The organism is Lapidilactobacillus gannanensis, assembly GCF_003946675.1.
Lineage (GTDB): Bacteria > Bacillota > Bacilli > Lactobacillales > Lactobacillaceae > Lapidilactobacillus > Lapidilactobacillus gannanensis.
The window spans coordinates 1-99625 of record NZ_RHOT01000004.1; the positions used below are offsets into that span (position 1 = coordinate 1).

Sequence of the window (99625 nt, forward strand, 5' to 3'; positions counted from 1 at the left end):
ACTGAAAGGATGTTTTTTTCGCTAAAGCTTCTCTGACCCCCACAAGTAAAACTTGTGGTTGCATTTCTACATAAGAATACCCACAAAAGGCCTGCTCAACTAACAATTGAGTAGGCCTTTTGTAGTACAAATTAATCCTTATCACAACTAACCTCAATAGCACAACAGGTATAAATAATGCTTAAAATCCTAAATAAATTTCTCTCACAACTGTTTAATAAAGCGGCAATCCCCGTCGTACGTGATTAATTAAACATTCAATTCTTAAAACACCTATTTTTAAATCGACTTAAACCTTCGCTGTTGCGTGCGTTTACTAATCCCCGTCTTTCGTTCAATCATCTTATAAGTCATGCCTTGTTTTCGCAACTCATAAGCAAATCTGATCTGTTCATCAGAATACGTTTTCGGTCGCCCTTCCCGAAACAACGGATCATGTTGCTTGGCATACAATTTACCTTCTTGTGTGCGCGTGACAATCATATCGCGTTCAAACTGCGCAAAGGCGCTAAATATTGTAAAGACTAATTGGCCAGTCGGCGTATTGTCAATTAAGCCCATATTCAAAATGTTGACTTTGACATTTTCTTTAAACAACTCTTGGATAATGGCTAATGCCTCGCGCGTGTTCCGTGCAAACCGATCCAACTTAGTAACAATCAAAGTATCGCCTGTTTTTAGAACGCGCAACAGTTTTTGAAACTCCGGTCGTTCGGTAGTTGTGCCGGTAAACTTTTCTTGAAAGATTTTTTCTGCTCCTGCCAATTTTAGTAACTCAATTTGATTTGCTAATTTTTGATCAGTGGTACTGACCCGCGCATAGCCATATTTCATCTTTTTATCTCCTCACTTATGTCATTAAGTAATGACACGATTCTAACCCTTTAATTATAGAGCATCAAAAAAGAGGCCACAACTGTTGAGTTTTGTCGCTTAAAGCATAGCACTAGGGAGGCTTAGATGCCTTTTTTTGTTATTAAAAAGGGCCTAGTACTTTTGGAATGGAAATACTTTCCAACACCAAAAATTCTAGACCCGATGAAGTTGGTGACTGTCTGTACGACATCTGCTGGGCCAAACGTATAGACTGCTGCCTGATTGGTTCCTAAATCGTTGTAATAGTTCACCTAAAGCCCTTCTTTATGCTGTTTCAACTCTGTCCCGGTACCGCTGATGGCTTTAGCAGAGAAAAGTACTCGGCAATCACGGTTGCCATGAGTTGCCGCCGCTGATTGAGAAAATCTGGATAGGTTGAGAAGTTGCCGTTCACGATGTCAACCGGAATTGCATTCTCGGCCAACCCTTTTGCAGTCGAAAATTCAGTTACTGCTGGATCCTTCATATACCGTTCTGGTGCCAAATCACTGATCTGTAAATTTCGGGGTTGTGTCAACCAGCAATAATTGGCAATTTGATTGATCTCATTCTGTTGTGCGCCATGCTTACGCAGATACGCCTTGGGGAAAATATGGTGAATATTGCCCTCTTGACTGATCACGGTCCGCACCGTAACATCCTTTTCCAACCAGGCAACGGTCTGGTTGTGTACCTGAGCCATTTGAAAAATTCGCCAACCGTTGTTCTGCGTACTTTGAGTGGCTAAATTATTCGGTAATTGAATTGTCCAATAGGTCTCTGGCAGTGCATCCGCAATTTCTTTTTCCACTGCTGCAACGACATCAGCACGGTGAAACAGATGACTATCCTGCTCCATCTGTGTTTCACTGGAGCCACTATACCGGCCAGTCAAAGCGGACATAATAATCCACTGTTTAACCAGTGACTCGCGGACAGACTGAAGTATGCCGTTTTGTCCTTTCAAGATCAGAAACAACATATATCCAGCATTCAGGAACGCCGTGCCATTGAATTGCAGCTTACCGCTGATCATGCCGAGACTTTCCAGAATCATAATAAATCGGCGAAAGTCTGACTGATTAACAAAGTCATCAATTCCTTCACCCAACTTACTATATGCCGCCGCCATGGCTGTTTCCGTGTATTTCTTGGTCTCAAAATCACGGCCAGAAATCAGGGCAACAAGATCTGCATGTTTTCCTCGACCAAAATGGCTGCCCAAAATCACATGGAAAATATCGCCAAAGGCCGGTTGATAAAGGGTCGTGTTTTCACTCACGATCCAGGCAATCTTCTGCATTGCCGCCGATTGTGCAAATTTTGGATCAGACTCTTGAATACCAGACAACGCCGACGCGTCAGCTTGCAGATTGGTGAAATATTCAACCATTTTTCGTTGAATATTGCCTTGATGCAGAGTGTCCGCTGACATCTTAGACATGATGAAGTCCGCAGTGGATAGTCGGGTCCCCTGTGAATTAATCCGGTTAAAGATTTCAGTCACCTGATCAATCGTCAGCGCATCTGACAGGCTGATATTGCCGACGCCGTATGACGTAATGCGCTTCAAATCATCGATTGCGCGCGCCACTTCGTCTGGTGAGCAGTCATTGGCCTGGGAATAGGCGGTAATGAAATTGAAGCTTGAGAAGTCATCCGCAAAAACTTCCGCTATATCACTGATCCAGCGTTTGTCCTTCTGGAGCAAAGCATTAGCCGTTTGAAATTCCCTGGTCAAAGGATTAAAAGCAATACTAATCCGCCGCCGCTTAAATCTTCGGTCGATAATCTTCTGCCCCGACAATGCGGTGGCTAATGCTGTGAGACGCTGCTGCCCATCGATCACGATCTTCTTTCCAACAGAGATTGACCCATCTTTAAGCCGAATACTGGGGTTATTCCAAGTGATAATGTAGCCAATCGGAAAACCATTAAACAACGAATCGATTAGATCCCGAACTTTGGTCGAGGGCCACACAAATGGCCGTTGCAGTTCCGGCAGCCCAATCTCCCCAGAGTTAATCCACCCCAATAATGTACCAATCTGACTATTCTGTACGTCGTATTTCGAATCTGTCACGGCTGATTGCCTCCCTTATACGTCTACGCTACTGCTGCACACCCAATGCCTTCATCACCGCATCCTCAATCGTGTTGTAGAACTTCAGCGAGAAAGCCGCAATCAAATCTCCCGGCACCGTACCCAATTCACTCGTGGCACTGGATGGAATCAAGACCGCCTTCGCCCCGCTATCCAGGGCCACCTGTAGCCGATCTGCCAGACTATCCATCTTTTTGATAGTCCCGCCAATGGAGAAATCCCCCAGGATGGCTAATCCGCCGATGACTGGCTTGCCCACCGAAATAGAAACCAGGGCTACATAAGTCGCCAACGACAATTCCGTCGCCATGGCGCCATTATTCAGGTTAGTCGCGTTGACGATATAGTCATGCTGCGCCGGCGCAATATTCTGACTAACCTGGGAAAAATTGGCCTTGAGGTAATTGAACGCCGTATCCATTTCTTCCTTCGCCAACCGATTGGACTGAATCCCGGTCCAGCTCGTCTTGCCGTTGCCAGCCGTCATCTGCGATTCCAATTTTATCAGACTCAACCGCTCATCCGCATCATAAGCAACGGTGTAAACTTGGCCAGGCTTCCCCTCATTCTCAGGAATCAAGCCTGTCGAACCCTGCTCTGGCACTGGTACGAAATGTTCGTCGTAAGTCTCCTTGTCGATGTAAGAAAAGTTCACATCGTAGAACTCCATGCCGCCAATTTTCTTCAGCTGCTCTTTCACCCGCCGGCGCATCTCCATGGCAAACGTCAGAATCTGGGCAACGTCCTCCTTCGTAAATTTACCGTCAGGGTACAGCAACTTCACCATTCCGGACACCGTCTTACGCACCGCAATGGTGTCCCGCTGGTTCAACTGATTGCCCAGGGTGAAGTACTTGTCGAACGCATCGCCGTAAGAAATTTTTCGCAGCGCCCGCATGACTTCCGCGAAGTAATCCGTGATCAGGCCATACCCATTCGTGAAGAAATTCGGCCGATACTTCGGAATCTCCCAGCCAGGCAAGTAATTGTGGATCCGGTCCAAAAAAGCCGTGTCGTTAGCCATGACAGCGGGAAACGGATCAAACAGATTGGACGTCCGCATGACCACGTCCACCGGCTGATTGATATTCCCAACAAAGACCATCCCGGCCGACGCCTGGATTTCGTCCCGGCCCCGAGCAAAGGAGCCAGAGGCCATGTAGTCCTTCATGATCTGCACGCCATCGTTGTCCTTGAACTTGATGCCGGCCACTTCGTCAAAGGCCACGACGTCCCACATGCCGACTAGCCCCACTTCATGCCGCGCCATATTGAAGAACAGGTTGGCCACTGTCGTCTGACCACCAGAAACCAGAATCGAATTGGGCGATAATTCTTTGTAGACGTGGGACTTCCCAGTACCCCGGGGCCCGAGCTCCACGAAGCTATAGTTATTCTCGACAAACGGGATCAGCCGCGATACCATGAGCCATTTCACCCGATCGTCAAATTGTGTCGGCTCCATGCCAATTGTCCGCAGTAACAAGTCAATCCACTCGTCGGTCGTGAATTTCTCCCGGGCATCATAAACTTCCTGCATGTTCACAGACGGCACCTGAACCGGGGTCAGCTGATCAATGAGAAAATGGTCATCGCTGGTATGGTCGTACTGCACCCGTACGATGGACCAAATGCCGCCCACCAACAGCCGCTCATAGTCCTGGACGTAGCGCTCATCCACCGGTACACCGGTGATCCCCAAGTTGCCAAACGCCGCCTCGTATCGGTCCTTATCCGAGTTCAAAGTCACGGTGATCTTGTCAATGACCGTATACGCTCCCTCTTCCCGAATCCGAGACTTCACCTTTTCCGCCTCGTCTGACCGCACGTAGTTATTAGCCAGCGTCTTCTTGACGTTTTCCACGCCCCGTTCAATGATCACCGGATCCGAGCTGTTGGCATACTGCCCCAGCAGGAACTCCAGCACGTAGGTAGGGACGTTCGCCCCCTCCTTGATCTTTTGCGTCAGATCCTTGCGCACGAAGCGCCCGGGGAAAAAGGCCTCCAGCTTGTCCAGCAAGTCTGTCTGCACGTTCTCTGCCGCTTGCTCCTGAGCAATGGCTTCCGCTGGCACTGCCACATCCCCGTCACTCTTCGCTCGTAACTTTTCTTTCTCTTGCTTGTTATCAGATGTCAAAGCTGAAATCCCCTTTAATCGTCAAGTCCATTTGATATTGAATCCGCTGAATCTCTTCCTTGGTTTCCGCATTCTGAATAATCAGGTAGTATGCGCCGCTGTTGTCGAAGTCCCGATCCTGCAAGGTCAGGTAGAAGCTCTGGCGCCGGCTCGGGCTCTGAGGATCATCCTCCCGGCTATCGGCTACATAGCGTTGTTCGTTAGAAATGGGGTGATCCTGGCTATCGACAAAGTAGAGTACATAGGTGGCGGCGGTGGTCTTATCGGTTACCGGTTCTTCCTGAGAAATGGGCACCATCACGCTGCGGCTGGTGATGCGATGGGCGCCTTCAGTGACCTTAATCGACACCGGTGTGGCCTTGGATCGACCACTCTGTGTCCGCACGTGCAGCACCGGCACAATCATCTCTTCCGGTGACGCGCCGCCATGCACGTAGTTTTGTCCAGCTCCGGCGGACTTGAAGATACTATCCGTGGCCGGATAATAGACACGCCGCTGATCAACATTATTCAGCAGTGCCCCCAGACGCTGTGACCGCACCCCGGGCTGCTCGATGGTCTCACTGCTGATTGCATAGCGCTGCCCCAACACGTCCAGATCGTGGCCGCTGATGTCGATCTTGTCCGCCGAATCCAGACCAGACCGTTTGTACAGATAGCCATGATCGGCGGTCACGATGATGTGCGCTACACTTAAATTACGCAAAAAACCGATTGTCCGCGCAATTGTGTTGATGGCTTCCTCGGTGGCGTTAAAGACCTGCTTCTCGGTCTTCGCGTCATCACCAGTGGCATCCACTTCGTTGTGGTACAAGTAAACCACCTTTTGCCCCGCCAAGAGTTGTTTTCTTTGCGGCGTATCCCAGTCTTTGAGAAAAGTCATCACATGGTCGGCGTTGCTCTGCGGATCCCGATTTTGCAGGATCTGACGGCGCTTCTCCAGCGTGTCTGCTTTGAGTCCATCCACTAAGACTGTCTTGTCCGGCTGATAGGTTAATGTCTGATGAGGCAGCAATGCTGGCATTCCAAAATACGTCACAGAGGGCAAGCCAGAGTATACCGTATCGAGTTCTGTACTGTAGACATCCTGATCATCCAGCTTGCGTTTCAGCTCCGCTGCAGCTTCAAACCGAAAGGCATCAGAAATAATCACGACGATCCGTTCCTTAGGAGAACTGATAAATGTCCGATAAAAACTGCGCTGCCAGCTACGCGGTTCAACGTCTCGCGGATCAAACACTGTGGTCCAAGCTGTCACCGTCGGGGTGAGAAATTCATTGACGTAAGTGTTGTCCACTTTGTCAGCGATACCTTCCAGAAGATCCGTAAGGTCAATGGCAATCCGGTCGTAGCGCTGAACGAAATGCCGGTACGCTGTATCCACCGCATAATCGGTGGTGATGTATTGTTCTTTGGCGGCCGCTAAGTTTTTCACCTCACGCCGGCGGTACGTGAGAATCACCAAGGCAGCCTGCAGTAAGGCATACGCATCATGATACGTTTTACCGAAGTACATCTTTTCTCGTTGCGTCAAGACATCCGCCAACGGCGTCGTCCCCGCCACAGCATGGAAATCATCAGCCTGCAATCGCTCGACAACCCACGCCAGGATTTGCCGGTCAAAGTTGGCAAACACATCCGTCTTGAGCAAGTCCACAATATCCAGTTGCTGGAGCTGCCGGGAAACACCACTGAAGCTTTCAAGACGCTGCCACACTGCTTCGGCCAACTGACGATATGTATCCGCAAATGTCTGGTCATTTCTCGCTAAGGACAGAAAGGTGACGGCATTGTTGGCGCTGGTCAGCTTGTAATTATCGATACTCCGCGGCAGATCCTTCTCCATTTGGTAATAGGCAAAGTTCAAATACAGGGCCGTCGTGAAATCCAGCAGCGAATTGGTGGCACCATTGAAGCCATAGGCGTTCCGCACGTTCTCCCAGAACTGGGTGAGCAGACCATATTTTTCAAACTCTGCTAGAACTGGATTGGTATCACCAATGCCGGCCTGCAGCACGGCCCGCAAGACCATCGTCATGGTGTGATCACTGGCCCCGGCCAGCGCAGCCATGATGGCCATCTGCAAATCCTTGCCCGGCTGATAGAGTCTCTGAAATTTGGCCTGGCGGTCTTTGCTGGCAAAAAACCGTTTCTGCTCCTGGAAGGTCGCGGCATCCTCGTCCGGCACTCGCAACTCCTGCCGCAGCATGACCAGCGCATTAGCGGTGTATTCCCGCGAATAGTAAAGCATGTCCGTCATGAAATTCTCCGTCAAATCTGGCTTCGGCGCCGGCGAATAAACCAAGGCCGACTGCCCCTGCTGCTCCATCGCCACCAGCGTCAGCTTGGTCTTAAACTGCTCGTTTTTCCCCATGATAACGACCGGTTCCCGCAACTGCTCTGTAATATCCGCAATGTTGTCCGCAAACTCGCCCTGCGCGTCATACCAAAAGACAAAGTGATTATTGTCCGCAAACAGTTTCTCAATACCCGCCACGATCTTCTTGTTGTCTAGCTCCGCCATGTTTTCCATTCTCCGTTCCAATGTCCGCTTATTCGTGTTCTCAACCTGTATTAAGTATAACGAAGGTCCTCCGCCAATGCCATACTTCGCTAATCTTATTGTTCACTCCCAGCTATCAGAACGGGGTGATTAAGGAGCTTGTAACTGAAGTGCCGCGGGATGATTTTGACGTGGAGAAGGAGGGGCAGGTCGAGATCATTGGGTGGTTGTACCAATACTATAATGAAGAACCTAAGGATGTTGCCTTCAAAAAAAGCAAGTACGCGGCATCAGATATTCCAGCCGTCACTCAGTTGTTCACACCAGATTGGATCGTCAAGTACTTGGTTGAAAATTCGCTCGGCCGCTATTGGATCGATGTGCTCCATACACGCGGTGATCAACGGTCTGAACAGGATATTGCCCAGAGTTTCGGTTGGCGCTATTTCATGCCCGCTGCTCAGCAAACTGAGGATGTTCAGCAACAACTGTTGGCGATCAACAGTCATCTGTCAGACAAGAAGCTTCAACAGATTACCTTCTTAGATCCTGCCATGGGTTCTGGCCACATCCTGATCTATGCATTCGATGTCTTCATGCAGTTATATCAAAGCGAAGGCTATTCAGCACGAGAAGCCGCCAATAGCATTGTTACCAACAACCTGTTTGGTCTAGACATCGATCGGCGCGCCTACCAGCTCGCCTACTTTGCAGTGATGATGAAGCTCCGGCAATACGTCCGGCGCGCACTGACTCAGTCCGTTGAACCGCAACTGTCGGATATTCCGAAAACTAATATTCTCAATGATGATCTCAACGAGTTAACCAGAGCCTATGCTAATCAGTTGTCACAGCAACAAGCCAAGTCCTTTCAGAGCACAGTGAAGGAGTTCAACCGGGGCGATGTTCTCGGTTCCTTGATCAAACCCATCCTTGACCAAGGAATACTGTCTGAACTCCAAGCAAGTGCAGCCACAGAGCCAGAATCAGCACAGCTTTCCTTTGCGACGACAAATTTCAATTTTGAAGAGATGTCCCGCATCACCCGTGTGCTTACTATCTTGGCTGCCCAGTACACAATCGTAGTAACAAATCCACCCTATATGGGGTCTGGCAAAATGACACCGAGCCTTTCAAAGTTTGTCAAAAGGGAGTATCCAGACAGTAAAGCAGATTTATTTGCTGTCTTTATGGAATTGGCACAGAAGTTGAATGTCCAGAATGGATATCACGCACTCATTACCCAACATCAGTGGATGTTTCTGTCTAGCTTCGAAAAGCTGCGAGTTAAGTTGCGTAAGAATGTACTCGTCAATATGGCCCACTTGGGTACCCATGCGTTTGAAGAAATTGGGGGCGAAGTGGTCCAATCAACTGCGTTCGTGATGAGAAATGCGTCTATACCGAGTTATGTCGGCACATACGAGAGATTGGTGAATGCTCCTTCTCAAACGGCTAAAGAGGACGCGTATTTGGAAATGGTGAAAGATCCTTCCTGCAAGGGTCTCTATCGAACTAACCAAACGAACTTTGAGAAGATTCCGGGAAGTCCTTTATGTTATTGGATTTCAGATCGAGTTTTAAAAGTTTTCTCGCTGCCTAAGAAAATCAATGACATAGGATTCTCTAAAAAAGGTCTTGACACAGGTGAAAATACGAAGTTTTACAGACTATGGTTTGAAGTAAATAATGAAGCAGATTATTGGATTCCCCTTAATAAAGGAGGCAAATTTCGCAAATGGTATGGGAACCACGAATACGTTATAAATTGGAGTCAGAATGGATCAGCTATCAAAAGAAATGGAAAGGCAAATATTAGGAACGAAAAATTCTATTTTAAACCCTCTGTCTCTTGGTCTGACGTTACTTCTGGAAAACTGTCTGCTCGATTAACACCTTCTGGCTTTATCTTTGATGCAACTGGACCATCTTATTTTGGGGCCAATCTCTTTTCGATGTTAGCCTATATGAATTCAAAAGTGTTCGCTTCTATAGCAACTTTAATGATGCCTACAATTCATTTCACAAATGGACAAGTTGGGCTGATACCATACAACACACAGGCCGATTCAAATCAGAGGATTGTTTTCCTTTCAAAAGCAAACGTTTTGATTTCAAAAACAGAATGGAACAATTTTGAACAATCTTGGAAATTTGACTATCATCCCTACATGTTTCATATCGCTGAGCATACGGTATTGGTAATTTGCCATATCCATCGGCGCATTTCAAAAATCCGCGTCACAGCTAAGCATCCATTCAAAAAGTTGGCCACCTGGTGGCATAAAATACAGAATGTGCCAAAAAAGTGCCAAACATTTGGATTAGGAGGACATTAACATGGTCAGTTACCGAAAAAGAGGTAAGGTGTGGCAGTACGAGATTTCGTACAAGGATCTGGATGGCGCCTACAAAAAATTACGAAAGTCTGGCTTTCGCCTCAAGTCTGATGCGGAGTTGGCAGCTAGTCAGGTGAAGTCGCTCTATGCTGATGTACGCCAGTTCAAGGCGGGCGAAATTCCACTGAGCATCTATTTCGAACGCTGGATAAATCTCTATAAGCGGAACTCTGTAACTAACGTCACTTTCGTCAAGTACGAAAACACGCTGAACCACATCCGCAAGATCTTCGGCAAAATGCCGCTGAAGGATATTACCCGAACAGTTTACCAAGAACGGCTGAACGTCTTTGCTCGGGATCATGCGCCGCGCACTGTATCTGCATTCCATAAGCAGATCAGGGCGGCACTGCTTGATGCCCTGGATGAGCACATCATTCCCAACGATCCAACACGTAAGGCCGTCGTCACAGGAGTGGCAGTACACCGGCCAAAAAAAGCGTTGGATTACGGTGAATGGCAAAAGCTGATTCACCATCTAGACCCGGATCAAATTCCCGAGATGATGATTTACTTGGCTGCTGTTACCGGCATGCGATATGCGGAGATTTTGGGAGTGACTACTAGCGACATCAATTGGCAAGAAGGTACCGTGGATGTTAATAAAACCTGGGACTACAAATACCACGCCGGCTTTAAGAAGACGAAAAACAAGGCGTCAATGCGTAAATTGTCGCTTGATTCAATTTCCTTACACCACCTGCACGTTTTCGTAGAAAACCACCTCACATCACCGAATGCTCCGCTCTTCTTGATCAACGGGCATGCCATGGTCAGCGCTGAAATCAACCAAGTATTGACTAATAAATTGCGTACACTGGGATTGCCTCGGGTAACATTCCACGGTCTCCGCCACACCCATGCCTCAGTTCTCCTTTACCAAGGTGTGAGTGTCCTTTCTGTCTCTAAGCGCCTCGGCCACAGTAGCATTACGACTACCCAATCGACATACCTGCACATTATCAAGGAATTAGAGGCAAAAGATACCGATAAAATCCTGGCAATTCTCGAGAATGCATAGTTGGCACATCTGTTGGCACAAAAATCCCCTCCAGATCAATTCTAGAGGGGAAATATCTATTTAATGGGCGTCAATAACTTGACGTCTGCTTGTACTTTCTGGTGGTTCACCACGACGCCGTCATCCAGGTCAATCGCAATGTGCATGTTGGCGACGTGTTGGAGTTGAGCGTCATACTTCACCAGTTCTTCCAACTGTTTGCGGGTATGGTCTCGCTGTTTGATTAACTGGTTCTTCTGACGCGTATTGGTCTCTGAGGTGATGAAGGTGTCCAACGTGGTCACCCGCTTTTCATAAGCGGCCTGTAGGGTGTGTAAATACGATGTGCGAATCATCGCCATCGTGTCGCCATCGTACCGATGCAGGTACATCAGTGCTTTGAAGCCACCTTGCCGACCGGAGTCCAATTGCCAATAGATCGGTCGTTTCTGATAGATAGTCAGATGGTTCTTGTAGAAGTCGTTGAACAGATAACTCCGAATTTGATCTTCCGCTGTGTCGCCCGCTTTACCCAGTGCCTTGGCAATGAACGTGAGATTCTCTTCCAAATGTTCTTCACCAAAAGTAACCGTCAAAAACTCCCGGAAGCGGTGCATGATATCCCGATCATCGCCAAAATAATCAGAGTCAGTCAGCACAATCACATCATCCGCATTGGGTCGATAGCTCGTGTACTTCGAAGCATCCCAATCGCCACCAGCAAATGCCAATCCTGGCGTATCTAGCGAGTACCGGCCAAATGTGACTCCAATAAAGTAGGACATGAAGGCGCGGATGTCCCGTCCTAGATCTGCCTTACGTACCGAAACTTCTTTGTCAGACTCTTCTGGGGACAATTCGTCTTGCAAGCCGTACAGATCAATAAAGATCTTGTTTAGTTCTTCTTCGTTCTTCTTCAGTTGATCGAACCGATCTTGGGCTTCTTGTTTCCACTGATTGAAAGCTGCTTCCACGGTCCAATTTCGATTATGCTCAGCGATGTGAGCAAGAAGGAATAATGGCGAAAAGTCTGGCACGGATTCCTGATATGCCCAATCTTCTTTTGACAATTGGTAACAGGCGTGGGATTTGTCTGAAATAATACCGTATTTATTGGCATCTTTAATAACTGCAAGTTCAGATAAAGTTCCTGGCTGATAATTCATCGTTGGGTTTAAGAGTGTTAGTAATTGGGCCACAACCGGTGTTGAAAGAAGCCCTTGTAGATACCAAATATCTTGCGGATTTTTGAGAAACATCATTGAGCCCGCGTTATCAAACAGATGTCCCTCAAGAACAATTCGAGAAGAAAAAGATCCAGAAGACAGTGCATTCCACGTTATTCCGGGATTGAATATATAATCGAGATTGTAGTTGTGAGACCTAATTTTACCCTCTTCCCCAGCAAAATGACGAATTTGATAGCCATCATTTTTCCAATTTACCACATATTGATTATTGCCATACCATTTTCGATACTCGCCACCCTTTTCATAAGAGAACCATTTCTTCTTAGTTGCTACTGCATCCTTTCTTGATTGAGCAGAGAAACAAATATCTCGACTATCAATTTCATACCAGTAACGCAGGAAGCGAGTGTTGTCAGCTGTGGCCATCCCTAACCGTGGTGTGGCAACCTTTTGCAGAGTGCCATGTTGGTATGCAGAATAAATTGTTGTCGTTGCCCAGTAGGCGATCTTTTCCCCAGGAATTTTATTAAAGTTCGTTTGGTTAGTTCGATAGAGATATTTCACCCCCGGGTCGGCAATGGCCTCTTGTACTTTCTCCGCTTGAATCATCATGCCACCCTTGAAATCAGACAAGCGTAAATACGTGCCAGTTTCATCGTTCTTAGTGTTCTTCAAGACAAAAGTGTTGATGGGTACCGTTGCTTCTTCAAAAGCCGAATATTCAAGCTGAATTAGGCTGTCGATTTTCACATTGGATAGGAGTGCTGTACGCAATTTTTCATAACTCTTGATGAACATCCAGACAAAAGGCGTCATATAGCCGGCGTAGCCGTTAACCTTCGTCATATTGATATTGTGCCAAATGAAAACAGAGAACAGATCCGCAGAATAATCCTTATAGTGCTTCTTCACGTACTTCTTCAGGGTACTGTTCATCTTGTTCAAGTATGGCGGATTGGTTACCACAACATCGTATCGTTGGGTCATCGTTTCCGCAGTGGCAATGATTTCCAGCAATTGCTGGGCTGTCTGCTGGTTGCCAAAGAGGCTAATCTTTTGAGCTGTCGCAACTGGTTCTAACGCATTCCACATGCCAGCATAGTCATAATTGGCTGGCAACTCAATAACCGAGCCAAGTGTCTTGGCATCCATAAAGTGGGCGGCAATGTCTTTGATCTCGTCAACCACTTCTGAGCTTGCTTTCAAGGCATGCAGGAATTCTTCCGTTACTGCCGGGTCAGCAATGAAGACGTGGATATTAGGCATCACACTGCGGTTTAATGCTTGGCGATCATATCGACGCAATTTCATCATCAGTGAGAAGTACGAGAGCTGAAAGGCCCGTCGGTCGATTTCCAGACCAAATAGGTTATTCTGAATGATGCTATTAGCTGCTTCACGTTTGGCATAGCCTTGATCCTCGTACATGGTCATCAGCACATCAAACGCATAGGCCAAAATATGACCCGAGCCCATGGCATTATCCATCACTTGGATTCTGGTGATGTCAAAGTCTGACTGATCTGGTGTTATGTCGCCAGGTAGTAAGTACTTGAGCTTCCCCTTAACCGGTGAATCTGGATAATGCTCCAGATATTTCTTACCCAGTGAATTGTCCACCATGTAGCGGACGACCCAGTCGGTGGTAAATAACTGCGTGGCTGCAGGAATGTCATCAGTTTTTACCGGTCCGCCATTGATGTTCACCACTTGATCATGGGGTTCTTCATTATAGTATTGGTACAACCACCCAATGATCTCAACTTGCCCCTCCTTCTCCACGTCAAAATCATCCCGCGGCACCTCAGTCACGAGCTCCTTAATCACCCCGTTCTGATAGCTGGGAGTGAACAATAATTGGAAGGCATCAGTTGTTTTCTCAAACAAATGGGGTAAATTGGCGTTCAAGGCGTTGGCCTGCTTCAAAAACAGTAGTCGATACGCATTATCCATCGCCGCTGGCTCTTGAGTTTCTTGCGCATGTTGAATGAGATCTCGCTGCTCATCAGAAAAGCCGCCAAGATCGTCTTCAATTTCCAGTGCATGCGCCAAAATATCCGGTTCTGCCCGTCCTTCTTCGGAAGAAAGCACGGCAACCCGGCTTGGCAAATAATGGTTCACTTCCATGAATCGTAATGCGATGATCCGGTTGAACCAGGTGTATGACGCTTCTTCCACGAGATTATCATAGGCGGTATGCCAATCATCCTTGGCTGCCGCGGTCTGCAACCGCTGAACTAAGCTGACCCGGCGCGACGTATCCCGCCCACTGACCCCTTCCGTGTCGTTTGGCACATAGAAGGCAATCTCAGCCGTCGATGTTGGCAGTTTCTCTTTTACACCGTCTCTGGTGATCCCCACTTGGGTCAGCTTTAACTCAACACTCTTGATGAGCTCGCGGCGGGCTTTCACCGCGAAATCATGAATCTTCTTTTTATCCATTGCGATTCCTTTCAAAATAACGGCCACTCCCACGAATAGCCGTTATTGTCTGCTAGAGGGTAAACTTCGTGATCTGGTTTTCTTTAACTTGATCCAGCAACGCCTGCCGAAGCTTCTCAACATACCGGTTTACGTCATCTTCAGAGGAAATGGACCATTCCCGTTCAATGGGGAGTTGATCGGCTTCAAGATACTTAGTTTGAATAACAACAGGCGCTACAGGTTCTGGTTGAGGCGCCGGATTGGGGCCAGGAGCAGGAAGCGGATCCACAAGCTTAATGGATTCCTCGTCTGAACTCGGCTTCGGGGATACTTTCTCCACCTCGGCCGCTTTCTTCCGAGCGAGTTCTTCTGCTAGTCGCTGCTCCTCATTTTCCAAGCTCTGCGTAATGCGCCTTAACACCGCATCAGCTGCTGCCGGTTTGGCCTCTAAGCGCGTCAGATCTGGTGCTTCCTCAGCCTCGGTCATAATTCGCTTGATCTGCTCCGTCAACGTCGCCAGCCGTTGCTGTTTGAAGTCATCTCCGGTGGAAGAATCGTTAATCCGCTGTTTGGCCTTTTCATTGACTACTTGGATTTTGTCGGTCACTTGTCTCTGGTGATCGTCCATAATCTTGGCAAAGGTATCCACAAACTTCTGATGAACACCATCAATTTCTTGGATAACACGTCCAGCTCGGTCCTCATTCAGCAGTTTGTTCAGCTGCTGGTAGTCCTCGGCCAAAGCCGTGCTAGTGAAGAAGTCATGGGATGCCTTGTACCGCGCAATATCATCCAATCCCCGCGTCCAAATTGTCTGCTGCTGATCGCTGAAATAGAAATCCATGATACCCTTGTCGCTCATGTCATCCGCCCACTGCAGCAAATCATCATAACGAGTATGGATCTTGTCGTAGAAAGTTTCCGCATCATTAATGGCCAGTAATTCACTGAACATTTTGCTGCCTTTTTTGAGCAGTTCATGGCCCGGGAAGGAACTATTCTTTTGATCAAAGAACTTCAGCGTCCCATTGTCCTTGTCAATCTTCTCCTTCAATTCAGCCACCATCAGATCCGGCTGAGCTGCACTGAATGACCGCTTGTTGAAGACCTGATCGGCGACGTCCTTCATTTCCCGCAGGTAACGCGGATTGATGTCTTTCTTCACCTGAATTGAAATCTGTTCTGCGTATTGCTTCTTGGTCAGGAAATTGGCAATATTCTGAGACCTGTACGCCGGATTGACCGGAGAAAGTACTTGATCCTGTAGATTAGCTTGAATCTTGCCATCCGCCAGCAGCTTGGCCACCAGCCATTCGATGTCGTCCTCAATATAGCCATAGGGAATTGCCTTGAAGTTGTTCAAGATGGCCTGCAACGTCACATGCTTGTCCTTTTGCATCGTCCGCTGGAGCCAGCTGTACACTGCTTGGACCGCGCGCTCGTTTTCCTGCGTGGATACTGCCAACTCATTATCCTGATCCAGGATTTGCGTAATATCTGACGACGACTTAGCCGCGTCAATGAGTCCTAAACTGCGGTACGTATCATCCACCAACATCTTCAAACCATCTGTGAAGCGCCCCTGGAAGTCTTTGCCGCCCTCAATCTTATGCCCGGCAACATAAACGTCTGCTTGTTCCAAGGCCGTCATAATCCGCTCCCGAGCCTTGACTAACAGCTGCTGCCGTTCAGCAGTCCGCTGTTCCTTGATAAAGTTGAACCGAGCGTCGGCATGGGCGTTGCCAAGCATGACAAATTTCCCAATCTGCTCCGCCCGCCGCAAGTCGCCGAGATAGTCGTCCGTGCTCGGCAGATCAACCACGATCTTATGTTTAGACGGATCCATGGACAGAAGCAGCAGGTTGGCTTCATTCCGATTATTGGCGCCATCCAAAGACGTGATGACTTGGATCGTCATGTCATTGTTGGTCCGCCCCTGGGGAGTTTCATCCACGTATTGATTCAACGTGAAATTGTAACGGCCTTTCAGCTTGGGGTAAGTGTACTTATTGGTCATACCGGTCTTCGGATCAAAAATAAAGTTGCCCATCCGATCTTCCAACTCGCCTGACAGAACCTCTTCCCGGCTGATGGCCTGGTTGACTTCCTGTTCCGCATCGGTCAAGAATTCGTAGTTATCCAAGTTTTTCTCGACAAACCGTTGCTGCCGCAGAATGGCTAACGCATTCTGGACCTTTTTCTGCAATTCAACCCGATCAGTATCCACTGAGTCAATCATCAACGTCACGATGTTGTTCAGCGTCGCGTCAAAGTCTTTCAAGTACTTGACCATGAACAGTGCTTTCAATACTTGGACGTTGAAGTTATCTTCTTCATGGGTGGGATCAACGGTGTCGTTGTCCACCGCGTGGGCAATCACGATGCTATGGGTGTGGTCCAAGAACTGGCGCAGGCCTTCAAAGAACAAGCTGAATGGCACCAGCGCCGTATCCTGCTGGTCCATGATAGCTTCCACAGATTCCTGGAACAGGGACAGCATCGACCGTGCACCTTCAGACAAGTGCTTACCATCAGAGCCGTTGGTCCGGACCGCTGTAAGCACATTTTGCAGCAAGTTAAACTGATACGGAACGAACGGATACGTCGCCGCAAAATCTTCCCCTGAACGGAACTTAGGCCGATCCACGCCATCGTCAAAATCAATCATGTTATTGATTGCGGCTGCGTTAGCCTCGTAGTCTGCCGCAAGTTGTGTTGTAGCCGGCTCTGTCTTTGCCAACAGCCGCTTGCGAATGACTTCGTCCACGTTGGCCGAACTCATGCTGATCTTGGTCGCAAACCGGCCTTGAATCTTGGAAAAGTCCTGACCGCTGATTTTGTCCGTAATAGTATCAATAGCCTGCTGGGAAGTAACAACTACCCAAGCCTTACCATGGGTAGCTGCCCCCAAGTCCTCAACGACGGTTTGCAGGTTAAGCATCCGCTGGGTACTTTCTCCAACAAACTGGCCGACTTCATCCACCAGGAAAACGACCCGCTTACCGGTCTTCTTGATATATGCGGCCACCAGTTTAGAGAAGTCCTCAATACTGACTTGATAAGATGTCGTCAATTGATCCATCAAGCCCTGGGCATCCTCTTCACTGTATGCATCGACTTGCACTAGGGCATCTTTGATCGTGCCTTTCTTGAAAATGGCATGATCCCGACCAACCGTCCAATCCATGTGAGTGTTATCCAACTCCGTGAACTTGTCCTTAAAGGCGTCGTACTTACCCTGCGCAACTAGTTGGCGCTCCATTTCAGCAATCCAAAAATTGGTGCTCGAAAAGCCCTGCATTTCGTTAAACACTTGCAGGAAAACATTGATGATGGCATTGTCATCTGACTTGGCACCAGTCTTAGCTTTGGAATCAATATTGAACAGCACCACGTCGGTTGACTGTTGCGCAGCCAGCTCAATACGGTTGATCGTCATCTGGTCATTGATTTTCTCTTTGAAATAATCAATAGCGCTCTTGCCGTCAACTTTCCGATCCTCCAACAGATAGGAAAGGATCTTCAGAAAGTGTGATTTACCAGAACCGAAGAAACCGGAGATCCAGACCCCCATTTCATCAGTATCATGGTTGATGCTTTTCTCATAGGCCGCAAAGAAGTCATCAAAGTGGCCTTTCAATTCTCGGGTAACAACGTACTCGTCCAGTTCTTGCATCACGTTAGCGTCTGCATCCTGGCCAACCTTGATGACGCCTTGGATATTTCGATCAATCGGTTTAACAAATAAGTCGCGTATTTGCATTGTTATCTCCCCTATTCGAAATGAAACGCGCGGTAGTAGTTGTCTTCCTGCAGCTCCCCGAAGGCCTGCAACCGCACACTGTTGTAATTACCTGGATAGAACATCATGACCGGAATTTGGTCAATGACCTGGGTCATGGTGTTCAACACCTTGTGGGCCCGGATAATTGGATAAACCTGCCCAACACCGGTAATGAACACGATGGTGGGACCATCTTTGTTCAAATGGTCGCTGATATACTGCACCACTAGGTTATGTTCCTCGTTCATCTCCATGATGTTGTTCATCCAGTCAATCACTTGGGTGATACCATTACTTTTTTCCAGATCAATGAATGCTTCCCGGTAGCCGAACTGATCAACAATCGTCAACATGATGGTGAACAGGTCGAACACTTGAATGGTGACACCCGTGGGCGCCGCGTTTTCTTGGCGGATAATATCGCCAATTTCGCCGCGGACATATAGTTCTTTCTCGGGATCATAATCGAAAATATAGTAACCAACCTCGTTCGACAGGCCCCGATTCTCTTGAAATGACTGCGTTTGGATCTTTTCCCGCAAGTCCTGAAACTTCTTCTTCAGTGGTACCATTACGACGTCCTCCCCGTCAGGATTGCTAAGTAATCCAAGTGGTTTTCTTCGCGCAGCCGGTCTGCCAAGCGCTCATCGAGCAAATAGTTTTCAACCACCAGTGTGTCCTTGTAGTCCTTAACGATTTGGGCCCGGCGCAGATACTGCGCCACAGTGGACTGCAGTCTCCTCAATGTTTCCTCGGTCCAATGGGCAGCCTCTTTATGCGTCAACGGCAGTTTCTTAAAAAAAGCTGCCATTTCGTAAGCTTCAATCTGCCGGTCACCCAGGATTAGTTCCGGACGGAAGACGTCATACATGAAGGCATACATCAACTGCTCTGTATTCATGATGGCGATAAGATTCATAATGCGCTGATTGACTGGATCGAGCTGATCAAAGAGTGCCCGCATCGCTGGCGTGAGTGAGTCCACGCGCCGTAAAACCACACCGGTCGTGGTGATCAGCCGGGCATGGGAGGAGGCATGGAACGTATTCTCTGCCAGGATCTGTTGGCGCAACACTGTGAAATCATCGTTATCGTTAGCCATACCCATTGCTTGAACAAATTCTGTGAACCAAAACTGGAATTTAACCGCTCCGGCCGATATTCGTTTCATGTCTACCTTCCTTGCTTGTGAAATGTGAAAAAGTCACTTGTGAATTGTTTACATGTGTGTCAAAATACATTTTACTCGTTTGGACTTATTATACCATATGGACGGCTAAATCGTGCGTCCCATCAGACTTTTCACATATCCAGTGGAGAATCTGGAAATCCAAGAATTCCTTTACTCACAATGCCAACGGCACCGGCGAAAAGTTCATTGACGGCTACTCGATAAGCAATACCTCGTCTAGGATTGAGCAGAGTTAAATACTGAATTGCTCGAAACTGCGGTTCGCCACTATAGTATGCCATCAGATAATACATCAGAACTTGAAAGGTCTGCGTCTTATTGGGTTGGTGTGAGGACACCTTTAAGTCAATCAGCTCACGATTTGTCATATAGTCAATCTCCCCAAGAGCCTTCGGTGCACGAACCTCAACCCCCTGGAAAACTAAGGGCCCATATTTTTCAAAATATTTCTGGACCCTCTTAACCATTCTCCGAATGTTCCAAATTGTATCTGTATTTGGAATGGCCATTGTATTTGGTAAATTTGGGTCTAGAATTTTTGGTGTTGGAAAGTATTTCCATTCCAAAAGTACTAGGCCCCTTTTAATAATAAAAAAGGCATCTAGGCCTCCCTAGTGCTATGCTTTAAGCGACGAAACTCAAGATAAGCGGGGTAGGAATAGATGTCTCAACTAGATAATACACTTAAATTACTGGGCCACTTTTGTTTGAATTGAGGTCGTGCCATAAAGGGCAACGTAACCGTCAGACAATTTTTGCCAAGCCACTTGATAATAGGCTCCGTTACCAGTGATTTCTTTTAGATACTTGTAGGTTCCTTTAGCCTGCAAAACTGGTAATTCACTCCCAATGACTTCTAATTTATTATCCATTTTATGATCTCCTTTGCTTTGCTAATCTCACCCGTTGTTTAGGTTCACCAACCCGCAACAACGTGCAGGGCGGTAGGCAGGTTCTAATCAAAATCAAAACTTAATTTATGACCGTCAAGTTTTAGCTTGGCGTCAAACGACTTACCTTTTTTGCTCTTGAAACCCTTTAATTTGCTGGTTTCCCCCTTGGTGACCAGCGCTTTAATTGCGGTCTTACCAAGCGTCTTGCTACTCCATTTCTTGGGTAGGGTAAAGTCCTCGCCTTGCTTGGGTTTCACAATGTAAAACTTTTGTTTATTTATGACAGTTACTTGTGGTGTTTCTAAGAACACCTCGGCAACTTTTTGCGCTTGCTGTTGGTGATTGATTTGTTGCTTAATAGCTGCACTGCCAGTTAATTGCGTGGGAACATCAGCAATCAATTTCGCCACAAATTTCTTAATCTGGCTCAAAAAGTTATCCGGGGTGCGTTCTTCGGTACTGATTTGCTGTAACGCTTGCTCCCATTTAGCCGTCATTTCTGGACTAGTTAGTAAGGGCTCGAGTTCAACCGCTTTACATAAAGTGATTCCGGCTTCACTGACGTGCAACTTATTCTTTTCAGTGACGAGATAGCCGCGTTTCTTTAACACTTCCAGCACATTGGCCCGGGTTGCACTTGTCCCAATGCCTTGCACATCTTTAAGAATCGCTTGTGCTTCTTCATCATCAAGCGTTTTGCCGGCGGTCTTCATGGCCGTAATCAGGGTACCTTCGGTAAAGGGTACCGGTGGTGTCGTTTCTTTTTGCGGTGTTTGCAGATTTGCTTGGACTTGATCGCCTTGGTGAACGAGCGGTAAGGTTGCTGCTTCTTGCTGTTCGGCTTTGTGATCATCAAATAAAGCTTGCCAACCTTGCTTAGTTGGGACCTTACCGGTTGCTTTAAAATTGGCGTCACCAACTTGGGTAATAATGGTGGTTTCCTCGTACTCGTACGGATCAGCAAACATCGCTAACGTCGTTCTTAAAACCAAATCATAGACATGTTGCTGCAATTTAGGCAAGGCAGCTAATTGATCTTTAGTCGGCACGACTTTAGTCATAATAATGGCGTAGTGTTCTTCAACCTTTTTTCCATTAACATAGCGCTTATTCGGGGTGGTATTGGTTAAAGCGACTTGCTTAGAGACTAACCCCAGATACTTCGTCAGATTAGCCACTAAATACTCAAATTCTTCATTAGTGATATAAGCACAATCCGTTCGGGGATAACTCAACAACTTGGCTTCATATAAACTTTGAATAGCCGCTAAGGTTTGGCTGGCACTGGCATGATACCGTTTATTCATCGCACTTTGCAGACTGGATAGCGAGAATAGTTGGGGACTAGCACGCTTTTTAGCCTGGTTTTGAATGCCCTTGATTAAACCGCCCTGTGAGCCTTTCTGAACGTGTTTAGCTTGCACGAATGTCATTAGCCCTGTTTCATCTTTAAACCGCTGATAGGGGTCTAATTTTGCGACGAATTTTTGCTGATTGGCTAAAATTTCCGCATTTAGTTCAAAATAGGGTTCCGGCTTAAAGTTTTTGATTGCCTGGTCTCTTCGATAAACCATATACAAGGTTGGCGTCTGCACGCGACCAATTGAGTACACCCCGCGCACCCCTTTTTGTCTTAACAACAAAGTATATAAAGGACTGCCATTCATACCAATTAACCAGTCACTAATTTGACGGGTTTGGGCTTCTTTATAAGCCAAATAGTCTTGGTGCCAATCACCAAGATTTTTGAAGCCGGTAATAATGGCGTCTTTTTCCAAACTATTCAACCATAGCCGCTTAATCGCCTTCTTTTTAACATCAATGTGGGCTTGGTTCATGATTGACCAGGCGATATTTGACCCTTCTCGACCACTATCGGTGGCCACAATAATGGTATCGGCTTTCGTTAACAGGTCTTTGACGACCTTGAATTGATCTTTTTTACTAGCTGACACTTCAAACTTGTATTTGTCGGGGAAAATCGGTAAATTAGATAAGGCCCATTGCTGATATTTCTGATCATATTTATCCGGTGTGGCTAGTTCAACTAAGTGTCCGAGACCATACGTGACAAGCGTATTCTCGGGCAAAACAGGGTCACTAACCGTATAGTAACCCTGTTTTTTTGTGCTCTTTTGAAAGGCTTGGACGTATGAACGGGCTTGACTGGGTTTTTCAGCTAAGATAACAGTGGTCATGTTCGTTCACTCCTTATGATTCAATTTTTGATCTAATTCTGTTTTGCCTTGTTTAGCCGACTTTAACCATTCTTGCCGGCGTAATGCTTGTTGCTGGTCTATCGATTGTTGCTCCAAATATTGTTGATACCGCTTGATGGCTTTGAGATCTGCAAAGGCTGACCAACGAAACACTAGGCCACCAATCAGCAAAACTAAGGCCATCAGCGCTGTGCCTAAAAAATCAGTATGGTTTGACGTGAAAAAATCTTGGTATAAATCCATTAACATGAGGTAAATTCCCATTATATAGAAGATCATGCTAACTAAGCTATCAAAGTAGTAAGACAGCTTAGTCCGCCGGGAAGGTGTTGTAAAAGGGTCGGTTAGCATATCTTTTTTGGCTTTTTTCCAATAACCAGTGTGCGATTTTCTTCATAACTACTTCTCCCTCCTAGTGGTTACGAAAATAATTTTGAAACATTCTCATGGCGCCCATACCAGCACTCTTAGTCACACCGGTTGAAGCCCAGAAATCCTTAACGGCGTCAGGCGTTTTGACAACCAGAAAGCCGAATCCGATTGAAGCAATAAAAGCAATAAACCCGTATTTAGCCATATTAGTGAAACACCATACTGATAATGACATACAAAGCACCTGGCTAATAATGGAAGCATTGTAATAAATGTACTTCTTCCACCACGTACCACTATAATCAAAGCTTTCAGTCGCCATGCTCATTGCAGCTAAAGGAGTTGTCAGATTATACCAAGCCATATCGGCCACAAAAACACACATTTTGATAAAGAACACGACGGTTACAACGGTAAAAATGAGTAAGAATAAAATTTGTAAGGGAAGTGGAACGCCAACATTTTTTAATCCGGGGACTTTATTCATGCCGGTAATTGATTTAGCAGTGAACTGCTGATCAGAACTAAACATATACTTTAGCAGGGGCAAGGTAATTGAACCTTGAATAAAGCCCTGTAAGAACACGAAGACCGGGATCACGGCCGCTGATTTAATCCCGTCCATGATGATATTAGCCCAAGTGACATCGGTGCTTTCGTCCGCCTCTTTTAGAATTGTCATCACAATACGCCCAAGGACGACCACGACTACTAACGATGTCGCAAAAGACAGGAAGATGGCATACCATGTTTTAACAATTGGCAAGCTTTGATTTGCTTGGTCAATAACGGCCTTGCATATGTTGAATAAACCGTCCAGCAAACCAGACAGTAGCCACTTTTTGGTCTAGTCATTTAGGTGTTGCACTTCAATTTTAAATCCGGCAACAAAATAAAAATATATTTTTGCCATTTTTTAACCTTCAAACCAGCCCGGTTAAATCAGAAAGGCCATTTTTAAAGCCGTTATCGCAAAAAGACAACTCTAAACACACGACAAATTTAAATATTTGTCGTGTGTTAATTGTGACCATCGATATTTTTAGCGATTTGAAAATACGGAAAAATATTGAACTGGAGAAAGTTGACACGACTGTTACTTACAAATGAACTTGCACCGCGAGTAACCATAATGAACGGCCCATTCTTATAAAGCGAAACATTCCTAACCGGCACAAAATCAATCAGCGTTAGTCAAAAATCTGAATTTGCTGGTCGCATCATGCCATTCTCGAATGACATCAGTTTTCCCAACAAAGCCATAAAATTCTCAAAAATTCAAAATACGCTGTGATTAAATCGCAAAATCACCAACGCAACGCACAAAAAAAGCTATCACTTAGCATCAGTGAAAAATACACTGAGATAAGTGATAGCTACTATTGTTCAGCACCAAATAGCACTGAACTTAAAATTAGATTAAAACTTTCAATTAGCGTTGATGTTTATTAGCCCCAATGATGATCAAGATTGCCAGAATGCCAAAGAATCCGCCAAGAGCTAATAAGCTATACAATAATATTCTCATGCAAGATTCTCCAAGCTAAGAGTATTAAGACCTCTTAATTTGTAAGTATAGCTGGTTGAACCGGATTGACAACGAACTAGGCTTCACCGTATAAAAAAATTAAACATATATTTCTTCTTTACGACTGTATGATGCCATTTAATTGTAAAAATAGCTCAATTTTATCGAGTATTGGTGGTTCAATCCTATGTGCTATTGCTCAAAATTTAGTGGTCAAAAATATCCCACTTTAATTTAGCAGTTCCGTCATTTAGATGTTGCACTTCGATTTTAAATCCGGCCAATATTATTCTTTCGCATTTTAAGATACTTTGCAGGGTAAAAAATAAAATCAAGTATTCCAAGTTTGCTTGCTATTCTATACAAGAGAATTGATATGAACCATCCAAAAGCAACTCCAATTACAATATGAACAAACAAATTGTTCATTCCTATTTTAAATAATAGAATTCTTACAACTGATGCAACAGGTTCATGAATTAAATATATTGGTAACGATATTGGCCCATATTTTACAAAGTAATTACAAAATCTATTTTTGGGAATTATTTGATATACACCCAAGCCAAGTATGACACTAACAGGGAAAATGCCCCCCAAACACCAGGTTCTGAATAATTAATTCTAGTTTTAAAATTAAAAATAATCCACAATATTAAATACACAATATAGCAAAAAAACATCATTATTGTAACTTTTCTAGATATTTTAATGTTTTTTAGTCATGTATCTAATAGAAGTTCACTAACATACCCAAATACACGCTCTTCTTGGCCTAAATAATTTGATGTATCTAAATTTTCTTGAACTTCAAATAATATTGTAAAAAGCCATTCACTGTAGACATCAAACAGTTCATCACGCATTATGAACATATTGAACATATGTGCACTTCTTGTGCCCATAACAGCATCAAAACTTTGAAGATAGTCGGTAAATAGGAAACTAATAGCGTCCCTTGTTACTTGTAACGCTTCTTCTTTGTGCGCATTTCTATAATGAGAATAGTTAGTTTCAATATATAATGCCTTTTTTAGGTAGAATGACATCTGCTTTGCCTAAATAGTTTTCTAAATCTGAACTTGAAAGGATTTTCTTCCAAGGATTGTTGTTTAATTGAAGATGCGGTCTACCAAAATACCTCCGATAATGCACCAATCCCTTATAACGAGCATCAATGTTTTTCCAAATAAAATATAGCGCCGTTAACTCACAGAAACTTGAATTGATTTCTGAGATATTATCTTGTTCAGAATCATCGCGAACATATCCTTGTATAGTTTTTTTGCCCTTAGCCCCAACTTGAATAGCATGATAATTGATATCATTGATTATTTTATAGGGCATATGTGCTGCAACACCTATATAAATATCCTCTTTTACCACTTCATTCATTCCTCAAATAATTATTTTTGTTCAATTAATTCATCCGTAACAACTTGTAACGCCGCACGAATTACTTGGTGCATGTCATAATAACGATATTGCCCTGACCGTCCACCAAAAATAACTTTTGGTTCTTGTAATGCCAAATCTCGGTATTCTTTATATAAGTGATTATTACGTTCATTATTGACTGGATAATAAGGTTCGTCACCACGATGCCAACTAGCCGGATATTCACGGGTAACGATAGTCTTGTTCTTATCGCCCTTACCGAATTCAAAATGTTTGTGTTCAATAATTCGGGTGTAAGGTGTTTCTGCATCGGTGTAATTTACAACAGCATTGCCTTGATAATTATCCACATTCAGTTCCTCAGTCTCAAAACGTAAACTTCGATAGCTTAATTCACCAAGCTTATAATCAAAGAACTGATCAATCATCCCTGTAAAAATAACCTTGTCATACTGATCAATGTATTCTTGTTTATAATCAAAGAAATCAACACCAGTTTCAACTTCAATCAAGTCGCTAGCTAACATTTTTTCAACAATCTGGGTATAGCCACCAATCGGAATACCTTGGTAAGTATCGTTGAAGTAATTATTATCGTAAGTTAAACGAACTGGTAATCGCCGAATAATAAATGCGGGTAAATCAGTTGTCTTCTGGCCCCATTGCTTTTCGGTATAGCCTTTAACAAGCTTTTGATAAATATCTGTTCCAATCAAGGAAATTGCCTGTTCTTCCAAGTTCTCGGGCTTCTTGTCACCAAGTACCTGCTTCTGTTCATTAATCTTTGCTTGTGCCTCTTCCGGCGTAATAACACCCCAAAGCTTATTAAAGGTATTCATATTGAAAGGCATGTTATAAATTTCGCCTTTATAATTGGCAATTGGGCTATTGGTATAACGATTAAACTCAGCAAACTGATTAACATAATCCCAAATTTCTTTGTTGCTAGTATGGAAAATATGCGCACCATACTGATGAACCTGAATCCCATCAATTTCTTTGGTATAAATATTGCCGGCAATATGATCACGCTTTTCGATTACTTTAACGTGATTACCACGTTTCGCGGCTTCATAAGCAAATGTTGCGCCGAACAGGCCTGAACCAACTACTAGATAATTCATTTAGCTCCTCCAAAAAATCAACAACGAATTGTGAATCAAAGTTATTTATCGTTAAAATGAAACTATTTTTCCAGCTTTTCTTTAATACATACTGTCCCAGTATATCAATTAGCCACAAACTGAACAATAGCGTCAGGTCGTGTGTAAAGTCATAAAGCGGAATTTTTTCACGAATTGCAAGGGTTGGTTTGTTTATTACAAGTTTATAATAATATTATTTTTTTGATTGTGAAGTGACTTTTTTGAGTCAAAATATTTGACTTTTACGAATTTTTTGTTTTTGTCTGACTAGACCAATTTTTTCTAACTTGATTAATTACGCAGATTTTTTGTATTAATGAGTGACTTTTTTTATTAGCGTTTTTTATTTTGATAGATCTTTGTGAGGTTATTTTGAGTTCTTACTTTTATTAGCGTTATAGTAGCTTTAAATTTTGTTACGGGTTAACATTAAATAAACGTGGTTAAATCAGCCATTTATTGAGTGTAACTAATTTTTAATAAGTTCTTTCTATAAATTAATGAACCAATTGGCGTACAATAGTAGTAATGCATTTTTTTACAGGAGGTTAGCAGATGATACGAATACTTATGCGTTCTATTCGGGAATACCGCAAGCTGGCGTTTACTTCCCAGATTCTGGTTGCGGTTGAAGTTGCCATTGAAACTTTCATCCCTTTCTTAATGGGTAATATTATTGATTACGGCATTATGAAGAAAGATATGAGTTACATCACAAAATATGGCATCCTTCTACTGGCAATGACATTATTTTCACTTGCTTGTGGGGCTGGTGCTAGTTGGGCTGCTCCTCATGCCAGTGCTGGCTTTGCGGCGAATTTGCGCCACGATATGTTCTATCATATTCAGGATTTCTCATTTTCGAATATTGATCGTTTTTCTGGTTCTAGTTTAGTAACGCGATTAACAACCGACGTGACGAATGTTCAGACAGCATTCCAAATGCTAACACGAATTGCCGTACGGGCTCCGTTACTACTGATTTTTTCCATTATTATGGCTTTTAAAGTCAATAGTTCTTTGGCAATGATTTTCGTCTTTTTAGTGCCGCTTTTAACAATTGCGTTAGTGTTGGTCATTCATTTCGCGCGGCCGTTATTCCGGCGAGTTTTCCAACGGTATGATGTGTTGAATCAAGTTGTCCGTGAGAATGTTCGTGGGGTTGAAGTTGTTAAGACTTATGTTCGTCACGATGAGGAAATCAATAAATTCAAACAAGCTTCGCAAGGAATCGCCGAAGTCTTTACGAAGGCACAACAGATCATGTCATTGAACGGACCAGCAATGATGTTAGTCCTCAATTCAGCTGTTATTTTACTGTCTTGGTTTGGGGCTAAGTTAATTGTCGGCGGTCAATTGCAAACAGGTCAACTGGTCAGTATGTACGCTTATTCTAATGCGATTTTGTTCAGTTTAAATATTTTGGCAATGGTTTTTACGCAATTATCAATTTCTCAAGCAAGTGGCGATCGAATCGCTGAAGTCTTGCAAGATCAATCAACCATTACTAATCCTAAGCATCCTTTGAAAGAGATGGCTAATGGGGATATTACGTTCAAGCATGTTAATTTTGAATACGGTGATTCTCCTAAGCCAATTCTGCAAGATATTAATTTAACAATTAAATCTGGCCAAGTTATTGGTATTATTGGTGAGACCGGCTCTGGTAAAAGTACTTTGGTTCAGCTGATTCCGCGGTTATACGACATTAGCAAAGGAAAATTATTAATCGGTGGTCACAACGTCCATCATTACGATTTACGCACCTTGCGTGACAATGTCGCTATGGTTTTGCAGAACAGTATTCTTTTCTCCGGCACCATTGCTGATAACTTGCGCTGGGGTGATGAACATGCCACTGATCAACAAGTGATTGCAGCTGCCAAGACAGCCCAAGCTGATGGCTTCATCAACGAATTTGCTGAAGGTTATCAAACTCGTGTTGAGCAAGGCGGGACCAACGTTTCTGGTGGTCAACAACAACGTTTGACCATTGCCCGAGCTTTATTGAAAAAACCCAAAATTCTTATCCTGGACGACTCAACTTCAGCAGTTGATACCCAGACTGAACAGTCGATTCGTGAAGGCTTGCGCCGCGATATGCCGAACACAACGAAAATTATTATTTCGCAGCGGATCGTTTCGATTCAAGATGCCGATCAAATCATCGTGATGGATCATGGTAAGATTCAAGATATTGGTACCCATGATGAATTAGTACTTCGAAATGAGCTCTATCGCGATATTTATCACTATCAACAACAGAAAGCAGGTGAAAACGACTAGTGGCAGAAAAAACGCTTAATGCAACGCCAAAAGTAAAACGTGGTGCAACTTTACGCCGACTTCTGAAATTTGTCGTCGGCACCTACCCAGCACCCTTTGTTACGGCAATGATTGCCATCATTATTTCCGCTGCTTCAACCGTTTACGGATCACTTTTTCTGCAACGTTTAATTGACGACTATATTGTGCCGATGACCAAACAGGCCACACCAAACTTCACCCCATTATTTCGGGCGTTAGCGTTAATGGCAGGTATTTATTTAATTGGGGTGATTGCGACACTAGCCTTTACCCAAATTATGGCAATTCTTGGTCAGCGTCTGCAGAAGAAAATTCGGGACGATATGTTTGTGCATATGCAATATCTACCGGTCATTTATTTCGATCAGAATGATTATGGCGATATTATGAGCCGTTACACAAACGATGTCGATACTTTGATGCAAATGATCTCGCAGAGTATCCCACAATTTGTTAACTCAGTTTTCAACTTGGTTTTCGTTGTTGCTGGGATGATTGTCTTAAGTCCAATGTTGACCCTGGTCACTTTAGTTATTTTCCTATTAAGTATTGGCGTGGTTCGTTTCTTAACTAATAAAAGTGGCTACTATTTTAAGCAACAACAGAAGCAATTAGGTAAATTAAATGGTTTCGTCGAAGAAGTCCTGAATGGTCTTAAAGTCATCAAAGTCTTCTCCCACGAATCTCAGACCAAAGCAAAGTTCGATGTGGAAAATAAAGATTTCCAAACGGATGCTGCTAAGGCCAACGCCTACGCTATTATGTTATTCCCAATCATGGGAAATCTTGGTAATGGCCTTTATGTTTTAATTGCGATTGCGGGCGGAATGATTGCCATTAATGGCTGGTCTGCCTTAACTATTGGTTCAATCGCCGCCTTTCTACAACTAAGTAAGTCTTTTAGCCAGCCAATTGCCCAAATTTCACAGCAATTGAATAGTATCGTGATGGCCCTTGCTGGTGCCGAGCGAATCTTCCAGCTGCAAGACAGCCCTGCAGAAATTGATCAAGGTCAGGTGACTTTGCATCAGGATAACACCGAGAATAGTCAGACCTGGTATTGGCAAGTACCTCATGCTGACGGCCAGATTGAACAAGTGCCGGTAGCTGGTAAAATTGTCTTCGATCATGTTAATTTCGGCTATTTACCAGGACAAACGGTTTTACATGATATTAATGTGACAGTTAACCCTGGCGAGAAAGTTGCGCTAGTTGGTGAAACTGGTGCTGGTAAGACAACTTTTAGCAGTATGATCAACCGCTTCTACGAAATCAATTCTGGTGTGATTACTTATGATGGTATCGATATTCGCCAAATTAAAAAAGATGATCTCCGTCATTCAATGGCAATCGTGCTGCAAGCGACTAATCTCTTTAGCACAAGTATTCGTGAAAATATCCGCTTTGGTCGTTTAAATGCGTCTGATGCTGAAGTCGAAGCTGCTGCTGAACTAGCCCATGCTGATGAATTTATCAGTGAGACCAGCCGTGGCTATAACACCTTGATTGACGGTGACGGTTCCGATCTTTCCCAAGGTCAAAAACAACTTCTTTCAATCGCACGAGCAAGTGTTGCCAATACGCCACTGATGATTCTCGACGAAGCAACGTCAAGCATTGATACGCGTACTGAGCGATTAGTTCAAGCAGGTATGGATAATCTTATGGCCGGTCGAACAACCTTCGTCATTGCCCACCGACTTTCAACTATTGCCAACTCAGATTTAATCCTAGTGCTGGATCATGGTCGAATCATCGAGCATGGTAATCATGATGAATTAATGAAGCAGCGTGGTGAATATTACCAGTTGTATACTGGCAAGAAGGAACTCGAGTAATCACAGCCTGACCGAATTTCTTTAGTTACTGACTTGTTCTGATTGAAGTAAAAATAGTGCCGAGTCTTCCCCAATTTGGGAAGGTGGTTGCTGGGCGATTTAGAGGGCGTGGAACGGCGTGGCCATCGATTTGAGCTTATTGCTAACGCAACAATCTCAAATACGAGGCTTTGACTAACTGCTAAAGCAGCAAGTCAAATTTCACTGCTTCTCGCAAAATCGCTCGTACGCAAAGCAAGCCCCTTCCCTGACGCCAATCGCCCAGCAACCACCAGATGAAACTAACAGAATTGAGCACCACTAAGTAGAAAATCAGATTGCAGTACCAAAAAAAGCCTGTGTGACAATCTTTCGAGATAGAATTGAAAGATATCACACAGGCTATTTTTGTCTTGCTATTCAATTATTATTGCCGAATGAACTAAGTTGCTTAGTCTCACTACAACTGCCTTAACCACTAACAATCATGAAGATTACTAACCTAACTCCAGACGGAATGGAGGGACCGGGTTGTCAGCCAATGGTTTTAATTTGCGCCCGAGCTTGCGAGTAGCAGCCAAATTATTGTTAGTGCTTTAGCACTTACAATAAGCCTCGAATTTGAGATTTTCGCAGAAAAGCTCAAATCGACGGCCGCCGCGTTCCACAACCCGCAGCCCGCAATGCAGTCAGAACTAATCCTGTTTTAAAAACTTCACCAGGTTTTTAACGCTTTTGAACTTGAATCTGCAATTGGCTTCAATCAATGCCGGCAGCGTTCCACGACAAGCAGCCCGCAATGCAGTCAGAACTAATCCTGTTTCAGAATCTCACTAGGTTTTAGCGCCTTTGAAGTTAATCTTAAAACCACCAGTTAAGCCATCTGATCCATCGTTTTATTCAACAATTCATCCACGAAAATATTGCCTTGATTGGTGGCGTGCCCCTTAGCCCAAATTAATTGCAACTGCTCAAATTGCGGCAATAAGCGACTAATTTGCTGCCATAACTCAGGATTAGCGATTGGTTCGCCAGTAGCTTTGCGCCAATTTCGGCGTTGCCAGCCAGCTAACCAATTCTTCTGGATGGCATCCAAAATATAGCGCGAATCACTAGTTAGTTGAATCTTAGCTTTTTGCTGACCCAATGCAATTAATTTCGTCAACGCTGCAGCAAAGGCCGTCAATTCCATCTTATTGTTGGTCGCGCCCTTTTCACCGGCTGTATCACTGAGTTGCTGGCCAGTTGGTAGCACAATCAAATACGCCCACGCTGCAAAATCGTCTTGGCGGACATGACCGCCACGAACATTGCCAGTATTACGAGAACCGCCGTCAGTATAAACTTGGATGGCATCAGCTGAAATTGTAATTTGGGGAGTTGCTTTTTTAACGGGCTGATGATTTATTGGCTGTTTTTTCATGGCACTGATTTGACCGACTCGTTGAAACTGAACAGTCATTTCAGCGAGCCATTTCTGGGCTTCGGCTTCAGTCACAAAGCCATGATAGCGTGCTTTGGGAAAGCCGGCTATTTGTTTCTCAGCAGTGGGCCAATCACGATAAATTCCTGGTTGCCGACCGTGAGCAACCGCATAAAAATTATTTTTTGACATAAAAAGACTCCAATAAAGTTGTAAGTTGTGGTTCCCCTTAATATAATAAAATAAGTGAACTTTAGCAATTAGTTATTAATTAGGATGGATGGTTTTATTCTTGAAACGACAAGCTCGACAAAAATCAGAACACCTTAATTTTATCCAAGGTCTAGTCAGTGGTGCAATTGCTGGTGGCACTTTGCTTTATGCCCGCCGCAATGCCAAACAGCGCATTCAAGACCAGGCGTTTTTGGCGACCCAAAAAATGGGGCCGGCCACACCGGCAACAAAACAGATTCCCACTATTTATGTCCATGGTTTTCGCGGTGGCGATTATACCACCAATAAAATGGTATTAAGTGCCCAAGAAGCGACCCATGCGGAAACCTATTTGAAAGCCATTGTTGATTGGAAAGGGCGCTTGTCATTTGAAGGCACTTGGTCTGCTGGACCAAATCCGCTGATTCAGCTGGTCTTTAGTGACAAGTGGATGCCCACCGCGCAAATCGTTAATTGGCTAGATATTGCCTTGCCGAAATTAAAAGCGCTCTTTGGTTTTAGTGAATACAATGCAGTTGGTCATTCTTTAGGGGCAACTGCCCTAGTCATGGCCGAAATGCGTAATTATGGTCATCCCGAATTTCCCAAACTAAATAAATTAGTTTTAGTGGCTGGCCCATTTGACGGTGTAGTTGCTTTCGGCGACTGGCCTAACGTTAATCGGCTAAATCACCGTGGTCGCCCAATTATTATGAATCCTCGTTACTTGCAAATGCTACTTAACCGAAAAAAATTCCCGAGCAATGTCAGCGTGCTGAACATTTACGGGAATGTTGGTGATGCCAGTAATACTGACAAATATATTAGCGTGATTTCAGCCAAGTCGGTTCGTTATTTACTCGCACCAATTGTTAAAACCTTCAAAGAAGTAGAAATTTGGGGGCAAAATGCTGAACACTCAAAGATGCATGATAACGATAATGTTTTAGCGATGATCAATCATTTTTTGTTTGGTCACCAAGCTTAAATTGCCGATATAACTTTTCGTCCTCTTTAACAATATATTGAGGGCGTTTTTTTGTTTCAAGGAAAATCTTGCCAACATATTTACCGATAATGCCTAGGCTTAACAATTGAATCCCACTTAGCAATAACACTACTGAAACCATTGAGGGCCAGCCGGAAGTTGGATCACCAAAGAGTAATGTCCGAATCACGATCACAACCAACGACACGATTGAGATTAGACAAGCTAAGGCACCAATGACCGAGGCTATATTTAAAGGTGTATCTGAAAAGTTAACGATACCATCAATTGAATAAGAAAATAACTTCCAGAAACTCCAGCTCGTTGTCCCAGCAACCCGTTCAACATTTTCATAAGGTAAATACTTTGTTTTGAAGCCTACCCAAGAAAACAATCCTTTAGAAAAACGATTATATTCCGTTAATTCTAAAATTGCATCAACCATCTGCCGAGTCATCAAGCGAAAGTCGCGGGCACCATCAATAATCTCTGTTTGCCCGATTTTATTGATCAAACGGTAAAACATCCGCGCAAAGAAACTGCGCAGCTTAGGCTCCCCTGCTCGGGTCACACGACGAGTCCCAACGCAATCAATTTCTGGGTCTTGAATTTCTTGATACATCTTAATCAGGAGCTCGGGTGGATCTTGTAAGTCAGCATCCATCACCGTGATGTAATCACCAGTAGCCTTCTGTAAACCAGCATATAAGCCAGCCTCTTTACCGAAGTTTCGTGAGAAAGAAATATAATGAACTGAATCAGGATTAGCAATTGCGAGTTTACGCAAATAGGCTAAAGTCTGATCTCGCGAACCATCGTTAACGAAGATGTACTCGAAGTCTAGAGGTAATTGTGGTTTTAGTTTTTCCATCGCGGTAAAATAATAAGGTAAAGACTCTTGTTCATTGTAACAAGGGACAATAATTGATAGTGTTGCCACAGAAATCAAGCTCCTTTTGATTGTTCATCTTGTAGTATTATGACATATTTTTAGTGTTAATTATAGACTCACTTGCCAATAAGTTCATTCTGGGAGGGATTGACTATGGAACAGTTTGAAAAGTATCATCCACTACTGACTGATCACTATACCTTAGACTGGTTAACTGTCACACCACTCAAAACAGTTAACCAAACTTTACCGCAGCTTTCAGCGAATTATCATTGGACTAGTTTCAGTCAAAGTGCTCACTACTTGAATCAAACCATGCTGGCTGTCATGCGCAATCAGAAGCTAGTTTGGGGGATTACTCGGCGAACGAATCAAGCACTAGTAGGTGTGGCTAGTCTCACTGAATTTCACCAGCAACAAGTTCATTTGCGTATTGCTTTACTATCAACCGATGAAGCCGTTGACGAAATTGCCTATGAAACGTTGACCTACTTAACAGCATTTGTTTTTGCAGAATTGAATTTGAATCAAATCACTTTACAAACACCTTTTCCCAAATCGCATTTACTTCAAGAATTAGGTTATAGCTATCAACATAAAAGCGGTCGTTGGCAGATTCAACGAGCCGTCAGCATTAACCGCTAACTGTGACGACGACTAGGCATGCGACGGCCGCAACCGTCATTTAGTCTTAATAGCTATCTAAATAAAGTTGTTCGTAAAGTAACACCGGGCCATTTAAAAAGTGGACTAGCGACAACTTACTTTTATTCGTGTTAAAATGATGACAACATGTTGCGAGAGGTGATTAATGATGTTCTTCTATTTTGATCCAACTTTTATACTGGTAATTATCGGGATTATTATTACCGGGATTGCTTCAGCCAAAGTTAATGGTACTTTTCGGAAGTATGATCAAATCCAAAGCGAAAATCATTTATCTGGTGCGCAAGCTGCAGCTCAGATTTTGGCGGCTGAAGGGATTACCGATGTCACTATTCGCGAGGTTAGTGGTCATTTGACTGATAATTACAATTCTGGGAATAAAACCTTGAGTTTATCTGAAGCAACTTATCAGTCAACTTCGGTGGCAGCCATCGGGGTCGCCGCCCATGAAGTAGGCCATGCCTTACAACATCATCAGGGCTATCTTCCCTTACGAATTCGTAGTGGGATTTTTCCATTGGTCAATATTGGCTCTACGATTTCTTTTCCATTGATTATCGTCGGAATGTTGCTTAGTTGGAACCAGACCTTGATCAACATTGGTATTTGGTGTTTCGCGTTAGTGTTAATTTTTCAACTGGTCACATTGCCTGTTGAATTTAACGCTTCAGGACGCGCCTTACGGATTCTCAGCCAGGACGGCCTGCTAACGGCCAATGAAGTGCCTATGGTTCGCCAAGTACTGTCTGCAGCAGCCATGACTTATGTTGCTGCTGTATTATCCAGTTTGCTACAACTTTTGCGGCTAGTTATCTTGTTCGGCGGCAATCGCAATCGTGACTAATCACTAGCTTTATGGGGCTCATGAAGCTAACTTCTATTACATCGGGGTTCTTTTAGGTAAAATGAATTTAAGAATAATTACGTTGATCATTATTGGATTATTACTCATTAACACGGTTATCGCGATCATCACCGTCTTTCACCGACCACGTAGCATCGCCGCAACTTTAGCTTGGTTGCTGGTGCTCATCTTGCTTCCTGGGGTCGGTTTTTTGGCGTATGCGTTTCTTGGCCGGGGAATTGCCCGCGAAAATATTTTCACGCTGAATCATCAGGATCATATTGGCTTAGCCCATTTAAAAGCACTTATCTTAGCAGATGCTAGGGCCGCCAAGGATGGGCCGACCAATCCGACGGACACCACTCAAAAAGCAGCTGGTCTAATCGAATATTTCGACCGTGCTGAGGATTCGCCACTCACACATCACAACCAAGTTCAATTATTTACGGATGGCAAAGAAAAGTTTGCCGCACTATTCAAGGATATTGCTGCGGCCAAACGCTTCGTCCATGTGGAGTACTACTCATTTTATAATGATGAAATTGGCAATGAATTTCTAAACTTACTGATTGAGAAAGCCAAGGATGGACTGGAAGTACGTCTCATTTATGATCCTTGGGGTTCACCTGGTGCAAGTCGGCGCTGGTTCAAACCTTTACAGAATGCTGGTGGTGAAGTTGTCCCCTTTATCACTTCCCGAGATTTAATTCGAAAAACGCGACTGAATTATCATTTGCATCGCAAAATTGTGGTCATCGATGGGACAATTGGCTGGAGTGGCGGTTTTAACGTCGGCGACCAATACTTAGGTCGGAGTAAGAAATTCGGATATTGGCGCGATACCCATTTGCGAATTCAGGGAACTAGTGTGCTGGCACTACAAGAGCGCTTTATTATGGACTGGAACGCTTCAATTGAGCATTATTCTCAGCGAATCTGGTTCAAGGAAGAGTATTTTCCCCATCCTAGTGAGCTTCACCAAGGACATACGCCTGTTCAAATTGTTTCTGATGGACCAGATAGTGAGGAGGATATTCTTAAGGGTGGCATGATGAAAATGCTGCTCACCGCTAAGAAATCAGTCTGGATTCAGACACCTTACCTGATTCCTGACGACTCGATGATCAGTGCGCTAACTGTGGCCGCGCGCTCTGGTGTTGATTTGCGAATTATGATTCCTTGCATGCCGGACCATCCTTTTATTTATCGTGCTACCCAATACTATGCCAACCTACTGACTTCCTTTGGCATTAAAATTTATATTTATCAAAATGGCTTCATTCATGCCAAAACAGCAATTTGCGATGATCAATTTGCTTTTGTTGGCTCCATGAACCAGGACTTCCGTAGTTACTCGCTTAATTTCGAATGTAATACCTACTTGTATGATGCGAAAATCACCAGTGATCTAAAACAGATATTCCGTGATGACTTGCAGAAATCGTATCTTTTAACACCAGAAATTATTGCGCGGCAGTCACATTGGTTACGATTCCGTCAGTACTTCTCAAGACTACTTTCACCAATCTTGTAGTGGCTGATTTATTTAAAGCTGTGGTAGATTCCAGGCGAAATAACGGCTGGCTGGATGCGGAACGTAAAATAGTGCCAAGTCTTCCCCAATTTGGAAAGGTGGTTGCTGGGTGATTTTGCGGACGCAATCAGCAGATTCAATCTAAAGTTGGTTTGGGGCAAAATAGCGGACAACTCCGTTGCGGCCGGCGGGTTGTGGAACGGCGTGGCCGTCGATTTGAGCTTTTCTGCGAAAATCTCAAATACGAGGCTTATCCTAAGCGCTAAAGCGCCAAGGATAATTTCACACCTGACAACCCGGCGGCCTCCACTGCGTTTTGAGCTAATTTGGTCCACTTTAGATTTGATTGATCCTAAGTCAGTGCTGACAGGACTAGTTGTCGATCGCCCAGCAACCACCAGATAAAACTAACAGAATTGAGCACCACTGTAAGAAAATCAGATTGCAGTGAACTACAAAGCCTGTGTGACAATCTTTCGAGATAAAATTGGAAGATAGCATACAGGCTATTTTGGTCTAACTATTCAACTATTATTTGTGAGCGAATTGAGTTGATCAATTCTGCTAGAACTGCCTTAACCACTAACCACAGTAAAAGTCACAAACTCAACTCCAGACGGAATGGAGGGATCTTGTCGTCAGCCGCCAAATTATTGTTAGTGCTTTAGCACTTACAATAAGACCTGTATTGATGACAATTTGGTTTTTAATTGGCATCAATCAGTGTCGGCCGCGTTCCACGACAAGCAGCCCGCAATGCAGTCAGCACCAATTCTGTTTTAATAACTTTACCAGGTCTTAGTATCTTGAGCTTGGGTCTGTAATTGGCTTAAATCGATGTCGGCCTCGTTCCACAACCCGCAGCCCGGAATGCAGTCAGAACCAATTCCGTTTCAAAAACTTCACCAGATTTTAGTGTCTTTGAACTTTGGCTTGAAATAAACTCAAGTCATCATGGTTCCCATATATCTTTGAAACAAACAAGCCAACAAAAAAACGCTGGTAGTCACTTCGCCAAAATGACGTTGTACTACTCAGCGAGCTTTTATAAAGCAACTATTCAATCCGATCAATTTCAATTTTAACAGAATCTGGCAACAATTGGGCCAAGGCCTTCATTAAGACCTCTAAATGTTGATTGAAGTTCATTTGGATTTGTTGACGTTCATTAATCACAAACAAAACAATCACCCGACTCTTCCCATTAGGCAACGTGACTGGGACCATTTTCAATGCGGTAATGCTTGAATAGTCAATAACTCGAGAAAATAAACCATTCGTGACTAAGCGTTTGCCACCGATTCCGCCAACGCCATCCATAATATTTAACGTAAAGAAGGCCGCCATTAAAATAATAAACGGCCAATTCATTGTGGGTACACTTAGCGCCCACGATCCAATTAAAATACTAAAAATCACAGGGGTGTACTTATATCGAGCACGAATAACAATTTGCGATTGCCAGTAGATTCCAAATGCCATACTACCTAATAAGGCAGCAATTAGAATGTACATTAACATAGTGCAACACCTCCATTACTGGTACTAATTTTACACTTATCCGCCTAAAATAACACCATCTGAGGTCTGAATTCTCAGTAATTAGTAGAATTGCTAGTCCGGTTATCTGTCTTAAGTCAGCAAACTTTCTAAATCAGGTAGCGCATGTTAGAATAAGCATAGCTAGGTAGTTTTGATTATTTTTTTCTTATTATTTTTTTTAATTATAATCAGCTTAATTATAATTAAAAAAAGTTATGCTTGCTTATTCCCTAATGATTTTTAATTATCAATCACATAAAACGCCGTCAATAAAACAATCTTCTTAAAACAGAGATAATAGATTATACTCAATCTAATTTTATATTAATTATAATTTACTTTTTTTTAGGACTATGTTATACTTTCCTCGAATGAAATCATTCGGGTTTTTTATTTTGGCATTCATTGTAAGTCAATGACAATTCAGTTGTCGTAATTGTCATAGTAATTAATTGGAGGTAAGCAAAATGGCGCATCGGAAGAAATTTATTGCAGTTTTAGCCATTGGTGTCATTGCGTTAGTTTTAAGGTTTGGGTTTAATTTAGGTTTAGCAGCACAAATTATTGTGACTGTTACTGGGGCATTGTTAGCATTATCCATGTTCGTCGAGATGATCAAAACATTACGTTCTGGTAAATATGGCGTGGATCTGCTGGCAATCATGTCAATTGCCGCCACTTTAATTGTTGGCGAGTATTGGGCCAGCTTGATGATTCTAGTCATGCTAACTGGTGGCGACTCTTTGGAAGACTACGCTGCTAACAAGGCCGGTGCTGATCTCAAGAACTTATTAAATAATTCACCACAAATTGCCCATATTAAAATTGATAATAAATTAGTCGACCGCAAAATCGACGAAGTAAAAATAGATGAAACTGCAGTCATCAAACCTGGCGAATCTGTCCCTGTAGATGGGATCGTGATTGCAGGTGAAGGTAACTTTGATGAGTCATCAATGACTGGTGAGTCACGGCCGGTTGCGAAGAAAATTGGTAGTGAGTTGCTTTCCGGGACTGTCAACGGCGATACGGTGATCACCATGCGGGTCACTAGAACGGCAACTGATTCTCAGTACCAGACAATTGTTAAATTAGTCAAAGAATCGGCCGATAAACCAGCACATTTTGTGCGGATGGCTGATCGTTATGCCGTGCCTTTTACAATTATTTCTTTGTTGATTGCTGGAATTGCTTGGATTGCCTCTGGTGACCCTCACCGTTTCGCTGAAGTATTGGTTGTTGCTTCTCCTTGTCCATTAATTTTGGCTGCACCGATTGCGTTGGTCTCAGGTATGGGACGCTCAAGTCGGAATAGCATTATTATTAAGTCCGGTACCTCCATTGAAAAAATGGCCCAAGCAAAAAGTATTTTCTTCGACAAAACTGGGACAATCACTACCGGTCATTTAAATGTTATTAGCGTACATCCTGCAACTAATATTAGTGAAACTGAGCTTATTCAAGCACTGGGTAATTTGGAAATTAACTCCGCACATATTTTTGCACGAGCAATTATCCGCTACGTAAATGACTTACCTGATTTCAAACATGAAACTGTGACTAACTTTAGTGAAACTAACGGTCAAGGTGTGAGTGGTACTTATCATGATGAAATCGTTAAAGCTGGTCGTCGAAATTTTATTGCTGTTGATGATGCTCCCCAGGTTGAGTTAAACGAAGGCGAATCAATTATTTATGTCGCGATTAATCAGAAATTTGCTGGTTATTTAACCCTAGCCGATAAAACACGGACCGAAGCGCCAACGACTATGTCTGCCTTGCAGCATTTAGGTGTCACACACCTAGCCATGATTACTGGTGACAAGCAGGAAACTGCCGAACATATTGCTGAGCAAGTCGGAATTACTGATGTTCATGCAGAGTGCTTACCACAAGATAAAATCAATTTAGTCGTCAATACCCCTGCTGAGCAACGACCAGTCATGATGGTTGGTGACGGTGTCAATGATGCTCCAGCCTTGGCGGCCGCAGACGTCGGGATTGCGATGGGTGCTTCTGGTGCAAGTGCGGCTAGTGAATCTGCCGACGCCGTAATTTTAAAAGACGATTTATCAAAAGTCGAAACTGCGATTAAGATCTCGCGGGAAACAATGAATGTTGCCCGTCAATCTGTTTTAATCGGTATTTTCATCTGTGTGGCTTTAATGTTGATTGCCGCTTTCGGGGTTATTCCTGCATTATTTGGTGCGATGTTGCAGGAAGTTGTGGACACAACTTCAATTCTGTGGTCATTGCGGGCACGGAAGACTCGCGAAACCAAGCGTGTTTTGCAAGCCGAAACTGATTAATAACAGTGCTGCTGTTGATTGAAACCAATTACAGATTCAAGTTCAAAAGCGCTAAAACCTGGTGAAGTTTATGAAACTAAATTGATTCCGACTCCATTACGGGCTGCGGGTTGTGGAACGCGGCCGACACTGATTGATGCCAATTAAAAACCAAATTGTCATCAATACAGGTCTTATTGTAAGTGCTAAAGCACCAACAATAATTTGGCGGCTGGCCATCCCGATCAGTCGCCTGATCAAAGCCTTTTTGAGGGTCCCACGATTCACCAAGCTTTAAGGTTTGATCATGCGCTTTGATTGGCCAGAACGGTAACATTCGCGATTTGGCTAACACCATCATACTCATAAGTCACTGGATAAGTGCCGGGCCTAGTCGTGTCAACAGATCCTTTAACAGTCACCTGATCAAGTGCTAGTGGTTGGCCATTATGATCAACAGCTTGGTCAAAGTTAGCCGCAGCCTGCCAATCTTCACCAACATAAATTGTTGAGTCATGTACTTTTAATGCGGCCAAATCTTTCTGGTTCAAGTAAGGTTGGAATACTTGGAAAGTTGTATCATCAGCACTTTCACCAGCAATACTGGACATATAAAAATAATAGGGATTTTGAACGACCTTGGTTGGTAAATTAGGCAGTTCCGTGAAGCCGGGTGCCATTTGCTCGCGAAATTTTGAATAAACAACTTGACCATCAGTTACCGTTCCCTCGGCCCCTTTATAAAAATAGCGGGCAACATCTACCATAATTCGCACGGCGGTACCTGCCCCAGCAGGAATACTTGCCGTTGCAACTTGACCACCAGGAAGTTTGATTTGATCCATTGGCATCTGGTAACGATCCACAGCCGGATCAATATAAGCAACTGGTAAAACTACAAATTGATTATGATATTCTAGTTGATCATAGCGCTTAGGATCTAAGCTTGACAGATCAGCAATCGAATTGTATTGAACATGAATTTCTTTAACGGCTGGTAACGCTGCAATTGGTGTGACATCCGTAATCCGATTACCGGTTAATTCAATCACCTTTAATTTCGTTAAACCGGCTAGTGGTGATAAATCAGTAATATCACCCCGAATAGCATCATTAGCAGCATAATTTAAATCACCACTACGTAATTCCAAATGAGTCAAATTAGTAGCGTATTCTAAGCCCGCTAATGAATAAGAACTTTCACCATCAATGTAAGTATTTCGCAGTTCTTGATAAGCGCCATCAGTTGGAAAACCGTCAAAGTTAGAAATTTTTGTTAAATATTGCAGGTCAGTTTGACTGATCTGACTTACATCAGTCCAGGTCTTACCAGCAGTATCGGCATTTTGATTCAACCAGTAAAGCACAATTTTTTGTAGGGTTTTGTTAGGTAACCAAACATTAATATCTTGATTGGTCGCTTCGGCTAGCGGTAACTTGGTCGTAGCCCCGACCACAGCATCAGTCTTAGCCACTGCTGGTTGCGGGTCATCACTAGGATGGTCGCCCTCATCAATATTGGTTGCAAACATTTCTGGCGTGGCTGCCGCCGTTTCATCGTCATTCATTGTCGCAGTAGCTGCTGTTGTTATTGAATCATTTGCCAACGTTGAATCATTTAATTGCGCAACGCTTTGATCTGTTTGTTCATTGGTTACGGCTGGCCCAGTTGCCTGCGAACTTGAATGTTCTTGTGTAACTGTGGCAGTTGCTGAGTCATTTGCTGCAAATACCGTCGTTGCTTGCGCAAGTGCGGGATTCAGCGCTGAACTTAAAAGTATAGCAGCAACGCTTGTTGTCATCGCAGTGGCGAACTTCCGTTTTTTCATTTTTTATCCCCCAGCTAAAAGCTTGTCATATAATTCGGTTATTCACTTTAGTTAACCTGTCTATTTAGGTTCAATTAAAGTGTAAAAAAATTATAGCAAATATTCTTTCAGTTTTCAGGTATTTTTATTAATTTTTATGAATATTATTTCCCGACCGTCACTTTACCATTATGAATTATTTATCCTGAAATAATTTGGTAATAGCTAGCATTATCTACATAGCGAATAATTTTATAATAAAAATACATTTAAAATCGTGCAGCAACTAATATTCATTCGAATGAATTCTTATCCAAAAATAATGACCGGAAAAATCGTTACTCCCTGTATCCGCTAAATAACGGTCTTTAATCGTCTGTTACAATAATAACCTTACTAAAATGAACTTTTAGTGGTTTTAATTATGGTTCACTCCTAAAAATAAATCAGTTTGATACTGCCTGGCCCCAAATCTTCAGCCGGAAAAATAATCATTGATAATTTTTAGGCAAATTGCCGAAGATGGCACTTTCTGAAATTGCAGCTTATTATTTTAGGATTTTCAAGGATTGTCACGCCAGTTTTGCTGTCCCCAGAAATTTTATTTTCTAATATTAGGACTCAGCTTTGTCAATCTCATTTAGCAGCTGAAACCTGTTTGCAAAAGGCAGTCAGTATTATTTTGCTGAAGGTCTTACGATCACATACCTACTTTTAAGAACAACAACTAAGACGCCATTTTCGGAAAAAGCACCGCCGCTGGTTTAAACTGGAATTTACTGTTGCTTATTTTTATACCGCGGTGCCAGAAGCATTGCTTACAGGTAACTGAAACTATGCTAAAATAGACTGTGTCTTGCTATTTTTATTAGACATTAATCGCGCTTAGAATTTAATTTAAACTAAGCAATTAGCCGTCATATTTCTCACAGAACGATAATTAGGAAGTAGGTATTTTTATGGGATTCTTCGATAGTTTGCGCAAAAAAGAAAAAAATGAACCAATAGAAAAAAAGGCCACTCAAGAAGTTGTTGTGAGCCAAATTCAAACGCCAGCACCAACGGCTGAAACCAAGCAAACTTTGCATGAGCAACGAACAGCAATTGAACAGCAATTAACTGATTTGGCGACTGATTATCGCCATTTAAAAGGTCAATTAAAACTGAAAGTTTTTGCTGAAAAGGCCGAACAGCAACAAGGATTAAAACAGGCGCAACAGGAATTAGCATTATTGGCTGATCGCACCCAACAAACTGCCGCTCATATTCAAGAATTAAAAAACGCTGATGATTCAGCGGCAACGGCGGCAATTACTGATTTACAGCAGCAGCAAACTGCTTTGCAAACCAAGATTGATCAGAGCCAAGCTCATCTCGATAGCCTCCAGCGTGAGCTAGATGACACTACCGAAGCTATTCGGAAAGTTATTTTAGCAATTGATCAGAACGAAAAACAAAGCGACGCCTTATCAACTGACATCAAGGCTGAAACTGATTTACAGAAAATGTATGAATTAATGAACCAACAAAAGCCAGAAGTTGATGACCTCTATCAAAAGAAGACTGTTTTAATCAGTACTCGCGAAGATCTCAATACAAAGATTACAGCCTTGGCTGCTCAGCGTGATCAAGCTGCTAACGAAACGGCTGAGTTGCACCAGCAACAAAGCAAACTAGCTCAGCAGCAACGGCAACAAGAAGCGACTTTACAGCAAGCACAAGAACAGCGGCAACGTGAGTTAACTGAGGCTCAGAACTATGCTGGTCGGCTTGAGCAAGAAACCAACCGTTCAAACCGTCGTGCCGAAAAACTCACCAAGAGTATCAAAGACTTACAAGATCATATCCAGAGTCTCTTTGATAACCAATTTTTATTGCGCCCACTTACTTTGGACACTCAACGGCAATATGTTGTTTATACGCCAGCACTAACATCCGAAAAGATGACCGTTCAATTAGCACTGTTACATTATTTGACTAAGCAATTAACAGTTGCACCTATGATTATTACCACCGATTATCAACAAAATGGTCAACAAGCGCAGCTAGACCAACTGGCTCAAGCTGATTTACCACAAATTGAGATTACGAATCTTTACGCCCAATTACAAAGTAGCGGTGAAGATACTGCTCCCCAAGTTCAGTTGCCACAAAATGATAATTGGGTTCAAAAGGCCGACGTCGCTAACAATCGAACTTCAATTTTTGATAAAGATCAGCACTTATTAATGACGGTTCACTTGCAGCAAGGAAACATTAGTCAAATTGATTACTTTACTAATGGTAAAAAAGTTAAAACTAATCTTTATAATGCCAAAGGCCAATTATCAGCTCATTATACTTTTGACGAGCATGAACGCTTGACCACAATCGATTATTACCGTTTAGACAATACCATTGTTTTAACGAAGACCTTTAATAAACAACAAGCCTTGGAAACAATTCAATTATTTGACGATCATGGCTTAGTCACTCATGTTTTTGCAACTGAAGACGAATTAATTACTTGGTGGTTGCAAGCATTGCTGGAAACTTTGGATCGCGAATATACTTTGATCGGCAGTCTAAATGTTAGCTACTATCCTACTTTAATGACGGCGCTACCGAAGTTAACAGTAATTCCTTTGTTGACTGGTTTGCCCCAACAACAAAAAGAACTGGTCACATTGCTCAAAGAACATCCACAACAAAGTCAATTTTTGGTTGGTGACGAACATGATTGGCAAGTACTTGCAGATAATACTGATCGTGATTTGGAAGTTGATGTTTTGCAAACAGCAGCTTTGGCTTTGCCACGTGATCTAACAACCACTGATTAGGCGTCATTGATTTAAATCTGGTTTTAGGCGGAATAGTACCAAGTCTTCCCCAATTTGGAGAGGTGGTTACTGGGCAATTTTGCGGACGCAAGCAGTGGATTAAATCTAAAGTTGGTTTTGGGCAAAATAGCGGACAACTCCGTTGCAGCCGGCGGGGTGCGGAACGCTGTGGGCATTGATTGAAGCTTATTGCTCCGCAACAATCTTCAATGCAAGCCTTATCCTAAGCGCTAAAGCGCCAAGGATAATTTCACTGCTACTCGCAGGCTCGGGCGCAAATTAAAACCATTGGCTGACAACCCGGCGACCTCCACTGCGTTTTGAATTAATTTGGTTCACTTTAGATTTAATCGATCTTAAGGCAGTGCTGACGGAACTAATTGTTGATTGCCCAGTTAACCACCAGATGAAACTAACAGAATTAAGCACCACTGTAAGCCAACCAGCTTGCAATGAACTACAAAGCCTGTGTGACAATCTTTCGAGATGGAATTGAAAGATATCATACAGGCTATTTTTGTCTTATTATTCAACTATTACTTGTGAGCGAATTGAGTTGATCAATTCTACTAGAACTGTCTTAACCACGTAACAACAGTGGAAGTCACTAACTCAACTCCAGACGGAATGGAGGGATCGGGTTGTCAGCCGCCAAATTATTCTTAGTGGCCGTGCCACTTAGAATAAGACTCGTATTTAAGACTTTGCAAAGCAAAGGCTTAAATCGATGTCGGCCGCGTTCCACAACCAGCAGCCCGCAATGCAGTCAAAACCAATTCTGTTTTAACAGCTTCACAGTTTTAGCTTTTTTGAACTTTGATTGGTAATTGCTACAATCAACCTCAGCCATTATTACAAAGCCAACTGTTGTTGCAAATACTTCAACAACACCTGTGCTTGATTATCCTGTTGATCCTTAGCACCATATAAGAGCACCACATCGCCATTTTGTAATTGTGTTTCAACAGTCTTAACAAATTCCGGCATTGCTGGATTAGCCTTGATTTCTTGTAAGTAGCGAGTTTTAAACTCAGCAAATTTTGTTTCATCATGATTGAACCATTTTCGTAACTCCGTCGTTGGCGCAACCTCTTTGGCCCACTGATCCAATTGTGCTTTCACTTTAGAAATTCCTCGTGGCCACAAACGGTCTACCAAAATCCGATAGCTTCCTGGTTCTGGTGTATTTTGATAAATACGTGCTATTTTTAGCATGATTATTCCTCCAATCAAATACTGAAGTATACTAGACTTGTCTTATTATCTCGGAATGACTAGTTAATGACCTAATCGTCGACTCAGACTGTGGTAATATTTTTATATGACAAGTTCTGTAACTGCCCTAACAATTCCATCATAAAGGTTCGCTAAATAAATGCAAACAATCCAGCATCCTACTATTTTAACGCCATCTTTTTTCGAAAAGTGTTCAACTTTAACAATTACCAGTGAGTTGCTCGGCAAATTATTAATCTATAACTCGCCTCAAGGGCAGGTAGGCGGCTACATCGTCGAAGCTGAAGCTTACTTAGGTCAAAAGGATCCTGGCGCTCACGCCTATCAAGGCCGACGTGTTCCTTCTAATGAGCCACTTTATGGTCAGCCTGGCACCATTTATATTTATGCGATTCGGGGATTCTATGCTTTTGACGTGGTGACGCAAGCAGCTGAGGAACCACAAGGTATTCTCATTCGTGGTTTGGAGCCAGCCATTGGTATCGCACAAATGCAGCAAAATCGGCCCCAACAACCAGACTTCAATCTAACTAGTGGGCCAGGAAAACTGATGCAAGCTCTGAATATTCATGACACTAGTCTGAATCAATTAGACTTCCAAAGCAGCCCTTTAAAAATCATTGCCGACCAAGCGCGAACTCCTGCCAAAATCAATTTCAGTGAACGAATTGGCGTTCGCACAAATAACGATTGGTCAGATCATTACCGTGCTTATGTTGCTGGTAACCCCTATGTTTCAAAAATGCGTAAGCGTGACTATGATCGGCAGCATTTTGGCTGGAAAAATTAATCTTTTATCTCGAAAAATTGTTACACCGGCCTAGTTATTAACGACGCTTTGTTTTCTAATAATTGGAAAAGAATTAGCACATGTCAATTAGATAAAAAACAGCTAAAATGTAGAAAAATATTCTGATAATAAGTAAATATTAATTGTAGGCAATCTAAAATCGTGGTATATTAACTTTTGGGGAAAGCGTACGAGTTACATTACATTATGGTAAAAACTCCACGTAGCTAATGATGAAATTATTGGAGGGAATCTTTGACGGATTCCCTCTATTTATTTGCTTAAAATGTTTAAACAAATCATCATTGCCCCAATCCAGTTAAGGAAATGATCAACTAGAATCACCACCGTAAACAGCAACTAATGGGGAGATTAGCGTTTCGGTTTAATTTCATGTATTGTGCTTCAAAATTATTGCTTACTGAGGGGTAAGTCGCCTAAATCTTTTGGGAGAAGATTTAGTAGCCAATAATAGCCAATTAACGCTTTTAGCGTATAAAAGGGAGCACAATACATTGAAAACTAGCAAAAAGTTCCAAACAATTTCTTTATTGATCGCAAGTGTCGGATTATTAACAGCCTTGGCCATCAAGCCACAGGTTACTAAAATTGATGCCCAAGCAGATCCAGATAGCACCGTTTTATTATCAGCTAAGCAACAAGTTGCTTATCAGAAAACAACCACAAACAAATTAGTTAACAGCAAAGACAGTGCGCTACAGCATCAAGTAGAAATGAAGCGGGCGGCAGCTCAGGCAGCTGCTGCAGCTGCGAAACAGGCAACTGAAGATGCTGCTAATCGCAAGGCACAAGAAGAAGCCGCTGCCACTACTAACAGTCAAGCTGCCAGCACAACAACTGACAGTACTGCTAGCAATGAAGCGACGACTTCCGAGCCCACTACAGCCACTGCCACCGTTAACCAGAATCAAACAACAGCAACAGTTGCAACGACTGCACAACAAGCTACTGCCGCACAACCAACTAATGGTTTAAATATTGCTGGTCAACATTTTGCCATCGGCGGTTCTTTCACTGCTACTTCTGGTAATGAAACAGTGCCAACTGATACAGTCTATCGTTGGTCTGTTATTCCATCAGTTATCTTAGTTGACGCTGGCTATGGTGCTGCCCACAATGCTGTTGTAAGTTTAGGCACTGGTAGCAGTGTCACTATCGACGGCGCACAATTATCAGTTTCTGGTATTTACCAAGAAAACTGGTCAAGTTTGAATAGCAACATTGGTAGCACTATGAGCTTAATGAAACAACATCGGGCTGTTATCCAAACTTGCATGTCTGCCAGTGACAATCCTTTGATTCGGTTAACTTTCTTGGATTAAGGCGTTTTTCATTCAGACCAGACGACCTAATTGGGGTCACGCTATTCCTAAGCTAATATCTATTATTTATTGTCCGTATTTAAACCATGACAATCAAATTTAATGGCCTCATTTAGGCATCAAAAGAAATTGAATCGTTAAGACCAATAGTCTGTTTGACAATCTCTAGTTTTATCTAGAATAATTGTCAAACAGACTTTTAATTTAATATCGGCCGTTTTTTAAATGCTCTGCTAATTTAATCGTCTCATTAGACAACTAGGGCCAGATAATTGGTGCTAATAGCCAAAATATTTCGATTTTTGGCAATCATATCCGGGTTTCCGGGGTTCATAAGAGTTTAACCGTCAGCTTCAAAGGCATCGTTAAAGCTGAGCGTGCTTGCTGGTCCTAACAACTTTTATCCCGCTATTTTCTGCTTGTTTTGTCAGAAGAACAACTTGACAGATTGACGAGAAAAACGTTATCGCCTGTGTTAAGATGTAAGGGGAAAAAGATTTTTATGATGGAGGTTTTTTCATGTCCGAACAAAACATTGAACGCGCATGTACAACAATTTTAGTTGGTAAAAATGCCAGCATTGACGGTTCAGTAATGATTGCCCGCAATGATGACACTTTTCATGCTGTAGCACCACATCGTTTCTATATGCACCCAGCCGTTCACGGTGAGAAGGGTCGTATTTTGAAGTCATATCTCAATGGCTTCCAAATGGAATTACCTGAAAATGGTTATCGTTACCCAGCCGTTCCTAACGTCGACTATAAGACTTTAGGCTATTACGACGAAAGTGGGATCAACGAAAAGAACGTGGCCATGAGCTGTACCGAAAGTACTTATGGTAACGAACGGACGTTAGCTTTTGACCCACTAGTTAAAGATGGTCTTGACGAAGACTGCATGCAAACTGCTGTCTTACCATATATTGACTCTGCAAAAGACGGGGTTAAATATTTAGGTTCATTAATCAAACGCTTTGGTTCACCTGCTGGTAACTCAGTTTTATTTGGTGACAAAGATGACGTTTGGTACATGGAAATCGTTACTGGTCATCATTGGGTTGCGCAACGGATTCCTGACGATGCTTATGTGATTGCAGCTAACCAAGTTGCCATCCAACAAGTTGACTTCAGTGACACTGACAACTTTATGTGGTCTGAGGGTATTCAAGAATTCGTCGAAGAACATCATCTAAATGTTGACCAAACAGGCTGGAATTTCCGCCACATTTTTGGTTCTTCAAACGAAAAAGACCGTCACTATAACACACCACGTGTTTGGTATGGCCAACATATCTTGAATCCAGAAATTGAACAAGATCCTGAAAGCAGTGAATTACCATTCATCTGCCGGACTAGCCATAAGATCTCACCTGATGATATTGAATATATCTTAGGTTCACACTACAACGAAACTAAATTTGATCCATTAAGCAAGGGCAATGAGGATACTAAATATCGTTATCGTCCAATCGGCTTAAATCGGACCCAAAACTCTCACATTTTGCAATTACGGAATGATGTTCCTGAAGAATTTTCTGCTGTTATGTGGTTAGCAATTGGTTATCCAACATTTACACCGTACATTCCATTCTTCACCAATGCCACTGATACTGACCCATCATTCAACAACACATCATTAACTTATAACTTTGACGATGCTCATTGGTTGTATCGGTCATTGTCAGTTTTAGTTGAATCTAACTACAAGCATTTTGTCCAAGATGATTTAGATTACTTGAAAGAATGCCGTCAAGAATTACGGGCTCAAGTTGCCAAAATCGATGCTGAAGCCAAGAACTACTCTGGCGAAGCTTTAACTGACTTCTTAACTAAGCAAAATTATGAAACCGTTAAATTAATGCGTGAAAAGGCAACTGACTTTATGGGTCGCTTGTATACTAAGGGCATTACTTTATCGCAATTGACATTCAATATGGATCGTAATCTATAATTATCAACTCTCCTGTTGAACAAGAAGTCTCGTCCTAGCATGGAATCAAAAATCATTCAGTCATATATTTAGGTTATTTCATTGGGGAGCGCTAACAGCAAACCAAGAATCAAACCTAACGAAGAGTCTGGGACATAAGTCTATTCTCCAAAAAATAATACAAACTTTCGTTGCTGAAATTTGTTCTCAAAAGGCAACCGGTTCCGCTTAACGTAAAAATGCCGCGCAATTCTAACGAATTGTTCGGCATTTTTCGTTAATGCTCACCGACTGACCACCTTTTGTCACACTCGCTTTTTTAAAGCTTAATTTCAGATTTTGACAAAGTTTGCAGTTAAAAATAAAATTTTTACCTCATTTTCTGAAAAGTTTCACTTTAAATAGAATTTATAGTAAAATGAGTAATTGATACAGTTTTCTATTCCAAATTCCAACGAAATGAAGTGTAAAATATTGACAACGCCAAAATTTACGCCGCTTCTTTTAGGTAGTGACATTAATGTTTATGGTATGGCCCGGTCTTTTTACGAGCAATATGGTGAAAAGGTAAAAGCGGTTGCCGGCGTTCAATTTGCGCCGACACGTTATAGCAAGATTATTGACATTGATTTGCGTCCCGGCTTCAATGAAGATCCAGTTTTCATTACTGAAATGCGCAAACTTGCTAAAGTTTATCAGAATCACTCTGAACCAGTTATTTTGGTTTCATGTAGTGATGGTTACACTGAGTTGATTGCTAAGCACAAAGAAGAACTCAGTAAAACTTTCGTCTGTCCTTATGTTGATTATGATTTACTCAAACAGTTAAATAACAAAGAGCGCTTTTATGAAATTGCTGCAGAACATCATCTGCCTCATCCTGAAACTAAAATTATTACCAAGGACGATTACACTGCTGGCAATTTGGTTCAGCCGTTTAACTATCCGGTCGCTTTAAAACCAGCCAATAGTGTGGAATGGTTGGATATTCATTTTGAAGGACGTAAGAAAGCTTTCACGATTCACTCAGAAACAGAATTTCGCGATATTGTTGGTAAAATCTATGACAACGGCTACACTTCTCATTTGATTTTACAAGACTTTATTCCCGGCGACGATTCCAATATGCGGGTGCTAAACGCCTACGTTGACCAACATCACCACGTTAAAATGATGTGTCTTGGTCATCCCTTATTGGAAGATCCGACACCTCAAGCAATTGGTAATTACGTTGCAATCATGCCGGACTATGACCAGACCATGTACGAAACCGTGCAGAAATTCTTAGAGGAAATCAACTACACTGGCTTTGCTAATTTCGATTTAAAGTATGATAGCCGCGACCACCAATTCAAATTTTTTGAAATTAATTTACGTCAAGGCCGGAGCAGTTTCTATGTCACATTAAATGGTTACAATTTGGCTCAATATTATGTCCGTGATTACGTACTTGATGATTTGGACCAAGCAGCAACAGTCTACGGTAATAAGAATAAAGCCCAGCATAAGCTTTGGCTCGGTGTTGCCGTCAAGACTTTCAAGAAATATGCAGTTGACAACGACGCCAAAAAAGCGGCTTTGGAATTAATCCGGCAGGAACGTTGGGGCAACACTTTATACTTCCACCAAGATCTTAATTTAAAGCGGCGGCTATTGTTAGGATATATGGATCATAACTATGTTAAGCGCTTTGCCAAGTATTATCAGATCAATAAAGGGCGCGATTTTCACTAATTGCAACTAAAGCCTGGTGAAGATGTTAAAACAAAATTAGTTCTGACGCCATTCCGGGCTGCGGGTTGTGGAACGCGGCGGCCGTCGATTTGAGTCAACTACAGACCCAAGTTCAAAAGCACTAAAACCTGGTGAAGTTTTTAAAACGGAATTGGTTCTGACTGCATTCCGTGCTGCGGGTTGTGGAACGGTGCCGACATCGATTTGAGCTTATTGCTACGCAACAATCTCGAATACGAGTCTTATTCTAAGCGATAAATCGCTAAGAATAATTTGGCGCCTGACAACCCGGTCCCTCCATTCCGTCTGGAGTTAGGTTAGTGCTTTTCACTGTTATTTGTGGTTAAGGCAGTTCTAGTAGAATTGATCAACTCAATTCACTCACCAGTAATAGTTGAATAGTTAGACAAAATAGCCTGTGTGATACCTTTCGATTTTATCTCGAAAGATTGTCACACAGGCTTTGTTGTCTACTGCAATCTGATTTTCTACTCAGTGGTGCTCAATTCTGTTAGTTTCATCTGGTGGTTGCTGGGCGATTGGCGTCAGGGAAGGGGTTTTCTTTGCGTACGAGCGATTTTGCGAGAAGCAGTGAAATTATTCTTAACGGTTTACCGTTTAGAATAAGGATTGTATTTAAGATTTTTCGTAGAAAAAGCTTAAATCAATGCCCACGCCGTTCCACGCCCTAAAATCGCCCAGCAATCACCTTTTCAAATTGGGGAAGACTTGGCACCAGTTTAAGCAGCGTTCCGCACCCCGCTGGCTGCAACGGTGGTGTCATCTATTCCGCCTAAAACGTTTTTTATCATTTAGGATCTGGCCTAAAACATTTTAAAAAATCATTGAAAAATAACTGTCTAGTCAGCGCTTAAAAAGTGAATTGTAGTATACTTAAGCCGGAGGTGAGTGAGATGGAAGATTTAGAGCATTACCAGGTTTCAACGATGCATTATTCGCGAATTATGATTGCCGTTGATGACGATGATTTTGTTTCGTCACGGCGGGCTTTTGATTATGCTTGTACTGTAGCTAAGATCTACAATATCCCTCTTGGCGTAGCGATGGTTTTAGAGACGGGCGACTTAAATATTTTTCAGTCGTTATCTCCGGACGTTTTGAGCAAACGCCGTCAAGAAATCTCACGGGACTTAAATAGTTATTGTGATAAGGCCCGTGATTTTGGGGTAATGGAAGTTCAACCGTTCCTTAGCGAAGGTACCCCTGGTCATGAAATCGTTGAAAAAGTTGTGCCATCATTTAAACCTGATTTGTTAGTGATCGGTTCAGAAACAAAGCCTGGTCATCGTAAAACAATTGGGACGCAAGCTGCTTATATTACACGCTACGCACCATGTTCGGTCATTGTCGTTCGTTCTGATGCCAAGCGCCAAGAAATGTTGCAGGACTTGAGTAAATAACCGCAGTAGCGTAATGCCTGTTACTGCTTCAGCAAAAACATGCTAATAATAATTAATTTAATTGTCATCGAGTCTGGGACATAAGTCTATTTCCCAAAAAATAATACGAACTTTCGTTGCTGAGACGTGTTCTCAAAAGGCAACCGGTTCCGCTTAACGCGAAAATGCTGAGCAATTCTAACGAATTGTTCGGCATTTTTCGTTAATGCGCACCGGCTGACTGCCTTTTGTCACACGCTCTTTTTTTAAGCAATTTTGACCACTCTAGTTTTCATTGACTGATCAAAAAAGTATCCTTTTGCCCCCTTCACCATTACCAGTCGAAACCGTCCAGCACTTGTCTATGCATATTAATATCATTTAGATACTTATCTATTCATAACTAGACTAGTTTGTGTATAAGATAATACATAATAATTGACCCTAAAAGGGCACTATTTTACGATTGGTCTGTGATGAGAGTGCTTACATCAAGACTCTCGCAACTATTTTTAGGGGGGTGAAATAAATGAAATGGTTCAAAAAATATCATCTAGAATTATTGTTAGTTTTGCCAATGACTTTTTATATTCTTGGTTTCACGCTCTTACCACTAATTAGAACCATCATTCTCGGTTTTCAGAATCGCTACACCGGGAAATTCTCACTATCAACTTATCAAGCCCTATTTGCGCGACCAGATTTTTTAAAGTCGATTTCAAATACTTTTGTGATTGCATTGCTTAGCTTAAGTATTCAAATCGTCATTGCTTTTATCATTGCCCTTGTATTGAAGCAACGATTCCACGGGCGTTCAATCATTAGGGCGATTGTTTTAATGCCGATGGGGATTCCCACAATCGTTTCAGGAATCATTGCGCTTTATGTTTTCGGAACTTCTGGATATTTTAACGAGTTACTCTTCAAATTGCATTTAATTACGAAGCCCATTAATTGGCTGACCGGTAATTTCAAAGGCCTACTAATTATTGCACTGGCTGACATGTGGAAAGTCCTACCTACCCTAGTGCTATTGTTATTAGCTGGTCTAGATAGCATTAGCCAGGATATCTATGAAGCGGCTGAGCTGGATGGTGCTAATTCTTGGCAATCATTTCGCTTCATCACCTTACCATTATTAAAACCAACCATTACCATGGCAGTACTATTACGCGCAGTTGATGTCTTCCGAATTTTTGAATTGCCACAAGTATTAGTTGGAAAATCTGTCCCCTTTGTCTCGACTTTTGCTTATGAAGAATATGATATTGGCGATCTTAACGGCTCTGGTGCCGCCTCAACAATTCTTTTATTAATGATTCTAGTTTTCGCCATTCTCTGGTTGAAGTTTGTTGATCGTGGCGGCAGCTTTGGTAATGACTCATAATGCCAGTCAAATTAAGGAAGTGAGCAAATGACTAAAAAAGCTTGGCGTAAATTCGGCTTTATTCTACTCGTGACAGCAATTAGCTCGTTAATGGTTGTGCCAGTTTATTTACTTTTTAAAATTTCAATCAGCCGACCAGATGAAGTGCTGACCCAACATCCGACATTTTTTGTTCATCATTTCGATTTTTCTCATTGGCATGATGTCTTAGTTTCCGGTAATCTCTGGGCACCTTTACGCAAAAGTTTGATTGTGGCAACCGGAACGATGATTTTTGCAACTATCATTGTGGCGCCAGCATCTTACGCCATCTCGAGATTAGACCGTAAAGTAAAGCTGGCTTATATTGGTTCGTTATTTTTTACGAAAATGTTTCCCACGGTTGGGATTGCCCTGCCAATCGCTGTGACCTTTACTAAATTAAATTTGGTTGATTCTGATGTCGGCTTGATTTTAGCCCACTTAATCAACGAACTGCCCTTCATGGCCTGGATTTTACTCTCAACTTTTAGTGCCATTCCTAAGGCCTTGGAGGAAGCAGCCATGGTTGACGGTGCGACAAGAATGCAAACTTTAAGAAAAATTGTTTTCCCTGTTGCTACTCAAGGAATTGCTGTGGCGGCACTTTATGTCTGGTTAAATTCCTGGAACAAGTTCACTTTTGCCCTTTATCTATCTTTAACCACGCAAACCCTGCCATTGGAAGTTTATTACTATGTCCAGCGTGGTAGCTTTTTTGAAACGGCAGCTTACTCAACTATTTTAGCCATCCCGGTTATTTTTATTACTTTTATTTTGCAACGCTATTTAAAATCCGAGTATTTAAGCGGTACTGTCAAATAACGCATAGGAGGCGTATTTAAAATGAAAAAAACAGCAAAATTTGCCTTTTTGGCAACAACATTAGGAACTAGTTTACTCTTGTTAACAGGCTGCAGTACTAGCCAAAAATCCAGTACCAGTAGTCAGACTAAAACACTCAATGTCACAATGGGCCTAAGCGAAGACGAATGGAAAGTCATGCGCCAAGATATTTTGCCTGACTTCGAAAAACAATCCGGAATCAAAGTAAACGCAATTCAAATGGAATCCACCGATGTACAAAAAAAGCTTGAAGCCTCAGCCGGCGCTAACAAAAATCAGATCGACGTTATTGCTCAAGATTTAAACACGACTGCTAAATTAGTTAACGAAGGATTGATGCGCGACTTAACCGCTGATCGCAAGATTATTCCGGCAGCCACCTATGCCAAACAAAAGTCAATCGGCGTCTTTGGTGGCAAAACTTATTTTCTACCATATCGCCCCAACGTTGAGATCAACTACTATAACCAAACTAAATTCAAAGAATACAATTTACAACCACCCAAAAACTGGGATGAGTTATTGAATGTTGCCAAAACATTCCAGGACAAAGAACAGCTGGGCCGCGTTGGTCTTAAATTTGACAGCAGTGGCGCTGCAATTGAAATAGTCGAATTTATTCGTAGTGCTGGTGGTGACCCACTAATTTTAAACGATAAAGGCTCGATCACCGCTTTCACTTATTTACAAAAACTCTGGCCATATTTATCACCAGACAGTCAAAAAGGGACTTTCTCAACCACCAACACTTTTTTAGCCAAGGATGAAGTTTACTATATGCCAAATTGGCCTTTCGCAACTAATATTATTGTTGGTGATGGTGGCCGTAAAGATATCCTAGCTGACGCCGGATTCGCTGGTCCTAAAGGTGAAGTTAAAACCTTAGGTGGCGAAGTACTGGGCATTACTAAAAGCACGACCAAAACCAAAGAAGCTTTAACTTTCATAAAATATATGGAATCAAAAGCTGTTCAGAAGAAATTACTTGAAAAAAATGGTTGGCCATCTTTCCGTGAAGACGTCACCGGTGCAATTACTGGCTGGCAAAAACCATATTATCAAGCGACTGATCAAGCACTAAAGGTTGCGGAGCCATTGCCAAATGTACTCTATTGGGCTGACGAGACGGCTATTTTAAATGATGTTCTTCAAGAAATCTGTGTACAGCGGAAAGAGATTAAGCCAACTTTAGATAAGTATGCGCAACAATTGAAAGCCTTACAAAATGAGGCCAAGTAATAACTCGGCGGCTGTCGATTGAAGCCAATTACAAATCTAAGTTCAAAAGCGTTAAAAACCTGGTGAAGTTTTTGAAACGGAATTGGTTCTGACTGCATTGTGGGCTGCTTGTCGTGGAACGTGGCCGGCTGATTGAAACCAATTACAAATCAAAGTTCAAAAGCGCTAAAACCTGTGAAGTTTTTGAAACGGAATTGGTTTTGACTGCATTTCGGGCTGCTTGTCGTGGAACGCTGCGGCCGTCGATTGAAGCCAATTAAAAACCAATTGTCTTCAATTCGAGGCTTATTGTAAGTGCTAAAGCACTAACAATAATTTCGCGGCTGACGACAAGATCCCTCCATTCCGTCTGGAGTTGAGTTAGTACTTTTCACTGTTGTTAGTGGCTAAGGCAGTGTTAGTAGGATTGGTCAACTTAATTCACTCAGCAGTAATAATTGAATAGTAAGGCAAAAATAGCCTGTATGACATCTTTCAATTCCATCTCGAAAGATTGTCACACAGGCTTTGTAGTTCACTGCAATCTGGTTTTCTTACAGTGGTGCTCAATTCTGTTAGTTTTATCTGGTGGTTGCTGGGCGATTGGCGTCAGGGAAGGGGCTTGCTTTGCGTACGAGCGATTTTGCGAGAAGCAGTGAAATTTGACTTGCTGCTTTAGCAGTTAGTCAAAGCCTCGTATTTGAGATTGTTGCGTTAGCAATAAGCTCAAATCGATGGCCACGCCGTTCCACGCCCTAAAAATCGCCCAGCAACCACCTCTTCAAATTGGGGAAGACTTGACACCAGTTTAAGAACCATTCCGCACTCCGCCGGCCGCGGAGTTGTCCGCTACTTTGCCCAAAACCAACTCTAGATTTAAATCATGCGTCTACTAAAGCCAACTTAATCATTAGGAAAATGCTGATCCAAAAATTCTTCAAGCCGATAGCGCTGTGCTGTTGGTAAGGCGCCGTGCTCGATGAAACCCTTTAATTCTAATTGATCTAATCCCACTGCGGTAGCGAGTTGACTTAAATTCAAGTTTTCTTTTGTAAGTACACGATTAACTTTCTCTCGTTGTTGTTGCAAACGAACTCGTTGTGCCAGGCTAATAATAAAAATTAAAATTAACATGGCAATAATTGAAAACCACTTATTGGCTTGCCAAAAACGAGCCAACCAGAAATAGGCGGCAAAGAAAAGAGCAGCAATCAGCACCAGAATTGTATAATCACGTCGTTGTTTTTTCGGCATTCATTAAACCTCCGAATATTAATATGCCTATCATAGCATAAAAGGCAACCTGATAACCGATCAATTAGTCGGCACTCACGTCATTACACGACTGTAGTGTACTTCATCACCACAATCTGAGCCACTGTTCATCAGCAGTCGCTTACCAAATCAGCAGTTTCAGGGTATACTAGTAGTAGGTTATAATTATATTTGGAGGTTTCGGCATGACAGACACAACTAGTTCTGAACAAATCGTCAGTGATGAAGTTGGACGGGCATTTTTAGCATTTTATCTAGATATTTTCAAGAGTAATGAAATGGACTTATTAACAATTTTTGACGTGAAAAATCAGATTCCTGAGGTCAATCATTTCTTAACTTTAGCACCTCATACTAAGAAGGAAGATGTCTTGCAAGAATTGCTGGAAAATCGTCATCCTGAATTAACTGATATTTTAAAAAACATTATGGCTAAGTACCCCGATGTTGCCACAATGAAAACACCAGCAGCTTGGCATAACTGGTATACTGAAACTTTAGATCAAGTTGCTCAAAGAACTTCCCGCGATTAATTTCTCGTTCTTTTGGACAAGAAAAATCAGCCTTGAGGTCAATTGAAGAAAGTGACCTTTCTTAAGATAATATGTAGTAAACATGGAGGCTTGCAGATGGATAATTTAGTAAAGAATATTAAACGTAATATGTGGCTACGTGGCTTAGTTTTCATTCTCTTTGGTCTATTAGTCGCAATCAAACCAGATTTAATGATTAATTTAGTCATTAAATTATCAGCTGGTTTCTTACTGGTAATGGGGATCATCAATTTTGTTAGTGGGTTACGCGAACGTAACAGTGGCGAATCAATGAACGGTAACATGATTGTTGGTATTATTGAAGCAGTCGCCGCCATTTTCGTTTGGATTTTTGCCCGCGCACTTCTGAATATGATTCCTTTCGTCCTCGGAATCATCCTATTAGTTCATGGTATTAATTTCTTGATTCAAGTTCACGGTCATCGTAAGTACGTTAATGTTAGTACTTTACCAAGTTACATTTACGGTGTCCTAATTCTAATCGCTGCCGTTGTAATGATTTTTAATCCTTTCTCAAGCTTCACCATCCTCTTCCGCGTCTTTGGTTGGTTGCTAGTTGTTATGGGGATTATCGAAATCTTCGGCACTCGTATTTTTGGAAAATAAGTGGCCTGTTTCAACACAGACTTGCGCTGATCAGTTAAACAATCTTTACTACAACGAGCCTGTGACATCAATCTTCATACAAAAATAAAACGAACTTTAGTTGCTAAAACGTGTTCTCAAAAGGCAACCGATTCCGCTTAACGCAAAAATGCCGCGCAATTCTAACGAATTGTTCGGCATTTTTCGTTAATCCGCACTGGCTAACCACCTTGGTCGCACGCTATTTTTTTAGTTTTTCCAAAAAATATTCGGCGGCCAAAATTGTAACCTCGTTATTCAGCTGGCTGCTAAAACCGTTCTCAGTTTGAAAGCAAGCATTAAACTAGTCGTGATTTGTTTCAGGAGTAAAAACTACTTTTTCTAATTCATTGGCAACTAACTTAAGTTGATTGTAATCACCAGCGTAATTACTCATCAGAATAATCCCCGACTGCCCATCCTTACTAACATGAATTGTCGAACCAAAGTAGACGCCAGCGCCATTAGCTAGCTTAGATTGAGGGCGATTATAAAAACCACCGCCATAATTTCCGGCAAAAAGAATGTTGGCGTCAGCTTTACTAATTAAAGTACCATCCAGCATACTACGAACTGTGACATAGAAATCACCAACACTCATAAAGATTTGACCAGTGCCAAGCTCGTAATGTTGTTGATTCAAGTCGAGCGTCAAACTCTTTTGATAGGGTGCCTCACGGGGACCATTATACGACGTTGCTGCTAAATCATGATCGGTTAATTCATAACTGAAAGCTGTTTGGGCTAGTTTTAAACGGCGGACAATTCGCTGCATAACTAAATCATGGTAGCTTTTACCGGTCACCTTTTCTAAAATACCTGCTAAAAGTACATAATTAACAGCCTGGTAATTCGATTTATTGTAGAAATTAGCATTAAACTGTAACCGTTTAATGTCCTGTGTAATGGTCATCTCATCGTTAACAAATGGACCCGTACCCATACTGCCCATGGTTAGTCCTGAAGTCATATTTAGCATTTGACGAATAGTAATTGAGTGGCTATACGAAACATCAGGGTAATACTTGGCTAAGGTATCTGTCAGTTTTATTTTGCCAGCAACAACTTGTTGCATGATCAAAGTTCCCGTAATCGCCTTTTGCATGGAATTAATGTTAAAAGTTGTATCTAAGCCATTGCGGCGATTCGTTGTCAGGTTGGCAAAACCGTTGGCCGAAACAGCCACTATCTGGCCATGCTTGACGATAATACCGGTGCCAATGAACCCAATATTACGCAAACTAGTCACCAATTTAGTTTGCAATTCGGAGTTAGTTGGTCCCATTAAGTGACTACTTAACTGATGCTGATTTGGCGCAATTTTAGGTGCTGGTGTTTGTTTAGGGCTAGCTTTGACACTTGCTCTGATTGACTGTTTAGGAAGATTATCACGCTTAATTGCATACCGTCGCCCTGCAGTCCAACTTACAATCACTAATAATAGCGGCAGAAAAATCGCGATTGGAATCAATAGTTTGCCAGTTTGCTTTTTCGGTCGTTTCATTCATCAAGCCACCCTTATTTATTGCTTGCTGTAAAAACAAATTCTTCTAGCTGGCCAACAACAGCCTTCATATCATTATAGTTTGTCATATAATTCGACAATGTAATAATCGCGGCTTGACCATCATTACTAACATGAACAGTCGAACCAAAATTCACGCCGGCACCATTGGCAATTTTAATGCCATTAGTCTGATTATAAAGACCACCACCATAGGCACTCGACTTGCATTCGCTACTGTGATTAAAGTGCCATTTAGCGCACTTCTTATAAACAGATAGAAGTCCGCTGCCGACATATATAATTGTCCAGTTCCTAGCTCAAAATGTTGCTGATTTGGATCCAGTGCCACAACTTGTCGGTAAGGATTACTGAGTGGTCCCCCATAACCTAACGGCACTGTCATCGTACCGAGATCATAGCCAAAAGTGGTGTCAGTTAGATTCAGCGGCTCGGCAATGCCTTTTTCAAATAATTCCTGATAACTTTGCCCAGTCACTTGCTCCAGAATCCCCGCCATCAAAACATAATTAATCGGTTGATAAGTCATTTTATTATACCACTGCGGCTGAAATTGAAGCCGCGCAATATCATCAGCAATCGTCGCCTGATCACTAACATATGTGCCACTACCCATGGAAGCCATGGTCAGCCCTGAAGTCATCGTCAGCATTTGGGCAATCGTAATGTTTTGACTATTGGCAATTTGTGGATAGTAATCGGCCAATTTATCAGTTAATTGCAAGCGACCTTGCTGGATTTGTTGCATCATTAAAACACCGGTAACACATTTTTGCATTGAATTAATATTATATGGCGTATTCAAAGTATTCTTCTGGCCAGTACTCGCATTGGCATCACCATTAGCCCATGTGGCTCCGATTTGACCCTTTTCAGCAATAATCCCCGTCCCAATAAACCCAATATTCTGTAACTTAGCGCTTAGTTGTGCTTGAAGTTGTTGATTCGTTGTGCCAATTAATTTAAGCTCAACCTTTGACGCTTGGGGCTTAGCTTTTAACTTATTTGTTGGTAACACGCGATGATTATTGATTGGCTGTTTAGTAGCATTACGCTGGCCAGTTGACCAATTAGCCGCGATAAAAATAATTGCAAAAAAAATGATCACCACAATTAGCAATTTTCTTGATTGTTTACTTTGCTGCTTCATCCTTACCACCTCTAATTTGATAAACCAGGGGGAAAATGTTAAACCAAGTCCTTATTCAAGAACTGATGCAGCCATTTCTAAACAAACGGCATAAAATCCAGTAACAGATTTTATGCCATTAACTAACTGTATTTGTCCCGCTTAATCTCAACGACAACTTATTTCAGCGACTGTTGCCAAGCCTTGGTGAAGTAGTAATTATTGATTTTGTACGTTGGTGTTGTTTGGTGTTTAGTCAAGAATGGTTTAACTGACTCATCCATTCGTAACCAGCCGCGCCACCCCAAATGAATCGTATCTTCCATGTAGTAACTTTGATCGCCATCCTCAGATAAATCAATAATGCGATTAAAGCCTTGGCTGGTTAACTGCTGCTTAATTTTAGCAGTTGTTTGTCGCCACATTGGTAAAGATAGACCAGTATAATTAATCCATTTCTGATTAATTGGCGGTAAAACAAATTGAACATCGACATGTTCAGCAGCAAGTTGTTGTAGAACTAATTGGAAGTCAGCATATTCTGGTGACTTCCGATAGTCGATCCAGCCCTGACTGTTCTTCAAATTCTTAACTGCTTTACCACGCAAGCGCTGATTATAAAAACTATTTTTGATGCCAAACTCATTGTTTGAAGTCTCCTGCTGACCAAGCTTTGTTGCCAGCGTATATAACTGTTGCTGATTATCAGTTGCTGGTAACTTCTTGCCAGCATTAATAATTCGTTGCAAGTTATTATCAAGATGGAAACTGGAGAAAAAGACATCTTCATTACGCAGCACTTGTTGACGCCGCTTCAACCAGAATCGTTCGAAGCCACTAAGCTTTTCACCAGCAGCAATTTTTTCTAAAGCTGTGTTAATAGTGGTACTGGCTTGGCCTGATGGCATTTGCAAGAGACGTCGCGCTGCATAGCGATTAGCCAGCGTATCGTTAGCCGATAAAATCCAATCAATCGCTTGTAAAGGCGAATAGTAATAGCCAAAAGCATCTGGTCGTTGTCCACCCTTAGTAAACCACTGTGGTGAAATAATGAAGACAACTTTTTTATTACGGATTTCTGATTTCATTTCTTGCAACATGAAGAAATGATTCAATGACTGACTACCCGGGCCACCTAAAAGTAATGTCTGGTAATTACGGTCATATTTGCGTGCTAAAACTGATGGGTGCAACGGATCAATTCGTGACAGTTCAGAAGAACCGATAAATGGGACGTAATTTTCTTTGATGGCAGTATCTTTTATTTTTTCACCGCGATAAACATTCGTTGACATCGAAACCGCTGCTTTTTCGACGGCATGTTTACTTGGTGTCAGTCCTTGCCAAGGGATTAAGAAAATCGCGAGGGCGGCAACAATTGCAATGAGGACTGGTCCAAAAATCTGCCAGAGCTTCTTGCCATTTTTCATTTTAAGCTCGCAACTTTCGCAACAATTTTATTAGGAGTATCCCAATCATTCCGGTCAAATTCTGAAACTGGCACATCAATGTCTAATTGATCTTGCAAATCAAGCAACAATTGCACAGTTGCCATAGAATCCAACAACCCAGTCGCAAAGATATTCTCATCCATCTTGCCACTTAAATCTTCACCAGTTAAATCATTCAAAATTGAAAGTACTTTTTGTTCATCAGTCATAATTAATACCAACCCTTCTATTTTTATGAGAGTGTGAGGAGCGACGCACCTTTGGCGTAGGATAATTTCGATAATTTGATTGGGCGGTGTTAACCGACCGAGCAAATTATCAAATTAGCCATAGCCATTTGTCGCCTCGAACACGTTTATACCAAGTTGTGAGGAGTGCCGGTTTTTTGGCGTAGTACAATTTTAAATATTTGCATGAGCTGGTGCAACCAGATCGTGTGAATATTTAAATTGTACCTAGCCATTTACCAGCCCGAACACGTTTTAATCAAGTTGTGAGGAGTTGCGGGAGTCGGCGTAGGATAACTTCAAATATTTTGATGAGCGGTGCTAACCGATCATTGAAATATTTAAGTTAGCCATAGCCGACTGCAACCCCGAACACATTTACCGGAACCAAAGCTTATTTAAAAAGCCTGAGAAAATCAAGAAACTAAAGCAAATCACATTAAAGGTAATGAAGATGCTGAGATATTCGGTAAATTTATTGCTAGGAATTTTATCCTGATGTTTCTTCTTGAAACGAAGCCAAATATCATTAATGATAATCGCAGCGGCATGGAATAGCCCGTAAACAATATAATACCAAGTTAGCCCGTGCCAGAAACCCATCACCAAGAAGTTAACCAGATAAGCTAGTTGCGAAATCCGCACCCGGTTTTTGATCCAACGTTTCTTCATGATCCAGAAGGTAAAGCGCATGAAGATGAAATCACGGAACCAGAAGGATAACGTCATATGCCAACGATTCCAGAAATCTTTAATATTGTGGGCTTGGAATGGCCGATTAAAGTTCTGCGGTGTGCGAATGCCCATGAAATAACTGATCCCAATGGCAAACACACTATAACCAGCAAAATCGAAGAACAAATACATACTGTAAACATACATATAACCTAGTAGCGGCCAGGAAAGTCCGAGCCCACTAAAAGCGGAGCGTTGTTGCATTGCTAAATGAGCAACTTGTGGCAACAATAGCGTGCCGAAAATGTAACCTAGAATATATTTATATAAAAAGCCTTGGAACAAGTAGTGAACTGCCTTGCTTAAATCATTGATATAAGCATCGCGGTCCGGCAAATTCTCATAATCATCTTTAAAACGACGATAACGATCGATCGGACCTGATGAGATTGTTGGGAAGAACAACAGAAAATGCAGATACATCTTCCAGTCTAAATTCTTAATGGTGCCGTCGCGCATTTCCATGATGACCTGAACAGTTTTAAAAGTTAGATAACTGATTCCCAGAAACCCAATTTTTAGGCCATGACTGAATGCCGGCGTGGCTTTGACAATTGCCAAAGGGATAATCGCTAGAACAACTGCAATAACGAAAGCACTGGTTTTATTAGCTTTGCCAGTCTTATGACGATAATTGGCATACACCATTGTTAGCACAAGCTGATAAATGATGTACCCAATCAACGTCACCCCTTGCTCCCAATGATCCCCACCAAAAGTGAGCACCAAGAAGACTAAACTGAAGATTGTTTCATATATTTTCAGGCGTTTACCATTGTACAACCCAATAATAATCGGCAATAATCCTAGTAACAGGAAGATAAAATAGCTAGGACTACTATAAGGTTGTAAGTTAATCACCAGCGTTAACCTCCTGAATAAGTGACTTAATATCAACTTTGCCATTAGCTGATAATGGCAACTCAGTTCGGAAAACAAACCGTTGTGGCATCATGTAAGGCATAATGTGTAAGGCCAAATCACCCTTGATTTGTTCAGTCAAGGCAGTCTCATCAACACTGGATTTTTGCCGTGGCACAACTAATGCAATCAATTGTGTTACTTTATGGCCAGCGTTATAGCGTGGAACAATCGCGCCTTGATCAACTAGCTCTTGTTGCTTCAAGAAGAAATTCAATTCTTCTAATTCAATCCGATAACCATTGAATTTAATTTGAAAATCTTTGCGACCACGATAGAACAGCAAGCCAGCATCATTGAAGTAACCTAAGTCGCCACTGGCATAGCTTGGCCACGCCCCGCTTTGCTGGAAGACTTCATGAGTTTTTTCTGGCAAATTGAGATAGCCTTTTGAAACACTAGGACCACTGATAATGATCTCGCCTTGTTTTTGATCGGCTGTAGCGCCGTCAACATCAGTTGTGTCGATCCAAATATCAGTATCAGATTTAACATAACCAATCGGTAAACGATCGTAGCGTGCTAAAATCTCCGGTGTGATTTCCACGCCTGTCACTGCAACAGTCGTTTCTGTAGGACCATAGGTATTGTAGATATGTGCCTTAGCAAACCGCTTCTTCAAATTAGCGGCGGTCTTATGACTTAATTCTTCACCACAGAATAAGAATGTCACCAGATTAGGATAATTCTCACAGTTAAAATCAGGTGATAATAAACAAATTTCAACTAAAGAAGGCGTTGAAATCCAAATATTCAAATCCATCTTTGGTAGGGTCGTAAACAAGGCCTTGAAGTTCTCTGTGACATCTTTAGGCAAGACTTTCAGCGTGCCACCAGTAACAAGTGTTGGATACAAGCCCATCACTGATAAGTCGAAAGAATATGGCGCCTGAGCCAAAACATTAGCACCTTTAGGGAAATAGAAATCTGCCAATTGCCAGTTAACAAAGCTTAATAGATTACGATGGCTGATTTGCACACCTTTAGGTTTACCCGTCGTCCCCGAAGTGAAAATAATATAGAAATTATCATCAGGGCCTACGTAGTTCGTCGTCGCAACTGGCTGTTTAATTTGATAAATTGTCTGTAATTGATTTTTGTCCAGAACATCGATATTTTCTAGTGCCACTGGCAAATCATCAACAGCAATAACCAATGGTGGCTGGGCAACATCTTGAATCATTAATAAACGATCCTCGGATGAGTGATCATCAACTGGAATGTAGGCATGGCCCGACTTAACCAATGCTAAGAAGGCAACGACCATGTCTAAAGTTTGACCACCATAAACCATGACTGGCGCTTTATCTGGTAAATCCATTTTCAACAAATGAGCAGCCAAAGTATCAGCTTTTTTCCGTAACTCACTATAAGTTGCTTGTTCACCTAAATAATCATAAGCAAAATTATTCGGATATTTCTGACTAATGTGATCAAATGCAGTAATAATATTTTTTATCATGCCAACACCCCCCTAAAACTCGTTATAAATAAAGTGACCACCGTTTACGCCACTATATTCATATAAATAAATCAGAATAAAGATAATTGCAAAATAGAATAGCGTTTTTAAAATGAAGCGGCCAATTTGACTCTTCTTTTCGCGTTTTTCTTGTTTACCGTCTGTCATTGAATTACCCCCTTCAAGTAATTGCTCAATCCAACCATCCCCCCAGATGGCAAATTGATTTTATCATGCTGCTTTAGAAGTCATCCACTTGTCTATACATGTGTATCATTTCTCAAGCTTTTGTTGACTTTATATTACAAAATTACAATTTGATGTCAAGCATTTTGCCCCCCGTGGAACCAAGCATTTTTTAAGTAAACGACGCCCACATCATTCCTGGGCCAATTGTAATTGTGTTAATGCCTTAGCCGGTACTTGCCAACGATCGACTGACTGCCAGGAGATAATTTTCCCACGCTGCCAGTGAATTTTTAAATAAGAGTTACGCTGAAGTGGCTTGTCCTTATGACTAGACAGCTTTAAGAACTTCTGCTTGCCAGCCGCATCGTAACCAACCTGATGATAAATATAAGGTGTGCTAGTCGAATTCCTTGCCGCTTGAATTCGTTGCTGTTGTCCCGAGGTTGTAATCTGAGTGTAAAACACCCGATCACTTTCTGAAAACTGCCGTGTAAAAAACCAGCCAGCAAGGACTACTGCTAACGCCAAAATGATTCCTGATATTAGTCGCTTCATCGTAAGCTCCCTTCTTAATTTAACGATTTCATTATAGGTCTGTCTTAATTTAGTGACCATTTATCCAACGAACATCTATCTTACAAAAATGTAAGTTTCTGAAAATTGGTGGCCTGGTTTGAAACAAAACCGGATTTTAAATGAAGGATTACAAACTGAATTGAGTCTGACTCCATTCCGGGCTTACGGTTGCGGAACGCTGCCGGCATCGATTGATGCCAATTACAAACCAAATTGTCATCAATACGAGCCTTTGTCTAATCGCTAAAGCGACAAGACAAATTTGGCGGCTGGCAACCACGCCCTCCATTACGTCTGGAGTTGAATTGGTACATTTTATGCTTGCCAGAGCTTAAGTCAGTGAAAGCGGAAATTCATCAACTAATTTTGTCAGCACTAGAAATTGCATTGCAAAACAAAAAGTCTGCGTGATAATCTCCGATTTAAACAGTGTGGGAGATTGCCACGCAGGCTAATTGATTGGAATGGTTTACAATTTCGAATTTGAGCTGATTAATTTTATTAATTCAGTTAAAAATATGGGCGTTCCGATGTGCTAAACAGATTTTAACTGTTTGGAAACTGAATTAATAATAGCCTGTTCGACAATTCTAAAGAGAATGTCAAACAGACTATTTATTTCAACCATTTAAGTTGTGTCACCAATCATAGTAATGTTGATTAGTCCCACAATCACTGACTTAACTCCTAACAACAATGAAGTGAGCTGCATTAGGTCCAGACGGAATGGAGGGCGTGGTTGTCAGCCAATTGTTTTGTATTTGCGTAGGAGCTTGCGAGAAGCAGCCAAATTCTACTTAGCGATTTATCGCTTAGTAGAAGGCTTGTATTTGAGATTGTTGCGTCAGCAAGAAGCTCAAATCAATGCCGGCCGCGTTCCACAACCAGCAAGCCCGCAATGGCGTCAAAACCAGTTTTGTTTTCACGAACGCATTAAGGTTTTGAGTTAAGGAACTACTTTTACCAGATGTTAACCCGGTCTGCTGGTGCCAGCCACATGCCATCTTTGCCGGTTACATTGAAGGCTTCATAGAATTCATCCATGTTTTGTGCTTGGACGTTAGCGCGTAGTGGACCGGGGGCGTGGACATCAATTGACAAGAGTAATTGATTGAACGCCTTGGTTGCCTTCAAGCGCCAAACCATGGCCCAGTTAATAAAGAAGGCTTGTAAATCAAGGTCAGCTTCTTCTTTAGCTGCAGACAATGCACAGCTTAAGCCACCACCATCGGCCACGTTTTCACTGATAACTAACTTACCGTTTACTTTAGCGCCAGCGTAAGGAATACCATCAAATTCTTTGATCATGGCTTGAGTCCGCTTTTCAAAAGCAGAATAGTCTTCCTTAGTCCACCAATTGGTCATGTTACCTTTTTCATCGAACTTGGCACCATTGTTGTCAAAAGCATGAGAAATTTCGTGCGCAATCACTGCGCCAATCCCACCATAGTTTTGAGAACTTGATTGTTCCAAGCTATAGAAAGGTGCTTGTAAAATAGCGGCTGGGAAAGTAATATCATTGAAACTTGGATCATAACAAGCATTGACTAAATTTCCAGGCATGGCCCAACGACTACGGTCAACTGGTTTTTTAACTTTAGCAAAGTTGTTTAACCGCAATACTTTGTCTAACGCCAATAAATTATTGAGTAAATCGCCACCTTCAGTAGCTGGCGTCACCTTTAATTGTTGGTAAACAGGTTGCAGTTTGTCAGGATAACCGACTTTAATTTCAATCATGTTTAACTTAAGAATTGCTTTGTCTTTGGTTGCTTGTGATAACCAATTATTTTTAGCCAAACGATTCTTATACACATTGATCATCGTTTTAACCATTTTAGCAACATCCTGACGAGCAGCATCACCAAAGTAGTGCTCACCATAATATTGGCCCACTACATCATCAAAATAACCGTTGGCTAACCGGTAAGCATGCTTTTCTTGTGTTGGCGCTTCTTTTTGACCGCCAATAGCGCGACCGTATGTCCCACCTAATTGCCGTAGCTCTTCCGTTAAGAACCCAGTTGTGCCTAAGAGTTCATTAACCAGCAACCAGCTTTGATAGAATGGGAAATTAGCAGCTGTGACTAATTGGCTTAAGTTTTCGAAGTAATGCGGCTGCGTTACCACAACTTTTTCAGGAGTTTCACCTAAAACAGCTGGAATTGCAGTTGCAAAATCAACTTCTGGCGCTAATTTCAAAAAGTCTGCAAAGGTATAAGGATTATATTGCTTCGTATAGTCGGCCAATTCCTCAGAATTTTTAACTAATGGCACGATCAACGCATCAAACTGTTTCGCTTGGTCAACTAGTTTGGTTGCTTCGGCTGCTGAATAAGCAAATTTCTGTAGAACAGCCTCAGCCATTTGTGTCCAGACAGCGAGTAATTGTTTGCCGTTCTCATTGTCAGCGGCATAGTAAGTTTTATCAGGTAAAATCAAACCTGGCACATCAATATAAAGTAAATTAACTGCGGTATTTTTCATGTCAGGTTGAACATCTAACGTGAACGGCTTGACAATCCCATTTAAAATCAGCTGGCTAAGTTGCTGATTAAAATCAGCCCAGCTCTTAATTGACTTGACTTGCGCCAATATAGTTGCTGCCGGCTTAACACCATCAGCATCCCGCTTTTGAAAATCCAAAGCCAATTCATTTAATTTAACAGCCTCACTTAAAAGTGGGTTCTTAATCGTTTCTGGATGCGCCCGAAAGCCAGCAAAATCAGCAAGCATTTGTTTTTCAACGCCTTCATCAAGGTCAGAAAAACCACCTGTCCGCGGACGATCAGCCGGAATTTCGGCTGTTTTCGCCCATTCACCATTTACAGATAAATATAAATTATCTTGAACTCGTGCACTTTCAGCAGCGGTCGTATCACCGGCACCGCCACGAACGGCACGCAATTTTGTTGCTGTCATCATTTACGCTGACTTCCCTTCATTCAAACTAAAACTTGTCATTAGCATAATTTTAGCACTTACCTTTAAATTAAACAAATATGAGAAGAAAATAATAATGATGATTTATTTTTTAACGTTCCACAGTAAATCTGTGATGAGCCAGCCGATAATCGTGATCACAGGCGGCTGCAACCTCAGATTCATGCGTCACAATAATCACACATTTACCTTGTTCATGGGCAATTTTTTGAAACAAACGAACAACCTCGCTGGTATTTTTCTCATCAAGATTTCCCGTAGGTTCATCAGCCACCACCACTTCAGCATCGCAACACATTGTGCGAGCAATGGCGACTCGTTGCTGCTGCCCACCAGAAAGCTTTTGAACATTTTTCGTCATTTGCTCATCAGTAATTCCGAGCTGACGCAACACTCCCTGGGCATATTTTCGATCACCTTGGTGAGTTGACCGAGTAATTGACATTGCCGTCAATAAATTTTCCAAGGGCGACATGTACGTTAACAGATTATACGACTGAAAAACAATCGCGACATGCCGCTACCGATAAGCTGTCAAACCGATCTTAGCAATTGATTGACCAGCCAATTCAATTGTTCCTGCTTTGGGCTTATCCAGTCCAGCAATCAACAACAAAAACGTCGTCTTGCCAGTCCCACTCTGACCAACAATCGCATAAGACTCACCAGCAGCAAAACTTAAATTCACATTTTCAAAAAGACTATTGACCTGCTGATCATACCAATATCCCAATTCATTAACAGTTAACATATAAAACCTCCGATTAAGTAGAGTGTGAGGGGCAACGCACTTTTGGCGTAGCCTAACTTCGATTATTTGCTTGAGCTGGTGCAACCAGATCGAGTAAATAATCAAGTTAGGCATAGCCATTTGTTGCCCCGAACACGTTTATACCAAGTTGTGAGGGCTGGTGGGCTTTTGGCGTAGTACAATTTCAAATATTTGCATGAGCGGTGCAACCGATCGTGTGAATATTTAAATTGTACCTAGCCATTTACCACACCGAACACGTTTAGAAAAGCAACCGAACAAATAATTTCAAAAAAATAACTAATATTGTCAGCTAGCTAGGAAGCAACTGCCTTCATAGACTTACCAACAACATTTCTAGCTTATCCTTCAAAAAGGATTGAATTATGGCGGCAATGTGGAAATTTGCGGATAAAAATGAGAATTAATTATGAAGGGACACAAAAAGCCAGCCACCATGACTCAACATCATCGTGACTGGCTTACAAAATATTTTTAAAAATTAGGTTTTAAAATGGTAAGGCGCTAGCTGACCAGCCATTGCTATAAACACTAAAGCCCGCCAACAAAACAGAGAACAGTAGGAAGATAATAAGAATCCAAATCATATGTCGCTTTTTATTCATTAGAAAAACTGCCACGAATTCACGAATAATCGCATTCGGCAAGAAGTACATCCGCGTAGCAGCACCAACGCCGTTCGCCGGTAAACCAGCCATACGAGCGTAAATACCAGCTCGAAAAGTATGATAATTATTACTAAAGAATCTCACATTAGGTTTGCTAACACTATGATCTGCATCAATAATGGCTTTGGAGAACTTCATATTTTCTAGAGTATTCCGTGATTTATCTTCTAGAACAACAAGTTCGGGATCCCAGCCATGAGCAATTGCATAGTCTGCCATTGCTTGAGCTTCAGATAATTTCTCATCTGGCCCCTGACCACCAGAAAAAATAATTTTCGGTGCTGGTCGACCCTTAGCTATTTGCTTATTAGCAAAACGAATTGCCCGATCGATCCGTGCACCTAATAGTCGGGAAACTTGGTTACCATCAATCAAGCCAGCACCTAAAACAATTAAGTAATTTGCCCGATATCTTTTGGGCACAAATTGATACAAAATTAAGTTGACTAAGAAGTTGAAAGAGCAGAGACCCAGATAAGCCCCAATCATTGGCAACCCTGATAGTAACGCGTTGACCCAATCCGGCAAAAATTTACTGTGGCTGGCCATAAACAAGTTAACTACCCAAAGTCCAATCAAAAACAGACCTAATAATAACGTCAGCATGTTGGCTAAGGTATGACTTTCACGTCGCCAAACAATCCAGGCATTCCACAATAGTAGGGCCCAAGCAAACAGTGAGACCGCCGCTAAAGCCAGCATTAATAATACAAAAATTGTTCCCATGATTACAATAAAGGGAATATTTGCCGTACTAAAAATCATGACTGCTAATTCAGCCAAAAAGGCTACGAAAAAGACAGTAAATAAAATACCATTAATTAAACGCCGTGGCTCTTTTAACCAAAAATATAGAAATAGTGCGAATAATAAAATAGTTGCCAGGCCCCCATAAATCGCCACTTGCTGCAAAACGATTTGTGATGACCGTGAGACTAACTCTGAACTGTTCATTTAAGTGACTCCCCCATTAATTACGAAAACTTGTCTGACTAGCCTTCCAATCCATTAGTTTTATTCGCACCCAAAAACTATAGATTCCCAAGGTTAGGATCGACAGTAACAACCATTTGAGCCACTGACCAAATAATCCAATCGCACTACCAGTAAATTGCAACCGATGACCTTCAATCACTGTATGATTAATTTTCCAACCATAAATCATCGTCAAAGCCCAGGGATAACAAATCCCTAAAGTGGCAATCGTGACTAAACTACCCAAGATAGTCCAACCAATCAATTGTACTAAACCACCATCAAAAAAAGACGTTCGCCCATGATATGTTTCCACCAAAATGCCATTCCTCCAAAAACTTGTCTGTACATGCTAATTTTATCATAGCCCACTGCCAATACCACCATCGGAAGACTGATAACTCTCGAAAATATCTATTTGATTACCGGTACATAAAGTAAATAACTGGCTTTTTCCCGAGCTGTGCAGCTGCTCGCCATTTATTTTAGATTCTTTCTCACCAGCTACCCGCGCAAAACCATCTTTTCATTAGCCACTAACTTTATGCCCGCATGCAGTTAGCCCCTACCGTTATAGCAATTTTTTTAAATTCTCAGATAATTGACTATTTTTCATGATAGTACTTTTTAACCGTACTATACGGCTAACTTAGGCCGCCGATATTCGTCAACGACGCCTTTATTATTGTAAGTCCGCGGTCGGGTCGCAAACCATTCCTGCTCCGTTACTCGACAATCCGCAAACTGCCACAAGAAAACCCCGGTAATGCGCTCATCATGTAAATAAGTTTCGAGATTAGCAGCAATAATTTCGACCTGACGCTCCTCGCTCCATTTACTTTTAGCAAAATAGTCATGGTCACCATAAATACCACCCGCCCCAAATTCACTAATAATTAAAGGTTTGTTGTCACCACCAGCGTGCTGAATCCAAGCATATTCTTGATCTAATTGTGCTGCAACCGGATGGTCATCATACCAGCCAGAATACATATTTACCGAAACAATATCATCTAAATCCAAACATAAATCTGTAAAGTGTTGTCGCGTTGCTGCAGTCACTGGCCGCGATTGATCTAACTGCCGAATCTGTTTAAATTGCTTTTGATACTTTTTTCGACCAATCGCAGTTTGACTAGCACACTCATTCAAGAGCCCCCAAATAATAATACTAGGATGATTATAATGAGCTGGAATAAACTCTTGAATGCAGGCCGCTGATTGACGATTAAAATTCGGATTTTCCATTTGTGCCAAACTTAAGCCACGGGCATGGTTCTCCTCCCAAACTAAAAATCCTCGTTGATCGCATAAATCCAAGAACAACTCATCATTGGGATAATGGCAGGTTCGTACGGCGTTAGCCCCTAAATCCTCAAGCAAATCGAGATCACGGTTCATTAAGGCAAGTGGTAGTGAGCAACCAACACCTGGATAATCTTCATGACGATTAAATCCCTTTAAAAAAATAGGCCGTCCATTTAATAAAAGCTGGGTTTGTTTCATTGTAACTTCACGAAAGCCGACGCGTTCAATTAAATCATCAAGCTTTTGCGCCGACTGAATCAGTTCTGCCTGCAGGAAATACAGTTGTGGTGTCTGCGGCGACCAAGCCGTTACTTCAGGAAAATCGGCCGACCAAGTAAACTTCTGCTGACTATTAGCCGCTAACGTCACTGTCTGCTGATATCGCTGATCAGCTAATGTCCAAGCCAATGTCAGCGATTTAGTCTGCGCCGCTAAATTAACGATGGTCGCCGTTAATTCGGCTTGCCATTGCTGGTCGGCCTGTAAATGAGATGTAAACGTTAATGCCTGCAAATAAGTATCAGATAAGTACTCAAGCACCACACCACGCGTCAAGCCACCATATGTGTAGTAATCGTTAGGTACATGCAGCGCCGACTGCTCACTAAAGCGATTATCAACCACAATTTTCAGCTGATGTTGGCCGGCTTTCACTTGCGGCACAATCAAGTCAAACGGGGTATAAGCACCATAATGACGCCCAATGAATTGATTATCAAAATAAACCTCTGCAGTGTGACTAACCCCTTTAAAAACTAAACGTAAATTAGTCAATTCACTGATTACGACCGTTCGCGAATAGATTCCTTGCCCGCGATAAGTGCTTAACGCAGGAACTTGTTTCCAACAGCCAGGAACAGTGATCTGATATTTTTCAGGTTTATCTTTCACTTTAAAATCCCAAATACCTGACAAATCCTGTGTTCTACGAATTTGATGTTGTTGAAATAATCGAATCACGATTTTACTACCTCTCTTTATGGTTAATGCCTTTCAGATATTCGAAGCTAAGAATTCGCTTACAAGCGTTATCACTTTAACTATAAAGCTTCCCGCAAGCGCTGTCACTAGCCACTAGACAAATCAGTTAATTAACAACTGGTTTTAGATAGAACGCCAAGGTGCCAAGTCTTCCCCAATTTGAGAAGGTGGTTGCTGGGCGATTTTTGGAACGCCATCAGTGAGTTAAATCTAAAATTAGTTTTAGGCGGAATAGATGACAACTCCGTTGCGGCCGGCGGGTTGTGGAACGGTGCCGGGATTGATTTGAACTTATTGCTTTGCAACAATCTCAAATACAACCCTTATCCTAAGCGCTAAAGCGCCAAGGATAATTTGGCTGCTACTCGCAAGCTCGGGCGCAAATTAAAACCATTGGCTGACAACCCGGCGGCTTCCACTGCGTTTTGAGCTAGTTTGGTCCACTTTAGATTTAATCGATCTTAAGGCAGTGCTGACAGGACTAGTTGTCGATCGCCCAGCAACCACTAGATAGAACTAACGGAATTGAGCACCACTATAAGCAAACTAGCTTGCAGCAAACAACAAAGCCTGTGTGACAATCTTTCAAGATAAAATCGAAAGACATCACACAGGCTATTTTTGTTTTACTATTCAACTATTATTGCCGAATGAATCAACTTGATCAATCCTACTATAACTGCCGTAACCACTAACAACAGTGAAGATCACTAACTCAACTCCAGACGGAATGGAGGGACCGGGTTGTCAGCCGCGAAATTATTGTTAGTGCTTTAGCACTTACAATAAACCTCGAATTTGAGATTTTCGCAGAAAAGCTCAAATCGATGGCCGCCGCGTTCCACAACCCGCAGCCCGCAATGCAGTCAGAACCAATTCTGTTTTAAAAACTTCACTAGATTTTTAACGCTTTTGAACTCGAATCTGTAATTGGCTTCAATCAATGCCGGCCGCGTTCCACGACAAGCAGCCCGCAATGCAGTCAAAACTAATTCTGTTTCAAAAGCTTCACTAGGTTTTAACTTTTTTGGACTTAGTTTTGTAATGGGCTTTAATCGCCCACTCAAAACTAGCGCGCATATTTTTCAATCAATTGTCACAAAACAGTCGTTGCACCAGCACCTGCCAGTTGATCATAGTGCTTCTGAAAACGTGGATCTGCTTGATACATCGCAGCCAGGCCCCGGTGAGCCGCTGCTGAATAAGTCATACTTCGTCCCCAGGCTAACTGCAGCCATTGTTGGTGATCCGTGAAAGCTTGCTGAGCAGCAGTTGATTCAAGATCACCTGAAGCCAAAACACTTTGTAATTGCTGCGTTAAGTCAGCCTCCAAGTCTTGCAACTTGGCTACCTCGGCCTGACTTAATCCTAGCCAATGTTTTTTAGCAGCCTCTAGTTGGCTGGCGCTATACTTTTCTGCTAATTCTGAACCATAAAGTTGGTCATTTTCGGCGACTTGCTGTTGCTTAAAAGCCGCGAATTTTGCTTAATCTGACATGGTTATTTTCCCCTTTCGTGCTTGTTGTGTCTGTTGCAACAAAACCAGCAACTGATCTAAGTGGGCTTGTTGCTGTAAGGAATCATCAATATCAAAATCAGGCGCCAACATGATTTGCTTAATAGTGGCTAACGGAAAAGCTAATTCACGATAAAAAAGAATTTGTTGCAGCCGATCAACTTGTTTTTGGTCAAACCAGCGATAGTTATTCTGCAGATCACGATGCGCCTGTAACAAGCCTTGCTGCTCGTAATAGCGAATCGTCCGTTGACTAACACCTGCCAGTTTCGCCAATTCACTGGTTTGATACACCATCTGTTGGCCTCCTGATAAAGTGATTATTTCCTAACAATTACTAGCATAAAGGCTGACCTAACGTCAGGGTCAAGCTAAAAAATTCAAAAAAATCACCATTGTTCATGATTCCAAATTCGGCCGTCTAATTCGCCTTCATTTTGTTCAATTCGTTGCGCCAACGCTGCCGCATATTTTGCCGTTTGAATTAATAATGCTCGGTCTTGGTAAGTAGTACTTTGCTGGGCCAGCTTTGTTAGCGTTGTGGTTAACCAATCATCAGTTGCCATTAGTCATGTTCACCTCGCCGAATCTCTTGCAGTTGACTTTGTAATTCTTGATAATCTGCTAATTGCGTCATTAATTGTTCTTGCACCAAGGTCAGCGTTTCCTGAGTTAGCTTGGCATTGGTGGTCACCTGTTGTAATTGCGCCAGCAACCATTGACCTTTTTGGGCAAAAGTAGCCGGTTGTGCTAGCGTTAAAAATTGCTGATAGTCAATTAATAACTGTTGCTTGGCTGGCTCAGTCAAATAGCCAAACTGTTCAATGACTAATGGTGGTAAGTAACGCCAGTCCAGCTTTTGGGCAAAGGCTTGATAAGGTCGCAAAATTTCGCTTAAAGTGAACTGTTCTCGTGCACCAGCCTGATAACTAGTTAGCCGTTCACCAACACTGACCACTAGGCCCAACTCTTTACCTGCCAAAAATTCATACTGGCTAACTTCACCAGTAAAGATGGCATCTTGCCACTGTTTGAGAATTGCTGGTGCACTATACCAATACAGCGGAAACTGCCAAATAATCCGCTCGGCTTTTTTTAACAAAGCCAACTCAGTTTCTCGCTGCCAACCAGTCTCAGTAAAAATGGCATTTAAATCATGCCAGGTCACTGCATCATTATTAGTAACTGGTAAACTGGCTTGTAAAAACTGCTGCGTTGGTGAATTATCTACTTCTGGATGAGCCACAATAATCAAGGTTTGCATGATCATCAACCTCCCTTAAGCTTCAGTTTCGTCGGTTTCCTGGCGCTGAATAATGCCGCAAGCCAGCAATAGCAACTGAACTGTTGTCGGCCCCAAAAATTTAAACCCCCGTTTTTTCATATCTTTGGCTACAATCGCCCCAAAACTTGACCGCCGATTTAAAGGCGCTCCGATTGGTACTGCCATCGTCCAAGTTTGATTCTCTGAGAAATGCCAGAGATAATCAGCAAAGTCTTTAAACTCTGGCTGCAACTGATAAATTGCGCGAGCATTCATAATAATGGCTTGAATTTTACGAGGATTGCGAATCATGGCTGGATTTTGTAATAGGGCTTCAAATTCTGGTTCATCAAAACCGGCCACTTGTTGATAATCAAAATTAGCAAAAACCTGTCGAAAAACCGGCAACTTACTAGCCGCTACTTGCCAGCTAAGGCCAGCCTGAAAAACTGCTACAATTGATAACTCGAATAAAATTTGATTGTCATGCGTCGGCTGGCCAAACAAACGATCATATTCTTCAATACCAGTCTCGTGCTGTTTTACCAAAATCGTCACCCCAAATTCGTCGCGGCTCCTACAAATTAATCAACCGCACTTGTTGAATATGCTCTCCATCAGATAAATCATCAACAATCTGAACATAATCCATTTTCCGGGGAATCTCAATAAAGTAAACATTCGTGTAAACTTTTTCGTGATTCACCTCGGAAGCTTTAAAACTGAACCGACGCACTTGAATTTGATGCTCGGCAAAGTACTTTTTAATAATAGCCTTGGTCTCGGCCTTATGCGTGTACTTAACTTCAATTCGTTGATAATGCTGGACCTTAATCACTTTCTTCAATAATGCCAATACTAGTAAAACAACCACAGCGCTAATGAACGCAATTGGATAATAACCCATCCCAACAGCCAGCCCCAAGCCCGCAGTGGCCCATAAAGACGCTGCTGTTGTTAAACCTGTAACTGAATGCCGTGTGACAACAATTGTCCCAGCACCTAAGAAACCAACCCCGCTAACAACTTGAGCAATCAGTCGGGCTTCATCAGCACGCACAACGCCGGAATATTTCGGAAAAGCCTTGGCAAAATCAATTGCCTGAAAACCAATTTGTTGCTGAATCATCGCAACCACACAAGCCCCAACACAAACCAAAATATGCGTCCGAATGCCAGCAGGATGATTCTTCTGCTCACGGTCATAGCCAATCAAACCAGCAATTAAAACAGCCGAGAATAAGCGAATAATAATTTCTGGAATTGTTACATTTAATGTCATCAAAAATCGCCTCAATTAATAAAATTATCAAAACTAGGATCAATAAATTTAGGTTCTACTCAATCATGTGGATCAGAGGGTTTTGAAACAGAACTGGTTGTAACTGGGTTCCGGCTGCTTGTCGTGGAACGCCGCCGATATCGGTTTGAGCTTGTTGCTGAACGCAGTAATCTCAGAGCAACGCCACCATGTTTCACGCCCATTCAATCGCTGGGCACCTGTCGCACTTCAACTAGGGAGCGACCTAAACCAATTCTTATAAACACATATTGAAAGAACATAATTTTTATTTACTTAACTAAAACCTATCTTAACATTTTTTCAGAAAATTTTGCGGATCTTTCGTAACCCATTTTAAGTAAAAACACCTGACTAAAATATGGTCGCCTGATTTTTCACAATCCTAATAATTTCGTCTAGATACACTTAACTTTGCACTTGTGCAATCGCACTAGACAAGTTGTAAGCGTTGACATTAAAGGATATTTCGCTACAATTAGGTTGTATTCAATTTAAAATTATTGGAAAACAGAAAATCGGAGGGGTCTTCATGAAAGTTATCGTTATTGGCTGTACACATGCAGGAACTTTTGCAACACAACAAATTTTAACTGAACATCCAGATTGGCAAGTGACTGTTTACGAACGCAATAATAATTTGTCATTCTTATCTTGTGGGATTGCACTTTGGGTCGGCGGTCACGTCTCAGATCCAAAGAAGATGTTCTATTCAAGTCCTGAAGCTTTAACAAGCTTAGGCGCAACAATGAAGATGGAGCACGACGTACTTGATGTTGATACTAATGCTAAGACTGTTCGGGTCAAGGATTTAAAAACTGGGGAAGAATCCACCGAAAGTTATGATAAATTAGTCGTCACAACAGGTTCAGCACCAGTGATTCCACCAATTGAAGGCATTGACAATCCAAAAGTTCAACTTTGCAAGAACTGGACTCATGCTAACCAAATTAAAGAAGAATCAGCTAAAATCAATTCAGCGATTATTATTGGTGCTGGCTACATTGGTGCCGAATTAGCTGAACAATTATCATTGATCGGCAAAAAGGTCACTTTAATTGATGCACTACCACGCGTGTTAGCTAAGAACTTTGATAAAGAAATTACTGACCGCGTTGAGAAAGAATATACTGATCACGGCGTAAAATTGGCTATGGGTGAAAAAGTTGTTAAATTTAGCGGCGACCAGGAAATCACGGTCACTACTGGTAAAGATAGCTACACTGCTGATATTGCCATTTTAGCTGCTGGTTTCCGCCCTAACACTGGCCTAATGAAGGGTAAAGTTGACATGATTGCTAATGGTGCGATCATTACCAACGAATACATGCAAACTAGTGATCCTGACATTTATGCTGCCGGTGACTCATCTGTGGTTAAATATAACCCAACTGGCAAAGATGACTACATTCCATTAGCAACGAATGCCGTTCGCCAAGGTATTTTAATTGGTAAAAATATTGCCCAACCAACCGAAAAATATCTAGGCACTCAAGCTTCATCGGCCGTTGAACTTTATGGTATGACAATTGCCTCCTCTGGCTTAACAGTGGACGGTGCTGCTGCTCGTGGCGTCGAAGTTGCTCATGTCACTTTGGAACAAGACTATCGCCCTGAGTTCATGTTGACCACCACCCCAATTCTGATGGAATTAACTTGGGACCCTAAGACTCGTGAAATTAAAGGTGGCGCCTTCTATAGCTCCTACGATTGCGCACAGTCTGCTAACGTTATTTCCTTAGCAATTCAAACAAAAATGACCATCGATGATTTATCAATGGTCGATATGTTCTTCCAACCAAATTATGATCAACCAATTAACTACGTCAACGCATTAGCTGGCGCTGCAGTTGCAGAAGCTGCTAAATAAACTGGTGCATAATTAAAAAGTCACCCACAATTCTAAATAGAATTTGCGATAGAATTTGGGTGGCTTTTTGGATAGTCATTTTTGGGAGTGAAGTTCAAAAAGCTAAAACTTGGTGGAGCTGTTGAAACAGAATTGGTGCTGAACGCATTCCGGGCTGCGGGTTGTGGAACGCGGCGGCCAACATTGATTGATGCCAATTTCAGACCCAAGTTCAAAACCCCTAAAATCTGGTGAAGTTGTTGAAACAAAATTAGTTTTGACTCCATTGCGGGCTGCGGGTTGTGGAACGCGGCCCGCAACGGAGTTGTCATCCTATTCTGTCCAAAACCAACTTTAGATTTAACCAGCTGATTGCGTCCGCAAGACCGCCCAGCAACCCCTTCTTCCAATTGGGGAAGACTTGGCACCAATCCACTGTTTTTACTTTTATCCGAATACTACTAGGCTTAATCTGCCTGCATTGCAGTTATGAACTTCCGAAAAGCAGCCTGACCATTAGCGGTCCGTTTGAAGACACCGGCATCTTCAAGGACGCGGGCGAAAACGTGGCCAACTTCTTGTTGCACGATATTTTCAACGTTATCTGTAGTTAATTGACCTTGATACTTAGCCGCCAATTGGTCGGCCCAAGTTTTATGATAAGCAGCAATTTCGTTGGGTTGTTGTAACAAGTATTTCTCAACTTCGCGCAATTCTGTTAACAACCGTGCTGGTAAGATGGCCAAGCCCATGACTTCGATCAAACCGATATTTTCACGTTTAATGTGTTGGACATCTTGATGAGGATGGAAAATACCATCTGGATATTCAGCTGAAGTTTGATTATCACGTAAAACCAAATCAAGTTGATAATCGCCATCATCATTTTTACTAGCGATTGGGGTCACCGTATGATGAGGCGTACCATCTGCCGCAAAGGCCTGAATTGATTGACTAGCATCAGAATAGCCTCGCCAAGCATCAAGTACTTCAGTAGCGGCATTGATCAAGGTGGCTTGGTCAGTACCCATTAAACGAATAACTGACATTGGCCATTTAACCGTACCAAATTTAACATCAGGATATTTGGCCCAAGCAAACTCATGGTCAATCGGCGCCTTCATCATCGCAAATTTATGACCGCCACCTTGATAATGTTCATGGCTCAGCATCGAGCCGCCAACAATTGGCAAGTCAGCATTACTGCCAGCCATGTAATGTGGAAACAGGGATAAAATCGTAAACAAGTTGGCAAAAGTTTGCCGATTGATATGCATTGGTTCATGAACCGTATCTAAGAAAATACAATGCTCATTAAAATAGGCGTAAGGTGAATATTGAAAACCCCAAGTTTGACCGTTCAAATCAAAGCGAACAATGCGATGGTTACTGCGGGCAGGATAATTGGCGCGACCTAAGTAACCTTCATTCTCAACGCATAACTGGCAAGCTGGATAAGTAGCAGGCGCCATTTTAGCGGCGGCGGCAATTGCTTTGGGATCTTTCTCTGGCTTGGCTAAATTGATGGTGATTTCCAAATTACCATAATCAGTGGCCACTTCATATTTAATGTTCTTCGCAATTTGCGAAGTTTTAACGTAATCATTACGCGTCGACAATTGATAAAAATAATCGGTCGCTGCTTGGGCTGAGTCCTGGTGATAAATCTTCCAGAAATGTTGGTTCACTTCACTCGGCAACGGCGTGATGAAATCAAGTAATTGCGCCTCCAGAATGTCTCGCGAACTCTGATCGTCAGTAATTTGTTGCTGACCAATCGCATAATCAACTAAGGCATTCGCTAAAGCAATCGGTTCATCGGCCGTTTCAGCAACAACCTCGGCAACATCAGCACCGCCAACCAAAGCAAGCAAACGATTTTGCAAATAAACTCGATCCAAGTCTTGATATTGTTGATTATCCTTAATGATCCAATTTAAAAATGAAAAAATTAAATTTATCTTTGCGGCCATGATTTATTCAATCTCCAAATCAGTTGTTGTAATTTTGTGAGGGCCATCAGCAATACTAGCCTCATAGAAACTAGCTTCATACCCAATTGTTTCAGCATAAACTTGACCGACATTTTTAATAAAAGCGGGAATGGCAGCTTGTTTGACTAAAGCAATCGCGCAACCACCAAACCCAGCACCAGTCATTCGGGCACCGAGCACATCCTGCTGTTGCCAAGCTGTATGCACTAGCGTATCCAACTCAATCCCGGTAACTTCATAATCATATTCCAAAGAAACATGGGAAGCATTGATCAGCCGACCAAACTTCGCTAAGTCATGATTTTCCAAAGCCGCTGCTGCTAAAATCGTCCGTTGATTTTCAAAAACCGCATGGCGAGCGCGCTTTAACAACGTCCCATCACCAACTGCGTAACTATATTCATCAAAAGTATTTTCATCGAATGCACCTAAGCTGGGCATGTCGCTAACTTTTTGCAAATTAGCCAAAGCTTGTTCGCACTCTGCTCGTCGCTCATTATATTTACTATCGCTTAACTTCCGTGGCTTATTGGTATTCATGATCACAATCCGATAATCACCAAGAGCTAGCGGATAATAATGATAGTCCAAGGTATTGGTGTCGAGGAAAATGGCCTGATCTTTACGGCCCATGCCAATGGCAAACTGATCCATAATTCCAGAGTTAACACCAATATATTGATTTTCAACTTGTTGGCCTAATTTAATTAAATCTAGTTGAGAACAGCCCATTTGATAAACATCATTTAAAATAGCACCTGTGAGTAATTCAATTGAGCTAGAGGAAGACAATCCTGAAGCCGCTGGTAAATTACCGTAGAAATAAATATCTAAACCATGGCTAAATTGCTGACCCTGCTTCTGCAAAATGGTAAAAACACCCTTGATAAAGTTAGTCCAACCATCTGCCTGTTTGAATTTCAAATCGGCCAAGTTAATAATTCGAATGCCTTCATTTTCAAAATTAGCTGAAAACAAATGTAATGTTTGATCAGTCCGTGGCGCTACCACCGCATAAGTTCCTAAGCTAATTGCTGCCGGGAAAACATGACCACCATTATAATCAGTATGTTCACCAATTAAGTTGATCCGGCCAGGTGCAAAATAGGATGCCGTTGCTGGCTGATTAAAAGTTTTTTCAAAATTCTGCGTAAGAGTTGCTAAATTCATCTTCGAAAACGCCTCATTTTCTTAAAATTTATCGCCTAACACGCCTATTTCTTTTTTGCGCCAGGCAACGATTATGTATGACGGCCGAAAAATCCGACCGCTGAGTTAGTAGCTAGGGACTCGCTGATAATTATCTGACGTACCCCGTAGTTTTTTGATTTGCTAAAACGTGTTCGGGCTGGTAAATGGCTATGCCTAATTTAAATAATGCTTCGATCTGGTTAACACCAGCTCAAATCATTATTTGAAGTTACGCTACGCCATAAAACCACCAACCCTCACACTCTATTTTTAAATGTGTTCGGGCTGGTAAATGGCTATGCCTAATTTAAATAATTGCTCGATCGGTTGTACCGCTCAATTAATTATTTGAAATTAGCCTACGCCAAAAGACCGGCACTCCTCACACTCTATTTTTGATCGTCGTAACCTGCCGGATGTTTTTCAGTCCATGTCCATGCAGTCGCAATGATTTTTTCAATATCATCATATTTAGGCTGCCAATGTAGTACTTCACGCGCCTTTTGTGATGAGGCAATTAGCGTACTTGGATCGCCAGCACGACGGCCAGCAATTTCGTATGGAATTGGGGCACCGGTTACTTTACGCGCTGCTTCAACAATTTCTAAGTTTGAGAAGCCAGTCGCTGAACCTAAATTGAAGGCGTTAGAATCATTGCCATCATTTAGATAATTCAATGCAAGAATATGAGCGTCAGCCAAGTCCATCACATGAACGTAGTCACGAACGTTGGTCCCATCTTTAGTCGGATAATCGCCACCGAAAATTTGTAATTTTTCGCGTTTACCACTAGCAACTTGTAACACAATCGGGATCAAGTGAGTTTCTGGATGGTGATCTTCGCCAATTGAACCGTCAGCCTTAGCACCAGCCACGTTGAAGTAGCGCAAAGCAACCCAACGTAAGCCGTCAGCGACATCAGCCCAGTGTGCGAATTTTTCCATGACCAATTTACTTTCACCATAAGGGTTGGTTGGTACTTGTGGTGTTGTTTCGGTAATTGGCATTTCTTTAGCTTCGCCGAAAGTTGCGGCTGTTGAAGAGAAGACAATTTTCTTAACATTATGAGCAATCATCGTTTCTAATAACACGATAAAACCATAATCATTATTGTCGAAATACTTCAATGGCTTCTCCATCGATTCGCCAACTAAAGAATTGGCGGCAAAATGAACCACGCCGGTAATTTCTTCTTTTTCAAAAACTTGACTTAAAAATTCCCGATCGCGTAAATCACCTTGATAGAATTTCGCTCGGGGATCGATTGCTGCCCGATGACCAGTTACTAAGTTGTCAACAACTACTACTTTTTGTCCTTGATCCAATAAGCGGTTGGTTGTATGTGAACCAATATAACCAGCGCCACCTGTGACTAAAATTGCCATTTTGACATCACCTCATAATTTAGTAAATGGTATAAAATATTTACTAAATATTTTATACCATTTTTTAGTTCAACTTGCAAGTACTCCTTACAAATTTGCTGACCATTCTAAGTTTACTATAAAAATTAACCCTTAGCCAAAAAACTCAAAATCTTTGTAAAAAGTTGATTTTATCATGACTTTACCATCTTAAACAATTGCCCAAAACCAGCGCTAATAATTGTGCAACTTGATGAATCAAAATCTGTCGGTTTGTTTGAAAAGTTTACTAAATAATTCTATAATTAAGCTTAAGTAATTACTAAACTAGTTAGGATGTTATTGATGGCAACAATTAAAGATATTGCCGCTCGAGCCCAAGTTTCTCCGGCAACAGTTTCCCGTGTTTTAAATTATGATCAAGACTTATCTGTCACAGATGATACCAAACAACGGGTTTTCGCAGCTGCTGAAGCCTTAAACTATCGCAAAAAAATCCGAGCAGAAAAAACTGCCCAAAAAATTGCCTTACTTACTTGGTACAATGAGCAGGAAGAACTTAACGATATTTATTATTTATCAATTCGTTTAGGCGCTGAAGAAAAAATTCAAGCAGCCGGTTTTTCTGTGCAACAGATTTCTCCTAATCAACCTCTACCTAATTCTGATAATTTCGCTGGAATGATTGCTATTGGTAAATTCAGTCCACAGCAAATTCAAAGTATTAAAGATACTAACCTAAATACAGTCTTTGTTGATTTTAATACGTTAACCTTTGGTTTTGACAGTGTAACAACTAACTTTCATTACCCAGTAAAAAAGATTATTAAATATTTTATGGATATGGACATTGAAGATATTGGAATGATTGCTGGGCAGGAGCTTACCAGTGATCATAAATTAAAAATAACTGATCAGCGGCTAACAACCTTCCGTAACATCATGCGTGACCACAAATTATTGCATCCGGAGTTTATTTTACAAGGTGCTTTTAGTGTTGACTCTGGGCAAAAGATGATGGCCCAGGCAATTATTGATTTAGGTGATCAATTGCCCCATGCTTTCTTTGCGGCTAATGACGCCCTAGCAATTGGCGCAATTCGTGCACTCCGGGAAGCCAATATTCCAGTTCCAGAACGAGTTTCAATTATTGGCTTTAACGACACAACCATTGCCAAGTATTTTAGCCCGCCAATCAGCTCCGTCAAAGTCGATACCAAATTAATGGGTCAAAAAAGTGTTGAGCTACTACTTGATCGCTTAGAAAACCAACGCGAAACCCCAATCAACTTAAACATTGGGACTGACTTGATTTTACGTGACAGTAGCCGTTAATCAAAATATTTAGTAAATTTCTCATAATTCAAATTAAAAAGCTCGTTGCCGACCTGATTCAATTGGTCAGTAACGAGCGCTTTTTAGATAATTTATTTTTGATTATCGGCAAGCGCCGCCAAGATAGCAGCTTGCTGGGGAATTGAAGGTAACGCGCCCATTTGTTGGACCGTTAACGCTGAGGCCTGAGTAGCATATTGTAAAGCAGCCACCAAATTGCTGAAATCAGGCGTCAATTTTGCCGCTAGCGCCCCAATAAACGTGTCCCCTGCGGCAGTTGTATCAACAACAGGCACAGTCAATCCAGGAATAATCCCTTGCTGATCCGCGTACGAATAATAACAGCCAGCAGCACCAAGCGTAATCACCACTGCCGGAATACCCAACTGATGGAAAAATGTCGCCGAAGCCTGCATTGAAGCTTGATCTGTAATTTGAATTCCGGTTAAACTAGCGCTTTCGGTCTCATTAGGCACAATCAAATCCGTTGAGGCTAACAGCTTAGCAGGTAAATTAGCGCGTGCTGGCGCCGGATTTAAAATAGTCGGTATTCGTGCCTGATGAGCAATTCGAAATGCGGCTATCGTCGCAGCTACCGGCGTTTCTAATTCAGCCACAATGAAATGCTGTTTTTCAATTATGGCTGCTTGAGCTGTCACCGTCGCTGCCGTAAGCAGATCATTGGCACCACTATTAATAATAATGGAATTTTGACCTGATGCTTGCAAAAGTACATAAGCTTGCCCAGTCACAGTTGAGCTGGTAACACCAACAGCGCCAATCTCAATTTGATTATCTTGTAACGTTTGGCGCATCATTTTACCATCAGCATCTGCCCCGACGTTACCAATAAAGGTCGTTTGTGCCCCCGAACGGGCTGCAGCAACGGCCTGATTAGCACCTTTGCCACCAGCTGCCGAAGTTAAGCCGGTCATTTTAATCGTTTCCCCGGGTAATGGTAACTGAGGAATTTGTAAAATTCGGTCAACATTAATACTGCCAACCACTAAGACACGTTGCATAATTTCACCTATTCCTGTTGAAGTTGACTTAAAGCCATAATTGCTGGTGTAATCCCATTTTTAAAAACATATGATCCTGCCACAAGTACATTAGCGCCAGCATTAACACACTGTTGCCCAGTCTGATCATTAATCCCGCCGTCGACCTCAATATCAAACTGATATTGGTTGGCTTGTTGAATCCGCTTGACTTGCGCAATTTTATTTAACATCTCAGGTAAGAATTTTTGGCCACCAAAGCCAGGACTAACCGTCATCACTAACACTTGATCAACAATTGGCAACAAATCAGCATAAGTACTAATTGCAGTCCCTGGATCAAAGGCAATTCCAGCCTTTTTCCCCAGACGATGAATTTCTTGAATTTGCCGATAAGGATGATCACTGGTCTCCGGATGAAAAGTTAAAATATCGCCACCAGCAACCGCAACATCATGAATCACTTGTTCAGGCTGATCAACCATAATGTGACAGTCCAACGTTAATTCAGTATGTTGCCGCAATTCACCAACGATTTTATCACCGAAATTAATGTTTGGTACATAATGACCATCCATGATATCAACGTGTAAATATTCAGCGGTGGTCGCTGCAATTTGTTCGATCTGATTCCCTAATTGAAATAAATCTGCACTTAATAACGAGGGTGCAACTACTGGCATTACCAAAACTCCCTTCAAGATAGCATTTCATAACCACATTCACTCTCTTCATTATAACTGTCAGCTACGCAAAACACGACTGAATTCACTAATGATTTGCAAGTTATTCAAAAAGTATGTTTCAGTCCAGTTTCACCTCTAGTTATTCTCTGAACTGTGGTCATGAAATCTTTGAATCACTTACAGACTTAGTTTAAGGATCGTGAAACCTTTTGAAACAGAATTAGTTTTGACTCCATTGCAGGCTGCGGGTTGTGGAACGCGGCCGGGATTGATTTGAGCTTATTGCTACGCAACAATCTCAAATACAACCCTTTGTCTAACTGCTAAAGCAGTAAGACAAATTTGGCTGCTACTCGCAAGCTCGGGCGCAAACAAAAACCATTGGCTGACAACCCGGTCCCTCCATTCCGTCTGGAGTTAAGTTAGTGATCTTCACTGTTGTAAGTGGTTAAGGCAGTGTTAGTAGGATTGATCAATTTAATTCACTCAGCAATAATAATTGAATAGCAAGACCAAAATAGCCTGTGTGATGTCTTTCGATTTTATCTCGAAAGATTGTCACACAGGCTTTGTAGTTCACTGCAATCTGATTTTCTTACAGTGGTGCTCAATTCTGTTAGTTTCATCTGGTGGTGGCTGGGCGATTGGCGTCAGGGAAGGGGGTTTCTTTGCGTACGAGCGATTTTGCGAGAAGCAGTGAAATTATTCTTAACGGTTTACCGTTTAGAATAAGGCTTGTATTTAAGATTTTTCGTAGAAAAAGCTTAAATCAATGCCCACGCCGTTCCACAACCCGCCGGCCGCAACGGAGTTATTATCTATTCTGCCTAATAATAACTTAGATTTAACACGCTGATTGCGCCTATAACTAAGTAAAAAAACCGAAAAAGAACACAACTGCATTACTACAGTTGTGTCCTTAATCAACTTATCTTAAGTTATTTCAAATCTTCCCATTTCCAGTTCGTTACTTCTGGCATATCGGTACCAGTTTGACGAATATAAGAATTATGATAAGAAATCTTATCATCCATCTTTTGAGCAAACTGAGCTGCTTTTGTACCATAAACAGCTACGGCAGCATCCTTAGATAAGTGGTAACGATCTAATTCGTTAACAACCCGCATATCAAATGGTGTGGTAATATCACCATTTTCACGATAGCCATGAATTAAGACATTACGGTTGTGACGATCAAAGAAGATATCACGAATCAAGCCTTCAAAGCCGTGGAATGCGAAGAGAACTGGTTTGTCCTTAGTAAAGTACATATCAAATTCTTCATCAGTTAAGCCACGAGGATTAACTCTTGGTGATTGTAATTTCAATAAGTCGACAACGTTGATGAAACGAATCTTCAAATCAGGATATTGTTTATGCAAAATAGAGATTGCAGCTAAACTTTCCCAGTTTGGTTCTGTCCCAGCAGCGGCGATGACAATATCTGGTTCACTATCATGATCAGTACTTGCCCAATCAATAATCTTTAAGCCTTTTTCAACTAAGACAGCTGCTTCATCAGCTGAGTACCATTGTGGCCGTGGATGTTTCGAAGCAACGATCAAGTTGATCTTTTCTTCGCTAGCAAAAGCTTTATTAGCAACTGCCAATAAACTATTAGCATCTGCTGGTAAATATTCACGGATGAATTCTGGTTTCTTGTCAGCTAAGTGACCTAAAATACCAGGATCTTGGTGAGTGTAGCCATTGTGGTCTTGTTGGAAAGAAGTAGAAGTATCCACAATATTCAATGATGGATAATGTTTACGCCAAGGTAATTCACTAGCCTTACGCAACCACTTGAAGTGTTGGGTCAACATTGAATCAACTACCCGCAAGAAAGCTTCGTAGCTTGAGAAGAAGCCATGACGACCAGTTAAGACATAGCCTTCTAACCAGCCTTCAGCTTGATGTTCTGAAAGCTGTGAATCAATAATACGACCTTCAGGTGCTAAGAATTCATCATTAGGTTCCTTGATGCCTTCTTCCCATTGCCGTTTGCTAGCTTCGAAGATAGGTGCTAAACGGTTTGACATTGTTTCATCAGGGCCAAAGATGCGGAAGTTATCTGGATTTTTGACAATGACATCACGTGCCCATTTACCAAAGACAGTCATATCTTGGGCTTCAATTTCACCATGTTGTGAATTGTCCAAAGTATATTCGCGCCAATCTGGTAATTTCAATGGCCGAGGATCTAGGCCACCATTGGTAATTGGGTTAGCTGCCATTCGCTGAATTCCTTCAGGTACTGTGGCTTTGATTTCTGGTTTTAAAGTCCCATTTTGATCGAATAATTCTTCAGGGCCATAAGATTTCAACCAAGCAACTAATTTGTCAGCATGTTGCATATCGCCTTGGTCAACCGGAATTGGAATTTGATGAGCTCGGAATGAATTTTCAATTGGCTTGCCATCCCATTCTTTAGGGCCAGTCCAACCTTTAGGTGCACGGAACACAATCATTGGCCAGACAGGGCGAGTTGAATCGTTGTTCTCACGAGCATGTTTTTGAATTGCTTTAATTTTTTCAATAACTGTATCCATGGCTTTAGCCATTTCAGGATGCATCTTTTCAGGATCATTGCCTTCAACAAAGACTGGTTCCCAACCCATACCTTCAAAGTACTTCGTCAATTCTTCGTCAGTTTTACGTGAAAGAATTGTTGGGTTAGAAATCTTGAAACCATTCAAGTTCAAGATTGGTAAAATTGCACCATCTTTAATTGGATTAATGAAACTAGTTGATTGCCAAGAAGTAGCTAATGGACCAGTTTCAGCTTCGCCATCACCAACAACGGTTGCCGCAATCACTTCTGGGTTGTCAAAAATTGCACCAACACCATGAGAAATTGAATAACCTAGCTCGCCACCTTCGTGGATTGAGCCTGGAGTTTCAGGAGCAGCATGAGATGCAACACCACCTGGGAATGAGAATTGCTTGAACAATTTGCCCATACCTTCAGTGTCTTCAGTGATATTTGGATAAATTTCAGTGTACGAGCCATCCAAGTATGAGTTAGAAACCATGACTTGGCCACCATGACCTGGTCCTTCAATATAGAACATATTTAAACCATATTTCAGAATAGCCCGGTTTAAATGTGCATAGATAAAGTTTTGGCCAGCGATTGTTCCCCAATGACCAATTGGGTGAACTTTAACATCACTTGCTTCAAGTGGCCGTTGTAATAAAGGATTAGCCTTTAAATACAATTGACCAACTGAAATATAGTTAGCTGCACGCCAGTATTCATCAACGAGTTTTAAATATGCTGGTGATGAGTAATCGACGTTTGTCTTTACTGAATCCATAATTTGCCTCCTACTGACAATTTAACTTAACTTCATTCAACATCTTTATCATACTAAAAATATTGAAAAAGTCAACCATTTTACAAATTGATACGTTCCAATTAATGTAACCCTTTTCTAAGCAACTACACCAACATTCTACCTAAATAAAAAAGGTAAAAGCAAGCAAACTGCCTTAACGACAATCGCTTACTTTTACCAACAAATTAATCATCAATCGTGACAAAAGTATTGTATTTCATATATTTGTAGTGGAGCCGCATACGTGAATACTCAAAAGGGGTGCCGTCATCTAAGAAAAACACACCAGCCATTACCCCAACGGGCTCATTGGGTTGCAACTTCAGCTGTTGCTGATCTTCCTTAGTTGAAGGCTCTGCCGAAATTGTTAAATAGGACTTTGTCACGGCCTGATTTTTTTCCTTCTGTAAATAATTAAAAATAGAACCAGAAACAATTTGTCGTGACAGTTCAGGCATAATTTTTATTGGGATATAGCCACTTTCAATCATAAAAGGCTCGTCATCAAATAACCGTAGCCGCTTAATTTCATAAACGAAATCATCATTTTTCAGGAATAAATCTCGTTTCAACTCAGCTTGCGGTCGAACTACTTCGAAATTTAATAAAGAAATCCCCGGTTTACGACCATTCATTTGAAAGCTATCAGTGACACCCAAATTAGAGCCATTATTATAATGAAATACGGAGTCATTCTTCAAATAAAGTGGGTTAATAAAAGTCCCTGACCCACGTTTTTTAAAAACAATGCCTTGATCTGCTAAAATACTTAACGCACGTTTCACCGTACTGCGGCTCACCTGATATTGTTCACTCAGCGAGCGCTCGTCCGGTAATTTTAAATTGGGATAATCGCCAGCAACGATTTGTTTCTTTAAGGTACTCAAAAGTTGGCGATAAACTAAATCAGCCATTTGTAACGTCCCTATCTTTTCGGATTTGTCGAATTGGTTAAGTTGAATCTATCTAAGGCTAATCTTACTTAATATGAACTGATTTTGCAAAAAAGAATGTTGAACTACATTAAAAATCGGTTATTTTATTTAACTCAAAGCTAACGCTATACTTAGCCAATCACTTATCTTTTTCAATTACAATAATGCAAGTACTGATATTTCTATAAAAGCTCAGTATGGCGAAATAATATCACCATACTGAGCTTTTAATTAATGCTGGTTAATTTTTATGGTAGATTGTAAAATTTAAGTTGAACATATTAGTGGGCAGAAAAACCCATAAAGGTCTTTAATGGTGTCACCACAACATTCCACTAGAAAGAAGGACCTTTATGGGCACCACTATTTTATCATTTGAAGACCGCGTTGTCATCGAAACACTTCATCATGAAAAGCACTCACTTCAATATATTGCCGATTATTTAGGCTTTAGTAAAACCACTATCTTTAATGAGGTTCATCGCTTAGCTGGTGAGTATCACGCAGTTAAGGCTCAAACTGACCATGAAGTTAAACTTAGTCATCGTGGTCGTAAAACCATCTTAACGACTAACCTAAAGCGATTGATTGAAGTTGTTCTCTACGGATTCTTGGCAGTTTCTCACTGCTACTAATTTCTTGATGAGCTACTGGCATCCTGTTTAAGTAGCGCCGCAAATTTGATTTTAAAAACATGGTCAGCGTGAAAGCCGCTAAAAGTATCACGGTAACGTAAGCTAGCTGATTCAAATAGTAAATACACATCTGGGCCAACTGATTTGATTTGTTCAAGATATGGCGGTAAATCTACGCTGGCAACAACCTCGTCACTGTCTAAATTCAAGTCCCGACTATTATGAGGATTTTTGAATACCAATAGTTTCGAATCTTTCTGACCATACGATTGGGAGAAAATCAGATAATCTTTATAATAACTAATCCCCTGAATATCCTTCTCCGTGAAGAAATGCTGCGCACCATTGGTGGCAATCTCAGTTGGCGCAGTGACCTGACCATTATCAGTAATTGGCAAGTCTACCAAAATTCCAGCGGCGTTTTTATCAAAATAGCCAACAGTCAACTGATGATCGTGATAAGCCAAGTAAGAGGCGTCGTTGAGCATGGGTAATGAAACCCGCGCATCGTAAACCACCGACCGCCGGCTAACTGCAAAATTATCTTGATCCAGTGTGGACTCGTCTAACGCCGCTAAGGCTGCTAAATGTTTTTTTCGGGTGGCGATCCATAATCGTCGATTAAGGGGATCATAGGCCAGTCCACCAACATGTGGATCCCCTGGTAAAACAATATTTTTAACATGCAAGCCCGTTTTCTTACTCAATACATAAAGTACCGAATGGTGACGATGATCACGACTATACGCCGAAATAACCAGGTACTTATCAGTAATGGCTAGGCCTTGAGGATCCATTTGCGTACTGGTTGCTAGTCGTGGTGGCCGCCCCATCGTCAATGTCCGCGTTTGGTCTAACCCTGGGATTGCGAAACAAGCTGGCTGTGCATCACGATCAATCAGCGTCTTAAGTGCTGGATACGCAGTTGTTAATTTCTGATAAAATTCATCAGTTCGATAGATACTAGGCGACACATTCGTCCCATCATTAAGAACTTCCTGTGGGGAACTAGTAGCCATTTTCTTTTTATTCGTGGCAGTACAACTGCTCAGTAGCATCAGCGAGCCAATTACCTCAAAAATAATGGCTAGACGTAAAAAACGATTTTTAGTTGATTTCATAATCTCACCATGCTCATTTTAACAGCAACATCCAATTTTGCACGTCTTCTGAACTGCCACGAGTAATTAAATAAAACTAATGGTTAGTTGATTACTTAGCAGATTGACTAACTGCTGGCGGTAATTGATTCCAGTGATCACATCGATAATCTATTTTTTGGTCATTCAAACTTGCTGTAAATTCCGAAACGCTACAATTCACCAAGGAAACACCGTCACGAATTTTACTTAGGGGGGTACCCTGTAAATAATTCAATGTTGCCCGCAAAATAACGCCATGGGCAACTACGAGAACACGGCCTTGTGGGTAGGCCTGCACAATTTGATCAAAAGCCCGCTGACCACGATCTACTAGATGTTGATAACTTTCACCACCAGTTAACTGGGCATCATACTGCTCCGGATGATGCAAATAGTTATCTAATAATTGCCCTTGTGGCAAAGTAGCAATGGGCAAGCCATCCCAGCGACCCATATTAAATTCACGCAAATCTTCCAGAATCGTGGTTGCCACTGGTTGCGCGTGCTGCTGTAAAATCAAATCTAGCGTCGTTTGGGCACGTTGTTGCGGCGAAACATAGGCATGATCAAAAGATTGGTTTTTCAAAAATTGCCCTAAATTTTTAGCCCCTGCAACACCCTTGTCTGTTAAAGGACTGTCCACATTACCACCATTCATTAAATTCAGGCGATTATTTTCAGTTTCGCCATGGCGGACGATAAAAAGTTTTGTCATGTTCGAACTCCTTACATTTTCATTCGTATAAACCTACTTTTATTCTAGCATACCGTGATAATTGCGACTTCCAACCACTAAAACCTAGTTCATGTGTTAAAACAGAATTGCGGATGACGCTATTGCGGGCTTGCTGATTGTGAAACGCAACCGGCATTGATTTGAGTCAATTACAAGTTCAAAACCACTAAAACCATGGTGAAGTTTTGAAACAGACTTGCGTCTGACTGCATTGCGGGCGTTTTGGTTGTGGAACGCGGCCGGCATCGGTTGAAGCCAATTGAAAACCAAATTGTCTCCAACACGAGCCCTTGTCTAACTGCTAAAGCAGCAAGACAAATTTGGCTGCTACTCGCAGGCTCGGGCGCAAATACAAACTATTGGCTGACAACCACGCCCTCCATTCCGTCTGGAGTTAATTTTAGTTCACTTCACGTTTGTTAGTGTTTAAGACAAACATTGTGGAGTCGCTCAACGACGCTATTAGACTGCGACTAAATCTTGAACAGTAATACTAAAATAGTCTGATTCAGGATGTTCAACTTTGCCGCAAGCTGATTTTTCAACTCTATTTAGCTTGTCAGTCAAGCTATTAGTTCACCTTAATCTGATTTTCTATATAGTAGTACTTAATTCTGTTAGTTTCTACCGGTGGTGGCTGGGCGATTGGCGTCAATGGTGAAATTATTGTTAGAGTGTGAGTAGCAGCGTTTTTTCGGCGTAGAGTAACTGCAAATAATTGCTTGAGCTGGTGCAACCAGATCGAGTGATTATTTCAGTTAGTCATAGCCGTTTGCTGCTTCGAACACGTTTGGTGCTTTAGCACTTACAATAAGCTCAAATCAACGCCCACCATGTTCCACGCCCATAAAATCGCCCAGCCACCACCAACTCCTAATTGGGGAAGTCTTGGCACTATCTATGTTTCAAAACCAAATTGCTGAGCCCCTGCATTCTCTAAACTAGGGAGCGACTTAAACCCAATTTTCCACAAATAAAACTGAATTCTTTTTGGCAGCGATATCAGAATGGAGTAAAATAGTTGGCAGGTATCTATCTAGTGATTGGCGCTGTCCAATTGCTGACTAAATCGTGTTCGAAGTGATAATAGCTATCCTCAACTTGATTAAGCTTTTTCTAAAAAAACACTAATTTTCACAACTCATTTGAAACGGAGGACTTGTTGATGCGCAAGTCATATATGATGGCGATTGACGAAGGGACTACAAGTACGCGGGCAATTATTTTTGATCATCAAGGGCGTAAAGTTGCTGATGCTCAAAAAGAGTTTCCTCAGTATTTCCCACAACCTGGCTGGGTGGAACACAACGCTAATGAAATTTGGACAGCCGTGCTTTCCACAATCGCCACGGTATTTATTGATTCTGGGATTCAGTCTGATCAAATCCAAGGAATCGGCATTACAAATCAGCGTGAGACTACTGTCATTTGGGATAAAACGACTGGCCAGCCAATTTACAATGCAATTGTTTGGCAGTCGCGGCAAACTAATCAGCTTGCCGCAAAATTACGAGCTGACGGTTGGGAAGAAAAAATCCATCAAAAGACTGGCCTGCTAATTGACGCTTATTTTTCGGCAACTAAAGTACGCTGGCTGCTCGACAAAGTACCTGGCGCCCAAGAGCGTGCGGAAAAAGGCGAATTGCTTTTTGGTACGATCGATAGTTGGTTGACTTGGAAATTAACTGGCGGACGAGTTCACGTTACGGATTATACCAATGCCAGTCGCACCATGTTATTTAACATTCATGACTTAACTTGGGATCAAGAAATTCTAGATTTACTGAATATCCCTCGGAAAATGCTACCCGAGGTTGTCAGTAACTCGCAAGTTTACGGTCATACTTTACCGCGCCATTTTTATGGCAATTCCGTGGCAATCGCTGGTTTAGCTGGTGATCAGCAGGCAGCACTTGTTGGCCAGCTGGCGCTACATAAAGGCATGGTTAAAAACACTTATGGCACTGGTTCTTTCATTGTCATGAACACCGGCACTAAACCGACAATTTCTCACAACAAGCTATTGACCACGATTGGTTACGCCCTAGACGGTCAAATTAATTACGCCCTTGAAGGCTCAGTTTTTGTGGCTGGTTCAGCACTACAATGGCTCCGTGATAGCATGAAAATGTTAAACTCAGCACCGGAATCTGAACAAGCTGCTTGGCTATCCCAAAGTAAAAATGAAGTTTATGTCGTCCCCGCCTTCACGGGCTTAGGCGCACCTTATTGGGATAGTGATGCGCGTGGGGCTGTTTTCGGCCTAACCCGCGGTACCACCCGCGAGGACTTTATTAAAGCCACTTTACAGTCGCTAGCTTATCAAACCCGCGATGTCGTTGACACTATGAATCGCGACACTGGCTTAAGCATTCCTGCCCTACGTGTTGATGGTGGCGCTGCTAAAAATAGTTACTTAATGCAATTTCAAGCTGATTTGTTAAATATTCCGATTGAACGAGCTGAGAATTTGGAGACCACCGCGATGGGTGCCGCCTTCTTGGCTGGCCTCGCAGTAGGTTACTGGCAAAATCTTGAAGAAATCCAGCATATTTTCAAAATCGGCCAAACCTTTGAACCGCTGATGAAAAACAACGAACGTGAAAAACTTTATCACAGCTGGCAAAATGCCGTCGCGGCAACGCGGATGTTTAGGAACTGATCTGATTCTTAGCTAACTTTTTCTTGTCGCTAATAAATAATTTCCACCGTTAGCAACTCAAAGTTAATTGACACCAACAAAATCAACATCGCAAAAAAAAGGCGCTACAATATTTGAAGTGGATAGACATCTTGTCTTGAAGCTTCTTTTTCTATACCATTAATATTTAGACACGCA

General features: G+C 42.1%; 71 protein-coding genes and 5 pseudogenes. 24 read left to right on the forward strand and 52 right to left on the reverse strand.

The window, feature by feature from the left end:
- Positions 1–279: 279 nt before the first annotated feature.
- The 4 genes from EKM81_RS01855 to pglZ all read right to left on the reverse strand — a co-directional run bounded on the left by EKM81_RS01855 (position 280) and on the right by pglZ (position 7620).
- Positions 280–834: a recombinase family protein gene (locus EKM81_RS01855; RefSeq protein ID WP_020923829.1), complete on the reverse strand. Its 555-nt coding sequence runs from the start codon at positions 832–834 to the stop codon at positions 280–282.
- Between the two features lie 316 nt (positions 835–1150).
- Positions 1151–2938 carry a GmrSD restriction endonuclease domain-containing protein gene (locus EKM81_RS01860; protein ID WP_125647590.1) on the reverse strand — a complete coding sequence of 596 codons (1788 nt, stop codon included), beginning with the start codon at positions 2936–2938 and terminating at the stop codon, positions 1151–1153.
- Positions 2939–2966: 28 nt separating this feature from the next.
- Positions 2967–5039: a protease Lon-related BREX system protein BrxL gene (gene brxL / locus EKM81_RS01865; protein WP_191987257.1), complete on the reverse strand. Its 2073-nt coding sequence runs from the start codon at positions 5037–5039 to the stop codon at positions 2967–2969.
- 46 nt (positions 5040–5085) lie between these two features.
- The gene (gene pglZ / locus EKM81_RS01870; protein ID WP_125647596.1) at positions 5086–7620 is read right to left on the reverse strand and encodes a BREX-1 system phosphatase PglZ type A; all 2535 of its coding nucleotides are present in this window, start codon (positions 7618–7620) and stop codon (positions 5086–5088) included.
- A 125-nt stretch (positions 7621–7745) separates the two neighbouring features.
- Here pglZ and pglX (EKM81_RS01875) point away from each other — a divergent pair, with 125 nt between their 5' ends.
- Both pglX (EKM81_RS01875) and EKM81_RS01880 read left to right on the forward strand, forming a co-directional pair.
- A complete protein-coding gene (pglX, locus tag EKM81_RS01875; RefSeq protein WP_263853315.1) occupies positions 7746–9938 on the forward strand; it encodes a BREX-1 system adenine-specific DNA-methyltransferase PglX in 2193 nt (730 codons plus the stop codon).
- A gap of 1 nt (position 9939) precedes the next feature.
- Positions 9940–11019, forward strand: a complete 1080-nt coding sequence (locus EKM81_RS01880) for a tyrosine-type recombinase/integrase (protein ID WP_125647602.1) — start codon at positions 9940–9942, stop codon at positions 11017–11019.
- Positions 11020–11075: 56 nt separating this feature from the next.
- On the opposite strand, the gene pglX (EKM81_RS01885) is transcribed toward EKM81_RS01880, so the two are convergent.
- The 11 genes and pseudogenes from pglX (EKM81_RS01885) to glf all read right to left on the reverse strand — a co-directional run bounded on the left by pglX (EKM81_RS01885) (position 11076) and on the right by glf (position 27122).
- On the reverse strand, positions 11076–14630 hold the full coding sequence (pglX, locus tag EKM81_RS01885) for a BREX-1 system adenine-specific DNA-methyltransferase PglX (protein WP_125647775.1): 3555 nt from the start codon (positions 14628–14630) through the stop codon (positions 11076–11078).
- Positions 14631–14682: 52 nt separating this feature from the next.
- Positions 14683–18375, reverse strand: a complete 3693-nt coding sequence (gene brxC, locus EKM81_RS01890; RefSeq protein WP_125647605.1) for a BREX system P-loop protein BrxC — start codon at positions 18373–18375, stop codon at positions 14683–14685.
- A gap of 11 nt (positions 18376–18386) precedes the next feature.
- The gene (locus tag EKM81_RS01895) at positions 18387–18968 is read right to left on the reverse strand and encodes a DUF1788 domain-containing protein (RefSeq protein ID WP_125647608.1); all 582 of its coding nucleotides are present in this window, start codon (positions 18966–18968) and stop codon (positions 18387–18389) included.
- Positions 18968–19567 carry a BrxA family protein gene (locus EKM81_RS01900; protein WP_125647610.1) on the reverse strand — a complete coding sequence of 200 codons (600 nt, stop codon included), beginning with the start codon at positions 19565–19567 and terminating at the stop codon, positions 18968–18970. The genes EKM81_RS01895 and EKM81_RS01900 overlap by 1 nt, the downstream gene beginning before the upstream one ends.
- A gap of 131 nt (positions 19568–19698) precedes the next feature.
- Positions 19699–20154: a hypothetical protein gene (locus EKM81_RS11075; protein WP_164509164.1), complete on the reverse strand. Its 456-nt coding sequence runs from the start codon at positions 20152–20154 to the stop codon at positions 19699–19701.
- A 123-nt stretch (positions 20155–20277) separates the two neighbouring features.
- Complete coding sequence (locus EKM81_RS01910; RefSeq protein WP_125647616.1) at positions 20278–20460, reverse strand: hypothetical protein; 183 nt, start codon at positions 20458–20460, stop codon at positions 20278–20280.
- An 83-nt stretch (positions 20461–20543) separates the two neighbouring features.
- The gene (gene topB, locus EKM81_RS01915; protein WP_125647619.1) at positions 20544–22679 is read right to left on the reverse strand and encodes a type IA DNA topoisomerase; all 2136 of its coding nucleotides are present in this window, start codon (positions 22677–22679) and stop codon (positions 20544–20546) included.
- Positions 22680–22685: 6 nt separating this feature from the next.
- Positions 22686–23097: pseudogene (locus EKM81_RS01920) on the reverse strand (hypothetical protein).
- Positions 23098–23112: 15 nt separating this feature from the next.
- Positions 23113–23904, reverse strand: coding sequence for a conjugal transfer protein TrbL family protein (locus tag EKM81_RS01925; protein ID WP_125647622.1), 792 nt, complete (start codon positions 23902–23904; stop codon positions 23113–23115).
- A 1418-nt stretch (positions 23905–25322) separates the two neighbouring features.
- Positions 25323–25995: pseudogene (locus EKM81_RS11555) on the reverse strand (DUF4422 domain-containing protein).
- A gap of 11 nt (positions 25996–26006) precedes the next feature.
- A complete protein-coding gene (gene glf / locus EKM81_RS01940) occupies positions 26007–27122 on the reverse strand; it encodes a UDP-galactopyranose mutase (RefSeq protein ID WP_125647631.1) in 1116 nt (371 codons plus the stop codon).
- A 576-nt stretch (positions 27123–27698) separates the two neighbouring features.
- Here glf and EKM81_RS01945 point away from each other — a divergent pair.
- Both EKM81_RS01945 and EKM81_RS01950 read left to right on the forward strand, forming a co-directional pair.
- Positions 27699–29429, forward strand: a complete 1731-nt coding sequence (locus tag EKM81_RS01945; RefSeq protein WP_125647634.1) for an ABC transporter ATP-binding protein — start codon at positions 27699–27701, stop codon at positions 29427–29429.
- Positions 29429–31288 (forward strand): ABC transporter ATP-binding protein, encoded by a 1860-nt coding sequence (locus tag EKM81_RS01950; RefSeq protein WP_225420146.1) that lies wholly within the window; start codon positions 29429–29431, stop codon positions 31286–31288. Before EKM81_RS01945 ends, EKM81_RS01950 begins: the two co-directional genes overlap by 1 nt.
- Positions 31289–32141: 853 nt before the next feature.
- On the opposite strand, the gene EKM81_RS01955 is transcribed toward EKM81_RS01950, so the two are convergent.
- Entirely contained in the window at positions 32142–32882 is a 741-nt protein-coding gene (locus tag EKM81_RS01955) for a ribonuclease H family protein (RefSeq protein ID WP_125647637.1), read from the reverse strand.
- A gap of 100 nt (positions 32883–32982) precedes the next feature.
- On the opposite strand from EKM81_RS01955, the gene EKM81_RS01960 reads away from it, so the two are divergent.
- Entirely contained in the window at positions 32983–33891 is a 909-nt protein-coding gene (locus tag EKM81_RS01960; protein WP_164509166.1) for an alpha/beta hydrolase, read from the forward strand.
- On the opposite strand, the gene EKM81_RS01965 is transcribed toward EKM81_RS01960, so the two are convergent.
- The gene (locus EKM81_RS01965; RefSeq protein ID WP_125647643.1) at positions 33860–34831 is read right to left on the reverse strand and encodes a glycosyltransferase family 2 protein; all 972 of its coding nucleotides are present in this window, start codon (positions 34829–34831) and stop codon (positions 33860–33862) included. The genes EKM81_RS01960 and EKM81_RS01965 overlap by 32 nt on opposite strands.
- 105 nt (positions 34832–34936) lie before the next feature.
- Here EKM81_RS01965 and EKM81_RS01970 point away from each other — a divergent pair, with 105 nt between their 5' ends.
- The 3 genes from EKM81_RS01970 (at position 34937) to cls (ending at position 37827) form a co-directional block, all read left to right on the forward strand.
- Positions 34937–35428 carry a GNAT family N-acetyltransferase gene (locus tag EKM81_RS01970; protein ID WP_125647646.1) on the forward strand — a complete coding sequence of 164 codons (492 nt, stop codon included), beginning with the start codon at positions 34937–34939 and terminating at the stop codon, positions 35426–35428.
- Positions 35429–35594: 166 nt separating this feature from the next.
- Positions 35595–36293 carry a zinc metallopeptidase gene (locus EKM81_RS01975; protein ID WP_125647649.1) on the forward strand — a complete coding sequence of 233 codons (699 nt, stop codon included), beginning with the start codon at positions 35595–35597 and terminating at the stop codon, positions 36291–36293.
- Between the two features lie 61 nt (positions 36294–36354).
- Positions 36355–37827 carry a cardiolipin synthase gene (gene cls, locus EKM81_RS01980; RefSeq protein WP_125647652.1) on the forward strand — a complete coding sequence of 491 codons (1473 nt, stop codon included), beginning with the start codon at positions 36355–36357 and terminating at the stop codon, positions 37825–37827.
- 1056 nt (positions 37828–38883) lie between these two features.
- Here cls and EKM81_RS01985 read toward each other — a convergent pair.
- Complete coding sequence (locus tag EKM81_RS01985) at positions 38884–39348, reverse strand: hypothetical protein (RefSeq protein WP_125647655.1); 465 nt, start codon at positions 39346–39348, stop codon at positions 38884–38886.
- Positions 39349–39836: 488 nt separating this feature from the next.
- On the opposite strand from EKM81_RS01985, the gene EKM81_RS01990 reads away from it, so the two are divergent.
- Entirely contained in the window at positions 39837–41678 is a 1842-nt protein-coding gene (locus EKM81_RS01990) for a heavy metal translocating P-type ATPase (RefSeq protein ID WP_125647657.1), read from the forward strand.
- A 76-nt stretch (positions 41679–41754) separates the two neighbouring features.
- On the opposite strand, the gene EKM81_RS11560 is transcribed toward EKM81_RS01990, so the two are convergent.
- A complete protein-coding gene (locus EKM81_RS11560) occupies positions 41755–42024 on the reverse strand; it encodes a bacterial Ig-like domain-containing protein (protein ID WP_125647660.1) in 270 nt (89 codons plus the stop codon).
- Positions 41963–43486 (reverse strand): bacterial Ig-like domain-containing protein, encoded by a 1524-nt coding sequence (locus EKM81_RS02000; protein WP_125647663.1) that lies wholly within the window; start codon positions 43484–43486, stop codon positions 41963–41965. The genes EKM81_RS11560 and EKM81_RS02000 overlap by 62 nt, the downstream gene beginning before the upstream one ends.
- A gap of 938 nt (positions 43487–44424) precedes the next feature.
- Here EKM81_RS02000 and EKM81_RS02005 point away from each other — a divergent pair.
- Positions 44425–46284, forward strand: a complete 1860-nt coding sequence (locus tag EKM81_RS02005; RefSeq protein ID WP_125647666.1) for a coiled-coil domain-containing protein — start codon at positions 44425–44427, stop codon at positions 46282–46284.
- 852 nt (positions 46285–47136) lie between these two features.
- Here EKM81_RS02005 and EKM81_RS02010 read toward each other — a convergent pair.
- Positions 47137–47499: a DUF488 domain-containing protein gene (locus tag EKM81_RS02010; protein ID WP_125647669.1), complete on the reverse strand. Its 363-nt coding sequence runs from the start codon at positions 47497–47499 to the stop codon at positions 47137–47139.
- 160 nt (positions 47500–47659) lie between these two features.
- Between EKM81_RS02010 and EKM81_RS02015 the strand changes: the two genes are divergently transcribed.
- The 8 genes from EKM81_RS02015 to EKM81_RS02050 all read left to right on the forward strand — a co-directional run bounded on the left by EKM81_RS02015 (position 47660) and on the right by EKM81_RS02050 (position 58209).
- Positions 47660–48310 carry a DNA-3-methyladenine glycosylase gene (locus EKM81_RS02015; RefSeq protein WP_125647672.1) on the forward strand — a complete coding sequence of 217 codons (651 nt, stop codon included), beginning with the start codon at positions 47660–47662 and terminating at the stop codon, positions 48308–48310.
- A 515-nt stretch (positions 48311–48825) separates the two neighbouring features.
- Positions 48826–49653, forward strand: a complete 828-nt coding sequence (locus EKM81_RS02020; protein ID WP_125647675.1) for a hypothetical protein — start codon at positions 48826–48828, stop codon at positions 49651–49653.
- A 519-nt stretch (positions 49654–50172) separates the two neighbouring features.
- Positions 50173–51606 (forward strand): C69 family dipeptidase, encoded by a 1434-nt coding sequence (locus EKM81_RS02025; protein WP_125647678.1) that lies wholly within the window; start codon positions 50173–50175, stop codon positions 51604–51606.
- A 510-nt stretch (positions 51607–52116) separates the two neighbouring features.
- Positions 52117–53319, forward strand: coding sequence for a carboxylate--amine ligase (locus EKM81_RS02030; RefSeq protein WP_225420149.1), 1203 nt, complete (start codon positions 52117–52119; stop codon positions 53317–53319).
- Positions 53320–54233: 914 nt separating this feature from the next.
- On the forward strand, positions 54234–54740 hold the full coding sequence (locus EKM81_RS02035; protein WP_125647684.1) for a universal stress protein: 507 nt from the start codon (positions 54234–54236) through the stop codon (positions 54738–54740).
- 508 nt (positions 54741–55248) lie between these two features.
- Positions 55249–56106 carry a carbohydrate ABC transporter permease gene (locus EKM81_RS02040; protein ID WP_164509168.1) on the forward strand — a complete coding sequence of 286 codons (858 nt, stop codon included), beginning with the start codon at positions 55249–55251 and terminating at the stop codon, positions 56104–56106.
- Between the two features lie 27 nt (positions 56107–56133).
- Positions 56134–56949 carry a carbohydrate ABC transporter permease gene (locus EKM81_RS02045; RefSeq protein WP_125647687.1) on the forward strand — a complete coding sequence of 272 codons (816 nt, stop codon included), beginning with the start codon at positions 56134–56136 and terminating at the stop codon, positions 56947–56949.
- Positions 56950–56970: 21 nt separating this feature from the next.
- Positions 56971–58209, forward strand: a complete 1239-nt coding sequence (locus EKM81_RS02050) for an ABC transporter substrate-binding protein (RefSeq protein WP_125647690.1) — start codon at positions 56971–56973, stop codon at positions 58207–58209.
- A gap of 882 nt (positions 58210–59091) precedes the next feature.
- Here the strand turns inward: EKM81_RS02050 and EKM81_RS02055 are convergent.
- Positions 59092–59442, reverse strand: coding sequence for a hypothetical protein (locus EKM81_RS02055; protein WP_125647693.1), 351 nt, complete (start codon positions 59440–59442; stop codon positions 59092–59094).
- A 206-nt stretch (positions 59443–59648) separates the two neighbouring features.
- Between EKM81_RS02055 and EKM81_RS02060 the strand changes: the two genes are divergently transcribed.
- Positions 59649–59996 carry a hypothetical protein gene (locus tag EKM81_RS02060; protein WP_125647696.1) on the forward strand — a complete coding sequence of 116 codons (348 nt, stop codon included), beginning with the start codon at positions 59649–59651 and terminating at the stop codon, positions 59994–59996.
- Positions 59997–60092: 96 nt separating this feature from the next.
- Entirely contained in the window at positions 60093–60623 is a 531-nt protein-coding gene (locus tag EKM81_RS02065) for an HdeD family acid-resistance protein (RefSeq protein WP_125647699.1), read from the forward strand.
- 322 nt (positions 60624–60945) lie between these two features.
- Here EKM81_RS02065 and EKM81_RS02070 read toward each other — a convergent pair whose 3' ends face one another.
- The 20 genes and pseudogenes from EKM81_RS02070 to EKM81_RS02155 all read right to left on the reverse strand — a co-directional run bounded on the left by EKM81_RS02070 (position 60946) and on the right by EKM81_RS02155 (position 80565).
- A complete protein-coding gene (locus EKM81_RS02070) occupies positions 60946–62145 on the reverse strand; it encodes a serine hydrolase domain-containing protein (protein WP_125647702.1) in 1200 nt (399 codons plus the stop codon).
- Positions 62146–62159: 14 nt separating this feature from the next.
- Positions 62160–62303, reverse strand: coding sequence for a hypothetical protein (locus EKM81_RS11080; protein ID WP_164509169.1), 144 nt, complete (start codon positions 62301–62303; stop codon positions 62160–62162).
- Entirely contained in the window at positions 62300–63316 is a 1017-nt protein-coding gene (locus EKM81_RS02075; protein ID WP_125647705.1) for a serine hydrolase domain-containing protein, read from the reverse strand. The genes EKM81_RS11080 and EKM81_RS02075 overlap by 4 nt, the downstream gene beginning before the upstream one ends.
- Before the next feature lie 158 nt (positions 63317–63474).
- The gene (gene dltD / locus EKM81_RS02080) at positions 63475–64725 is read right to left on the reverse strand and encodes a D-alanyl-lipoteichoic acid biosynthesis protein DltD (RefSeq protein WP_125647708.1); all 1251 of its coding nucleotides are present in this window, start codon (positions 64723–64725) and stop codon (positions 63475–63477) included.
- The gene (gene dltC / locus EKM81_RS02085; RefSeq protein ID WP_125647711.1) at positions 64722–64955 is read right to left on the reverse strand and encodes a D-alanine--poly(phosphoribitol) ligase subunit DltC; all 234 of its coding nucleotides are present in this window, start codon (positions 64953–64955) and stop codon (positions 64722–64724) included. Before dltC ends, dltD begins: the two co-directional genes overlap by 4 nt.
- A gap of 396 nt (positions 64956–65351) precedes the next feature.
- Positions 65352–66569, reverse strand: a complete 1218-nt coding sequence (dltB, locus tag EKM81_RS02090) for a D-alanyl-lipoteichoic acid biosynthesis protein DltB (protein WP_125647714.1) — start codon at positions 66567–66569, stop codon at positions 65352–65354.
- The gene (gene dltA, locus EKM81_RS02095) at positions 66562–68091 is read right to left on the reverse strand and encodes a D-alanine--poly(phosphoribitol) ligase subunit DltA (protein WP_125647716.1); all 1530 of its coding nucleotides are present in this window, start codon (positions 68089–68091) and stop codon (positions 66562–66564) included. Before dltA ends, dltB begins: the two co-directional genes overlap by 8 nt.
- Before the next feature lie 12 nt (positions 68092–68103).
- Complete coding sequence (locus EKM81_RS02100; RefSeq protein ID WP_125647719.1) at positions 68104–68259, reverse strand: teichoic acid D-Ala incorporation-associated protein DltX; 156 nt, start codon at positions 68257–68259, stop codon at positions 68104–68106.
- 210 nt (positions 68260–68469) lie between these two features.
- Positions 68470–68835 carry a YxeA family protein gene (locus tag EKM81_RS02105; RefSeq protein WP_164509170.1) on the reverse strand — a complete coding sequence of 122 codons (366 nt, stop codon included), beginning with the start codon at positions 68833–68835 and terminating at the stop codon, positions 68470–68472.
- A 981-nt stretch (positions 68836–69816) separates the two neighbouring features.
- Positions 69817–71778 (reverse strand): M13 family metallopeptidase, encoded by a 1962-nt coding sequence (locus EKM81_RS02110; protein ID WP_125647782.1) that lies wholly within the window; start codon positions 71776–71778, stop codon positions 69817–69819.
- 112 nt (positions 71779–71890) lie between these two features.
- Positions 71891–72550: pseudogene (locus tag EKM81_RS02115) on the reverse strand (ABC transporter ATP-binding protein).
- Positions 72551–73059: 509 nt separating this feature from the next.
- Complete coding sequence (locus EKM81_RS02120) at positions 73060–74193, reverse strand: YdcF family protein (protein WP_125647725.1); 1134 nt, start codon at positions 74191–74193, stop codon at positions 73060–73062.
- Positions 74194–74209: 16 nt separating this feature from the next.
- Positions 74210–74530, reverse strand: a complete 321-nt coding sequence (locus tag EKM81_RS02125; RefSeq protein ID WP_125647786.1) for a DUF898 family protein — start codon at positions 74528–74530, stop codon at positions 74210–74212.
- 320 nt (positions 74531–74850) lie between these two features.
- Positions 74851–76482 (reverse strand): glycoside hydrolase family 2 protein, encoded by a 1632-nt coding sequence (locus EKM81_RS02130; protein WP_225420147.1) that lies wholly within the window; start codon positions 76480–76482, stop codon positions 74851–74853.
- 1117 nt (positions 76483–77599) lie between these two features.
- Positions 77600–77926 (reverse strand): annotated as a pseudogene (locus EKM81_RS02135) (TipAS antibiotic-recognition domain-containing protein); the annotation flags it as partial.
- A 63-nt stretch (positions 77927–77989) separates the two neighbouring features.
- Positions 77990–78316, reverse strand: coding sequence for a MerR family transcriptional regulator (locus EKM81_RS02140; protein WP_125647731.1), 327 nt, complete (start codon positions 78314–78316; stop codon positions 77990–77992).
- Positions 78317–78408: 92 nt separating this feature from the next.
- On the reverse strand, positions 78409–78585 hold the full coding sequence (locus tag EKM81_RS11085; RefSeq protein WP_164509171.1) for a hypothetical protein: 177 nt from the start codon (positions 78583–78585) through the stop codon (positions 78409–78411).
- Positions 78585–79283 (reverse strand): NAD(P)H-dependent oxidoreductase, encoded by a 699-nt coding sequence (locus EKM81_RS02145; RefSeq protein ID WP_125647734.1) that lies wholly within the window; start codon positions 79281–79283, stop codon positions 78585–78587. The genes EKM81_RS11085 and EKM81_RS02145 overlap by 1 nt, the downstream gene beginning before the upstream one ends.
- 15 nt (positions 79284–79298) lie before the next feature.
- A complete protein-coding gene (locus EKM81_RS02150; RefSeq protein ID WP_318531221.1) occupies positions 79299–79841 on the reverse strand; it encodes a DNA-3-methyladenine glycosylase I in 543 nt (180 codons plus the stop codon).
- A 19-nt stretch (positions 79842–79860) separates the two neighbouring features.
- Positions 79861–80565 (reverse strand): MgtC/SapB family protein, encoded by a 705-nt coding sequence (locus EKM81_RS02155; RefSeq protein WP_125647737.1) that lies wholly within the window; start codon positions 80563–80565, stop codon positions 79861–79863.
- Between the two features lie 550 nt (positions 80566–81115).
- Here EKM81_RS02155 and EKM81_RS02160 point away from each other — a divergent pair.
- Positions 81116–82453, forward strand: a complete 1338-nt coding sequence (locus tag EKM81_RS02160) for an FAD-dependent oxidoreductase (protein WP_125647740.1) — start codon at positions 81116–81118, stop codon at positions 82451–82453.
- A gap of 32 nt (positions 82454–82485) precedes the next feature.
- On the opposite strand, the gene EKM81_RS11090 is transcribed toward EKM81_RS02160, so the two are convergent.
- From EKM81_RS11090 to galE, 4 genes are all read right to left on the reverse strand, one after another.
- A complete protein-coding gene (locus EKM81_RS11090) occupies positions 82486–82764 on the reverse strand; it encodes a hypothetical protein (RefSeq protein ID WP_164509172.1) in 279 nt (92 codons plus the stop codon).
- Between the two features lie 135 nt (positions 82765–82899).
- Positions 82900–84405: a UDP-glucose--hexose-1-phosphate uridylyltransferase gene (galT, locus tag EKM81_RS02165; protein WP_125647743.1), complete on the reverse strand. Its 1506-nt coding sequence runs from the start codon at positions 84403–84405 to the stop codon at positions 82900–82902.
- A gap of 3 nt (positions 84406–84408) precedes the next feature.
- The gene (locus EKM81_RS02170; protein WP_125647746.1) at positions 84409–85596 is read right to left on the reverse strand and encodes a galactokinase; all 1188 of its coding nucleotides are present in this window, start codon (positions 85594–85596) and stop codon (positions 84409–84411) included.
- A gap of 410 nt (positions 85597–86006) precedes the next feature.
- On the reverse strand, positions 86007–87002 hold the full coding sequence (gene galE / locus EKM81_RS02175; RefSeq protein WP_125647749.1) for a UDP-glucose 4-epimerase GalE: 996 nt from the start codon (positions 87000–87002) through the stop codon (positions 86007–86009).
- Between the two features lie 324 nt (positions 87003–87326).
- Here galE and EKM81_RS02180 point away from each other — a divergent pair, with 324 nt between their 5' ends.
- Entirely contained in the window at positions 87327–88316 is a 990-nt protein-coding gene (locus tag EKM81_RS02180; RefSeq protein ID WP_164509173.1) for a LacI family DNA-binding transcriptional regulator, read from the forward strand.
- Between the two features lie 92 nt (positions 88317–88408).
- Here EKM81_RS02180 and rbsK read toward each other — a convergent pair whose 3' ends face one another.
- The 4 genes from rbsK to EKM81_RS02200 all read right to left on the reverse strand — a co-directional run bounded on the left by rbsK (position 88409) and on the right by EKM81_RS02200 (position 94252).
- Complete coding sequence (rbsK, locus tag EKM81_RS02185) at positions 88409–89338, reverse strand: ribokinase (protein ID WP_125647755.1); 930 nt, start codon at positions 89336–89338, stop codon at positions 88409–88411.
- A gap of 8 nt (positions 89339–89346) precedes the next feature.
- A complete protein-coding gene (rpe, locus tag EKM81_RS02190; RefSeq protein ID WP_125647758.1) occupies positions 89347–90000 on the reverse strand; it encodes a ribulose-phosphate 3-epimerase in 654 nt (217 codons plus the stop codon).
- A 941-nt stretch (positions 90001–90941) separates the two neighbouring features.
- Positions 90942–93317, reverse strand: a complete 2376-nt coding sequence (locus EKM81_RS02195) for a phosphoketolase family protein (protein WP_125647760.1) — start codon at positions 93315–93317, stop codon at positions 90942–90944.
- Between the two features lie 206 nt (positions 93318–93523).
- The gene (locus tag EKM81_RS02200) at positions 93524–94252 is read right to left on the reverse strand and encodes a GntR family transcriptional regulator (protein WP_125647763.1); all 729 of its coding nucleotides are present in this window, start codon (positions 94250–94252) and stop codon (positions 93524–93526) included.
- A 374-nt stretch (positions 94253–94626) separates the two neighbouring features.
- Here EKM81_RS02200 and EKM81_RS02205 point away from each other — a divergent pair.
- Positions 94627–94866 (forward strand): annotated as a pseudogene (locus EKM81_RS02205) (helix-turn-helix domain-containing protein); the annotation flags it as partial.
- Positions 94867–94904: 38 nt separating this feature from the next.
- On the opposite strand, the gene EKM81_RS02210 reads toward EKM81_RS02205, so the two are convergent.
- A complete protein-coding gene (locus EKM81_RS02210; protein ID WP_125647766.1) occupies positions 94905–96029 on the reverse strand; it encodes a hypothetical protein in 1125 nt (374 codons plus the stop codon).
- A 91-nt stretch (positions 96030–96120) separates the two neighbouring features.
- Entirely contained in the window at positions 96121–96765 is a 645-nt protein-coding gene (locus EKM81_RS02215) for a histidine phosphatase family protein (RefSeq protein ID WP_125647769.1), read from the reverse strand.
- A 1186-nt stretch (positions 96766–97951) separates the two neighbouring features.
- Here EKM81_RS02215 and glpK point away from each other — a divergent pair.
- Positions 97952–99448, forward strand: a complete 1497-nt coding sequence (gene glpK, locus EKM81_RS02220; RefSeq protein ID WP_125647772.1) for a glycerol kinase GlpK — start codon at positions 97952–97954, stop codon at positions 99446–99448.
- The last annotated feature ends 177 nt before the right edge of the window (positions 99449–99625 follow it).

Excerpts from the sequence above, each read along its gene's own strand:
- EKM81_RS02110 (WP_125647782.1), bottom strand. The coding sequence starts at position 71,778 with ATGACAGCAACAAAATTGCGTGCCGTTCGTGGCGGTGCCGGTGATACG.
- dltC (WP_125647711.1), bottom strand. The coding sequence starts at position 64,955 with ATGACTGATGAACAAAAAGTACTTTCAATTTTGAATGATTTAACTGGT.
- brxC (WP_125647605.1), bottom strand. The coding sequence starts at position 18,375 with ATGCAAATACGCGACTTATTTGTTAAACCGATTGATCGAAATATCCAA.
- EKM81_RS02055 (WP_125647693.1), bottom strand. The coding sequence starts at position 59,442 with ATGCCGAAAAAACAACGACGTGATTATACAATTCTGGTGCTGATTGCT.
- galE (WP_125647749.1), bottom strand. The coding sequence starts at position 87,002 with ATGGCAATTTTAGTCACAGGTGGCGCTGGTTATATTGGTTCACATACA.
- EKM81_RS11085 (WP_164509171.1), bottom strand. The coding sequence starts at position 78,585 with ATGGCAACTGATGATTGGTTAACCACAACGCTAACAAAGCTGGCCCAG.
- EKM81_RS02015 (WP_125647672.1), top strand. The coding sequence starts at position 47,660 with ATGCAAACAATCCAGCATCCTACTATTTTAACGCCATCTTTTTTCGAA.
- glf (WP_125647631.1), bottom strand. The coding sequence starts at position 27,122 with ATGAATTATCTAGTAGTTGGTTCAGGCCTGTTCGGCGCAACATTTGCT.
- cls (WP_125647652.1), top strand. The coding sequence starts at position 36,355 with ATGAATTTAAGAATAATTACGTTGATCATTATTGGATTATTACTCATT.
- EKM81_RS02120 (WP_125647725.1), bottom strand. The coding sequence starts at position 74,193 with ATGAACAGTTCAGAGTTAGTCTCACGGTCATCACAAATCGTTTTGCAG.
- galT (WP_125647743.1), bottom strand. The coding sequence starts at position 84,405 with ATGGCCGCAAAGATAAATTTAATTTTTTCATTTTTAAATTGGATCATT.
- EKM81_RS02100 (WP_125647719.1), bottom strand. The coding sequence starts at position 68,259 with ATGACAGACGGTAAACAAGAAAAACGCGAAAAGAAGAGTCAAATTGGC.
- dltD (WP_125647708.1), bottom strand. The coding sequence starts at position 64,725 with ATGAAAAATGGCAAGAAGCTCTGGCAGATTTTTGGACCAGTCCTCATT.
- EKM81_RS02035 (WP_125647684.1), top strand. The coding sequence starts at position 54,234 with ATGGAAGATTTAGAGCATTACCAGGTTTCAACGATGCATTATTCGCGA.
- EKM81_RS11090 (WP_164509172.1), bottom strand. The coding sequence starts at position 82,764 with ATGACAACTCCGTTGCGGGCCGCGTTCCACAACCCGCAGCCCGCAATG.
- EKM81_RS01945 (WP_125647634.1), top strand. The coding sequence starts at position 27,699 with ATGATACGAATACTTATGCGTTCTATTCGGGAATACCGCAAGCTGGCG.
- glpK (WP_125647772.1), top strand. The coding sequence starts at position 97,952 with ATGCGCAAGTCATATATGATGGCGATTGACGAAGGGACTACAAGTACG.
- EKM81_RS02005 (WP_125647666.1), top strand. The coding sequence starts at position 44,425 with ATGGGATTCTTCGATAGTTTGCGCAAAAAAGAAAAAAATGAACCAATA.
- EKM81_RS02170 (WP_125647746.1), bottom strand. The coding sequence starts at position 85,596 with ATGAATTTAGCAACTCTTACGCAGAATTTTGAAAAAACTTTTAATCAG.
- topB (WP_125647619.1), bottom strand. The coding sequence starts at position 22,679 with ATGACCACTGTTATCTTAGCTGAAAAACCCAGTCAAGCCCGTTCATAC.
- EKM81_RS02050 (WP_125647690.1), top strand. The coding sequence starts at position 56,971 with ATGAAAAAAACAGCAAAATTTGCCTTTTTGGCAACAACATTAGGAACT.
- rbsK (WP_125647755.1), bottom strand. The coding sequence starts at position 89,338 with ATGCAACGTGTCTTAGTGGTTGGCAGTATTAATGTTGACCGAATTTTA.
- EKM81_RS02180 (WP_164509173.1), top strand. The coding sequence starts at position 87,327 with ATGGCAACAATTAAAGATATTGCCGCTCGAGCCCAAGTTTCTCCGGCA.
- EKM81_RS01880 (WP_125647602.1), top strand. The coding sequence starts at position 9,940 with ATGGTCAGTTACCGAAAAAGAGGTAAGGTGTGGCAGTACGAGATTTCG.
- EKM81_RS02215 (WP_125647769.1), bottom strand. The coding sequence starts at position 96,765 with ATGACAAAACTTTTTATCGTCCGCCATGGCGAAACTGAAAATAATCGC.
- EKM81_RS11560 (WP_125647660.1), bottom strand. The coding sequence starts at position 42,024 with ATGAGTATGATGGTGTTAGCCAAATCGCGAATGTTACCGTTCTGGCCA.
- EKM81_RS01955 (WP_125647637.1), bottom strand. The coding sequence starts at position 32,882 with ATGTCAAAAAATAATTTTTATGCGGTTGCTCACGGTCGGCAACCAGGA.
- EKM81_RS02160 (WP_125647740.1), top strand. The coding sequence starts at position 81,116 with ATGAAAGTTATCGTTATTGGCTGTACACATGCAGGAACTTTTGCAACA.
- EKM81_RS02210 (WP_125647766.1), bottom strand. The coding sequence starts at position 96,029 with ATGAAATCAACTAAAAATCGTTTTTTACGTCTAGCCATTATTTTTGAG.
- EKM81_RS02105 (WP_164509170.1), bottom strand. The coding sequence starts at position 68,835 with ATGAAGCGACTAATATCAGGAATCATTTTGGCGTTAGCAGTAGTCCTT.
- EKM81_RS02200 (WP_125647763.1), bottom strand. The coding sequence starts at position 94,252 with ATGGCTGATTTAGTTTATCGCCAACTTTTGAGTACCTTAAAGAAACAA.
- EKM81_RS02145 (WP_125647734.1), bottom strand. The coding sequence starts at position 79,283 with ATGCAAACCTTGATTATTGTGGCTCATCCAGAAGTAGATAATTCACCA.
- EKM81_RS02075 (WP_125647705.1), bottom strand. The coding sequence starts at position 63,316 with ATGAAGCAGCAAAGTAAACAATCAAGAAAATTGCTAATTGTGGTGATC.
- EKM81_RS02140 (WP_125647731.1), bottom strand. The coding sequence starts at position 78,316 with ATGGTGTATCAAACCAGTGAATTGGCGAAACTGGCAGGTGTTAGTCAA.
- rpe (WP_125647758.1), bottom strand. The coding sequence starts at position 90,000 with ATGCCAGTAGTTGCACCCTCGTTATTAAGTGCAGATTTATTTCAATTA.
- EKM81_RS01990 (WP_125647657.1), top strand. The coding sequence starts at position 39,837 with ATGGCGCATCGGAAGAAATTTATTGCAGTTTTAGCCATTGGTGTCATT.
- EKM81_RS02030 (WP_225420149.1), top strand. The coding sequence starts at position 52,117 with ATGGCCCGGTCTTTTTACGAGCAATATGGTGAAAAGGTAAAAGCGGTT.
- pglZ (WP_125647596.1), bottom strand. The coding sequence starts at position 7,620 with ATGGCGGAGCTAGACAACAAGAAGATCGTGGCGGGTATTGAGAAACTG.
- EKM81_RS02025 (WP_125647678.1), top strand. The coding sequence starts at position 50,173 with ATGTCCGAACAAAACATTGAACGCGCATGTACAACAATTTTAGTTGGT.
- EKM81_RS01900 (WP_125647610.1), bottom strand. The coding sequence starts at position 19,567 with ATGAAACGAATATCGGCCGGAGCGGTTAAATTCCAGTTTTGGTTCACA.
- EKM81_RS02000 (WP_125647663.1), bottom strand. The coding sequence starts at position 43,486 with ATGAAAAAACGGAAGTTCGCCACTGCGATGACAACAAGCGTTGCTGCT.
- EKM81_RS02010 (WP_125647669.1), bottom strand. The coding sequence starts at position 47,499 with ATGCTAAAAATAGCACGTATTTATCAAAATACACCAGAACCAGGAAGC.
- EKM81_RS01975 (WP_125647649.1), top strand. The coding sequence starts at position 35,595 with ATGATGTTCTTCTATTTTGATCCAACTTTTATACTGGTAATTATCGGG.
- pglX (WP_125647775.1), bottom strand. The coding sequence starts at position 14,630 with ATGGATAAAAAGAAGATTCATGATTTCGCGGTGAAAGCCCGCCGCGAG.
- EKM81_RS02060 (WP_125647696.1), top strand. The coding sequence starts at position 59,649 with ATGACAGACACAACTAGTTCTGAACAAATCGTCAGTGATGAAGTTGGA.
- EKM81_RS01985 (WP_125647655.1), bottom strand. The coding sequence starts at position 39,348 with ATGTTAATGTACATTCTAATTGCTGCCTTATTAGGTAGTATGGCATTT.
- EKM81_RS02040 (WP_164509168.1), top strand. The coding sequence starts at position 55,249 with ATGAAATGGTTCAAAAAATATCATCTAGAATTATTGTTAGTTTTGCCA.
- EKM81_RS02065 (WP_125647699.1), top strand. The coding sequence starts at position 60,093 with ATGGATAATTTAGTAAAGAATATTAAACGTAATATGTGGCTACGTGGC.
- EKM81_RS01910 (WP_125647616.1), bottom strand. The coding sequence starts at position 20,460 with ATGGATAATAAATTAGAAGTCATTGGGAGTGAATTACCAGTTTTGCAG.
- EKM81_RS02195 (WP_125647760.1), bottom strand. The coding sequence starts at position 93,317 with ATGGATTCAGTAAAGACAAACGTCGATTACTCATCACCAGCATATTTA.
- EKM81_RS02155 (WP_125647737.1), bottom strand. The coding sequence starts at position 80,565 with ATGACATTAAATGTAACAATTCCAGAAATTATTATTCGCTTATTCTCG.
- EKM81_RS01855 (WP_020923829.1), bottom strand. The coding sequence starts at position 834 with ATGAAATATGGCTATGCGCGGGTCAGTACCACTGATCAAAAATTAGCA.
- dltA (WP_125647716.1), bottom strand. The coding sequence starts at position 68,091 with ATGATAAAAAATATTATTACTGCATTTGATCACATTAGTCAGAAATAT.
- EKM81_RS01970 (WP_125647646.1), top strand. The coding sequence starts at position 34,937 with ATGGAACAGTTTGAAAAGTATCATCCACTACTGACTGATCACTATACC.
- EKM81_RS02070 (WP_125647702.1), bottom strand. The coding sequence starts at position 62,145 with ATGAAACGACCGAAAAAGCAAACTGGCAAACTATTGATTCCAATCGCG.
- EKM81_RS02045 (WP_125647687.1), top strand. The coding sequence starts at position 56,134 with ATGACTAAAAAAGCTTGGCGTAAATTCGGCTTTATTCTACTCGTGACA.
- EKM81_RS01895 (WP_125647608.1), bottom strand. The coding sequence starts at position 18,968 with ATGGTACCACTGAAGAAGAAGTTTCAGGACTTGCGGGAAAAGATCCAA.